General features: G+C 72.2%; 64 protein-coding genes. 31 read left to right on the top strand and 33 right to left on the bottom strand.

All coding sequences use genetic code 11. The features are described from left to right. Positions 1 to 101 precede the first annotated feature (101 nt). From ABT106_RS05615 to ABT106_RS05600, 4 genes are read left to right on the top strand one after another with little or no spacing between them, the layout of a single operon-like run. Positions 102 to 1106 (top strand): proline racemase family protein, encoded by a 1005-nt coding sequence (locus ABT106_RS05615; RefSeq protein ID WP_351272728.1) that lies wholly within the window; start codon positions 102 to 104, stop codon positions 1104 to 1106. Continuing rightward, positions 1094 to 2128 (top strand): proline racemase family protein, encoded by a 1035-nt coding sequence (locus ABT106_RS05610; protein ID WP_351272746.1) that lies wholly within the window; start codon positions 1094 to 1096, stop codon positions 2126 to 2128. Before ABT106_RS05615 ends, ABT106_RS05610 begins: the two co-directional genes overlap by 13 nt. Further along, on the top strand, positions 2125 to 3093 hold the full coding sequence (locus ABT106_RS05605; protein WP_351272725.1) for an ornithine cyclodeaminase family protein: 969 nt from the start codon (positions 2125 to 2127) through the stop codon (positions 3091 to 3093). Before ABT106_RS05610 ends, ABT106_RS05605 begins: the two co-directional genes overlap by 4 nt. A gap of 41 nt (positions 3094 to 3134) precedes the next feature. Continuing rightward, positions 3135 to 3845, top strand: coding sequence for a GntR family transcriptional regulator (locus ABT106_RS05600; protein ID WP_351272723.1), 711 nt, complete (start codon positions 3135 to 3137; stop codon positions 3843 to 3845). A gap of 20 nt (positions 3846 to 3865) precedes the next feature. Here the strand turns inward: ABT106_RS05600 and ABT106_RS05595 are convergent, their stop codons facing one another. Beyond that, positions 3866 to 4789: an NADP-dependent oxidoreductase gene (locus ABT106_RS05595; protein ID WP_351272721.1), complete on the bottom strand. Its 924-nt coding sequence runs from the start codon at positions 4787 to 4789 to the stop codon at positions 3866 to 3868. A gap of 325 nt (positions 4790 to 5114) precedes the next feature. Between ABT106_RS05595 and ABT106_RS05590 the strand changes: the two genes are divergently transcribed. From ABT106_RS05590 to ABT106_RS05570, 5 genes are read left to right on the top strand one after another with little or no spacing between them, the layout of a single operon-like run. Continuing rightward, a complete protein-coding gene (locus ABT106_RS05590) occupies positions 5115 to 6875 on the top strand; it encodes an ABC transporter substrate-binding protein (protein WP_351272718.1) in 1761 nt (586 codons plus the stop codon). Positions 6876 to 6902: 27 nt separating this feature from the next. Then, a complete protein-coding gene (locus tag ABT106_RS05585) occupies positions 6903 to 7853 on the top strand; it encodes an ABC transporter permease (RefSeq protein ID WP_351272715.1) in 951 nt (316 codons plus the stop codon). Next, positions 7850 to 8836: an ABC transporter permease gene (locus tag ABT106_RS05580; protein ID WP_351272713.1), complete on the top strand. Its 987-nt coding sequence runs from the start codon at positions 7850 to 7852 to the stop codon at positions 8834 to 8836. The genes ABT106_RS05585 and ABT106_RS05580 overlap by 4 nt, the downstream gene beginning before the upstream one ends. Then, positions 8836 to 9846, top strand: a complete 1011-nt coding sequence (locus tag ABT106_RS05575; protein ID WP_351272710.1) for an ABC transporter ATP-binding protein — start codon at positions 8836 to 8838, stop codon at positions 9844 to 9846. The genes ABT106_RS05580 and ABT106_RS05575 overlap by 1 nt, the downstream gene beginning before the upstream one ends. Further along, on the top strand, positions 9843 to 10898 hold the full coding sequence (locus tag ABT106_RS05570; RefSeq protein WP_351272707.1) for an ABC transporter ATP-binding protein: 1056 nt from the start codon (positions 9843 to 9845) through the stop codon (positions 10896 to 10898). Before ABT106_RS05575 ends, ABT106_RS05570 begins: the two co-directional genes overlap by 4 nt. An 84-nt stretch (positions 10899 to 10982) precedes the next feature. Here ABT106_RS05570 and ABT106_RS05565 read toward each other — a convergent pair whose 3' ends face one another. Further along, positions 10983 to 13133 carry a S9 family peptidase gene (locus ABT106_RS05565; RefSeq protein WP_351272704.1) on the bottom strand — a complete coding sequence of 717 codons (2151 nt, stop codon included), beginning with the start codon at positions 13131 to 13133 and terminating at the stop codon, positions 10983 to 10985. Positions 13134 to 13231: 98 nt separating this feature from the next. Between ABT106_RS05565 and ABT106_RS05560 the strand changes: the two genes are divergently transcribed. Beyond that, the gene (locus ABT106_RS05560; RefSeq protein WP_351272743.1) at positions 13232 to 14761 is read left to right on the top strand and encodes an MFS transporter; all 1530 of its coding nucleotides are present in this window, start codon (positions 13232 to 13234) and stop codon (positions 14759 to 14761) included. A 38-nt stretch (positions 14762 to 14799) separates the two neighbouring features. Here the strand turns inward: ABT106_RS05560 and ABT106_RS05555 are convergent, their stop codons facing one another. The 3 genes from ABT106_RS05555 to ABT106_RS05545 all read right to left on the bottom strand — a co-directional run bounded on the left by ABT106_RS05555 (position 14800) and on the right by ABT106_RS05545 (position 17659). After that, positions 14800 to 15429, bottom strand: a complete 630-nt coding sequence (locus tag ABT106_RS05555) for a class I SAM-dependent methyltransferase (RefSeq protein WP_351272702.1) — start codon at positions 15427 to 15429, stop codon at positions 14800 to 14802. Positions 15430 to 15439: 10 nt separating this feature from the next. Further along, positions 15440 to 16912, bottom strand: a complete 1473-nt coding sequence (locus tag ABT106_RS05550; RefSeq protein WP_351272699.1) for a cytochrome P450 — start codon at positions 16910 to 16912, stop codon at positions 15440 to 15442. 192 nt (positions 16913 to 17104) lie between these two features. Further along, a complete protein-coding gene (locus ABT106_RS05545) occupies positions 17105 to 17659 on the bottom strand; it encodes a DUF6624 domain-containing protein (protein ID WP_351272697.1) in 555 nt (184 codons plus the stop codon). Positions 17660 to 18203: 544 nt separating this feature from the next. On the opposite strand from ABT106_RS05545, the gene ABT106_RS05540 reads away from it, so the two are divergent. Further along, positions 18204 to 18398 carry a hypothetical protein gene (locus tag ABT106_RS05540; RefSeq protein WP_351272694.1) on the top strand — a complete coding sequence of 65 codons (195 nt, stop codon included), beginning with the start codon at positions 18204 to 18206 and terminating at the stop codon, positions 18396 to 18398. On the opposite strand, the gene ABT106_RS05535 is transcribed toward ABT106_RS05540, so the two are convergent. Beyond that, positions 18385 to 18789 (bottom strand): hypothetical protein, encoded by a 405-nt coding sequence (locus ABT106_RS05535; protein ID WP_351272692.1) that lies wholly within the window; start codon positions 18787 to 18789, stop codon positions 18385 to 18387. The two genes, ABT106_RS05540 and ABT106_RS05535, sit on opposite strands and share 14 nt — an antisense overlap. 380 nt (positions 18790 to 19169) lie before the next feature. Here ABT106_RS05535 and ABT106_RS05530 point away from each other — a divergent pair, with 380 nt between their 5' ends. Continuing rightward, positions 19170 to 20093, top strand: coding sequence for an XRE family transcriptional regulator (locus tag ABT106_RS05530; protein WP_351272740.1), 924 nt, complete (start codon positions 19170 to 19172; stop codon positions 20091 to 20093). An 18-nt stretch (positions 20094 to 20111) separates the two neighbouring features. Then, complete coding sequence (locus ABT106_RS05525; protein WP_351272690.1) at positions 20112 to 20693, top strand: HD domain-containing protein; 582 nt, start codon at positions 20112 to 20114, stop codon at positions 20691 to 20693. Between the two features lie 287 nt (positions 20694 to 20980). Here the strand turns inward: ABT106_RS05525 and ABT106_RS05520 are convergent, their stop codons facing one another. Together ABT106_RS05520 and ABT106_RS05515 are read right to left on the bottom strand one after the other, a co-directional pair. Then, on the bottom strand, positions 20981 to 22510 hold the full coding sequence (locus ABT106_RS05520; RefSeq protein ID WP_351272688.1) for a helix-turn-helix domain-containing protein: 1530 nt from the start codon (positions 22508 to 22510) through the stop codon (positions 20981 to 20983). Positions 22511 to 22567: 57 nt separating this feature from the next. Continuing rightward, positions 22568 to 23050: a MarR family winged helix-turn-helix transcriptional regulator gene (locus ABT106_RS05515; protein ID WP_351272685.1), complete on the bottom strand. Its 483-nt coding sequence runs from the start codon at positions 23048 to 23050 to the stop codon at positions 22568 to 22570. A 96-nt stretch (positions 23051 to 23146) separates the two neighbouring features. Here ABT106_RS05515 and ABT106_RS05510 point away from each other — a divergent pair, with 96 nt between their 5' ends. Continuing rightward, positions 23147 to 24031 (top strand): haloalkane dehalogenase, encoded by an 885-nt coding sequence (locus ABT106_RS05510; RefSeq protein ID WP_351272682.1) that lies wholly within the window; start codon positions 23147 to 23149, stop codon positions 24029 to 24031. Positions 24032 to 24096: 65 nt separating this feature from the next. Here ABT106_RS05510 and ABT106_RS05505 read toward each other — a convergent pair whose 3' ends face one another. Further along, positions 24097 to 26058: an amidohydrolase gene (locus ABT106_RS05505; RefSeq protein WP_351272680.1), complete on the bottom strand. Its 1962-nt coding sequence runs from the start codon at positions 26056 to 26058 to the stop codon at positions 24097 to 24099. Between the two features lie 107 nt (positions 26059 to 26165). Between ABT106_RS05505 and ABT106_RS05500 the strand changes: the two genes are divergently transcribed. The 5 genes from ABT106_RS05500 to ABT106_RS05480 all read left to right on the top strand — a co-directional run bounded on the left by ABT106_RS05500 (position 26166) and on the right by ABT106_RS05480 (position 33759). Then, positions 26166 to 27167, top strand: coding sequence for a LacI family DNA-binding transcriptional regulator (locus tag ABT106_RS05500; protein WP_351272677.1), 1002 nt, complete (start codon positions 26166 to 26168; stop codon positions 27165 to 27167). Positions 27168 to 27307: 140 nt separating this feature from the next. Beyond that, positions 27308 to 30037 (top strand): aconitate hydratase AcnA, encoded by a 2730-nt coding sequence (gene acnA, locus ABT106_RS05495; protein WP_351272674.1) that lies wholly within the window; start codon positions 27308 to 27310, stop codon positions 30035 to 30037. A 345-nt stretch (positions 30038 to 30382) separates the two neighbouring features. Beyond that, on the top strand, positions 30383 to 31831 hold the full coding sequence (gene ngcE, locus ABT106_RS05490) for an N-acetylglucosamine/diacetylchitobiose ABC transporter substrate-binding protein (RefSeq protein ID WP_351272671.1): 1449 nt from the start codon (positions 30383 to 30385) through the stop codon (positions 31829 to 31831). A gap of 43 nt (positions 31832 to 31874) precedes the next feature. Next, complete coding sequence (locus tag ABT106_RS05485) at positions 31875 to 32819, top strand: carbohydrate ABC transporter permease (protein WP_351272668.1); 945 nt, start codon at positions 31875 to 31877, stop codon at positions 32817 to 32819. A gap of 13 nt (positions 32820 to 32832) precedes the next feature. Then, complete coding sequence (locus ABT106_RS05480) at positions 32833 to 33759, top strand: carbohydrate ABC transporter permease (RefSeq protein WP_351272666.1); 927 nt, start codon at positions 32833 to 32835, stop codon at positions 33757 to 33759. A gap of 51 nt (positions 33760 to 33810) precedes the next feature. On the opposite strand, the gene ABT106_RS05475 is transcribed toward ABT106_RS05480, so the two are convergent. Further along, positions 33811 to 34536, bottom strand: a complete 726-nt coding sequence (locus ABT106_RS05475; RefSeq protein ID WP_351272663.1) for an MgtC/SapB family protein — start codon at positions 34534 to 34536, stop codon at positions 33811 to 33813. 36 nt (positions 34537 to 34572) lie between these two features. Next, complete coding sequence (gene mgtA, locus ABT106_RS05470; RefSeq protein WP_351272660.1) at positions 34573 to 37320, bottom strand: magnesium-translocating P-type ATPase; 2748 nt, start codon at positions 37318 to 37320, stop codon at positions 34573 to 34575. 583 nt (positions 37321 to 37903) lie between these two features. On the opposite strand from mgtA, the gene ABT106_RS05465 reads away from it, so the two are divergent. The 6 genes from ABT106_RS05465 to ABT106_RS05440 all read left to right on the top strand — a co-directional run bounded on the left by ABT106_RS05465 (position 37904) and on the right by ABT106_RS05440 (position 46393). Then, a complete protein-coding gene (locus tag ABT106_RS05465) occupies positions 37904 to 39118 on the top strand; it encodes an ROK family transcriptional regulator (RefSeq protein ID WP_351272658.1) in 1215 nt (404 codons plus the stop codon). 129 nt (positions 39119 to 39247) lie between these two features. Then, positions 39248 to 40345, top strand: a complete 1098-nt coding sequence (locus ABT106_RS05460; protein WP_351272655.1) for a sugar ABC transporter substrate-binding protein — start codon at positions 39248 to 39250, stop codon at positions 40343 to 40345. Between the two features lie 182 nt (positions 40346 to 40527). Continuing rightward, entirely contained in the window at positions 40528 to 41316 is a 789-nt protein-coding gene (locus tag ABT106_RS05455) for an ATP-binding cassette domain-containing protein (RefSeq protein ID WP_267720043.1), read from the top strand. Positions 41317 to 41336: 20 nt separating this feature from the next. Then, positions 41337 to 42623, top strand: coding sequence for a sugar ABC transporter permease (locus ABT106_RS05450; protein ID WP_502979223.1), 1287 nt, complete (start codon positions 41337 to 41339; stop codon positions 42621 to 42623). Between the two features lie 252 nt (positions 42624 to 42875). Further along, the gene (dxs, locus tag ABT106_RS05445) at positions 42876 to 44792 is read left to right on the top strand and encodes a 1-deoxy-D-xylulose-5-phosphate synthase (RefSeq protein ID WP_351272734.1); all 1917 of its coding nucleotides are present in this window, start codon (positions 42876 to 42878) and stop codon (positions 44790 to 44792) included. Between the two features lie 104 nt (positions 44793 to 44896). Beyond that, positions 44897 to 46393, top strand: a complete 1497-nt coding sequence (locus ABT106_RS05440) for an amino acid permease (RefSeq protein ID WP_351272651.1) — start codon at positions 44897 to 44899, stop codon at positions 46391 to 46393. Positions 46394 to 46459: 66 nt separating this feature from the next. Here ABT106_RS05440 and ABT106_RS05435 read toward each other — a convergent pair whose 3' ends face one another. Continuing rightward, a complete protein-coding gene (locus ABT106_RS05435; RefSeq protein WP_351272648.1) occupies positions 46460 to 47521 on the bottom strand; it encodes an LCP family protein in 1062 nt (353 codons plus the stop codon). A gap of 127 nt (positions 47522 to 47648) precedes the next feature. Between ABT106_RS05435 and ABT106_RS05430 the strand changes: the two genes are divergently transcribed. Then, positions 47649 to 48791 (top strand): hypothetical protein, encoded by a 1143-nt coding sequence (locus ABT106_RS05430; protein WP_351272645.1) that lies wholly within the window; start codon positions 47649 to 47651, stop codon positions 48789 to 48791. A 78-nt stretch (positions 48792 to 48869) separates the two neighbouring features. On the opposite strand, the gene ABT106_RS05425 is transcribed toward ABT106_RS05430, so the two are convergent. The 12 genes from ABT106_RS05425 to ABT106_RS05370 all read right to left on the bottom strand — a co-directional run bounded on the left by ABT106_RS05425 (position 48870) and on the right by ABT106_RS05370 (position 64631). Further along, the gene (locus ABT106_RS05425) at positions 48870 to 50471 is read right to left on the bottom strand and encodes a glycosyltransferase family 2 protein (protein ID WP_351272642.1); all 1602 of its coding nucleotides are present in this window, start codon (positions 50469 to 50471) and stop codon (positions 48870 to 48872) included. Positions 50472 to 50484: 13 nt separating this feature from the next. Beyond that, complete coding sequence (locus ABT106_RS05420) at positions 50485 to 51291, bottom strand: Ig-like domain-containing protein (RefSeq protein WP_351272639.1); 807 nt, start codon at positions 51289 to 51291, stop codon at positions 50485 to 50487. 12 nt (positions 51292 to 51303) lie between these two features. Next, positions 51304 to 52110, bottom strand: a complete 807-nt coding sequence (locus ABT106_RS05415; RefSeq protein ID WP_351272636.1) for a rhamnogalacturonan acetylesterase — start codon at positions 52108 to 52110, stop codon at positions 51304 to 51306. A 2-nt stretch (positions 52111 to 52112) separates the two neighbouring features. Continuing rightward, positions 52113 to 53621, bottom strand: a complete 1509-nt coding sequence (locus ABT106_RS05410) for an SDR family NAD(P)-dependent oxidoreductase (protein WP_351272633.1) — start codon at positions 53619 to 53621, stop codon at positions 52113 to 52115. 55 nt (positions 53622 to 53676) lie between these two features. Further along, entirely contained in the window at positions 53677 to 55671 is a 1995-nt protein-coding gene (locus ABT106_RS05405) for a hypothetical protein (protein ID WP_351272630.1), read from the bottom strand. A 195-nt stretch (positions 55672 to 55866) separates the two neighbouring features. Then, on the bottom strand, positions 55867 to 56925 hold the full coding sequence (locus ABT106_RS05400) for a phage baseplate protein (RefSeq protein WP_351272627.1): 1059 nt from the start codon (positions 56923 to 56925) through the stop codon (positions 55867 to 55869). Between the two features lie 166 nt (positions 56926 to 57091). Next, entirely contained in the window at positions 57092 to 59230 is a 2139-nt protein-coding gene (locus ABT106_RS05395) for a 3-hydroxyacyl-CoA dehydrogenase NAD-binding domain-containing protein (protein WP_351272624.1), read from the bottom strand. After that, a complete protein-coding gene (locus ABT106_RS05390) occupies positions 59227 to 60453 on the bottom strand; it encodes a thiolase family protein (protein WP_267720055.1) in 1227 nt (408 codons plus the stop codon). The genes ABT106_RS05395 and ABT106_RS05390 overlap by 4 nt, the downstream gene beginning before the upstream one ends. A 137-nt stretch (positions 60454 to 60590) precedes the next feature. Beyond that, complete coding sequence (locus ABT106_RS05385; protein ID WP_351272622.1) at positions 60591 to 61334, bottom strand: ferritin-like domain-containing protein; 744 nt, start codon at positions 61332 to 61334, stop codon at positions 60591 to 60593. A gap of 168 nt (positions 61335 to 61502) precedes the next feature. Then, positions 61503 to 62822: a ribonuclease D gene (locus tag ABT106_RS05380; RefSeq protein ID WP_351272619.1), complete on the bottom strand. Its 1320-nt coding sequence runs from the start codon at positions 62820 to 62822 to the stop codon at positions 61503 to 61505. Between the two features lie 145 nt (positions 62823 to 62967). Then, the gene (locus ABT106_RS05375) at positions 62968 to 63630 is read right to left on the bottom strand and encodes a response regulator transcription factor (RefSeq protein ID WP_267720058.1); all 663 of its coding nucleotides are present in this window, start codon (positions 63628 to 63630) and stop codon (positions 62968 to 62970) included. Positions 63631 to 63974: 344 nt separating this feature from the next. Then, on the bottom strand, positions 63975 to 64631 hold the full coding sequence (locus ABT106_RS05370) for a DUF3000 domain-containing protein (protein WP_351272616.1): 657 nt from the start codon (positions 64629 to 64631) through the stop codon (positions 63975 to 63977). Positions 64632 to 64722: 91 nt separating this feature from the next. Here ABT106_RS05370 and hemE point away from each other — a divergent pair, with 91 nt between their 5' ends. Further along, positions 64723 to 65826: a uroporphyrinogen decarboxylase gene (hemE, locus tag ABT106_RS05365; protein WP_502979221.1), complete on the top strand. Its 1104-nt coding sequence runs from the start codon at positions 64723 to 64725 to the stop codon at positions 65824 to 65826. A gap of 124 nt (positions 65827 to 65950) precedes the next feature. Here hemE and ABT106_RS05360 read toward each other — a convergent pair whose 3' ends face one another. Both ABT106_RS05360 and ABT106_RS05355 read right to left on the bottom strand, forming a co-directional pair. Continuing rightward, entirely contained in the window at positions 65951 to 67333 is a 1383-nt protein-coding gene (locus ABT106_RS05360; protein WP_351272610.1) for an FAD-dependent oxidoreductase, read from the bottom strand. 96 nt (positions 67334 to 67429) lie between these two features. Beyond that, positions 67430 to 68539, bottom strand: coding sequence for a DUF4349 domain-containing protein (locus ABT106_RS05355; protein ID WP_502979220.1), 1110 nt, complete (start codon positions 68537 to 68539; stop codon positions 67430 to 67432). Between the two features lie 139 nt (positions 68540 to 68678). On the opposite strand from ABT106_RS05355, the gene hemG reads away from it, so the two are divergent. Beyond that, positions 68679 to 70148, top strand: coding sequence for a protoporphyrinogen oxidase (gene hemG / locus ABT106_RS05350; protein WP_351272605.1), 1470 nt, complete (start codon positions 68679 to 68681; stop codon positions 70146 to 70148). A 23-nt stretch (positions 70149 to 70171) separates the two neighbouring features. After that, positions 70172 to 70885 carry a hydrogen peroxide-dependent heme synthase gene (gene hemQ / locus ABT106_RS05345; protein ID WP_351272602.1) on the top strand — a complete coding sequence of 238 codons (714 nt, stop codon included), beginning with the start codon at positions 70172 to 70174 and terminating at the stop codon, positions 70883 to 70885. Positions 70886 to 70993: 108 nt separating this feature from the next. Here hemQ and ABT106_RS05340 read toward each other — a convergent pair whose 3' ends face one another. The 4 genes from ABT106_RS05340 to ABT106_RS05325 form a co-directional block, all read right to left on the bottom strand. After that, positions 70994 to 72658: an alpha/beta fold hydrolase gene (locus tag ABT106_RS05340; RefSeq protein WP_351272599.1), complete on the bottom strand. Its 1665-nt coding sequence runs from the start codon at positions 72656 to 72658 to the stop codon at positions 70994 to 70996. A 147-nt stretch (positions 72659 to 72805) separates the two neighbouring features. Continuing rightward, on the bottom strand, positions 72806 to 73855 hold the full coding sequence (locus ABT106_RS05335) for a TIGR04222 domain-containing membrane protein (protein ID WP_351272596.1): 1050 nt from the start codon (positions 73853 to 73855) through the stop codon (positions 72806 to 72808). Next, positions 73852 to 75264 (bottom strand): MbnB/TglH/ChrH family RiPP precursor modification enzyme, encoded by a 1413-nt coding sequence (locus ABT106_RS05330; protein WP_351272594.1) that lies wholly within the window; start codon positions 75262 to 75264, stop codon positions 73852 to 73854. Before ABT106_RS05330 ends, ABT106_RS05335 begins: the two co-directional genes overlap by 4 nt. A 119-nt stretch (positions 75265 to 75383) precedes the next feature. Continuing rightward, on the bottom strand, positions 75384 to 76136 hold the full coding sequence (locus tag ABT106_RS05325) for an aminoacyl-tRNA hydrolase (RefSeq protein ID WP_351272592.1): 753 nt from the start codon (positions 76134 to 76136) through the stop codon (positions 75384 to 75386). 71 nt (positions 76137 to 76207) lie between these two features. Here ABT106_RS05325 and ABT106_RS05320 point away from each other — a divergent pair, with 71 nt between their 5' ends. Both ABT106_RS05320 and ABT106_RS05315 read left to right on the top strand, forming a co-directional pair. Further along, entirely contained in the window at positions 76208 to 76882 is a 675-nt protein-coding gene (locus ABT106_RS05320; protein WP_351272589.1) for an AIM24 family protein, read from the top strand. 167 nt (positions 76883 to 77049) lie between these two features. After that, positions 77050 to 77274 (top strand): hypothetical protein, encoded by a 225-nt coding sequence (locus ABT106_RS05315; protein WP_351272586.1) that lies wholly within the window; start codon positions 77050 to 77052, stop codon positions 77272 to 77274. 28 nt (positions 77275 to 77302) lie between these two features. Here ABT106_RS05315 and ABT106_RS05310 read toward each other — a convergent pair whose 3' ends face one another. From ABT106_RS05310 to ABT106_RS05300, 3 genes are all read right to left on the bottom strand, one after another. Further along, positions 77303 to 78208, bottom strand: a complete 906-nt coding sequence (locus tag ABT106_RS05310; protein WP_351272583.1) for a polysaccharide deacetylase family protein — start codon at positions 78206 to 78208, stop codon at positions 77303 to 77305. 17 nt (positions 78209 to 78225) lie between these two features. Further along, the gene (locus ABT106_RS05305) at positions 78226 to 79089 is read right to left on the bottom strand and encodes a polyphosphate kinase 2 family protein (RefSeq protein WP_351272731.1); all 864 of its coding nucleotides are present in this window, start codon (positions 79087 to 79089) and stop codon (positions 78226 to 78228) included. Positions 79090 to 79680: 591 nt separating this feature from the next. Next, on the bottom strand, positions 79681 to 81030 hold the full coding sequence (locus tag ABT106_RS05300; protein WP_351272580.1) for an alkaline phosphatase PhoX: 1350 nt from the start codon (positions 81028 to 81030) through the stop codon (positions 79681 to 79683). Between the last annotated feature and the right edge of the window lie 214 nt (positions 81031 to 81244).

Below are 81244 nucleotides of genomic sequence, written 5' to 3'. Positions count from 1 at the left end.
CTATCTCCCCCCCCGCGTTGGCACACACCTGGGCGTTCTCTTTGTTTTTTTGCCGGCCGACAAGATCCGAAGGAGACGACCTGACCGTCCGAAGGGATCCCATGCGCACGCGCCACATCTACCACGCCGTGGACTCGCACACCGAGGGCATGCCGACCCGCGTGATCACCGGGGGAGTCGGGGTGATCCCCGGCGCCACCATGGCCGAGAAGCGGCTCCACTTCATCGAGCACTCGGACCGCGTCCGCACCCTGCTGATGTACGAGCCGCGCGGCCACTCCGCGATGAGCGGCGCCGTCCTGCAGCCCCCCACCCGGCCGGACGCCGACTTCGGCGTCCTCTACATCGAGGTGTCGGGCCTGCTGCCCATGTGCGGCCACGGCACCATCGGGGTCGCCACCGTCCTCGTCGAGACCGGCATGGTGCCCGTCGTCGAGCCGGTCACCACCGTACGGCTCGACACCCCGGCCGGGCTGGTCAGCGTCGACGTCCGTGTCGAGGACGGCGCGGCCACCGCCGTCACCCTCACCAACGTGCCCTCCTTCAGCGTCGGCCTCGGCCTGAAGGCCGACGTCCCCGGGTACGGCACCGTCACCTACGACCTCGCCTACGGCGGCAACTTCTACGCCTTCGTGGAACTGGACGACCTCGGCCTGCCGTTCGACCGCGCCCGCAAGGACGACCTCCTCGCCGCCGGACTCGCCGTCATGGACGCGGTCAACGCCTGCGACGACCGGCCCGTCCACCCCGAGGACCCCGCCATCGCCGGCCTCAAGCACGTCTACCTCGCCGCCCCCGGATCCGACGCCCGCCGCTCCCGCCACGCCATGGCCATCCACCCCGGCTGGTTCGACCGCTCGCCCTGCGGTACCGGCACCAGCGCCCGCATGGCCCAGCTGCACGCCCGCGGACTCCTCGCGCTGGACACCGACTTCGCCAACGAGTCGTTCATCGGAACCGAGTTCACCGGCCGGCTGATCGGGGAGACCACCGTCGGCGGACTGCCGGCCGTCGTCCCCACCGTCACCGGACGCGCCTGGATCACCGGCACCGCGCAGTACTTCCTCGACCCGGCCGACCCCTTCCCCGGAGGATTCCTCCTGTGACCGTCCCCCCGGTGCGGACCACCGACTACCACGCCGCCGGCGAGCCCTTCCGGATCGTCGACCTCACCCGTGACCCGGTCGCGGCCGCGCCCGGCGACACCGTCGCCGAGCGCTGCGCCACCGCCATCGGCCCGGGGGGATCCGCAACCGCTCCGCGCCGGGGTCCGCTGGACGACGTACGGCGCCTGCTCGTGCGGGAGCCGCGCGGGCACGCCGGGATGTACGGCGGGTTCGTCGTGCCGCCCGACGACGACGGAGCCCACTTCGGCGTCCTGTTCTGGCACAAGGACGGATACTCCACCGCCTGCGGCCACGGCACCATGGCGCTCGGCGCCTGGGCCGTGGACACCGGCCGGGTCGCAGCCCCCGACGACGGCGACGTCCAGGTGCGCATCGACGTGCCGTCCGGCCGGGTCACCGCCACCGTGCACCGGGGCGGCGGCCGCACCACCGGGGTCACCTTCCGCAACGTCCCGGCGCGGGTCGGCGCCCGCAAGGTGCCCGTCGCCACCTCGGTGGGCGTCGCCGAGGTGGACCTCGCGTACGCGGGGGCCTGTTACGCCTCCGTCGCCGCCCGGGACCTCGGCCTGGACGTCTCGCGCGAGGCACTGCCCGGCCTGGTCCGGGCCGGCCGGGAGATCCGGGCCGCGCTGGCCGGGCACCCCGCCACCTGGCACCCGGGCGGAGCGCTGCTCTCCGGCGTGTACGGGGTGATCTTCCACGAGGAACTGCCCGACACCCCCTTCGGGCCGCACCAGCGCAACGCCACCGTCTTCGCCGACGGGCAGGTCGACCGCTCGCCCTGCGGCTCCGGCACCTCGGCGCGGCTGGCGCTGCTCGCGCAGGACGGGCGGCTCGGCCCGGGGGAGGACCTGCTCCACGAGTCCGTCACCGGCACCGTGTTCACCGGCCGGATGCTGCCGGGCGCCGTCACCGAGGTCACCGGGACCGCCTACCGGACCGGGGAGCACACCTTCCTGAGCGACCCGTACGACCCCCTCGGCACCGGCTTCGCGCTGTGAACGGACCCGGCGGGGCGCGGATCCCGCAGTTCGGCGCCGAGGAGACGGCCCGGCTGGTCACCCCGGCCGCGGCGGTCGAGGCCCTGGCCGCGGCCCTGCGGGACGGGCCCGACCCGGAGGGCTGTCCGCGGCGCACCGCGGTGCCCGTGCCCGGCGGGGAACTGCTGCTGATGCCCGCGGCGTCCGGGGCGTACGCCGGGGTGAAGATCGCCGGGGTCGCGCCCGGGAACGCGGCCCGCGGGCTGCCCCGGATCACCGGCTCCTACCTGCTGCTGGACGGCCCCACCCTGCGGCCGCTGGCCCTGTTCGACGGCGCCGCCCTCACCGCGCTGCGCACCCCGGCGGTCTCGGCCCTCGCCGTACGCCACCTCGTGCCGGCCGGGCGGCCGCTGCGGCTGGTGCTCTTCGGCTCGGGGCCGCAGGCGTACGGGCACCTGGACGCGCTGCTCGCCGTACGGGAGCTGGCCGGGGCGGTGGTGGTGGCCCGCGATCCGGCGGGGGCGCGCGAGCTCGCCGCCTACGCCCGCTCCCTGGGCGCGCCCGCCCGGGCCGGCGGGCCCGGGGACGTGGCCGACGCGGATCTGGTCGTCTGCTGCACCACGTCCCGCGCACCGCTCTTCGACGGGAGCCTGGTCGGTCCGGGTGCCACCGTCGTCGCCGTCGGCTCGCACGAGCCGACGGCCCGGGAGACGGACACCGGCCTCGTGCGGAGGTCGGCCGTGTACGTGGAATCGCGTGCGGCGGCCCTGCGGGAGGCGGGGGACCTGCTGATCCCGGAGGCGGAGGGCGCCATCGGCCCCGGTCACATCGTCGGCACCCTCGCCGATCTGGTGGCCGGGCGGCTGCCGCCGGGCGGGCGGGCGCCGGTTTGTCCACAGCTCTTCAAGAGTGTCGGCATGGCCTGGGAGGATCTTGCCGTGGCGGCCGCTTTGTTCCAGGCCGCCGGGGCGAACAGCGCAACGTGACATTGTACGCTGTTCCTCTGCGATGTTCCGGAGGAAATGCAATGGGTGACCTGAAGCAGCACAGTCTCATCAAGGCCCAGGAACGGCTCCGCGACCAGGTCGGCCACGCCCTCCGAGCAGCCCTGATAGCGGGTGAGCTGCGCCCCGGGAGCGTCTACTCCGCCCCCGGCCTCGCGGCCGAACTCGGCGTCTCGGCCACCCCGGTGCGCGAGGCCATGCTCGACCTGGCCCGCGAGGGACTGGTCGAGCCGGTCCGCAACAAGGGCTTCCGCATCACCGAGGTCAGCGAGCGCGACCTCGACCAGTACACCGAACTGCGCACGATGATCGAGGTGCCGACCATCGGCCGGATCACGAAGATCGCCACCGCCGAGCAGCTGGAGGCGCTGCGGCCCATCGCCGAGGAGATCGTCACCAGCGCGCGCGAGCACAACCTCATCGGCTACCTGGAGGCGGACCGCCGCTTCCACCTCACCCTGCTCGGCCTCGCGGGCAACGACCGGCTGGTCGAGACCGTGGGCGACCTGCGCAAGCGCTCCCGCCTGTACGGGCTCACGGGCCTCGACGAGGCCGGCAAGCTGGTGTCCTCGGCGCAGGAGCACATCGAGCTGCTGGACCTGATGCTCACCGGCGACGCGGAGGCGGCCGAAGCCTGCATGGTCCGCCACCTCGGCCACGTCCGCTCGCTCTGGGCCCAGGGCCGCGACGAACCGGTCGGCCGCGTCCCGGGCCGCCTCGGCTCCGGCCTCTAGAGCGCCTCCCGGAGGGGCCGTCAGGCGCCGGGCCTGATCAGGACCTTGCCCTGGACGTGGCCGTTCTCGCTGTGGCGCTGCGCGTCGGCGGCCCCCTCCAGGGGGAAGACCGAGTCGATGGGGAGGCGGACCCGGCCCGCCTCGACCAGCGGCAGCACCTCGGTGACCGCCTCCGCGAGCGAGCCGGCCTCGCCGGTGAAGCGGACGCCGTGCTCGGCCGCACCGACGGGGTCGACGATGGTGACGACCCGGTCCGGGGCGCCGGTCAGCGCGACCGAACCGGCCAGTTCACCGCGGCCCGAACAGTCCAGGACGGCGTCGACGCCCTGCGGGGCCATGGCGCGCACCCGGTCGAAGAGGCCGTCGCCGTACAGGACCGGGCTGATGCCGACCTCGCGGAGGAAGGCGTGGTTCCGGGTCGCGGCCGTGCCGATCACGGCGGCGCCGCGGGCCCGGGCGATCTGCCCGGCGAGCAGACCGACACCGCCCGCCGCGGCGTGGATCAGCAGGGTCTGGCCCTCGCGGACGTCGAGCAGGCGCAGGGTGCGCCAAGCCGTCTCGGTCGCCACGGGCAGGGCCGCGGCCTCCTCGAAACCGAGCCAGTCGGGCTTGGCGACGAGGTCTCCGGCGGCGGCGAGGTCGTACTCCGCGGCGGCGCCGCGGTCGGCCGAGCCGCCGAAGACCGCCTGGCCGGGGTGCCACTGGTGCACGCCGGGACCCACCGCGTCGACGATGCCGGACAGCTCCAGGCCGGTGCCCACCGGCTCGGCCAGGGGCTCGCCGCCGCTGAGGTAGCCGCGGCGGACCTTCCAGTCGAGGCCGTTGACCCCGGCGGCCGTCACCTTGACGCGGACCTGGCCCTCCCCGGGCTCGGGCAGCGGCACCTCCTCCAGGCGCAGGACGTCGGCGTCGCCGTACTCGCTGAAACGGATGGCCTTCGGCATGGGGGCTCCTGGGGAGGCGGCGGTCGGGGGCCGGTGCGGGATACAGGGTGCGGGACGGGCCCTTCCCGGCATGCGAGCCGTCGCGCGCCGCGCGCACGGATGCCCCTGAACGGCGCTCGCCGCCGCCCCGGATCCGCCGCCGGCCCCCGAGGCCCGCCGCCGCCCCAGGAGGCCCGCGCCCGGTTCCGGCGCCCCGGCCCGACGCGCCGTCAGCACGCGTTCGGACACGGCTGGATAACGTCGGCCCCCACCCCTTGTCAGTGCAATTTCACATTACTATGTTACCGGTCACATCGTAGAGCGCGGCCCTTCACTGGAGTGACCCATGACCAAGCGCACCCAACTCGCCCTCGCCACCGCCCTGGTGGCCGCACTCGCACTCGGCGCGTCGGGCTGCTCCGACCCCGCCGCGAAGGGATCCGCCGGCGCGGGATCCGCCGGCGCGGGCGCCGCCAACCCGGCCGCCGCGAACGACGGGAAGGTGCTCGGCGGCACCCCGGTCAAGGGCGGCACGCTCACCGTCCTGTCCAACCAGGACTTCGCCCACCTCGACCCCGCCCGCAACTGGGTCATGCCGACCATGGACTTCGGCACCCGCCTGCTCTACCGCACGCTCGTCACCTTCAAGGCCGAGCCCGGCAAGGCCGGGAGCGAGCTGGTCCCCGACCTCGCCACCGACCTCGGCACCCCCTCCAACGGCGGCCGCACCTGGACCTTCACCCTCAAGGAGGGCGTGAAGTACGAGGACGGCTCGCCCGTCAGGGCCCAGGACGTCAAGTACAACGTCGAGCGCTCCTTCGCCCCCGACCTCACCGGCGGCCCCGACTACGCCGCCCAGTACCTGGCCGGCACCGAGGGCTACAAGGGCCCTCTCCAGGGCCGGCACCTCGACTCCGTGAAGACCCCCGACGACCGGACGATCATCTTCGAACTGAAGCGCCCCGTGGCCGAGTTCTCCGCGACCGCCACCCTTCCCACCTTCGCCCCCGTCCCCCAGTCGCAGGAGAAGGGCACCCAGTACGACGCCCGCCCGTTCTCCTCCGGCCCGTACAAGATCGAGTCCTACGACCGCGACAAGAAGCTGGTCCTGGTCCGCAACGAGCACTGGGACGCCGCCACCGACACCGTCCGCAAGGCCTACCCGGACCGGTTCGTCGTCGTCATGGGCCTCAAGGGCGGCCAGATCGACGACCGGATCATCGCCGGCGAGGGCGCCGACGCCTCCACCGTCCAGTACGCCGACATGCGCCCCGAGAGCGCGCCCAAGGTCCTTCCCAAGGCCGACGTCAAGGCGCGGCTGCTCGCCGAGTCGCAGGGCTGTACCGAGATGCTCCACCTGAACAACTCCCGGGCCCCCTTCGACGACCCCAAGGTCCGCGAGGCCGTGCAGTACGCCGTCGACAAGGAGGCCGTGGTCACCGCGGGCGGCGGCCCGGCCCTCAACGAGGTCGCCACCGCCTACCTGCCCCCGGCGCTCTCCGGCGGCCGGCAGGCCGACACCCTGAAGATCGCCCCGGCGGGCGACCCGGCCAGGGCGAAGGAACTGCTCAAGGCCGCCGGCAAGGAGAAGCTGAAGGTCTCCCTGTCGGTCTCCACCGGCGACAAGGGCAAGGCGGAGGCCCTCCAGCAGGGCCTGTCCCGCGCCGGCATCGAGGTCGTCGTCGACACCGTCGACCCGGGTGCCTACTACGACGTCATCGGCGACCTGTCCACCACGCCCGACATGTCGCTCAGCGGCTGGTGCCCCGACTACCCCTCCGGCTCCACCTGGATCCCCTTCGTCTTCGACGGACGCACCATCAAGGACAAGGGCAACCAGGGCAACTACAGCCAGTTCCGCGACGACGCGACGATGAAGCGGATCGACGAGATCAACGCCATGGCCGACGCAAAGCAGGCCAACCAGTCCTGGATCGACCTCGACGCGGAGCTGATGAAGAAGTCCCCGTCCGTCCCGCTCATCCTGGAGCGCAAGCCGCTGCTCGTCGGCCCCAACGTCGCGGGCGCCTTCGGCCACCCCGTGTGGACCGGCACCATCGACTATGCCGCCGTCGGCCTCAAGGACCCCGCCAAGAGCCAGGGCTGAGGCCGGACGAACACCCCGCACCCCGCGATGACCACCACCGCACCCGCCGCCGGAGTACCGGAGGCGACGGAGGTCCCGCCGGGCGGCAGCCCCTGGCAGCTCGCCCGGCGGGAACTCCGCCGCCGCCCCGCCGTCCGCGTCAGCCTCTGCGTCGTCCTCCTCTTCGTCCTCATGGCCGTCACCGCCCCCTGGCTGGGCGCGCTCGGCGGCTGGTCCCCCGAGGAGTTCGACAAGACCGCCATCGACCCCTACCTCGGAGGCCAGCCGCTGGGCTCCTTCGGCGGGATCAGCGCCGAGCACTGGCTCGGCGTCGAACCCGTCACCGGCCGCGACCTGTTCGCCCGCGTGGTCCACGGCGCCCAGGTCTCCCTCCTGATCGCCTTCGCCGCCACCGCCATCGTGGTGGTCACCGGCACCGCCGCCGGGATCGCCGCCGGCTACTTCGCCGGCCGCACCGACGCCGTCCTGTCCCGGCTCATGGACCTGACCATGTCGTTCCCCTCGCTGATCTTCATGATCGCGATGCTGTCCGTGGCCAAGGACGTCAACCGGATCGTGCTCATGACCGCCGTCATCGGCGTCTTCGGCTGGCCCGGCGTCGCCCGCGTCGTCCGCGGCCAGACCCTCTCCGTCAAACACCGCGAGTACGTCGACGCCGCCCGCGTCGGCGGCGCCGGATCCTGGCGCATCCTGACCCGCGACATCCTGCCGGGCGTCTCGGGCCCGGTCATCGCCTACACCACCCTGCTCATCCCCGGCATGATCAGCACCGAGGCGGCGCTCAGCTACCTCGGCGTGGGTGTCCGCCCGCCCACACCCTCCTGGGGCCAGATGATCGCCGAGTCCGTCGCCTTCTACGAGACCGACCCCATGTACTTCGTCATCCCCAGCGTCTTCCTCTTCCTCGCGGTACTCGCCTTCACCCTGCTGGGCGACGCCCTGCGCGACATCCTCGACCCGAGGGGCGGCCGCACGTGATCCTCTACCTCGCCCGCCGGCTCCTGGCCCTCGCCGGCGTGCTCCTCGCCATCGCCGCCGTCACCTTCCTGATCTTCCACGTCCTGCCCTCCGACCCGGCCGCCGCCGCCTGCGGCAAGACCTGCAGCGCCGAGCGGCTGGCCGACGTACGGGCCTACCTCGGCCTCGACCAGCCGCTGTGGCGCCAGTTCGCCGACTTCCTGACCGGGATCTTCACCGGGCGCACCCTCGGCACCGGCCCGTACGCGGTGGACTGCGGTTTCCCCTGCCTGGGCTACTCCTACGAGAACTCCCAGCCCGTCTGGGACCTGCTGACGGACCGGCTCCCCGTCTCCGCGTCGCTCGCCGCCGGCGCCGCCGTCCTGTGGCTCGTCCTCGGCCTGGGCGCCGGGGTCACCGCCGCCCTGCGCAAGGACACCGCCACCGACAAGGCCCTGATGGTCGGCGCGGTCGCCGCCGCCTCGCTGCCCGTCTACTTCACCTCCGTCCTGCTCATCCACGGGGTCATCCGCGTCGCCGGACTGCTGCCCTACCCCGCCTACCGGGCGTTCACCGACGACCCCCTGTCCTGGGCCGCCAACCTGCTGCTGCCCTGGACGGCGCTCGCCCTGCTGTACGCGGCCATGTACGCCCGCCAGAGCCGCGGTTCGATGATCGAGGCCATGGCCGAGCCGTACATCCGCACCGCCCGCGCCAAGGGCATGCCCGAGCGCACCGTCGTCGTCAAACACGGGCTGCGCTCCGGGATGACCCCCATCCTCACCCTCTTCGGCATGGACCTCGGCGGGCTCCTCGCCGGAGCCGTCATCACCGAGTCCATCTTCGGACTCCCCGGCGTCGGGCGGCTGTTCTACGGCGCGCTGGTCAGCTCCGACCAGCCGGTCGTCCTCGGGGTCACCCTGCTCGCCGCGTTCTTCATCGTCGTCGCGAACCTCGCGGTCGACCTCCTGTACGCCGTCATCGACCCGAGGGTGAGGTACTGATGGCCGCGGCCGCGAACACCCCGCTGCTCCACGTGCGCGACCTGTGCGTCACGTTCACCACCCCGCGAGGCCCGGTACGGGCCGTCGACTCCCTCGGCTTCACCGTCGAAGCCGGGCGCACCCTCGGGATCGTCGGCGAGTCCGGCTCGGGCAAGTCCGTCACCTCCCTCGCCCTGATGGGCCTGCACCGGGGCGGCGCCGAGGTCAGCGGTTCCGTCGCCCTCGCCGGACGGGAGCTGACCGGCCTCTCCGAGCGGCGGCTGTCCGCCGTACGGGGCCGCCGCATCGCGATGATCTTCCAGGACCCGCTGTCCAGCCTGCACCCCTACTACACGGTCGGCGAGCAGATCGCGGAACACTACCGGGTGCACTTCAAGGCCCGGCGGGCCGCCGCCCGCGGACGGGCCGTCGACATGCTGGGCGAGGTCGGCATCCCGGAGCCCGCCCGCCGGGCGGGGGAGTACCCGCACCAGTTCTCCGGAGGCATGCGCCAGCGCGTGATGATCGCCATGGCCCTGGCCTGCGAGCCCGACCTGCTGATCGCCGACGAGCCCACCACCGCCCTCGACGTCACCGTGCAGGCCCAGATCCTGGAGCTGATCGCCCGGCTCCAGCAGGAACGCGGCCTCGGCGTCGTGATGATCACCCATGACCTGGGCGTCGTCGCCCGCGTGGCCCACGAGGTCCTCGTCATGTATGGCGGCCGCGCCGCCGAACAGGCCCCCGTCGACGAGCTGTTCGCCGACCCCGCCCACCCCTACACCCGCGGCCTGCTCGACTCGCTGCCCCGGCTCGACGACGCCGACGACGGCCCCCTGCCCTTCATCCCCGGCTCCCCGCCGTCCCTGCTCGCCCCGGCCCCCGGCTGCGCCTTCGCCCCCCGCTGCGGCCGCGCCGTCGCGCGGTGCACCGACGTACGGCCACGGCTCGCGCCGTACGGGGACGGGCCGCCGCGGACCGCGGCCTGCCACTTCGCCGGGACCCGGACCGCCGAGGAGGCATCCCCATGACCGGCACCGCCGCCACCGCCGCCAACCCGCCCGGGGACACCGGCGCCCCGCCGCTGCTGTCCGTACGGGACCTCACCATGACCTTCCCCGGGAAGCGGTCCGTGACCGGGCGCCGGGGGGCGCCCGTGCGCGCCGTCGACGGGGTCTCCTTCGACCTGATGCCCGGCCGCACCCTCGGCCTGGTCGGGGAGTCGGGCTGCGGGAAGTCCACCACCGGCCGGATGCTCGTACGGCTGCTGGAGCCCACCTCCGGCACCGTCGCCTTCGAGGGCCGCGACATCAGCCGGCTCTCCCAGGCGGCCCTGCGGCCGCTGCGCCGCAACATCCAGATGGTCTTCCAGGACCCCCACTCCTCCCTCAACCCCCGCCAGACGGTGGCCCGGATCATCTCCGACCCGCTGCTGGTGCGGGGCTGGAGCGCCCGGGACGCCCGCCGCCGGGCCGCCGAGCTGATGGACCTCGTCGGGCTGATCCCCGAGCACATCGACCGCTACCCGCACGAGTTCTCCGGCGGCCAGGCCCAGCGCATAGGCATCGCCCGCTCGCTGTCCACCAGCCCCCGGCTGATCATCGCCGACGAGCCGGTGTCCGCCCTCGACGTGTCCGTACAGGCCCAGATCGTGAACCTGATGGAGCGGCTGCGCGCCGAGCTGGGGCTCGCGTACGTGTTCATCGCGCACGACCTGTCGGTGGTCAAACGGGTCAGCGACCGCGTCGCCGTCATGTACCTCGGCCGGATCGTGGAGATCGGGGACCGCGCGTCCCTCTACGAGACCCCGCAGCACCCGTACACGCGGGCCCTGCTGTCCGCCGTCCCGCTGCCCGACCCGGCGGCGGAACGGCGGCGGGAGCGGATCGTGCTGCTCGGCGACCCTTCCCCGAGCTCTCCACTTCGTTCGAGCGGGGGAGGCCCCAATAGCCCGGCCGCTCCACCCCCCGGCTGCGCCTTCCACCCGCGCTGCTTCAAGGCGCGGGACATCTGCCGCACCGAACGGCCGGTGCTGCGGCCCGCCGCCTCCCGCGAGGTGGCCTGTCACTTCCCGGGTGACTGACGGGGACCACGGGAAGAGGCGGGGCCCCGGAGCCGATGGCGTCTGCGGGGCCCCGCCGCACCCTCCGTCCGGAGGTGACGGGCCTCAGCCCAGCACCTCGCGGAAGAACTCCAGCTCCAGGGCCATCACCTTCTCCCGGGTCCCGCCCGGCGTCATGTGGGTGACCCCCGGCAGCGCCAGCAGGCGGTGCGGGCGGCCCGCGTCGGTCAGGGCCCGGGACAGGCGCAGCGTGTGGGACGGGTGCACGTTGTCGTCGGCCAGGCCCGTGGTCAGCAGCAGCGGCCGGGTCAGCTTCGGGGCGTCGGGGATCAGCGCGTCCCGCTCGTAGACCCCCGGGTCCTCCTGCGGCAGGCCGAGGTACCGCTCGGTGTACGCGGTGTCGTAGTGCCGGAAGTCCGTCGGCGCGGCCCCGGCCGACGCCGCGTGGAAGACGTCCGGGCGGCGCAGCACGGCCAGGGCGGACAGGTAGCCGCCGTAGGACCAGCCGCGCACCCCGACCCGGCCGAGGTCGAGGTCCGGGTGCCGGGCGCCGAGTGCGTGGAGGGCCGCGACCTGGTCCTCCAGGGTGACCCCGGAGAAACCGCGGTACACGGCGTGCGTGAAGGCGGGCGAGACGTACGGGGTGCCGCGGTTGTCGGTGGTCACCACCGCGAAGCCCCGGTCGGCCCACCACTGCTTGGCCTGCCAGCGGCGCGGCTCGGCGCTGACGTCCTGGTAGCCGGGGCCGCCGTACGCGTCCACCAGCACCGGCAGCCGCCGCCCGGGCACGTGGCCGCGGGGCAGCACCAGGGCGGTGGGTACCCCGTGCTCGGTGACCCGCTCCAGCACCGGCGCCACCCGGTACGGCAGCGGCTGGGACAGGTCGGCGGGGGTGAACTCCCGCCCGTCGGGGGTGCGTACGGTCCGCCGGATCCCGTCGGCGTCGGCGTGGGTCAGCAGCAGCGTCCCGGCGTCGGCGAGCACGCTGTTGACCCCGGGGCCGTCGGCGAGCGGGGTCGCCGCTCCGGTCTCGGGGTCGAGCAGCAGGACCTGCTGTTCCGAGGGGTCGCGCAGCCCGGCCTCGACCAGCAGCCGTCCCCCGTGGACACCGGCCGCGCGGCGGACCTGGATCCCGTCCCCGGTGAGCGGGACGCCGTCGACGGCGAGGCCGCGCGCCGCCCCGCCCGGGGTGTCGGCGGCGGTCAGCATCCGCCCGTCGGGCAGCCGGGCCGGGGTGCCGGGCACCATCGGGTCGACCCACCGGGGGTGTTGGGTGCGCGACAGCTCCCGGGTGCGGCCGGTGGCCGGGTCGGCGCGGAGCAGCAGGACGGTGCGCTGGAGCCGGTCGTGCACGGTCAGCAGGATCTCGCCGGCGGCCGTGCCTGCGGCGGCTGCGGCACTGGCTGCGTCCCCCGTGGCCCAGCCCGCGTCGGAGACGTACGGGTACGCCCCGGCGTCCCAGTCGACGCGCACCCGGGTGCCCGAGGTGCCGAGCACCCACAGCTGGACGTCCGCGTTGGGGCCGCCGGCCTCGGGGTAGGCGAAGTCCTCGGCCGGGAGTTCGGGGTGGGCGGGGTCGGTGAACCAGCGCCGCTGGAGGGCTGATTCGTCGACGCGGGCGGCGAGCAGCGTCTGCCCGTCGGGGGACCACCAGTGCCCCCGGGAGCGGCCGAGCTCCTCGGCGGCGGCGAACTCGGCGATGCCCCAGCGGGCCCCGTCGTCGGGGCTGATCCGCCCGCCCGGGGCGAGGTGGAGGGCGTCCCCGGTGACGTACGCGGTGCGGGAGCCGTCCGCGTCGGGGCGGGGATCGAAGACGGGGCCCGCGACCGGGACCTCCTCGGGCGGGCCGGCCGCGCCGGCGGCGACCCGGTAGAGCCGCCCGTGGAGGGCGAAGACGGCGCTGCGGCCGTCGCCGGAGAGCGCGTACGAGCCGATCCCGGCGGCGACGAGCCGGATCCGCTCGCGCAGCCGGCGCTCGGCGACGGGGAGGCCGCCGGGCGCGGTGCCGGAACCGGCATGGGGCCGGGCGTCGGGCCCGGGGCCGGGCGGCCCGCCGGGGCACAGCTCGCGGGGGTCGGCGAGCCGGGTCTCGGCTCCGGTGGCCGTATCGAGCACCCAGAGGCTGTCGAGGGCGTCGGTGGGACCGGTGGAGCGGAGGAACCAGAGCAGCCCGCCGCCGTCCCCGAAGGCGAACGCGCGCGGGGCGCCGTACGTGAAGCGGGCGGTGTCGGCGGAGAGCCTGAGGAAGTCGTCCATAGTTGAAGTGTGACATGTGAAATATCACTGCTACTAGGCTGTTCGAGTGGTGACCCCTGGGGTGCGGGCTTAGCGTCGACTAGGTGGACCCGAACGCACTGCCGAACAGCAACGGGACCGACGGCAAGGTCCGATGGGGCGGGAACGGCCTCGCGCTGTTCGTGATCGCCTCCTGCCAGCTCATGGTCGTTCTCGACATCACCATCGTGAACATCGCGCTGCCGCACATCCAGACGGACCTCGGCTTCTCCACCGAGAGCCTCTCCTGGGTCGTCAACGCCTACACCCTCACCTTCGGCGGCCTGCTCCTGCTCGGCGGCCGGGCCGGCGACATCCTCGGCCGGCGGCGCGTCTTCATCTTCGGCGTCCTGCTCTTCGGCCTGGCCTCGCTGCTGGGCGGCTTCGCCCAGAACTCCGGCCAGCTGATGGCCGCCCGGGCCCTGCAGGGCGTCGGCGGAGCCATCGCCTCGCCGACCGCGCTCGCGCTGATCACCACCACCTTCCGCGAAGGCCCGGCACGAACCCGGGCGTTCGGCGTGTTCGCCGGCGTATCGGCGGCCGGCGGCGCGATCGGGCTGCTCGCGGGCGGTGTCCTCGTGGAGTGGCTCAACTGGCGCTGGGTGCTGTTCGTCAACGTCCCCATAGCCCTGCTGATCGCGCTGGCGACCCCCCGGGTCATCCGCGAGTCGAAACGGCACCCGGGCCACTTCGACGCCGCGGGGGCCCTGCTGTCCACGCTCGGCATGGTCGCGCTCGTCTACGGCTTCATCCGCGCGTCCCAGGACGGCTGGACGGACCCGCTCACCCTGGGCTCCTTCGGAGCCGCCGTGGTCCTGCTGGTCCTCTTCGTCCTGAACGAGCGGCGCTCGCCCCAGCCGATCACCCCGCTGCACATGTTCGCCGACCGCAACCGGGCCGGGACGTACGCGATCATGCTCTTCTTCGCCTGCGCGATCTTCGGCATGTTCTTCTTCCTGACCCTGTTCGTGCAGAACGTGCTGGGCTTCACCCCCATCCAGGCCGGGCTCGCCTTCCTGCCGGTCAGCGCGATGATCGCGGTGACGGCCGGACTCACCTCCCAGCTCCTGCCGAAGTACGGGCCGAAGCCGTTCATGGTCACCGGCTCGGTGCTCGCGGCGTCCGGCCTGGCATGGCTCACGCAGACCGACGTGCACTCGACCTACCTGGGCAGCATCCTGGGCCCGATGCTGCTGTTCAGCGCGGGCATGGGCATGCAGTTCGTCTCCCTGACGCTGATGGCGCTGTCCAACGTGCCCGACCGCGAGTCCGGCGCGGCCTCCGGACTGCTGAACACCATGCAGCAGGTGGGCGGTTCGCTGGGCCTGTCCATCCTGGTCACGGTGTTCGGTACCGCCAGCCGCAACGAGGCCAAGAACCAGGCGGGTTCTTTCCTGAGCACGGCGACCCCGGAGCAGAAGGCGTACTTCGTGCGGACGCGGGAGTACCCCAAGCCGTGGAGCGACCAGGTCCTGACCTCGGGCGTGAGCGCGGCCTTCGTGGCCGCGGCCGTCTTCACCCTGGCCACGGCGCTGATCGCCCTGTTCGTCATCCAGGTCAGACCCTCGGACCTCGAACGCCTCAAGGGCACCCACGCCCAGACGCCCTAGGGGGTTTCGTCGGACACCCCCTGGCCGGAAGGAAGCCGTCAGGCCCGCCGGGCCAGTACGTGGGCGTCCAGGAAGCCGCGGTCGGAGGCCGGGTCGTGGAGCAGCCGGGCGAACGGGACGAGGCCGGCGCCGGCCAGCAGGCCGGCGAAGCGGTCCACCGGCCAGCTGTAGGCGTCCGTCACCTTGTGGTCGAAGCGGACCGGCTCCGGCCCGTCGGTCGCGAAGAACGAGGCCAGCAGCAGGCCCCCCGGTACCAGGACCCGCACCTGCTCGGCGAGCAGCGCGGGCAACTCCCCGGGCGGGGTGTGGATCATGGAGTAGTGGGCCAGCACCCCGCCGAGCGCGCGGTCCCCGACCGGCAGTGCCTCCATCCGCGCCTCGTCGAACCGCAGCGCCGGATGGGCCCGCCGGGCGTGGCCGACCATGGCCGGGGAGAGGTCGAGCCCGAAGGCGTCCAGCCCCAGGTCGTGCAGTACGGCCGTCAGGTGTCCGGGCCCGCACCCGACGTCGGCCGCACGCGGGCTCCCCGTCGCGCGCACCAGCTCGGCGAAGGCGCCGATCATGGCCCGGGTGAACGGCCGCGTCTCCAGCCGGTCGGCGAACAGCGAGGCGTACAGCTCGACGACGCCGTCGTACGCCGCCCGGGTCTCGTTCTCGTACTCCGCCACGGGAGGGAGGCTACCTGCCTGCCGGACGCCGGATCCGGCAGCGGACGGGCCCCTCGGTCCGCAGGGTGATTCCGGCGCTGACCGGGATCTCGGTGTCCACGGCCTCGAACGCGTGGTCCCGCAGGATCATCGCCAGCGCGATCACCGACTCCAGCATCGAGAAGTGCTGCCCGATGCAGGCGCGCGGCCCGCCGCCGAAGGGGAACCACGCGTAGCGGTGCCGCCCGGCCTCGGCCTCCGGGGTGAAGCGGTCGGGGTCGAAGCGATCCGGGTCCGGCCAGTGCTCCGGGTGGCGGTGCGTCACCCACGGCGCCAGTATCACGTCGGCGCCCGCCGGAACGGTGTGGCCGCCGATCTCGGTGGCGGCCACCGCCTTGCGGCCGATGACGGGTGCGGCCGGGTAGAGCCGCATGGCCTCCTTGAGCACCTGCGTGACGTACGGCAGGCGGTCCAGGTCGGCGGCCCCGGGCGTACGGTCGCCCAGCACCCGGGAGATCTCCTCGCGCGCCCGGTCCTGCGCGGCCGGATGGCGGGCCAGCAGGTGCAGGGCGAAGGCGAGGGAGGTGGCGGTCGTCTCGTGCCCGGCGAGCAGGAAGATCAGGACCTGGTCGCGCAGCTCGGCGGCGTCGAACCCCCCGCCGGATTCCCCGCCTGTCTCCCCTCCCGTTTCCCCGCCGGTCAGCGGGTTGTCGGCGGCCGCGAGCAGCGTCAGCAGGTCCTCCCCGGGACCGTCCGAGGGGGCGGCGCGCCGCTCGCCGATGATCCGGTCGCAGACCGCGTACAACTCCTCCATCGCCGCAGCCGCCCGTCGGTTGGAGGGGGTGGGCCAGGTGCGCGGGATGGTGGCGGGGGAATAGCCGCGGCGCAGCACGTAGTCGGTGATGACGGGGAAGCACCGGTTGACGACCCCGACGGTGGCGTCCGAGTCGGTACCGAAGAGGATGCGGGAGACCGCGCGCAGCGCGAGGTGCGTCATCTCCTCGCAGACGTCGACGACCCCGTCACGGGCCGCCTGCCAGGAGTCGAGGGTGGCGCGGGTCTCGGCGGCGACGGCGTCGGCGTAACCGTCCACCCGGCGGCGCGTGAACAGCGGCTGCACCAGCCGCCGCTGGCGCAGGTAGTCCTCGTCCTGGCTGGTCAGCAGCCCGTTGCCGAAGGAGTTCCGGATCTCCTGGTAGAAGGCATTGTCCTTGCGGAAGTTGGCCGACTCCGAGGCGAGGACCTGCTGCGCGCCCTCGGGGGAGAAGACGCAGTACAGCCGCGCGCGCAGGCCGGGCGGCCCCGCGGTGATCCGTACGACGTCGCCGTGCCGGTGCCGGGCCCGCAGATAGGTGCCGAGCGAGTCCGCCTTCAGGTCGAGCAGCGACCCGAGGAGCGGGACCCCCGCCAGCCCCGGCACCGCCACACCCGCACCCGTACCCGCACCCGCATGCGCGTCCGTACCCGCGTCCGTACCCGCGTCCGTGTCCGTCCCCCGTGCCATGACCGCCCCCTCGTCCCGTACCGACGGCCTGATTCTGCCGAACGCCACGGCGCGGGGCGAGGCCCCGGCTCCCATCCGGCCGGATAACGCCGCCCACCGGCCTGCGGGGTCCTCCAGGGCCGCCCGGGGTGCCGCGGCCGCCCGCTCCGCGGCCCCGCTCCGCGGCCCCGCTCCGCGGGGAGGGTCTGCGCTTTACGGCAGTGCTGCGCGCATCCGCCTGTCGTACTCCGCCGAGGACTCCAGGCCCATTTCCACGCGCCGGGCATCGAGACCTTCTGGTTCGGCAACCGGATGGAGTCTCAGGCTCGTGCCGTCCGGGCCGCCCACGTACTGCGTCCCATGTATCTGTGGCTCACCCGCCCCGACCAGACACCTGTCGGTGAGGTAAGCGAGATGCCGACGGAGCATGGTGCAGTTCCTCGGCGAGGTGCTCGGCCCTGTGGCCGGAGCTGGCCACAGCGCCGCCATGAGGCTGGCGAGTTCACCGGCGGTGGGGCGGTCCTTTGACTTGGACAGCAGTACCGGGCGCAGGATCTCTTGGAGTTCGGGCCACGGGGTCTCGGTGTCGAGGGGGGCACGGCGATTGGCGACGCGTGAGCGGAGCTGGACAGGGCTGAGGTTTTGGACGTCGATCCCGGCCGCCGCGTAGTCCAGGGGCCAGCGTCCCGTGATGCAGGTCCACAGGGCTCCGGCGAGGGCGTAGACCTCCTGTGCACGCGTGGGGGTGACGGGGCGGATGATGCCCACACCTTGCCGGCCTCCTGGTACTGCGCGAACGCGGCTTCGTCCAACGCGCCGTGCTCGTCGTTGAACCAGACAACGGGCAGCGGGCCGTGCAGCTCCTCGTACGCGCCGACCCAGGAGACGTAGCCGCCGCCCGCGTCCTCGCGGTGACCGAGAACCTGCCCGGCTGCCTCGGTGGAGAGGACGACGTACTCGGGGGTGCCGAGCATCCGGTGCCACTCGGCATCGATCGCGGCCGAGAACATACCGGTCCCAGCCCCGCAGACCACGAGCCCGAGTGGCAGGGGTCGGATCCGGGGTATCGCACACATCAACCCAGGGCGCGTACTCGGGTCGGCCCATCTTCCGGGCGCCGGGACGGGCCTCCGGCTGCTCCTGGAGCTGACGGGCGAGCGGGCGATGGGGCAACGGCTTCGGGGCCACGACGTACTCCTTCGGGGGTCAGTAGGGTGCGGGGATGGCAGACGCGCCGTATGTATCGGAAGACGACGACCGGCCGGCGTGCGCGGTTTGTCCGGCCCTGAGATTTCCCCGGGAGGGGTTCGCCGTGGCCGACCGGCCGTCGAGGTTCTGGCCGTTCAGCCAGGCCGACGGCTACCGGTACCTGCTGGACGGAACTCCGGTCTGTGTCCACCCGGAGAAGATCGGTCTGACCCCGGAGCACATCGCCCCGCCACCGCAGTCCTTGGAGTCCCGGATCGCGCCGAAACCCCAGCGGCGTCGGTGGTTCAGGGGGCTGTGAATTCGATATCGTGCTCGCGGCCGGCTCGGTCCATTCCGATGCTGGCGTACCGGGCGGTGAGGATCTTCACCCGCCGGTCCACCTCGTCCTTCACCAGCCAGTACCGGGCCGGGGGCTCGCCCCACGCGAGGCGGTAGGCCCGGTGGGTGAAGCTGTCGGGCTCGTAGTCGGTGTGCTCCTGGCCGGTCTGGTGGATCAGGTGGAAGCCGGTGCGGTCGGCAATCCGGGCGAATAGTTGCGGCTGTGCGATCATCGCGTGCGTCATCTCGTCCACAGGGACCGCGACGGCGACCTCGGCGAGACGCTCGTCGCTGGTCAGGTCGAACACGGCCGCCTTGATGGCCAGGGCGCGCAGCCCCTCCCTGAACAGCGGTCCCTTGTCCGCGTCCAAGTTCCAACGCTCGATCACCGGAAAGCCGGTGAAACACTGCCAGTCCGCGCTGTACTCCATCCCAGGGGAACGCACCGGGAGACCGGCTGCCGTGGGGTGCGGCGTCAACCTCGGTCCCGGGTACTGGGCCTGGTCGTTCCCGCGAGATGAACCTACGGTCGCGCTGCGTGCGGTAGGACTGACTGCGGGTACGTGTTACGGCAGGGGCCGCACCGGGGAGCGCGATGGCCACGAGACCAACGACCGGCACGATCGCTGGCTTTGTGCTGCGCACCGCACGGGAGTCGGTCCCGCTCACTCAGGCCGGGACGGCCGAGGCCCTGGGCGTGGACTTGGCCACTGTGCAGGGGTGGGAGTCGGGCCGGCGGCCGGTTGCAAATATGCGGGCGGTGGACCTGCTGGGGCTTCGACGGCGGATGGCCGGGCTCGGCGCGGACGCGTCGGTCGTCGGGATGCTGGACGCGGCAATGGACGCGGATCGGATCATCAGCGCCACCCTCACCGGCACAGATGGGCCGCACCCGTTGGCCGAGTGGGTCCACACCCGGGACACCGCGCACATGCTCGCCTGGGCCCTTACGGGGATCCGGCCGCCGTCCCTTGCCGGGATTCCCTCCCCGCGCCGCAGAGGGCCGGCAGCAGCCTCTCCGCTCCTTCCCGCGCCGGACCGGGCCGCGTTCTTCGAGCAGTTACGGACCACGGCGCAGGCGGCTTCCAAAACCGACCCGCAGGGCGTTCTCCTGCACCGCCAGGCCCTGTACCTGACCTCGTACGACAAGAGCCCGGAGGCGGTGGCGTGGACAGCGCAGGCCCTCCATGCCCGGCGCGGTCTGCTCGCGCGGCGCGGGTGGACACCGCAATGGGCGGAAGCGCGTTCGACGGCCACTGCCCTCGCACGGCTCGGTGACCCGGTGCCCCTTCTCGACTTCATCGAGCGGGCCATGGTGGACGACGACGCCGGCGAGGCCGCGAACTTGAATTACTGGGCTTATTGGCTGGGCGGGACCACGCTGCCTCAGTCCGACGACCTGTTCATGCGGGACCGGCAGCTCACCGGATGGGACCCCGTGACGCTGCTGCGCGGGCTCACGTATGGCCTCCACCACGCCCCCGGGTACGTGGACCTGTACGCGCACACGATGTGGGCCCTGCTGACTGCCCACCCTTGGCTGCCGCAGGCGTCGGGCCTGCTGGTGCGGGACCTGGCGGAGCGTACCGAGCGCCTGCTGGACGGGGGCGGCATCTCCGAAAGATCCCGCTGTGAACTCGCGGCCGTGAACTACGTTTTACGTGATCGCACCTGACAGACCGGAGGTCACCACATGGCAGACGAGACGGCGAACGCCCAGGGCACGGCCGGGTTCCTCTTCGAGATGGGCGTTCTCAAGAACGCCAAGCGGACCGGGTGGTGGTTCACCGGGAACAACAACCCCGAGTCGATCGCAGAGCACTCCTTCCGCGTCGGGATCGTCGGCGCCGTCCTGGCCATGATGGAGGGCGTGGACCCCGCCAAGGTCGCCTTGATGTGCCTCTTCCACGACACCCAAGAGACCCGGATCGGCGACATCCCGCACATCGGCCGCCGGTACATCGACGCTGCATCGAACGAGACCGTCACCGCTGACCAGGTCTCCGCCGCGCACCCGGCGGTCAAGGCCGGGGTGCAGAGGGTGGTGGGCGAGTACGAGAACGGCGACACCCCCGAGGCGATCGTGGCGAAGGACGCGGACAAGCTGGAGTGTCTGGTGCAGGCGGTGGAGTACCGCGCCCAGGGGTACACCCTCGTGCAGGACTGGATCGATACCTCTCTGAACAGCCTCAAGACGGTTTCGGCGCAGGCCCTCGCGGAGGCCGCGCTGACGATGTCGCCGCTGGAGTGGCGGAAGACGTTCCTGGGTCAGTAGACGGGCCCGAAAGGCAGTGAAGCGCCGGTCGGCCCGGTTGTCGATCTGTCTCAACCCCTCCGGGTGCCGACAGCCCGTTCGCTGGCGCAGTGGCAGTCCTCCTGTTCGCTACTCCTGGCTACTGACCCAGGTCATTGAAGCGTGGCCGGCATCTTGCCTCGCATCAGGATCGTGGCGTCATTGAACGCCTCGGTGATGCCGATCGTGCGGGCTTCGGTGAGCGGCTTCACGTTGGGCTGGTCGCCGAAGCCGAGCGCATGCTGAATTCCACCGATGTACCCAGATCCTCAGATGTCGCGGAAGATCTCGATCTGGGCGCCCACCGAGTTGAGGCGTTCGGCCAGTTCCTCATAGCCGCGGTTGATGACGTAGACGTTGCGGAGCACCGACGTGCCCTCCGCCGCCATCATCGCCAGCAGGACCACGACGGCCGGGCGCAGGGCCGGCGGGCACATCATCTCCGCCGCGCGCCAGCGGGTGGGGCCCTCGACCAGGACGCGGTGGGGGTCCAGGAGCTGGAGGCGGCCGCCGAGGCGGTTGAGGTCCGTCAGGTAGATGGCCCGGTTGTCGTACACCCAGTCGTGGATCAGGGTCTGGCCCTGGGCGACGGCGGCGATGGCCGCGAAGAACGGGACGTTGTCGATGTTCAGCCCGGGGAACGGCATCGGGTGGATCTTGTCGATCGGGGCTTCGAGCTTGGACGGGCGGACCGTGAGGTCGACGAGGCGGGTGCGGCCGTTGTCGGCCACGTACTCCGCCGAGCGGTCGTGGTCCAGGCCCATCTCCTCCAGGACCGCGAGCTCGATCTCCATGAACTCGATCGGCACCCGGCGGATCGTCAGCTCCGACTCCGTGACCACCGCGGCGGCGAGCAGGCTCATCGCCTCGACCGGGTCCTCGGAGGGGGAGTAGTCCACGTCCACGTCGATGTTCGCGATGCCGTGGACGGTGAGGGTGGTCGTGCCGATGCCCTCCACCTTGACGCCCAGCGCCTCCAGGAAGAAGCAGAGGTCCTGGACCATGTAGTTCGAGGAGGCGTTGCGGATGACCGTGACGCCGTCGTGCCGGGCCGCGGCCAGCAGCGCGTTCTCGGTGACCGTGTCCCCGCGCTCGGTCAGCACGATCGGGCGGTCCGGGGAGACGCCGGCCTCGACCTGGGCGTGGTAGATGCCCTCGGTCGCGGTGATGTCCAGACCGAACCGGCGCAGCGCGATCATGTGCGGCTCGATCGTGCGGGTGCCGAGGTCGCAGCCGCCGGCGTACGGGAGCCGGAAGTGGTCCATCCGGTGGAGCAGCGGGCCCAGGAACATGATGATGCTCCGGGTCCGGCGGGCGGCGTCCGCGTCCATGGACTCCATGTCGAGGCGGGCCGGCGGGATCAGTTCGAGGTCCACGCCGTCGTTGATCCAGCGGGTGCGCACGCCGATGGAGTTCAGGACCTCCAGCAGGCGGTACACCTCCTCGATGCGGGCCACCCGCCGCAGGACCGTGCGGCCCTTGTTGAGCAGTGAGGCGCACAGCAGGGCGACGCAGGCGTTCTTGCTCGTCTTGACGTCGATGGCGCCGGAGAGCCGGCGTCCGCCGACGACCCGCAGGTGCATGGGACCGGCGTAGCCCAGAGAGACGATCTCGCTGTCGAGGGCCTCGCCGATGCGGGCGATCATCTCAAGGCTGATGTTCTGGTTGCCGCGCTCGATCCGGTTCACGGCGCTCTGGCTGGTGCCGAGTGCGTCGGCGAGTTGACTCTGTGTCCAGCCCCGGTGCTGCCGGGCGTCACGGATGAGCTTGCCGATGCGTACGAGGTAGTCGTCTGCCATGGCTGCACGCTATCTCAGATATGAGATGTTGCCCGCGCCGGGTGCGCCATACGGGTGTTACCGACCGTCAGCTCCCATCGTGCCGTCCGCGGGCGCGTGGTGCGCGACTAGACGGCCGAGCAGGTGAACGAGTTGCTTCCGCTCCTGGTGGGACAGGGGGGACAGCAGTTCCTCCTGGGCCGCGTCGAGGAGGTGTTCCAGCTTGCGCAGCCGGCGTCGGCCGAGCGGTGTGAGAGTGACGACATTGCGCCTGCGGTCCCCGGGGTCGGGGGCGCGCTCGACGAGTTCGCGCTCGGCGAGTTCGTTGATGACGGCGACGAGGTCGCTGCGGTGGATGCCGGTGCGCCCGCTCAGCGCGGCCTGGCTCGCCGGTCCGGACTCCTCCAGTGCGACCAGGGCCGCATAGTGCCATTTGCGGGCATATGCCCCGCTCAGTCCCTCCGTCACCAGTCGCTGCGCGTGTGTCGCGGCCTGCCCGAGCAGTCGGCTGGGCAGGTTCCGCAGCCGCTCGGGGACGGCTCCGCTCTCTTCCGTGGTCATGGGGGGAGGGTACCCGTTGCGTTAGGGGCACTAACGGTATAGCTTCGTTGGGGTGGCTAACGTTAGTCACTCAAACGATTGAGCGGAGGGCCTTCCGTGGCCACGATCGGCGTACTCGACTCGACGGTGCACTACGAGGAGCGCGGCGCGGGCGCGCCCGGCGTTCCCTTCGTGTTCCTGCACGGCAACCCGACCTCCTCCCATCTCTGGCGCCGCGTACTGCCCCGGATCGAGGGGCGGGTGCGCCTCCTGGCCCCCGACCTCATCGGCATGGGCCGCTCCGGCAAGCCGGGCGGCGCGTACCGGTTCGCGGACCACGCCCGGTACCTCGACGCCTGGTTCGACGCCCTCGGGCTCGACGAGGCCGTCCTCGTCGGCCAGGACTGGGGCGGGGCGCTCGCCCTCGACCGGGCCGCCCGGCACCCCGGGCGGGTCCGCGCCGTCGCCTTCATGGAGACGATCCTGCGGCCGATGACCTGGGAGGAGCACCCGCCCGCGTCCCGCGCCCGGTTCGAGGCGATACGCACCCCCGGGGTGGGGGAGGAGATGGTCCTGGACCGGAACCTCTTCATCGAGGACAGCCTCGGCCGCACGGTGTCGCAGCCGCTGTCCGAGGAGGACCGTGCCGTGTACGCGGCCCCCTACCCGACCCGCGAGAGCCGGCGGCCGCTGCTCCAGTGGGCGCGCTCGATGCCGCTCGACGGCGAGCCGGCGGACGTCGTCGCCCGCGTGGAGGCGTACGGTGCCTGGCTGGCCGCGAGTCCGGAGGTGCCCAAGCTCCTGCTGACCTTCGACGGTTCGCCCACCCTGATGGTGGGCGAGGCGCTCGCCGCGTGGTGCCGGGCGAACGCGTCCGCGCTGGAGAGCGCGTACTGCGGCGCCGCCGCCCACCTCTGCCCGGAGGACCGGCCCGAGGAGATCGCCGCCGCGCTCAACGCCTGGGCGGCCCGCCACGGCCTGGCGGACCGCCCCGCGCGGTAGGCGCCGCCGCCGGGAGGCCGTACGGAACGCCTCGCGCTTCCGGCAGCCCCCGGCCGGCCCGCGCCTCAGCCCGCCCCGCAGCCGCACGCGCGGTGGCGGCCGCCGTGCACCGCCGCGTACGACGCCGGCCTCGGCGCGGAGCCCGCCCCGCGGGCCGCCCGGGCCGAAGCCGCCCGCCCCGTCGCCGAGTCCGCGTCGTGCACGACCCGGCCCCCGACCAGGGTCATCCGTACCTCCGTCCCGCTGATGTCGGCCACCGGGCAGCGGGTCACGTCCCGGTCCAGCACCACCAGGTCCGCCGCCCTGCCCTGTTCCACCGTCCCGGTCAGGCCCTCCTGCCGCAGCTGCCACGCGGTCCCGGACGTGTGCATCCGCAGCACCGAGCCGCGGTCGAGCCCCTCCAGCTCCCGGTACAGCGGGCCCGAACCGTGGGCGCCCTGCCGGTCGACCGCCGTCCGGAGCTGGTTCCACACCTGGAGCGCGTCCACGGGCCAGTCGGAGCCGCCGGACAGCCGCGCGCCCGCCTTCTCCAGGCTGCGCGCCGGGTACATCCAGCGGTGCCGCCGCGGCCCGATGTACGGCAGCAGCGCCTCCATCGTCCAGGTGTCCTCGGCCGCCCACTGGAGCTGCATGCAGGCCGCCACGCCCAGTTGCGCGAACCGCCGCAGGTCCGCCGGGTCCACGAGCTGGAGGTGCGCCACCGCGTTGCGCGGGTCGCGCCGCCCGGTCACCCGGCGCGCGTACGCGTACCCGTCCAGGGCCGTGCGCACGGCCCGGTCGCCCAGCCCGTGCGCGTGCATCTGCCACCCGGCGGAGTTGAAGGCCGCCGTCAGCCGGCCGTAGTCCGCCGCCGAGGTGTACAGCTCCCCGCGGTTGTCCGTCGGCTTCCCCGACCCGTCCAGGTACGGCGTCAGCAGCGCTGCCGTCTGCGCCGGGTACTCGATCACCCCGTCCAGGAACACCTTCACCATCCCGAACCGCAGGCCCGGCACCCCCTCGAACTCCCGCCGCAGCCCCCGCGCGTACGCCAGCGCCGCCGCCGGGTCCTTCGCCTGCGCGGCGTCGAGCCGGATCGCCGGGACGATCCGCTGCGGCAGCCGGCCCGACCCGGCGAGCTCCCGGTAGAGCCCCAGCTCGTGCCGTCCCGCGAGGGCGTCCATCATGGTGGTGACCCCGGAGGCGGCCGCCAGCCCCAGCACCTCGGCGCACGCCGCGACCAGCTCCGCCCGGGACGGCTCCGGCACGTGCCGCTTCACCAGGTCCTGGGCGTCGTCCTTGAGCACGCCCGTCGGCCGCCCGTCCGCCCCCTTCACGACCTTGCCGCCCACCGGGTCGGGCGTCGCCGCGGTGATCCCGGCGATGTCCAGGGCCCGGCGGTTCGCCCACAGGTTGTGGCCGTCGCCGCCTACGAGGATCACCGGCCGGCGGGTCGCCAGCGCGTCCAGCACCGCATGGTGCGGCACGCTCCCGGTCGGCAGCAGCCCGACCGGGTTCCAGTCCTCCACCACCAGCCAGCGGTCCGGCTCCGCCGCCGCGCCGCCGGTGTCGGCGAGGAAACCGGTCAGGACCGCCAGCAGCTCGTCCCGGGTCGTCTCCGAGCCCTCCAGGGAGGGCCGCAGCGACCGGTCCCCGGCGCCCAGCGGGTGCACGTGCCCGTCGTGGATGCCGCTCATCACCGTGTTGCCGCGCGCGTCGACGGTGTCGGTGTCCCGCCCGATGTACCGGCGCAGCGCCGCGTCGGAGCCGGTGGCCAGGACGCGCCCGTCCCGGCCGACCGCCACCGCCTGCGCCGGGCGGCCCCTGTCGACCCCGCTGAACACCCGCGCGTTGTGGATGACCAGCGCCGCCGAACCGCGCGACGAGGGCGCCGGCTGGGCGGCCGCCGCCGGGCCGGCCGCGGTACCGAGCAGCCCGGCCGCGCCCGCGGCGCCGGCCGCCGCGAGGAGACCCCGCCGGGACAGCGGGCGGGGAGCCGCGGGGGAAGAGGACGGGGGAGTCGACGGGGAAGGGGACGGGGAAGACGTCATGGCCACTCCGAACGTTTGGATGTGGCCAGGACACTCTTTGGTTAAGGCCGTAACCGGAACCCGTCCCGGGCGACGGAATCCGCAGTCCGCGTCCGTACGATGACCGCGTGCCCGGACCCGGACCGACCATCGCCGACATCGCGCGCGCCGCGGAGGTCTCCACCGCGACCGTCTCGCACGCCCTCAACGGCACCGGCCGCCTCGGCGAGGGCACCCGCCGCCGGGTCCGCGAGACCGCCGCCTCCCTCGGCTACGGCGTCCGCCGGGGCCCGCGCACGCGCACCCTCGGCATCGCCGTCACCACGTACGCCGGCTCGGCCTGGGACTACGCGGGCGTCGCCTACTTCTCCCGGCTGCTGACCGCCGCGACCTCCGCCGCGCACGCCCGCGGCTACGCGCTGACCACCCTGCCCGCCGACCGCGGCGCCGAGCCCCTGTGGCACACCCTCGCCGTCGACGGGATGCTGCTCCTCGACAGCCCGGACGGCGACGCCGTGCTCCGGGCCCTGCGGGCGCGCGGCCTGCCGGTGGTGTTCGACGGCCGCCCCGCCGACCCCCTGCCCGGCGACGTGTGGGTGGACAACGACCACGCCGCCGCCACCGCCGCCGTCCTCGACCACCTCGCCGCGTCCGGGGCCCGCCGCATCGCCCTGCACGCCGGTTACGGCCGCGAGCACTACACGGGAGCCGTCACCGCGGCCTACGCCCGCTGGTGCGCGGAGTACGGCCGCCCGGCCCTGGTGGTGCCCTTCGACCCCGAGGACGCGGCCGGGCACGCCTTCGACGCGGCCTTCGCCGCGCCCGGCCGCCCCGACGCCGTCTACTGCGTGTACGACCCCGGCGGCCGGCAGGTGCTCGCGGCCGCCGCGCGCCACGGAATCCGTACGCCCCGGGACGTGCTCCTGGTCTGCGCGAGCGAGGATCCGGCGTACGGGAGCCACGAGCCCGCCGTGACCACCGTCACGCTCCATCCCGAGCGGATCGCCGTGACGGCGGTGTCCGCGCTGGTCACACTGATCGAATCCGGGCAAGCGGAATCCCCGGGGCAGCACACCGTGCCGACAGGTCTACGGGTGCGCGCCTCGTCCCTTCCCCCGGACATGTACTAGAGTTATCTCGACATCGAGATATCTGCCGAGAGGCGTACCGCAGCCGTCCCGCTGGTAAGGGTTACCTAACTTAGCCTCACCTTAGCGGATTGGCCACAGTGCCACGCGGCAGGATTGCGGTAAAACGCGCGAATTCATGCATGAAGGAGACTGTCGTGTCGGCGAACAGCTTCGACGCCCGCAGCACGCTGCAGGTGGGCGACGAGTCGTACGAGATCTTCAAGCTGGACAAGGTCGAGGGCTCCGCCCGCCTTCCCTACAGCCTGAAGGTCCTGCTGGAGAACCTGCTCCGTACCGAGGACGGCGCGAACATCACCGCCGACCACATCCGGTCGCTCGGCACCTGGGACTCGCAGGCCCAGCCCAGCGAGGAGATCCAGTTCACGCCGGCTCGCGTGATCATGCAGGACTTCACCGGTGTTCCCTGCGTCGTGGACCTCGCCACCATGCGCGAGGCCGTGAAGGCCCTCGGCGGCGACGCCTCGAAGATCAACCCGCTGGCCCCGGCCGAGCTGGTCATCGACCACTCCGTGATCGCGGACAAGTTCGGCACCCCGGAGGCGTTCCTGCAGAACGTCGAGCTGGAGTACGGCCGCAACCGCGAGCGCTACCAGTTCCTGCGCTGGGGCCAGACCGCCTTCGACGAGTTCAAGGTCGTCCCCCCGGGCACCGGCATCGTCCACCAGGTCAACATCGAGCACCTGGCCCGTACGGTCATGGTCCGTAACGGCCAGGCGTACCCCGACACCCTCGTCGGCACCGACTCGCACACCACCATGGTCAACGGCCTGGGCGTGCTGGGCTGGGGCGTCGGCGGCATCGAGGCCGAGGCCGCGATGCTCGGCCAGCCGGTCTCCATGCTGATCCCGCGCGTCGTGGGCTTCAAGCTGACCGGCGAGCTGCCCGCCGGCACCACCGCCACCGACCTGGTGCTGACGATCACCGAGATGCTGCGCAAGCACGGCGTCGTCGGCAAGTTCGTCGAGTTCTACGGCGAGGGCGTCGCCGCCACCTCGCTGGCGAACCGCGCCACCATCGGCAACATGTCGCCGGAGTTCGGCTCCACCGCCGCGATGTTCCCGATCGACGACGAGACCCTGAAGTACCTGCGCCTGACCGGCCGCGACGCCCAGCAGGTCGCGCTCGTCGAGGCGTACGCCAAGGCGCAGGGCCTGTGGCTGGACCCGGCCGCCGAGCCGGACTTCTCCGAGAAGCTGGAGCTCGACCTCTCCACGGTCGTCCCCTCCATCGCCGGCCCGAAGCGCCCGCAGGACCGCATCGTCCTCGCGAACGCCTCCCAGCAGTTCGCCGTGGACGTGCGCAACTACGTCAACGACGACGAGGAGTCCGGCAAGGAGTCCTTCCCGGCGTCCGACTCGCCGGCGTCCGCCAACGGCGTGCCGACCAAGCCCACCCCGGTCACGCTGGCCGACGGCACCTCCTTCGAGATCGACCACGGCGCCGTCACCGTCGCCGCGATCACCTCCTGCACCAACACCTCGAACCCCTACGTCATGGTCGCCGCGGCGCTCGTGGCGAAGAAGGCGGTCGAGAAGGGCCTGACCCGCAAGCCGTGGGTGAAGACCACCCTGGCCCCGGGCTCGAAGGTCGTCACCGACTACTTCGACAAGGCCGGCCTCACCCCCTACCTCGACAAGATGGGCTTCAACCTCGTCGGGTACGGCTGCACCACCTGCATCGGCAACTCCGGTCCGCTGGAGGAGGAGATCTCCAAGGCGATCAACGACGCCGACCTCGCGGTCACCTCGGTCCTCTCGGGCAACCGCAACTTCGAGGGCCGCATCAACCCCGACGTCAAGATGAACTACCTGGCCTCCCCGCCGCTGGTCGTCGCGTACGCCATCGCGGGCTCCATGAAGGTGGACATCACCCGGGACGCCCTCGCCACCGACTCCGAGGGCAAGCCGGTCTTCCTCGCGGACATCTGGCCCACCGAGGCCGAGGTCAACGACGTCGTGGCGAACGCCATCGGCGAGGACATGTTCAACAAGTCCTACCAGGACGTCTTCGCGGGCGACGCCCAGTGGCAGGCGCTGCCGATCCCGACCGGCAACACCTTCGAGTGGGACCCGCAGTCCACCTACGTGCGCAAGCCCCCCTACTTCGAGGGCATGACGATGGAGACCACCTCGGTCTCCGACATCGCCGGCGCGCGCGTGCTGGCGAAGCTGGGCGACTCGGTCACCACCGACCACATCTCCCCGGCCGGTGCGATCAAGGCCGACACCCCGGCCGGCAAGTACCTCACGGAGCACGGCGTCGAGCGCCGCGACTTCAACTCGTACGGTTCCCGCCGCGGCAACCACGAGGTCATGATCCGCGGTACCTTCGCGAACATCCGCCTCCGCAACCAGATCGCGGCGGGCACCGAGGGCGGCTTCACCCGCGACTTCACCGTCGAGGGCGCGCCGGTCTCCTTCATCTACGACGCCTCGCAGAACTACCAGGCCGCCGGCATCCCGCTGGTCATCCTGGCGGGCAAGGAGTACGGCTCGGGCTCGTCCCGCGACTGGGCCGCCAAGGGCACCGCGCTGCTCGGCGTCAAGGCCGTCATCGCCGAGTCCTACGAGCGCATCCACCGCTCCAACCTGATCGGCATGGGCGTCCTTCCCCTGCAGTTCCCCGAGGGCGCCACCGCGGCCTCCCTGGGCCTCACCGGCGAGGAGACCTTCGCCTTCACCGGTGTGGAGGAGCTGAACAACGGCACCACCCCGCGCACCGTCAAGGTGACCACCGACACCGGTGTGGAGTTCGACGCGGTCGTGCGCATCGACACGCCGGGCGAGGCGGACTACTACCGCAACGGCGGCATCATGCAGTACGTGCTCCGCAACCTCATCCGAGGCTGAGAGGCGCGCCAGGCGGAGCCGAATCAGTCGGGTCGGCTCCGCCAGTCGGCACCATAGGGCCGTATCCCCGTACACGGGGGTGCGGCCCTTCCGTCTGTTCCGGTGCCGTCGGCGGCCCCGGGCCAGGTGACGGTGAGGTCTCAACTCGGAAAAGCCGGAGCTGATCCTTGTGCATGATCTTGCTCACCCCAGCGGAAGTGGACTATACCTGTGCCCGTCCGGGCCACCGCGATTCGAGCGGTCCCGGACCGGGGGACGGCGGGGACCTGCGGCGATGCCGCATGCGCGGCAACTGCCGGGCTGTCCCGCTTCCTTCACACTTCTGACGAAGGCGAGGACTTGAGCATGGGATCCACCTCCGCCCACGGCGAGAACAGCACGGACGGCCTCGGCCGCCGCGACCTGATCAAGCGCTCCGCGGCACTCGGCCTGATCACTGTGCCGACGATGAGCTTCCTGTCCGCGTGCGCCTCCGGCGCCGAGGAGGCACCCAAGGGCGGCGCCCCCAAGGGGGCGGTCACCAAGGAGAACCCCTTCGGCGTCGCCAAGGGCGGCAAGCTCGACGTCGTCGTCTTCAAGGGCGGCTTCGGCGACGACTACGCGAAGGCCTGGGAGGCCGCCTTCGACAAGAAGTGGGGCACCACCAGCTCCCACCTGGGCACCCAGGAGATCACCGCCAAGCTCCAGCCGCGCTTCAACGCCGGGAACCCGCCGGACGTCGTCGACGACTCGGGCGCCCAGCAGATCAAGCTGGACGTCCTGGCCAAGGGCGGCCAGCTCGCCGACCTCACCGCCGTGCTCGACGCGCCCTCGCTGGACGACCCGACCAAGAAGGTGCGCGACACCCTCGTCGAAGGGGCCTACGAACAGGGCCTCCAGGGAGGCAAGTTCGTCGTCCTCAAGTACGTCTACGCCGTCTTCGGCTTCTGGTACTCGGGCAAGCTCTTCAAGGAGAAGGGCTGGACCCCGCCCAAGACGTGGGACGAGTTCCTGGCCGTGTGCACCAAGGCCAAGGAAGCCGGCCTCGGCGGCCTCGCCCACCAGGGCAAGTTCCCGTACTACATCAACGTCGTCATCATGGACCTGATCGCCAAGAAGGGCGGTCTGGACGCCATGAAGGCGATCGACAACCTGGAGCCGAACGCCTTCGAGGGCAACCCGGCCGCGCTGGCCGCCGTGGAGGCCGTCTACGAGGTCGTCGAGAAGGGCCTCCTGCTGCCGGGCACCAACGGCCTCACCCACACGGAGTCCCAGACCGCCTGGAACCAGTACAAGGCCGCGTTCATCCCCAGCGGCTCCTGGCTGGAGAACGAGCAGCTCAAGCAGACCCCCGAGGACTTCGACATGAAGTTCCTGCCGATGCCGCTGCTGCCGGACAGCAAGCTGCCCTTCGAGGCCGTCCGCGCCGGCGTGGACGAGCCCTTCATCGTCCCGGAGAAGGCCGCCAACAAGGCCGCGGGCATGGAGTTCCTCCGCTCGATGCTCTCCCGCGAGTGGTCCACGATCTTCGCCCAGCAGGCCAACTCCCTCACCGTCGTCAAGGACGGCGTGGACCCCGCCGTCAAGCTCCGCCCCGGCACCCAGTCGGCCGTCGAGGCCCTCAAGGCCGCCGGAACCAACACCTTCAGCTACCGCTACCCGGACTGGTACAGCGAGATGGACACCGAGATCCAGAACGCGTCCAATGAGCTGATGGCCCAGCGCATCCAGCCGAAGGAATGGATCAAGCGGGCCCAGGCTGCGGTAGACAAGGCTGCCAAGGACCCGAACGCGAAGAACAACAAGCGCAGCTGACGACGCGTCCAGCGGAAACCCGGCAACACCAGGGACGGACACCATGAGCCACGCAGCCCAGGGGAGGGGGAAGGCCGGCTTCATCACCGGCTTCCTCATCGCACCGATCGCGCTGTACCTGACCTTCGTCATCTGGCCGTATGTTCAGACATTCGGCTACTCCTTCACCAACTGGTCGGGCCAGTCACCGGTCTTCGACTTCGTCGGCCTGGACAACTACACGGCGTTGCTGAAGGACGAGGTCTTCCGCGGCGCGCTGTGGCACAACCTGCTGCTCCTGGTGTTCGTCCCGGTGATCACCATCCTGCTCGCCCTCTTCTTCGCCTTCATGGTGAACGCGGGAGGGCGCAGCGGGGCCGGCGGCGTACAGGGCGTCTCCGGCTCCCGCCTCTACAAGGTCGTCTACTTCTTCCCCCAGGTCCTGTCCCTCGCGATCCTCGCCGTGCTCTTCGGCGCGATCTACCGCAGCGACGAAGGGGGCCTGCTCAACGGCTTCCTCATCAAGACCGGCCTGGTCGACCCGCAGCATCCGGTCGAGTGGCTCAACGAGCCGAACATCGTCCTCGGGTGCCTGCTGTTCGTGGTCGTCTGGCACGGCGTCGGCTTCTACCTCGTCCTGTTCTCCGCGGCCATGCAGTCCGTACCGAAGGACATCTACGAGGCCGCGCTCCTCGACGGCGCCGGGCGCGCCCAGACCTTCTTCAAGGTCACCCTGCCCCTGCTGTGGGATTCTGTGCAGACCTCCGCGGTCTACCTGGGCATCGCCGCGATGGACATGTTCGTCCTGGTGTCGACCATGACCTCGGGGCAGTTCGGCGGCGGACCCGACCACCACAGCGAGGTCATGGCCACGGTGCTGATGCGTAACTTCCTGTACTTCGGCAAGAGCGGTTACGCCTGCGCCATGGGCGTGGTGATGCTCGTCCTGACCATGATCCTCTCCGTCATCACGCTGCGCGCCACCCGCCGCGAGCGCATCGAGTTCTGAGCGGGAGAATCCCATGACCACAGTGATCAAGGCTCCGGGCGAAGCCGCCGCGGAGAGCTCCTCCGGAGCCGGACGGAGGGGGGAACCGGACCGGCGCCGCTCCGAGGGCGTGGTCCTCAACGTCTTCTCGCACGGGTTCCTCGCCCTCTGGGCGATCATGATCGTGCTGCCCCTGATCTGGCTCGTCCTCGGCTCCTTCAAGACCGACGCGCAGATCGGCGGCTCCGCCCTCAGCTGGCCCTCGAACTGGCACCTGGACGCGTTCGGCCGGGCCTGGGACAAGGGCATCGGCGGCTACTTCGGCAACACCCTCGTCGTGCTGGTGTTCTCGGTACCGCTGACCATGCTGTTCGGCTCCATGGCCGCCTACGTCCTGGCCCGCTACCCCTTCAAGGGGAACCGGGCCGTCTACTACTTCTTCGTCAGCGGCGCGATGTTCCCCGTGTTCCTCGCGCTCGTCCCGCTGTTCTTCATGGTCAAGCGCTTCGACATGCTGAACACCTACCAGGGCCTGATCCTCGTGTACATCGCGTACTCGATGCCCTTCACCATCTTCTTCATGCACTCGTTCTTCCGGACGCTGCCCACGGCGGTCTACGAGGCGGCCGTGATCGACGGCGCCTCCGACACCCGGATCTTCTTCCAGGTGATGCTGCCGATGGCCAAGCCCGGCCTGATCAGCGTCGGAATATTCAATGTCCTCGGGCAGTGGAACCAGTACATCCTGCCCGCCGTGCTGATGCAGCCCCAGTCGAGCTCGGACCCCGAGCGCTACATGCTCACCCAGGGCCTGATCCAGCTCCAGCAGCAGATGGGGTACGAAACGGACCTGCCCGTGCTGTTCGCCGGGGCGACCATCGCGATCATCCCCATGCTCGCGGTCTACCTCTCCTTCCAGCGCCAGATCCAGGCCGGCCTGACCTCGGCCACCCTCAAGTAGCAGCCGGGCCCGGACCCCTGACGGGGGACCGGGCCCGCCGCGTCCCCGGGCCTACGCCCGGTCCGGGTCCGGCACCACCGCCCAGCTGACCGCCGAGACCGAGGGGTCGAGCGAGAGGTTGCTGACCGCCTCCTCCAGCGCCCGGCCCTCCTGCCCCTCGGCGGTCAGCAGCGCGGACACGGTCACCAGGCCCGCCGTCGGGCCGTCCTGGCTGCGGATCGACCGCAGCTGGTACCCCGGCCGGGCCAGCGCGTCGACCAGCCGGTGGCGGATGTGGGCCTCCTCCGCCTCCAGGCACACCGCCTCGAAGTGGAAGTCGGCGGCCACCTCGGCGCCGCCGCGCGGCTCCCGGTCCAGGCGCCGGCCGAGCGGCCGCAGCAGGAGGTTCGCCCCCACCACGCCCACCGTGCCGCAGGCGGCCAGGACGAACAGGCCGACCCCGGCGAGGCAGCCCACGGCCGCCGAACACCACAGGGTGGCGGCCGTGTTCAGGCCCCGTACGCTCAGCCCGTCCCGCATGATCACGCCGGCGCCGAGGAACCCGATGCCGGAGACGATCTGCGCCGCGACCCGCGAGCCGTCGTGGCTCACCTCCGGGACCGCGCTGAGGAACCCGTACTGGGAGAGCAGCACGAACAGCGCCGCCCCGCCCGCGACCAGGGCGTTCGTCCGCAGCCCCGCCATCCGGGCCCGCCACTGCCGCTCCAGGCCGATCGCGGCCCCGAAGCCGAGCGCGGCGGCCAGGTGTCCGGCCATCTGCCATTCGGTGAGCAGCACCGCTCCGTCTCCTTCCTCCGTGCGGGACCGCGGCCCTCACAGCCAGCTGTCGAAGCGGCGGATGTACCAGGTCTTCACGAGCTGGGTGAGCGTGCAGTACGCGAGGAGCACGCCGATCAGCCACGGGAAGTAGGCGGCCGGCAGCGCCGTGAAGCCCAGCGGGGCGGCCAGCGGCGAGAACGGCAGCCACAGCCCGGTCAGGACCGCGAGGACCGTCATCACCATCACCGGCCAGGAGGCGCGGGACTGGACGAAGGGGATCTTCCGGGTGCGGATCATGTGGACGATCAGGGTCTGCGAGAGCAGGCCCTCGATGAACCAGCCGGACTGGAAGAGCGCCTGGTGCGCCTCGCTGTTCGCCCCGAAGACGTGCCACATGATCAGGAACATCGAGATGTCGAAGACCGAGCTGACGGGTCCGATGGTGACCATGAACCGGCCGATGCCCTTGGCGTCCCAGTTGCGGGGCCTGCGCAGGTACTCCTCGTCCATCCGGTCCCACGGCGTGGCCAGCTGCGCGATGTCGTAGACCAGGTTCTGGACCAGCAGCATGATCGCGAGCATCGGCTGGAAGGGGATGAAGGCGCTCGCGACCAGCACCGAGAAGACGTTGCCGAAGTTCGAGGAGGCCGTCATCTTGATGTACTTGATGGTGTTGCCGAAGGTGGTCCGGCCCTGGATGACGCCCTGCTCCAGGACGGTCAGGTCCTTCTCCAGCAGGATGATGTCCGCCGACTCCTTGGCGATGTCCACGGCCGTGTCCACCGAGATGCCGACGTCGGCGTCGCGCAGCGCGGCCGCGTCGTTGATGCCGTCCCCGAGGAACCCGACCGTGTGCCCCCCGGCCTGCAGGGCCCGTACGATCCGGGCCTTCTGGACGGGGTTGACCTTGGCGAAGACCGTCGTACGGGCGGCCAGCGCGCGCAGCGCGTGCTCGTCGAGGGCGTCGGTCTCGGCGCCCGGGACCACGCGCCCGACGTCGAGGCCGACGTCCGCGCAGACCCGGGCGGCGACGAGGTCGTTGTCGCCGGTGACCACCTTGACCGCGATGCCCTTGTCGGACAGGCCCCGGAGCGCCCGGGCGGCGTCGGCCTTCGGCGGGTCCAGGAAGGCGAGGAAGCCGATCAGGGTGAGCCCGTCCTCGTCCGCGACGGTGTAGGTGTCGCGCGGTGCGGTGATCCTGCGGGTGGCGACGGCCAGGACGCGCAGGCCCTGCCGGTTGTTCTCCTCGGCGACGCGGGTGGCGTGCGCCCGCATCCGGCCGGTCAGCTCGATCCTGCCGCGGCCTTCGGCCGGGGAAGCCCCCGGGGTCCGGTCCGTCACGTGGGTGCAGAGGTCCAGGACCTCTTCGACGGCGCCCTTGGTGATCATGATGTGCTCGGGGCGGCCGAGGTCGCCGACGATCGCGTTGCGGTTCAGGACCACGGACATCCGGCGCCGGGCGAAGTCGAAGGGGATCTCGTCGACCATCGAGAACCGTGCGTCGACGACAACCTCCTCGGCCTCGTTGACGCGGTCGATGACCGCCTGGTCCATCAGGTTGCGCAGACCGGTCTGGAAGTGGGCGTTGAGGTAGCCGTACTCCAGGACCTCGCCGTCCTCCGTGCCGTGCACGTCCAGGTAGCGGTCCAGGACGATCCGGTCCTCGGTGAGGGTGCCGGTCTTGTCCGTGCAGAGCACGTCCATCGCGCCCAGGTTCTGGATCGCGTTCAGCCGCTTGACGACGACCTTGTGCCGGGACATCGCGACGGCGCCGCGGGCCAGGTTGGCGGACACGACCATCGGCAGCATCTCCGGGGTGAGGCCGACCGCGACGGCGATACCGAAGAGGAAGGCTTCGTTCCAGTCGCCCTTGGTGAACCCGTTGATCATGAAGACGACCGGGACCATGACCAGCATGAAGCGGATCAGCAGGAGGCTGACCCGGCGCACGCCGGTGTCGAAGTTGGTCTGCGGGCGCTCGCCGACCAGCGCGCCGGCCATCGATCCGAAGTAGGTTCCGGAGCCGGTGGCGACGACGACGCCGGTGGCGGTGCCGGAGGTGACCGAGGTCCCCGTCAGCACGAGGTTGTCGGCCTCGACCGGGTCGTCGGTCCCGGGCCGGCCCAGGTCCTCGGTCCGGGTGTCGGCCTTGGCGACGGGCAGGGACTCGCCGGACAGGGCCGCCTGGCCGACCATCAGGTCCTTGGACGTGATCAGCCGCAGGTCGGCCGGGATGAGGTCGCCGGCGGCCAGCTTGACCATGTCGCCCGGGACCACCTGGTCCATGGGCACCTCGAAGGTGGTGGGCCCGGAGCCGCTGCCGGCCCGGCGCTGCACCGCGCACGTGGTGGTCACGAGCCGGTTCAGCGCGTCGGCGGCCCGGCCCGAGCGGAACTCCTGCCAGAAGCGCAGCAGTCCGCTGATCCCCACCATCACGGCGAGGATGACGACTCCCGGGTCGCCGGGGTCCTGCCAGTACATGACCGCGGCCAGGAAGACGAGTACGCCGATGAAGGGATTGCGGTACGCCTTCGCCAGCTGGAGGTACCAGCGGGGTGCGCGCTCCTGGGCGACGGTGTTGGGGCCGTGCCGCTCCAGGCGCAGCGCGGCCTCGGCGTGGGTGAGGCCGTTCCGCGAAGCGTCGACGGACTGGAGGACCTCGACGCCCGGGCGGGCGGCGGCCGCGGCGAGCCGCTCGCCGACGAGCCGGGTACGGGCCTCCAGCTCGGCGGCTTTGCGCTCGCGGCGGGTGCGGCCCGGCGGTGCGAGCTTCGCCGGGGTACGGGGGGTGAGCATGGTCATGACGAATACCTCCCTCCACGGTGTCCGGGCAGCGCGGAGCCGCACGGTCACGTGGAGTGATCATGGGTCGGCGTACGAGGGCGCGAAAGCGCCGCGGGGCACGCCGGTGGGCATGGATGACGCAGGCCCGACGGAGCCGTCAGGGCATGCGGAGGGGGAGCGGGGGCGGGGGTGACGCGCGGACGCGTGGGAACCACGGCGTACCGCCGCCGTGCGCACTCAGGGGAAGGGCCGGCCGGACCGGAGGTCAGCCGACGGGAGCGCTGCAAGGACTTCGATCGGGACTCATCCCGAACACCTCCTTGCGTAGAGCGCTGTCATCACGGGGCGCCGGTCCGGCCGGATAGGCCGCAGAGGATCGGCGCCTCGGCGACCGTAGCACGATCGGAGCGACCGTTCCCTCCCTCTTCTGGCCGGTAGTGGCCGATTCGTGCTGTGTCAGCCTCTTGACGTCTGGAGGCGCAAAGGCTCGACTTAGGGTTCACAAGTTGGAGAGACGCCGGGGTCTCGGAGCGCCAAGCCGTCAGGGCCCGGCTCGGGGGGCGACGGCTTGCCGTCGCTTATGGGCAGGAGTGGATGAGTCGTGCAGACTCCCGGATCGCAGTCCTCACTGCATCGCGCGAATCTGGAACGGGTCGTGCGGGCGGTGCGGCTCGCGGGATCGCTGACCCAGGCGGAGATCGCCCGTGCCACCGGACTGTCGGCGGCCACGGTCTCCAACATCGTCCGGGAACTGAAGGAAGCCGGCACCGTCGAGGTCACGGACACCTCGGCCGGCGGCCGGCGGGCGCGGAGCGTCTCGCTCAGCGGGGACGCGGGCATCGTCATCGGCGTCGACTTCGGCCACACCCACCTGCGCGTGGCGGTCGGGAACCTCGCCCACCAGGTGCTGGCCGAGGAGGCCGAGCCGCTGGACGTCGACGCCTCCTGGGCGGACGGCTTCAACCGGGCCGAAACCCTGGTCGGACGGCTGGTCACGGGCGTGGGGGTGGGCCTGGACAAGGTCATCGGCGTCGGACTGGGCGTGCCCGGGCCCATCGACGTGGAGTCCGGGACCCTGGGCTCGACCGCCATCCTGCCGGGCTGGGCCGGGATCAACCCGCGCCAGGAGCTCTCGCAGCGCCTCGGGGTGCCCGTGTACGTGGACAACGACGCCAACCTCGGCGCGCTCGGGGAACTGGTCTGGGGCAGCGGCCGGGGGGTCAAGGACCTCGCGTACATCAAGGTCGCCAGCGGTGTGGGCGCCGGGCTGGTGATCAACGGCCAGATCTACCGCGGGCCGGGCGGCACGGCCGGCGAGATCGGGCACATCACGCTGGACGAGTCGGGCCCGGTCTGCCGCTGCGGCAACCGCGGCTGCCTGGAGACCTTCGCGGCCGCCCGGTACGTCCTGCCGCTCCTCCAGGGCACCCACGGGCCGGAGCTGACGATGGAGCGGGTGGTGGAGCTGGCCCGCGGCGGCGACCCCGGCTGCCGCAGGGTGATCACGGACGTGGGCCGCCACATCGGCAGCGGCGTGGCCAGCCTCTGCAACCTCCTGAACCCGAGCCGGGTGGTCCTGGGCGGTTCGCTGGCGGACGCCGGTGAACTGGTCCTGGCCCCCATCCGTGAATCAGTGGGGAGGTACGCGATCCCGAGCGCGGCCCGGCAGTTGTCGGTGCTCACCGGATCGCTCGGGGGGCGGGCCGAGGTGCTGGGCGCGCTGGCTCTCGTACTCAGCGAGATGGGCGATTCAACGCTTTTGTCGGACCATGGAAGTGGACTGCGAGCACCAGCCGTCTTGTCTTCAGGTAGATAACGGATGGCACCGTTGTCATCTCGTTAAGGATTCACTCCTTGACGGCAAAACGCGGCCGGGGTTGACTCACATCCACCTCGGCCGCAGTGTTGCGGCCTCGTCAGGGAGGTTCAACTAATGAACACTCGTATGCGTAGAGCCGCCGTAGCCGTTGCCGCCGGCGCCATGGCCGTCTCGCTTGCCGCTTGTGGCAGCGCGAAGGAGGCCGGCGACAAGCCGAAGGACTCCGCAGCGGTCGGCGACGCCATCAAGGTCGGTCTGCTCCTTCCGGAGAACCAGACGGCGCGGTACGAGAAGTTCGACAAGCCGCTGATCGAGAAGAAGGTCGCCGAACTGACCCGCGGCAAGGGCGAGGTCGTCTACGCCAACGCCAAGCAGGACGCGACCACGCAGAACTCCCAGGTCGACACGATGATCACCAACAAGGTGAACGTCCTCATCGTGGACGCGGTGGACTCCAAGGCCATCGCCGGCGCGGTCAAGCGGGCCAAGGACGCCGGCATCCCGGTCGTCGCCTACGACCGCCTCGCCGAGGGCCCGATCGACGCCTACACCTCCTTCGACAACGAAGAGGTCGGCAAGGTCCAGGGCAAGGCGCTGCTGGAGGCGCTGGGTGACAAGGCCAAGGACGGCCAGATCGTCATGATGAACGGTTCGGTCACCGACCCGAACGCCAAGCTCTTCAAGTCCGGTGCCCACTCCGTCCTCGACGGCAAGGTGAACATCGGCAAGGAGTACGACACCGTCGAGTGGAAGCCGGAGAACGCCAACACCAACATGGCGGCGGCCCTCTCGGCGCTCGGCAAGGAGAAGGTCGTCGGCGTCTACTCCGCCAACGACGGCATGGCCGGCGGCATCATCACCGCCCTCAAGGCGGCCGGCCTGTCCACCCTGCCCCCGGTCACCGGCCAGGACGCCGAACTCGCCGGTGTGCAGCGGATCGTGTCGGGCGAGCAGTTCATGAGCGTCTACAAGCCGTACGCCCCGGAGGCTTCGGCCGCGGCGGAGATGGCCGTCGCCCTCGCCAAGGGCGAGAAGATCGACGGGATCATCAACCAGAAGGTCGACAGCCCGACCACCAAGGCCGTCCCGTCCGTCCTGATCCCGGTCGTCTCGCTCACCAAGGCGAACATCAACGACACCGTCGTCAAGGACGGCGTCTACAAGGTCGAAGAGATCTGCACCGACAAGTACGCGGCCGCCTGCGCCACCGCCGGCATCAAGTAAGACCCCCGTCGCCCGCCCGTACGGCGACCCCCGCGCCTGCCCGGCGCCCCGCACCTTCTTACCCCGCCACCTGCGGGGCGCCGGGCAGAAACGTTTCACCCGCTTTGCTCCCGCTCTACCCCCCATTCGCCCCGCTCCTGCTCTTTTTGCACGACATCCCCGCCGGTCAGGCGGCGAAGGAGATGGTTCATGTGTCCGCTGCGCCCGTGCTGGCGTTGCGAGGGGTCTCGAAGCGGTTCGGCGCCGTTCAGGCCCTGACCGACGTAGAACTCGAGATCCACTCCGGTGAGGTGGTCGCCCTGGTGGGCGACAACGGCGCCGGCAAGTCCACGCTGGTCAAGACGATCGCCGGCGTGCACCCCATCGATGACGGCGTCATCGAGTGGGAGGGCCGCCCGGTCTCCATCGGCAAGCCCCACGACGCCCAGAACCTGGGCATCGCGACGGTCTACCAGGACCTCGCGCTGTGCGACAACATCGACGTCGTCGGCAACCTCTTCCTCGGCCGCGAGCTCAAGCGCCGCGGTGTCCTCGACGAGGTGGAGATGGAGCGCCGCGCCCGCGAGCTCCTCACCACCCTGTCCATCCGGATCCCCAGTGTCCGTATCCCCATCGCCTCGCTCTCCGGCGGGCAGCGCCAGACCGTGGCGATCGCCCGCTCGATGCTCGGCGAGCCCCAGCTCGTCATCCTCGACGAGCCCACCGCCGCCCTCGGCGTCGAGCAGACCGCACAGGTCCTCGACCTCGTGGAGCGGCTGCGCGAGCGCGGCCACGCCGTGATCCTCATCAGCCACAACATGGCCGATGTGAAGGCCGTCGCCGACAAGGTGGCGGTCCTGCGGCTGGGCCGCAACAACGGTGTCTTCAGCGTCGCCGACACCTCGCAGGAAGAGATCATCTCCGCCATCACGGGAGCCACGGACAACGCCGTGACCCGCCGCGCGGCCCGCACCGGGGAGGCCCGCAAGTGAGCACCGAGAACCCTGCCCCGCTGCACAAGACGACGGACGGCGCCGGCGGCCACACGGTGGTCAACCCGGCCGCCGCCGCGGACGCCATCCCCGCCGTGGACCCGCGCCTGCTCGTCCGCGAGCAGGGCCTCGCCGGATACCGGCGCGAGTTCGGCCGCAAGATGAAGGCCGGCGACCTGGGGTCCATCCCGGTCGTCATCGGCCTGATCATCATCTGGGGCATCTTCCAGGGGCTGAACGCGAACTTCCTCTCCCCGGAGAACCTCACCAACATCGCGATCACGATGACCGCCACCGGCATGATGGCCGTCGGCATCATCTTCGTGCTGCTGCTCGGCGAGATCGACCTCTCGGTCGGCTCGGTCAGCGGCGTCTCGGGCGCCATCGTCGCCGTCCTGTCGGTCACCCACGGCATGAACGAGTGGCTGGCCATCCTCGCGGCGGTCACGGGCGGCGCCCTCATCGGCTCCATCCACGGCTTCTTCTTCGCCCGGATCGGCGCCCCGGCTTTCGCCGTCACCCTGTCGGGCCTGCTGTTCTGGTCCGGCGCGATGCTGCAGATCCTCGGCAGCAACGGCACGATCAACCTGGACTCCGACGGCGTGGTCGGCAAGCTGACCACGTACTTCTTCTCGGACGTGGCCGTCGGCTACGCCCTGGCGGCCCTCGCGGTGGTCGGCTACTTCCTCGGCTCCTTCTTCGACGCCCGGCGTCGTGAGGCCGCCGGGGTGCCCTCCCGGCCCATGGGCGAGATCCTGCTGCGCACCGGCCTGCTCGCGGTGTTCACCTTCGGTCCGGCCGTCGTGTTCAACCAGTACAAGGGCCTGCCGCTCGCGGTGGTGCTCTTCATCCTGGCCCTGGTCGGTACGGACTTCCTCCTGCGCCGCACCACCTTCGGCCGCCAGGTCTTCGCACTCGGCGGCAGCGTCGAGGCGTCCCGGCGGGCCGGCATCAACATCAACCGGGTCCGGATCACGGTCTTCGCGATCGCCGGCACCTTCGCCGCCATCGGCGGGCTCTTCTGGGCCTCCAAGATCGCGGCGGCCAACCAGAGCGCCGGCGCCGGCGACCTGCTGATGAACGTGATCGCCGCGGCCGTCATCGGCGGCACCAGCCTCTTCGGCGGCCGGGGCCGGACCTGGAACGCCCTCCTCGGCGTCATGGTCATCACCTCCATCCAGTACGGTCTGGCCCTGGAGGGCATCGCGACTCCGATCCAGTACATGATCACCGGTGCGGTGCTGCTGGCCACCGTGGTGATCGACTCGGTCACCCGCAAGACCCAGAAGACCGCCGGACGTGCCTGACCGCACGCCCGGAAGCGACATCCGCCGGTAAGACCGGTCACAGTGCCCGGTGCCACTTCATGTGGCACCGGGCACCGGTGCGTGCAATTACACGTACAGCTGTGCGGGTATACGCCCGTTTGGGATGTGTGACCGCACAGCGGTGTGTACATGTATGACAAAGGTGTGACTCTGCCGGGACGGCCCGATGACCGCGCCCGCGAGCGGAACATTAGACTCGTCAGACCAGCTGGCGACTGCAAGGAGGCACGGGTGCTGCTGACCCGCATCAAGGGACCGCGCGATCTGGACCGGCTCGGCAAGGAGGAGCTGGACCAGCTCGCCGCGGAGATCAGGTCCTTCCTCGTCGACGCCGTCTCCAAGACCGGCGGGCACCTCGGCCCCAACCTCGGGGTGGTCGAACTGACGATCGCCCTGCACCGGGTCTTCGACTCGCCCAAGGACAAGATCCTCTTCGACACCGGCCACCAGGCCTACGTCCACAAGCTCCTCACCGGCCGCCAGGACTTCGGCGGGCTGCGCACCAAGGGCGGCCTGTCCGGCTACCCCTCGCGCGCCGAGTCCGAGCACGACGTGATCGAGAACTCGCACGCCTCCACCGTGCTGGGCTGGGCCGACGGCTTCGCCAAGGCCAACGAGGTCCTCGGCCGCGAGGACCACCACGTCGCCGCCGTCATCGGCGACGGCGCGCTCACCGGCGGCATGGCCTGGGAGGCGCTGAACAACATCGCCGCCGCCAAGGACCGCCCGCTGGTCATCGTGGTCAACGACAACGAGCGCTCGTACGGCCCCACCATCGGCGGCCTCGCCAACCACCTGGCGACCCTGCGCACCACCGACGGCTACGAGCGGTTCCTGGCCCGCGGCAAGGACCTCCTGGAGCGGACCCCCGTCGTCGGCAAGCCCCTCTACGAGACCCTGCACGGCGCGAAGAAGGGCCTCAAGGACTTCATCGCCCCGCAGGGCATGTTCGAGGACCTCGGGCTCAAGTACGTCGGCCCCATCGACGGCCACGACATCGAGGCGCTGGAATCGGCGCTGCAGCGCGCCAAGCGCTTCGGCGGCCCGGTCATCGTGCACTGCCTCACCCAGAAGGGCCGGGGCTACGAGCCGGCCGTCCAGGACGAGGCGGACCGCTTCCACGCGGTCGGCGTGATCCACCCGGACACCGGTCTGCCGGTGAAGACCGCCGCGGCCAGCTGGACCTCGGTCTTCGCCGACGAGATGGTCAAGCTCGGCAAGGAGCGCGAGGACATCGTCGCGATCACCGCGGCCATGCTCCAGCCGGTGGGCCTGAAGAAGTTCGCGGACGCCTACCCGGACCGCATCTACGACGTCGGCATCGCCGAGCAGCACGGCGCGACCTCCGCCGCGGGCCTGGCCAGCGGCGGCGTGCACCCCGTCTTCGCCGTCTACGCGACGTTCCTCAACCGCGCCTTCGACCAGGTCCTGATGGACGTGGCCCTGCACAAGTGCGGGGTGACCTTCGTCCTGGACCGCGCCGGCGTCACCGGCGACGACGGCGCCTCCCACAACGGCATGTGGGACATGTCCATCCTCCAGGTCGTCCCCGGCCTGCGCCTCGCGGCCCCCCGCGACGCCGAGCAGCTGCGCGCCCAGCTCCGCGAGGCCGTCGCCGTCGCCGACGCACCCACCGTCGTGCGCTACTCCAAGGGCGTCGTCGGCCCGGCCGTCCCCGCCGTCGGACGCATCGGCGCCATGGACGTGCTGCGCACCCCGGGCCCCGAGGTCACCCGTCCGGACGTACTCATCGTCTCGGTCGGCGCGCTCGCCCCGATGTGCCTGGAGATCGCCGCCCTGCTCGACAAGCAGGGCATCACCTCCACCGTCGTCGACCCCCGCTGGGTCAAGCCCGTCGACGAGGCCCTGGCCCCCCTCGCGGACGGCCACCGCGTCGTCGTCACCGTCGAGGACAACGGCCGCACCGGCGGCGTGGGCGCCGCCGTCTCCCAGGCCCTGCGCGACGCCGGCGTCGACGTACCCCTGCGCGACTTCGGCATCCCCCAGCGCTTCCTCGACCACGCCCCGCGCAAGGAGATCCTGGCCGAGATCGGCCTGACCGCCCCCGACATCGCCCGCCAGGTCACGGGCCTGGTGGCCAAGCTCGACGGCCGCTACGACACCGAGCCGGCGGCCACCGTCGACTAGGCCGTAGATCGCCGCGCGGTTGCACGTCACGGGCCGGGAGATCACCCTTGAGGTGGGCCTCCCGGCCCGTTCGCGTGCGTCGACACCTGTTCGGAGGTGCGTCGGTGAGTAGGGATACGAACAGCCCCTTCCGCACCAAGACGGTGGAGCAGTCCATCCGCGACACGGAGGAGCCGGAACACGCGCTCCGCAAGTCGCTCTCCGCCTGGGACCTGACCGTTTTCGGTGTGGGTGTGATCATCGGCACCGGCATCTTCGTCCTCACGGGCATCGCGGCCCGGAACAACGCCGGACCCGCCACCGCCCTCGCCTTCGTGGCGGCGGGCATCGTCTGTGCCCTCGCGGCGCTCTGCTACGCCGAGTTCGCGTCCACCGTGCCGGTGGCCGGCTCGGCCTACACCTTCGCGTACGCCTCGATCGGTGAGCTGCCCGCCTGGATCATCGGCTGGGACCTGGTGCTGGAGTTCGCGCTCGGCACCGCCGTCGTGGCGGTCGGCTGGTCCGGGTACGTGCGCCACCTCATGGAGACCAACCTCGGCTGGGACATGCCCACCGCGCTGGCCGGACCCGACGCGGGAGGAACCTTCGACCTGCTGGCCTTCCTGCTGATCCTGGCGCTGACCGTGGTCCTGGTCATCGGGACGAAGCTCTCGGCCCGGATCACCGCGATCGTGGTCGCCATCAAGGTCACCGTGGTGCTGCTGGTCATCGTCGCGGGCCTGTTCTTCATCAAGGCCGACAACTACTCGCCGTTCATCCCCCCGGCCCAGCCGCAGGAGGCGGGCGGCGGCCTGCACGCGCCACTGGTCCAGCTGCTCTTCGGCTACGCGCCCACCAACTTCGGCGTCATGGGCATCTTCACCGCGGCCTCCCTCATCTTCTTCGCCTTCATCGGCTTCGACGTCGTGGCCACCGCGGCCGAGGAGACCAAGAACCCCCAGCGGGACATGCCGCGCGGCATCCTCGGCTCGCTGCTGGTGTGCACGGTGCTCTACGTCGCCGTGACGCTGGTGGTCACCGGCATGCAGAAGTACTCGGAGATGTCACCCACCGCCCCGCTCGCCGAGGCGTTCAAATCCGTGAACCAGCCGTTCTTCGCCGGCGCCATCAGTCTCGGGGCGTCCGTCGGGCTGATCACCGTGTGCATGATCCTGCTGCTCGGCCAGACCCGGGTGTTCTTCGCGATGAGCCGTGACGGACTGCTGCCGCGCGTCTTCTCCATCACCCACCCCAAGTACCGCACCCCCTACCGGGCGACCATGCTGCTCGGCGGGATCATCGCCGTCGTCGCGGGCTTCACCAGTCTGGAGAAGCTCGCGGAGCTGGTGAACATCGGCACGCTGTTCGCCTTCGTGGTGGTGGCCCTCGGCGTGATCGTCCTGCGCCGGACCCGCCCCGACCTGCACCGGGCCTTCCGCACCCCGTGGGTGCCGTTCGTCCCGATCGTGTCGATCGCGGCCTCGTTCTGGCTGATGCTCAACCTGCCGGCCGAGACCTGGATCCGCTTCGGCGTGTGGATGGCGATCGGTGTCGTCGTCTACTTCCTGTACGGACGCCGCAACAGCCGCCTCGCCAAGGCCGGCGCGGACGCGGAGTTCTAGGCGCGCGAAGCAGGGAGCCGGCCGTACGGTCACCCGTACGGCCGGCTCCGTGTGTGCGGGTGACCGTCAGCCCGTGGCGGGGGACTTCTTCGCGGAGGCCGGGATCTTCTGGTCGGTGCGCAGGGCCTCCCACAGCTGGGTCGCCTGCGGCTCCGCCGTGATCACGCGGTTGGGGTCCACCTTGTCGTAGGCGACCGGGAGCATGATGGTCTCCATGGTGTCCGGGTCCACGCCCTTCATGCTCTGCGCGAAGTCGGACAGCGCGGTGAGCGAGGCGAGATCGGAGTCCGTGGTCAGGGACTTGGTCCCGGCGTCCGCCAGTTTGTAGAGCCGGGCCGGGTTGCCGAGGGCGTCCTGCTTCTTGATCTCGGAGAGCATCGCCATCATGAACTGCTGCTGGAGACCTATCCGGCCCAGGTCGCTGCCGTCGCCGTAGCCGTAGCGGGTACGGACGAACTTGAGCGAATCGGCGCCGTCCAGGCGGTGGGTGCCCGCGTCCAGCTTCAGGCCGCCCTTCGCCCCGGTCATCGGCTTGTCGAGGGTGACGGTGACCCCGCCGAGCGCGTCCACCAGGCCCTTGAAGCCCGCGAAGTCCACCTCGACGAAGTGGTCGACGCGGACGCCCGACATGGCCTCCACGGTCTTGACCACGCACGCCGGACCGCCGGTGCCGTAGATGCTGTTGAACATGGCCCGCTTCTGCGCCGGGGCCGTCTTGCCGTCCTCGCCCTTGCACTCGGGCCGGTTGACCAGGGTGTCGCGCGGGATGCTCACCGCGGTCGCCTTGGCCCGGCCCTCGGGTATGTGCACCAGCATGGTGGTGTCGGAACGGGCCCCGCTGACGTCGCCGTGGTCCAGGTCGCCGTTGGCCCCCGCCCGGGAGTCGGAGCCGAGCACCAGGACGTTCTGTGCTCCGGCGACGAGCTTCTTCGGCCGGTCGTCCCCGATGGCCCGGTCCAGGTCGACACTGGAGATGTTGCTGTTGAGGCTGCTATACATCCACCAGCCGGCCCCGCCGGCGGCGAGGATCAGGACTGCCGCCGACAACAGGACGATCCACAGGACGCGCTTGCCGCGGCGCGGCTTGCGCCGACTGGTGCGCGAGGGTGCGGCGGGCTGGTCGGTCATGGAGGCAGAGCCCTTCTGCTATAGATGAATGTGAATAATAGACAGACTTTCGAGTGGGCCGGTCCGGGGTGAACCGGAGCGGACGCTCACACGGCAGACGGCACATGGCGGAAGGACGGACGGCGTCGTGAACCCAGGCAGGGGCGGCACCCGGCCCGCCCGTCCGGCTCGCGGGGCGCAGGTCGCCGCGCCCGGCGCGGCCGGTCCCGCCCATCCCTCGGCCCCCAGTGGAAAGTGGCTGTTCAGGGGCAACGACGGCCGTCTGACGGCCTACGCGTGCGCCGCCGGGGGACTGCTCCGCTGGACCGAGACGGGGGCTCCCGGCACGGGCTGGACGGTCCCCGAGGAGCTCGAAGTACCGGGCTGGACCGGGTCGGCGGCCATGGCGCAGAGCCACGAGGGCTACATCCATTTCGTTACCCTCCGCACTCCGGCGGACGGCTCCGACGGCCCCGAACTCGCCGTCGCGACCCAGTTCCAGTCCGGCCGCGGCCTGACCGCCTGGCGCGGCCTGGGCGTTCCCGGCGTACGCGGCGGTCCCGCGCAGGACGGCCCGGTCCGGCCGCCGTGCGTCGTCGTCAACCAGCGCTCCGGCAGCGTGCACGTCATCGTGTCGCTGCGCCTCGGCGGCATCGTGCGGCGCAGCCGCAACTCCCAGGGCACGTGGGGCGGGTGGAAGCAGCTGGCCCCCGAGTCCTACCAGGGCGGGGTGACGGCGCTGATGCCCGCCGGCGGGCCCCTGGAGGTACTGGCCGCCGGGCCGGCCGGGGTCGACCGCTGGGTGGGCGCCGGGCAGGGGCAGTTCCGTCTCGCCGACCGCGTCGCCACGCAGATGGCCGGAGCCCCCGCGGGGTGTCAGACGGGTGCGCGCAGGGCCACGTACTTCTGGCGCTACCCGGGGGACGGTTCGCTGGTGGCCTGGCGGGCCGGGGACCAGGGAGTGCAGAGCGGCATGATGGGGCTCGGCGGGGCGGGCGGCCACGGCACGCCCGGCGTCGGCAAGGCCGTCATCGGCGGCTACGACTGCACGGTCCTCGCGCAGAACGGCGCGGAGGGTGACATCGAACTCACCGCCTACGTCAGCGAGAACGAGGGGTACGGCACCTGGTGGGCCTCCCTCGGCGGCCACGGCCTGCACACCCCCCAGGTCGCCGTCGACGCCGCGGACCGCATCGTGGTGGCCGCCCTCGACCGGGACGGATCGCTGGTCGTGGCGCGGCAGGACACCGCCGGCGAGGGCCTCGCGTTCGGCCCCTGGCAGCGGGCCTGACCCACCGGGCCCCGGGCCCGGCCGGGCCCGGGGACGCTGCCCCGCCCGGCCGCCGCCCGGCCGCCGGCGGGCGGTGCGTCAGCCGCGGTCCGGCAGCGGGGTGCGCTGGGAGATCTCCACGCTGAGGCCGCCGGACGTCGTGTAGTACGGCGTGGCCACCAGCTCCATGCCCTGCGTGCCGGGGGCCGGCGCGACGACCACCGGCTGGCGGGCGGTGGTGTCCAGGTCGTCGGCCCGGCGTCCGCCGAGCCGCACCTCCTGGGTCACGCCCTCGAAGGAGACGGCCAGGTGGAAGTCCCACACGCCGGGCGGCACCGGCCAGCCGCTGGAGGTCTGCGCCAGGTTGATCCGGGTCGAGAAGCGGCCCATGGCCCGGGTGTTGCCCTTGGCGTTGGTCAGGGTGTCGTCGCGGCGGGCCGTCACGGAGAAGCCCTCCTCCGCGCCGCTCGTCCGCTCCCGCATCACCACCCGGGTCGCGCGGTCCTTCGTCGACAGCTGCTCGAAGAAGGCGTACCCGTCCAGGAGCAGCATCGGCCCGTCCCAGCCCACGCCCTGGAGCTGGTGGCTGACGGTCATGTCGCCGGTGATGTCGAACAGCCCGTCCTCCAGACCCACCTGCGGGTCGCGGAAGAACGGCAGCGTCGTGAACACCTTGCCGTCCTCGACCGTCTTGCGGACGCCCGGCCGGTCCTTGTCGGCCTCGAAGGCGGCCATCGTCGCCGCCTCCGCGACCCGGCCCCGCGCGAGCAGCGCGTACCGTACCGCCAGCATCCGGGGCAGCAGCGCCAGGGCCCCGGGGGAGACCTGCGAGCGCAGCACCTCGGACGCGGACCACAGGGTCCGCTCCCGGCCGGCCGGGTCCTCGGCGCTCAGCAGCGCGGCGGCGGTGGCCTTGCCCAGCTCCACTTCCAGGTGCCGGGCGTGCAGCCGGTCCCGCCGCGGCCCCTCCGGCAGCTGCGAGCTGACCAGCGCCAGCATCCGCGACACCAGGGCGACCCGGTCCGCCAGGGCGGCCGAGGGCGTCTGCGAGGGGCCCTTGACCACGCACGTGCGGTCGCCGACCACCGAGACGTTGTCCGCCCCGATGTAGGCGGCGGCGGTGAAGAACTGTTCCTCGCCGAACGGCATGTCGCTGGGGAAGGCCAGCCCGCGCCGCTGGAGCAGGCTGGTGCGGAACAGCTTGTCCGGCGTCAGCGACCAGTACGCGCGGGAGGTGTAGATGTCGGTGTGCGTCTGGTTCTTGCGGAACATCGACGTCGCCACCGTGTGCCGGCCGGAGCTCTCCAGCTTTCCGAGCACGATGTCGGCCTCGTTCGCGTCGCCCGCCGCGAGCATCCGCTCCAGCCCGTCGGGCGCGAGGCGGTCCGTCGCGTCCAGGAAGATGATGTACCGGCCGCCGGCCTGGCTGAGCGCCCAGTTCCGGGCCGACGCGCTGCTCAGCCCGCGCGGGACCTGGCCCACGCGCAGCAGCCGCGGGTACTGGTGGGCGGCGCGGGCCAGGAGGGATCCGCTGTCGTCGGTCGAGCCGTCGTCGACGGCGATGACCTCCAGCCGGTCCGTTCCGATCGACTGGGCGACGAGGGAGGCCAGGCACGCTTCGACCTCGGCGGCCTGGTTGCAGACCCGCAGCGCGACCGTCACGTCTTTGACGTCGGCGGCGTGCACGATCGCTTGGTTCATGATCCGTTGATCCTCATCGGTTACGCGCGGACTGGTCGGGCCGGGGCCACGGCATCTCACCGATGAGTTCGGGCCACTGCCACGGACGGAAGGCGACATCCGTCGGGTGCTGCGGGAACACACCCGGGATGTGCGCCGTCGGCCCCACGAAGACGTTCACGTGCGAGGTCAGCTTCGCGGCCGCGGGCGTGCCCACCACGTACTCGAACCGGTCGTAGCCGGTGAAGCCGGGGGTGGGCGTGTAGGTGACCCAGCCGTCGTAGGACAGCTGCGCGTCACCGTTGCCCGGCTGGGTCACGGAGATGGCCGTACTGCCCGCGGGGGCCGCCGACAGGACGTTCACCGAGCCCGGCCGGCCCGGTTCGGCCTCGATGCGCAGGCCCCGGGCGGAGGGCGCCCGCAGCCGCAGCGCCTCGTCCGAGAGCTTGCCGGTGCGCACCAGCCTGCGGCCCGTCGCGTCCGGGACACCCACCATGATCTGCGGACGCAGGACGGGCGCGGCGACCGATTCGCGCAGCCGCAGGTGCAGGACGCCCGTGGCGGTCTCGCCGGCGTCGGCCCGGACCCGGAACCAGCGCTGCCGCGGGAAGTACTCCAGGCCCTGGAGCGCCACGACCTCGGCGATTCCCTTCAGGGGGGCCTCCAGGAGATACGCGCAGCCGCGCGAGGCGCTCTGGTCGGGCGCCACGGACAGGCCGAGCTGGAAGGTCTCGCCGGGCACGACGCCGCGCCGCGGGTCGGCCGAGCTGTAGAGGGCGGCGTAGACGACGCCCAGGGACGGGTCGTCGCCGAGGGCCCGGCCCCGGCACAGGAGATTCACGCGCCGGACTCCTCAACTACTGGGGGACATGGACACACGGGACTTGGTGTTGTGGGCGAACGTCTCCTCGTCCAGCCAGCCCAGCTCGTCGTACGAGAACCGGCGGCGGTCGAGGTCCCGGCCCCAGTGGGACGGGATGATGCCCTGTTCGAGCATGCTGCGGGCGATGAAGCGGGCGCACTCGATGGCGCCCTCGGCCCGCAGGTGGACGTTGTCGCCGTCCTGGACGTGCCGCTGGAGGGGCTCGCCCGGCCGCAGGTAGGTGAAGACGCGCTTGGACGCCTCCGGGCCGAGCTCCTCCCACCACTGCAGGCTCTGCCGGTACAGGTCGACGACCGGCACGTGCTCGTCCTCGGCCAGCTGGCGGGCGGCGAGCGGATAGTCGCCCAGGAAGCGGGCCACGTTGCCGTGCCGGTCGATGCGGCGCCGCTCGTACGGCAGCAGGATCACCGGGTGGGCCTGCCGCTCGCGGGTGCCGTGCACGTAGGCGGCCATGTGCTCCAGGAAGGTGGAGAACGGCTCCGTGTGCAGGCCGGGGTCCGGCTTCCAGTCCGTCTGGCCGAAGCCGAACAGGAGGTAGTCGCCCGGCCGCATGGTGTCCAGGATCCACTGGAGCCGCCCGCGCTCGCGGAAGCTCTTCGAACTGGCCCGCGCGCGGGCGCAGTTGACGACCTCGACCGCGTCGGTGAGGAAGAGCGGCAGGGCCTGTGTCCAGCCCGCCATCGGCAGGAAGCTGTACGGGCGGCCGACCGCGTTGGAGCCGCCCGCCACGAAGATCCGGGGGCGGGCGCCCTGCTGGTTTCCGGGTGCGTACGTCACGCCTAGACCTCCTGCTCCTCCGCGGTCTGGGTCAGTAGCACCGACTCCAGAGCCGCTTCGAAGGCCGACCGCTGGGCGGGGGAGGAGGTCGGGTCCTGCTTGCGCACGTCGATGACGTGGCCGGTCATCTCGGACAGCAGGACGTCGAGCGAGCTGAGGGCCACCGACTCCGAGGTCAGCAGGGAGCCGGAGGGCTCCTGGCCGAAGGCCCTGGTCCGCATCGGGGTGGCGGTGCGCTCGGGGTTCACGCAGTTGACGCGGATCCGGTCGCCGGCCCACTCGTCGGCGAGTGCCTGCGTCAGGTTGACCATGGCGGCCTTGGTGGAGGAGTACAGGCTGTACTCGGCGCGGCCGCGGGTGTAGCTGCTGGAGGTGAACAGCAGCAGCTGGCCCTCGGTCTCGCTCAGGTACTTGTACGAGGCGCGGGCGATGTTCACGGGGGCGAGGTAGTTGACCTCCAGCGCCTCCCGGATCGTCTCGTTGTCGGTCTCGTCGAGCCGGCCGACGCGCAGCACGCCCGCGGTGTTCACGACGTAGTCGATGCGGCCGGTCTCCGCGTACGCGCGGGCGAGGGCCTCCTCGACGTGGTCGAGGTTCTCCACGTGGGTGCCGGTCGTGGAACGGCCCAGGGCGAAGACGCGGGCGCCGAAGCCCTCGGCGATCCGCGCGATGTCGGCGCCGATCCCGTACGAGCCGCCGAAGACGAGAACGGTCTTGCCGGCCAGCTGCTCGCGGTAGGCGGCCTCGCCGGCCTGGGCGGGCGCGGTGTGCGAGGCGAGCTGGAACAGCTTGTCGGCGATGAAGACGTCGACGGGCTGGGTGACCTTCATGTTGTACTCGTCGCCCTGCACCACGTGCACCGGCACGTCCGGCAGGTACTTGACCACGACGGAGCAGTCGTCGGTGGCCTGGAAGGACGGGTCGGCCTCGGCCCGGTCGTAGGCGGCGCGGATCGTGGAGAGCCGGAAGCCCTGCGGGGTCTGGCCGCGGCGCAGCCGGGAGCGGTCCGGCACCTCGGTGATGAACTCGCCGTCGTCGCCGTGGGTGCGGGTGACGATGACGGTGTCGGAGGAGGGGATGGCCACGTCGACGGCCTGGAACTTCTCCAGGGCCTCGACGCACTCCTTGACCACGCGCTGCGACAGCAGCGGGCGGACCGCGTCGTGGAAGAGGAGGTTGACGTCCTCGCCGGCCGCGAGGTCCTCGGCCGCCGCGCGGATCGCGATGCGGGTGGTCTCGCTGCGGGTGGAGCCGCCGGCCAGGACCCGGGTGACCTTGCCGAGGCCCGCGCGGTCCACGATGCGCTGGGCGTCCTCCACGTAGGCGGGGGTCATCAGGAGGATGACGTCGTCGACGTCCGGAGCGGTCTCGAAGATGTGCAGGGTGTGCTCGAGGATCGGCTTCCCGGCGATCTTGAGGAGCTGCTTCGGTATCTCTAGACCGATGCGCTGACCGGTGCCACCGGCGAGGACGACGGCGATGGTGCGGCGCGGGGTGGCACTGGAGGACAAGGTCTCCTTCTTCCTGGCAGGGGGATGGGGCACGAGGTGCTCGGGAGGGATCCGGCTACGCGGGCAGGTGCGTGTGTTCCGGGTACTCCACGGGGAAATCGAGCAGCCCCCGCCGGTACAGGTTGTTCGCGGCGGCGTTGAAGCGGACGCCTGAGGGCGGGTACTCCTGGCCGAGGAGGTACTCCTTGAGCTGCTCCCGGTAGGGCGCCATGACGTCCTCGCGCGGATGGAGCATGGCCTCGATGGCCGTGCTCAGGCCGCCGCACTCGGTGTCCAGGAGGTACGAGGCGTACGCCGTCCGCTGTTCGTTGCGGAACTCGGCGTCGGGCAGCCCGTCGAGGTTGAAGATCGCGTACGGCTTCAGCGTCGCGACGAAGTCGGACACCACGCTCGACATGTCGCCGATGAGCAGGTCGGACTGGTTGAAGCAGTCGTACAGGGCGGGGATCCGCTCGGTCACCACGTGGTGGGCGGTGTCCGGGATCGCGCTCCAGTACAGGGTCGCGGCCTGGTTGCGGCTGCGCCTGATGCGGGCGGTCCGCTCCTCCTCGGTCAGGTCCGGGAACTTGGAGCGGACGCCGCGCTCGGAGAGGTCGGCGATCCGCTGGTCGATCCGGGCCAGCTTCCTCGCCGCCGACTTGGAGTCGGTGGCGTTGCGGCCGAAGCGCCGGGCGTTGTCCTCCTGGAGCATGGCGATGACGCGGCGGTGCGCGGCGGCGGCCTGGGGAGAGCGCGAGCCGGTGAGCGGGTGCGGCTTGTAGATGATCCGGATGTCCTGCTCGTGGTCGAGCAGGGCCTGGATCAGGGTCTCGCCGGCCGGGATGACCGAGGTGTAGCAGGCGTCGTCGGTCCAGCCCTCCCAGGTGGGGGCGTAGATGACGGTGGGCATCGGGCCGGCGACCTTGCCGGTCCAGCGGTGCAGCGACATGAGCTGGGGCCGGCCGACCTCGACGATCTGGTTGTGCGTCACGGCGTGCTTGATGCGCTCGTAGCGGTCGCGGCCCGCGCGCCCGGCCACCCAGATCTCGTCGAAGACCTTGCTGACGCGGTTGCTGCTCGCGAGCTTGTCGCTGTCGCCGTGGCCGATGAAGACGTGCTTGACCTCGGCGCGCTGGAGCATGTGCACGTTCTTGCCCGCGTTGCCGGGGTAGAGGGCGACGCGGAGCTCGTTCATCTCGATCCGGGCCAGGTTGTCGGCCTTGGGAACGCAGATGACGGGGATGGACGTCGCGTCCAGGTAGCGCAGGGTGGCGCGCTCGCGGAGCACGATGACGGTCCGCAGGTCCAGCTCCTCCAGTGCCTCCAGCCACATGTTCACCTGGTACATGAAGTCTTTGGAGATGGCGGCGAAGGTGAAGTAGAGCGCGACCTGGGGACGGTACTCGGCCAGCTGGTGGTTGAGTTCGTCGAGGGCCTCGTCGGCGGTGGGCAGCTTGAGCGCGTTGCGCGCGTCGGGCACCAGCACCAGCAGGGAGAGGTAGGCCAGGAAGACGGTCGCGATCATGCCGTACGTGACCCAGCGCCAGTTCTCCGTCGCGATGGTGGCCAGCGCGCCGCCCATCAGCGGGATGTCCATGTGCAGGGTCTTGCGCACGTGCTTGTCGACCAGGAACGGGTGCGGCATGCGGCGGATGCCGAGTGCCTCCAGGTCGAGCCCGCGGGTGGTGAACGGCAGCTCGTTGCGCATCTTGCGGACGTGCTTGAGGAGCGCGCCGTACGCGAGCTGGAGGATGAAGAGCAGCAGCAGCCCGATGGTGGTCATCTGCGCCACGAAGGACTCGATGTCGGCGATGGCTCCGCACAGGCCGAGCAGCAGGAACTGCCGGATGAGGAAGCGCATGGTGAGACCGAAACGGGAGTCGCGCAGCCGCTCCAGCGTCGTCGATTCGCTGTTGTGGAGCAGCAGGTCGCAGGCGTAGCTGACGGCCGCGCAGTACGCGAACATCGGGAGGGAGGCGAGGGCGACGGCGGCCATCATGCCGATGAAGCTGAGAATCAGCCCGGCGGTGATCAAGATGCCGAGAACTGCTTGCCGTCGCTTGGAGCCCATAGTGCGGTGCCTCCCCCGAGGAGGTTTGAGAATCCCGTGAAGTGTCGGAGTAGTATAAGCAGCCTTATGGAGGGCCTTCGAACTCCAGGTGAACCACAGGCCAATGCTTGGGGATGACTGCCTGTATAGGTCACATAAAGGTAACGGGCCGTTCATCGGGGGCGGATGGCGGGCCTTCGATCCGAAGGCGCCCGCTCACGCCGTGAAGCGATAGAGCGTCAGTTCCCGGCGGTCTTCGGTCTTCACGGAAAAGCCGATGCACAATCCCACCCGGCCCCCCGCCAGGGTGACGGCCATTCCCTCGGGCTCCCGGTAGGCAAGATCAGGAGCCACGGTGACGCGCTGACGGCCCTGAGCCTTTCCGGTGGTGACATCGATAGCGGAAAGATATGTGTTGCCGCCGGACTTCCGGGGGTTCTTACCCTTTCTGTCCGTGTACGGGTTTCCGGTCAGTATGTAGATGAAGTTTCCGTGCAGTGCGCAGCCCTGAAACCATTCCTCTTCCCTGACCTGTACGCCGGCTTTGACGAACGCCGCGGATTCCGTGCGCCCGGCGAGGAAATCCTCCATCTGGTATACGGCGAATCGCCGTTCGCCGCCCCGTTCGTGACTCACCAGCACGCGGCCGCCGGCCAGGTCGAGGGAGGGAGAGACGTCAGAGGCGCCCGGCAGCGGGTCGAAGTGGGTCACGGACGAGTCCGAGCTGTCCAGGATCGCCCCGTCCTTGAACGGCGTACGGGCCACCGAGCGGCCGTAGCCGGTCTTCGGGTCCGCCTTCCCCTCCACCCAGAGGTGGGTGCGCTTGCCCACCGGCTCGACCGCGAACGAAATGCCGTGCCCGAAACCGCGCAGATACATGTGGCCGGTGACTTTCCCCGCCGCGGTCAGCCGCGTCAGGCACATGTCCCCGGCGTCCTTGCGGTCGGCGGCGGCCAGCGGCTCGTCCTCGTCCGAAAGGCGGATTCCGGCCTGCAGGGTCTGGAGCGTGTAGACCAGACCGTTCACGTCGTCGAAGGCGAATGACTGCGGGCCCGTCGTGTTGAAGAGCCGCGCGGGCGCGAGTATCTCGGTGCCGGAGCGCATGTCGAATTCGCCGACGATCCGGGGAAGGTCGTTCTGCTCGTCCGTTACGTCCGGCTCGTCCGGTTCGTGGCCCCGGGGCCAGGCCAGGCTGCTCGCGGTAATTCCGGCGGCAACGGCGCCGCCGGCGAACAGAAGGGTCCGCCGGCTGAAAGGTGTCTGGTTGTCCGCCATGTCCGGCATTCTGTCATCAGGGCCGGCCGGCTCCCGCATCGGCCCCCGGCCGGCACGTATCGCAACGCCAACGGGCGCCCGCCCCCGTTGAGGGACGGACGCCCGATGTGCGTTCGCATCGCTATGCGACGGTATGGCAGGCCGGAACCCGCCACACCGCAATTCCTCAGACCGGGACGCTCGCCAGACCGGGGGCGAGGAACTTCTTGCCGTTCACGCGCTCCGAGACGCCCTCGCGGTCCAGGTACGGCGTGACGCCGCCCAGGTGGAAGGGCCAGCCGGCGCCCGTGATGAGGCAGAGGTCGATGTCCTGGGCCTCGGCCACGACACCCTCGTCCAGCATCAGGCCGATCTCCTGCGCCACCGCGTCCAGGACGCGGTCGCGGACCTGCTCCTCGGTCAGGACGCTGTCGCCCTGGACCAGGAGGGCGGCGACCTCGGGGTCGAGCTCCGGCTTGAAGCCGTTCTCGGCCGAGTAGACGTAGAAGCCGCGCTTGCCGGCCTCGACGACCCGCTTCAGGTTGGGGGAGACGGTGAAGCGCTCCGGGAAGGAGCGGTTCAGGGTCTCGGAGACGTGCAGCCCGATCGCGGGGCCGACGAGCTCCAGCAGCACCAGCGGGGACATCGGCAGACCGAGCGGCTCGATGGCCTTCTCGGCCGTGGCCACCGGGGTGCCCTCGTCGATGACGTTCTGGATCTCGCCCATGAAGCGGGTGAGGATGCGGTTCACGACGAACGCCGGGGCGTCCTTCGTCAGGACCGCGGTCTTCTTCAGCTTCCGCGCCACACCGAAGGCCGTGGCCAGCGAGGCGTCGTCGGTCTGCTCGCCGCGGACGATCTCCAGCAGGGGGAGGATCGCGACCGGGTTGAAGAAGTGGAAGCCGACCACGCGCTCCGGGTGCTGGAGCTTGGAGGCCATCTCCGACACCGACAGCGAGGAGGTGTTGGTGGCGAGGACCGCGTGCGCCGGGGCGACCGCCTCGACCTCCGCGAACACCTTCTGCTTGACCGACATCTCCTCGAACACGGCCTCGATGATGAAGTCCGCGTCCGCGAAGCCCTCGGCCTTGTCCAGGACGCCGGTCACCAGGGCGGTCAGGCGGTTGGCCTTGTCCTGGTTGATGCGGCCCTTGCCGAGCAGCTTCCCGATCTCGGCGTGGACGTAGCCCACGCCCTTGTCCACGCGCTCCTGGTCGATGTCGGTGAGGACCACCGGCACCTCCAGGCGGCGCAGGAAGAGCAGCGCCAGCTGCGAGGCCATCAGACCCGCGCCCACGACGCCGACCTTGGTGACCGGGCGGGCCAGGGACTTGTCCGGGGCGCCGGCCGGGCGCTTGGCGCGCTTCTGGACCAGGTTGAAGGCGTAGATGCCGGAGCGCAGCTCGCCGCCCATGATGAGGTCCGCGAGCGCGGTGTCCTCGGCGTCGAACCCCTTCTGGAGGTCGCCGTCCTTGGCCGCCTCGATGATCTCCAGCGCGCGGTAGGCGGCCGGGGCCGCGCCGTGCACCTTGGAGTCCGCGATGGCGCGGCCGCGGGCGACGGCCGCGTCCCAGCCCTCGCCGCGGTCGATCTCCGCGCGTACGACCTCGGTGGTGCCCTTCAGCACGCCCGCGGTCCACAGCAGCGACTGCTCCAGGAAGTCCGCACCCTCGAACAGCGCGTCCGCGATGCCCAGGTCGAGGACCTGCTTGCCGCGCAGCTGCTTGTTCTGGTTCAGCGAGTTCTCGATGATCACCGAGACCGCGCGGTCCGCGCCGATCAGGTTCGGCAGCAGGGCGCAGCCGCCCCAGCCGGGAACCAGGCCGAGGAAGACCTCGGGCAGCGAGAAGGCCGGGATGGCCTTGGAGACGGTGCGGTAGGAGCAGTGCAGGCCGACCTCGACACCGCCGCCCATCGCCGCGCCGTTGTAGTAGGCGAAGGTCGGGACGGCCAGCGCCGCCAGGCGCTTGAAGACGTCGTGGCCGCCCTTGCCGATGGCGAGCGCCTCGTCGTGCTTCTTCAGCAGCTCGACGCCCTTGAGGTCGGCGCCCACCGCGAAGATGAACGGCTTCCCGGTGATGCCCGCGCCGACGATGGAGCCGGCGGCGGCCTCCTGCTCGAGCCGGTCGATCGCCGCGTTCAGGTTGGCGAGGGACTGCGGGCCGAAGGTGGTCGGCTTGGTGTGGTCCAGGCCGTTGTCCAGCGTGACGAGCGCGAAGCGCCCGGCGCCGAGCGGCAGGTCCAGGTGGCGGATGTGCGCCTGCGTGACGACCTCGTCCGGGAACAGCTCGGCCGCGCCCTTCAGGAGCTCAGTGGTGGTGCTCACTTGGAGTCTCCCTCGGAGGTGAAGTGCGGGTTCTCCCAGACGACGGTGGCGCCCATGCCGAAACCGACGCACATGGTGGTCAGGCCGTAGCGGACGTGCGGCTGCTCCTCGAACTGGCGGGCCAGCTGCGTCATCAGGCGCACACCCGAGGAGGCGAGCGGGTGACCGAAGGCGATGGCGCCGCCGTACTGGTTCACGCGCGCGTCGTCGTCGGCGATGCCGTAGTGCTCCAGGAAGGCCAGGACCTGTACGGCGAAAGCCTCGTTGACCTCGAAGAGGCCGATGTCGTCGATCGTCAGACCGGCCTGCGCGAGGGCCTTCTCGGTGGCCGGGATCGGGCCGTAGCCCATGACCTCCGGCTCGACGCCCGCGAAGGAGTACGAGACCAGGCGCATCTTGACCGGGAGGTTGTTCTCCCGGGCGAAGTCCTCGGACGCGATGATCGCGGCGGTGGCGCCGTCGTTGAGACCGGCGGCGTTGCCCGCGGTGACCCGGCCGTGGGGGCGGAACGGGGTCTTGAGGCCGGCCAGGTTCTCCAGCGTGGTGCCCGGGCGCATCGGCTCGTCGGTGGTGACCAGGCCCCAGCCCGTCTCGCCCGCCGCCTCGTTGGTGTTGCGCACCGAGACCGGCACCAGGTCCTGCTGGATCTTGCCGTCGGCGTACGCCTTGGCGGCCTTCTCCTGCGAGCGCACGGCGTACTCGTCGGCGCGGAGCTTGGTGATCGTCGGGTACCGGTCGTGCAGGTTCTCGGCGGTCATGCCCATGAACAGGGCGGACTCGTCGACCAGCTTCTCGGAGACGAAGCGCGGGTTGGGGTCCACGCCCTCGCCCATGGGGTGGCGGCCCATGTGTTCGACGCCACCGGCGAGGGCGACGTCGTACGCGCCGAAGGCCACGCCGCCCGCGACCGCGGTCACGGCGGTGAGCGCACCGGCGCACATGCGGTCGATCGAGTAGCCCGGGACCGACTGCGGGAGGCCCGCGAGGATGCCGGCCGTACGGCCCAGCGTGAGGCCCTGGTCGCCGATCTGCGTGGTCGCGGCGATGGCGACCTCGTCGATCTTCTTGGGGTCCAGGTCCGGGTTGCGGCGCAGCAGCTCCCGGATCGCCTTCACGACGAGGTCGTCGGCGCGGGTCTCGTGGTAGATGCCCTTCGGGCCCGCCTTGCCGAACGGGGTGCGGACGCCGTCGACGAAGACGACGTCCCTGACGGTACGAGGCACGTTGGCTCTCCTCCAGGTGCGGGTGCGCACTGCTGCGCGGGTGCGCGCTCGGCGGGTGCCGCTGAGCGCGCGCTCACCTCATCATGCTACTTGCGGGTAACCAATGTGCACACCCCCTCCGGGAGGAGCGGCGAAGGTCACACTCCGGCCCCCTCGGCCGCTGCGGGTTCCCGCGCGGGCCCGGCCGACATCGCCGAGGCCATGGCGGCCGAGGAACGGTGTACGTCCGCCACGAACGTGCGGCGCCGGACGCCCAGCGCGCGCAGGGCCGGCCCGTGGTCGACGCAGACCAGGACGGCCGCGCCGCCGAGGAGCACCCGCCACCCGCCGGTGACGGCCCGCCGGACCGGCCGGGGGAGCCCCGCGAGCCCCTCGCGCAGCCGTTGGCAGTGGAAGGGGACGTGCCGTTCCTCGTCCGCCAGGATCCGGGCGGCGGTCTCGGACGTCAGCGGGTCGCAGGTGCCGTCCCGCAGGGCGCGGTAGTACCGCAGGGCCACCACCTCGGCGATCATCAGGACGAGCAGCTCCAGCTTCAGCCCCATCAGCCGCCGCAGCCGGACGAACGCGGCGTCGCTCCAGTGCCCTTGGAGCGTCCGCGCCTCCCCGGCCGCGAGGAGCAGCGCCAGCATCCGCGCGTGGTTCTGCTCCTCGGCGACGAACAGCCGGACCGCCTCCGTGTAGCCGGCGTCGCCCGCGCGCTCCGCCTTGCCGATCAGCTCCGATCCGTCGCCGTCCTCGCCCACCTGGAACTTCTGGACGGACCGGACGACCGCCGGGGCGAGGCGGGCGCCCCGCGCCCAGTCCGGGTCCCCCAGCGCCGCGCGGCGCTCCCGCTCGGCCCCGAAGTCCGCGATCCATTCCCCGTACCCAGTTTTGATCATGTTCAGAACCTACTGAGGGTTGAGCGTGTTCAAAAGGGCGCGGGTGTCATGAGCGCGTAACAAAGCCCCCGGCCGGTGGCCGGGGGCTTTCGGTGGTCGCGGACCGGACCGCGGACCGGACCGCGGATCAGGCCGTGGGCCGGACCGCGGACCGGACCGCGGTGCGGATCAGACCGTGGCGCTGGGCTGATCGGGTTCCGGCGGCACCTCGTACGTCGCGGCCAGGGCCGTGACGAGCGCCGGGGTCACCTGCTCGATCTGCCACGGACGGGCGCCGTGGCCCGCGAGGGCCTCCGCGACCGCGTCCGGGCCGAGCGGCGCCGGCGGCTCCCAGCACAGCCGGCGGACCGTGTCCGGGGAGATCAGGTTCTCCTGGGGCAGGTTCAGGCCCTCCGCGAGCGCCGAGACGGCGGCGCGGGCGGCCGACAGACGGGCCGCGGCCTCGGGGTCCTTGTCCGCCCAGGAGCGCGGCGGCGGCGGACCGGCCAGGCTCGCACCCGGCTGCGGGAGCTCGCTCTCGGGCAGGGCCTTCGCCCGGTCCACGGCGGCCATCCACTGGTCCAGCTGGCGCCGGCCCATCCGCTGCCCGAACCCGGGCAGGGCCGACAGGGCCTGCACGTTCGCGGGCAGCCCGAGAGCGGCCTCGACGATCGCGCCGTCGCCGAGCACCTTGCCCGGCGACACGTCACGGCGCTGCGCGATCCGGTCCCGGGACTCCCACAGCTCCCGTACGACCGCCATCTGCCGGCGCCGGCGCACCTTGTGCATGCCGGACGTACGGCGCCAGGGGTCCTTGCGCGGCGGGGCGGGCGGCGCGGCGGCGATGGCGTCGAACTCCTGGCGGGCCCACTCCAGCTTGCCCTGCCGGTCCAGCTCCTTCTCCAGCGCGTCCCGCAGGTCCACCAGCAGCTCGACGTCCAGTGCGGCGTAGCGCAGCCACGGCTCCGGGAGCGGGCGGGTGGACCAGTCGACGGCGGAGTGGCCCTTCTCCAGCGCGTAGCCGAGCACGCCCTCGACCATCGCGCCGAGTCCCACCCGGGGGAAGCCGGCGAGGCGGCCGGCCAGCTCGGTGTCGAACAGGGACGTGGGCACCATGCCTATGTCCCGCAGGCACGGCAGGTCCTGGGTGGCGGCGTGCAGGATCCACTCGGTGCCGGACAGGGCCTCGCCGAGGTCGGACAGGTCGGGGCAGCCCACCGGGTCGATGAGCGCGGAGCCGGCCCCCTCGCGGCGCAGCTGCACCAGGTAGGCGCGCTGTCCGTAGCGGTAGCCGGAGGCGCGCTCGGCGTCCACGGCGACGGGTCCGGTGCCCGCGGCGAAGGCCGCGACCACATGGGCGAGGGCCTCCGCGTCGGCGACGACCGGCGGGATTCCCTCGCGGGGTTCGAGCAGGGGGATCGGCGGCCCGTCGGACGGAGCTCGTTCGTCCGGGGGGCCGCCCCCGGTGGTGGTGCGCACGTCTGCTGCGGTCTCTTGGGCGTCGGTCACCGGTCAAGGGTATCGGTGGATGTGACGCGCCCGTCGCCGGAACGTTCCGGCGACGGGCGCGGGGGTGAGAACGGACGGCTCCCCGGGTTCCCCCGGGGGCACCCCCAGCCACCGCTGGAGTTCGCCCGGGAGCCTCGGGGCGGGATCAGTGGATGATTCCGGTCCGCAGGGCGACGGCGACCATCCCGGCCCGGTCGCCGGTGCCCAGCTTGCGGGCGATCCGGGCGAGGTGGGACTTGACGGTCAGGGCGGACAGGCCCATCGATACGCCGATGGCCTTGTTGGACTGGCCCTCCGCGACGAGGCGCAGGACCTCGACCTCGCGGCCGGAGAGCTCTCGGTATCCGCCCGGGTGGCTCGGGGCACCCGGGGGGCGGCGGTGCATGCGGGCGGCGGCAGCGCCGATGGGGGCGGCGCCGGGCCGGGTGGGGAGCCCGATGTTCGTCCGGGTGCCGGTGACGACGTAGCCCTTCACTCCGCCCGCGAGGGCGTTGCGGACGGCGCCGATGTCGTCGGCGGCGGACAGGGCCAGGCCGTTGGGCCAGCCGGCGGCGCGGGTCTCGGACAGCAGGGTGAGACCGGAACCGTCGGGAAGGTGTACGTCGGCCACGCAGATGTCGCGCGGGCTGGCGACGCGGGGACGGGCCTCCGCGATGGACGAAGCCTCGATCACGTCGCGAACTCCGAGGGCCCACAGATGGCGGGTCACGGTGGAACGTACGCGCGGGTCGGCCACGACGACCATGGCCGTCGGCTTGTTCGGGCGGTAGGCGACCAGGCTTGCGGGCTGCTCGAGAAGAACGGACACCTAGGCCTCCTGGGGGGAGTGGCGGGACGGCCGGCTCGGGGAAGGAAGCCGGTGCGAACCGTGCGGATGGTCACTGACTCCTTCGGCACGTCACCCGCCCGGCTTTAGGGAATGATCACGATTTGGTGAGTAACAATTCGGGCAATTCGGACGCACGATCGATCATCGGGTGATCAGAAGCCCACAAGGGAAGCCCCGTTGCGACACTCGGTTCCGGGCTTCGAGCGGCCGTACGAGGCCGCGGGCCGTTCCGGACGCTCCGCGCGGGGTCCGCGCCGGCCCGGTCCGGGGGCCGGGCACGGGCCGGTACGCGGCCTCGCGCGCACCGCCGTACGGCCCCGCGGCTACGGGTGGTGCGGACCGCGCCGCTGTGGCAGGGAGACCACACCGGTGACCGCGTCCGTCGGACCCACCGGCGGCAGCCCCGCGATCTGGCACAGCAGCTCGCACCAGGCCGACAGGTGGGCCGAGGTGTCCGGCACCCCGCCCACCCCCTCACGGGGCGTCCACGAGGCCCGGATCTCGATCTGGGTCGCCGGCCGCCGCTCCGAGAGCCCGCCGAAGTAGTGCGAGCCCGCCATCGTGACGGTGCCGCTCGGCTCTCCGTACGTCAGCCCGCGCGCGTCGAGCGCCCCGGTCAGCCAGGACCAGCACACCTCGGGCAGGAGCGGGTCGGCGGCCATCTCCGGCTCCAGCTCCGCCCGTACCAGCGTCACCAGGCGGAACGTTCCGTGCCAGGCGTCGTGCCCGGACGGATCGTGGAGCAGGATGAGCCGGCCGTCCGCCAGATCGTCCTCACCGTCGACGACCGCAGCCTCCAGCGCGTACGCGTGCGGTGCCAGTCTCTGCGGCGGTTTCGTGGGGTCGATCTCGATCCCCGCCCGCAGCCGCGCCTTCTTCAAGCCGTCGACCGCCCGCCGGAACGGGAGCGGGACGGAGCTCTCCTTCGCGCTGTCCGTACCGTCAGCGCCATCTGAAAATCGTCCCTGAGCCGCAGCCATGCGGGGAAGACTAGGCGGAACGAGCGCCCGTACGGCGCAGGGACACCCGCACCGGGCCGGGCACTTCTTCATACGTGCGAGGATTCGGGGCGTGAGTGCCAACGACCTTCCCCTCGCTCGAGGCTCCGCCCGAGCTGGGGAGACCCCGTCCACGGGCCAGCCGAGTCAGACGTACGATTCCGCCTTCATGAAGGCGTGCCGGCGGGAGCCGGTGCCCCACACCCCGGTGTGGTTCATGCGGCAGGCGGGGCGCTCACTGCCGGAGTACCGCAAGCTGCGCGAGGGCACCCAGATGCTCGAGTCCTGCATGCGGCCCGACATGGTCACCGAGATCACGCTGCAGCCGGTGCGCCGCCACAACGTGGACGCGGCGATCTTCTTCTCCGACATCGTGGTCCCGCTGAAGGCCATCGGCATCGACCTGGACATCAAGCCGGGCGTCGGCCCGGTCGTCGCCCGGCCGATCCGCCGCCGCGAGGACCTCGCACAGCTGCGCGACCTCACCCCGGAGGACGTCGCGTACGTCACCGAGGCGATCGGCATGCTCACGGGTGAACTGGGCTCCACCCCGCTCATCGGGTTCGCGGGCGCGCCGTTCACCCTCGCGAGCTACCTCGTGGAGGGCGGCCCGTCCCGCAACCACGAGCACACCAAGGCCCTCATGTACGGGGACCCGCAGCTGTGGGCGGACCTGCTGGACCGCCTCGCCGAGATCACCTCGGCCTTCCTGAAGGTCCAGATCGAGGCCGGCGTCTCCGCCGTCCAGCTCTTCGACTCCTGGGTCGGCGCGCTCGCCCCGGCCGACTACCGCCGCTCCGTGATGCCGGCCTCGGCGAAGGTCTTCGAGTCCGTCGCGTCCTACGGCGTCCCGCGCATCCACTTCGGCGTGGGCACGGGCGAGCTGCTGGGCCTGATGGGCGAGGCCGGCGCGGACGTCATGGGCGTCGACTGGCGGATCCCGATGGACGAGGCCGTCCGCCGCGTCGGTCCGGGCAAGGCACTCCAGGGCAACCTGGACCCCGCCGTGCTCTTCTCCACCCCGGAGGCGGTCGAGGCCAAGACGGACGAGGTCCTCGCGGCCGCCGCCGGCCTGGAGGGCCACATCTTCAACCTCGGCCACGGCGTCCTGCCGACGACCGACCCCGACGCCCTGACCCGCCTGGTGGACCACGTCCACACCAGGACCGCCCGCTGAGCCGGACGGCACCGAAGACGACCGGGACGCCGGTACCGCGCCGCGCACGACACGGCACGGACCGGCGTTCCGCACATCGGGCCCGCCCCGCACGTCCGGGGGCCGCGCCGCCGGACGGGAGCCGCTACACCCCGGCCGCGCGCACCGCCGAGACGGCCTTGCGGGCCGCCACCAGGACCGGGTCCCAGACCGGGGAGAACGGCGGGGCGTAGCCCAGGTCCAGCGAGACCATCTGGTCCACCGTCATGCCCGCCGTGAGGGCGACCGCCGCGACGTCCACCCGCTTGGCCGCGCCCGCGCCGCCGACGATCTGCACGCCGAGGAGCCGGCCCGTGCGGCGCTCGGCCATCATCTTCACCGTCATCTCCGTCGCGCCCGGGTAGTAGCCCGCCGTGTTGGTGGAGGTGATCGTCGAGGTGACGAAGCGCAGGCCCACGTCCAGGGCGTCCTTCTCGCGCAGCCCCGTACGGGCGATCTCCAGGTCGCAGACCTTGCTCACCGCCGTTCCGACCACCCCGGGGAAGGTGGCGTAGCCGCCGCCCACGCCCGAGCCGATGACCTGTCCGTGCTTGTTGGCGTGCGTGCCCAGCGGAATGTGCCGGGTACGGCCCGAGACCAGGTCGAGGACCTCCACGCAGTCCCCGCCCGCCCAGATGTTCCCGTGGCCGCGGACCCGCATCGACAGGTCCGTGAGCAGGCCGCCCGACAGGCCGAGCGGCAGCCCGGCCGCCCGGGCCAGGGCGGTGCGGGGCTCCACGCCGATGCCGAGGACGACCACGTCCGCCGGGTACTCGTCGCCGTCCGCCGTCGCCACCGCGCGGACCCGGTTCTCCCCGTCGGTCAGGATCTTGGTGACCTCGGCGCGGGAGACCGTGACGATGCCCATGCCGTTCATCGCCCGGTGCACCAGGCCGCCCATGTCCGGGTCCAGGGTGGCCATCGGCTGCTCGCCCCGGTGCAGGACGGTGACCTCGTACCCGCGGCCGACCAGGGCCTCCGCCATCTCCACGCCGATGTAGCCGGCGCCCACGACGACCGCGCGGCGGCCCTGCGTACGCTCCAGGGTCGTCATCAGCCGCTGGCCGTCGTCCAGGCTCTGCACGCCGTGGACCCCGTGGGCGCCGATGCCGGGCAGCCGCGGCCGCACCGGGCGGGCGCCGGTGGCCAGCACGAGCTGGTCGTAGCCGGTCCAGGACTCGGACCCCGATTCCAGATCGCGGGACCTGACCCGCTGCCCGGACAGGTCCAGCTCGACGACCTCGGTCCGGGTGCGCAGGTCGATGCCGCGGGCCCGGTGCTCCTCGGGCGTCCGGGCGATCAGGTCGTCCCGCTCCGCCACCTGGCCGCCGATCCAGTACGGGATCCCGCACGCGGAGTACGAGGTGAAGTGCCCGCGCTCGAAGGCGGTGATCTCCAGCTCCGCCGCACCCTTGAGCCGCCGCGCCTGTGACGCCGCGGACATCCCCGCCGCGTCCCCGCCGACCACCACCAGTCGTTCCGCCGCCATCGCCCGTACCGTCCTTCCGTCACCGTCACCGTCACCGTCACCGTCGTCCGGGGAACACGCTACGGGCGCAAGCGTGTTCCCCCGTACCGGCCCGCCTCAGCCCTGTCCGTCCGTCCCGGTCCCGTTCCCGGTGGGGGAGCCGGCGGGGGAGTCGGCGGGGGACGAAGCCCTCGCGCGGGACGGAGCGGCGTCGGGGGCGCCGGCCGGCGGCGCGGGCGTGGTCCAGGGCCCGGGAGCGCCCTGCGCGGGGACCCGCGCGACGGCGGCCGCCGCGCGCGGCTTCGCGGGCCGCAGCCCGCGGTAGACCCGGAACGCCAGCGCGAGCAGCGCCGCCGCGATGGCGAACGGCAGCACCGCGCCGACCGCGAGGACCAGGTACCGCACCAGGGTGGAGAAGACGTCCCAGCCGCCGCGCAGCGCGTCGGCGAAGCCCGCCTCGTCCTCCTTCTTCTTCTCCGCGGCCTGCGGGGCCGGTTCGGACACGGAGAGGGTGATGGTGCCCAGCGCGGTCTGGTCCTTCAGCGCGCCCTGCTGGGCGAGCAGCGACTCCAGGTCGGACTGGCGCCGGCTCAGCTCGCCCTCCAGCATGACCACGTCGCTCAGCGCCGAGGCCCGGTCCATCATCTCGCGCACCCGGACCACGCTGGCCTGCTGCGACTTGACCCGGCTGTCGACGTCCGCGACCCTCTCGCCCACGTCCTGCGTCTCGACCTTGCGGTTCAGCAGCTTCCCGCCGCCCTCCAGCGAGCCGATCACGGCGTCGAAGCGCTCGCCCGGCACGCGCAGCGTCACCGTCGAGGTGACCCGGCCGTCCTTGCCGCGCCCGGTGGACTCGTTGCCCACGTACCCGCCCGAACGCTCCGCCTCCGTGCGGGCCGCCGCGAGGGCCTTCTGCGGCTCCGCCGTCTCGATGCCCAGCGTCGCCGTACGGATCACGTGGGCGCGGACCGGGGCGGGCTGCGGCTGGGCCTTGGCGTCCGCCGCCGAGGGCGCGGCGCTTCCGGCACCCGGCTTGGCCGCGGCCGCCCCGCCCTCCTGCGCCGCACCGTCCTGCGGACCGGCCGCCGGGGCCCGGTCGGCGGCGGCCGGCCGCGCGGCGGACTTGTCCTCGGAGGAGCCGGCCCCGCAGCCGGTGAGGGCGAGCGCCCCGGCCAGGGAGAGAGCGGTCAGAGCGGCCGCGGAGCGGTGTCCGCGCACGGAATGCATGATGGTGAACCCCCGTGGATCGGCTGGTGTTGCCGGTTCGACGTCCAGAGTCCCGGCGCGGGTTTCACTTCCGCGGTTCCGGGCCGGTCCCGATGCGGTCACGGTCCGGCCTCGGTGATCGGTCTGAGACGATGTGTCCATGCACGAAGCGGACATGCGTACGGACCGGCCGGGCGGCCCCGGGGCCCCGGCCGGCTCCCCGGGCCACGTCGTCGTGGTCGGCGGCGGCATCGCGGGCCTCGCCGCGGCCCACCGGCTGCTCGCCGACGGCGTACGCGTCACCCTGCTGGAGGCCGGACCGCGGCTCGGCGGCAAACTGCGCGCCGGCGAACTCGCCGGCCTGCCCGTCGACCTCGGCGCCGAGTCCGTGCTCGCCCGCCGCCCCGAAGCCCTGGAACTGGCCCGCGCCGTCGGCCTCGGCGAAGCCCTGCAGGCGCCCGCCACCGCCACCGCCCACCTGTGGACCCGCGGCGAGCTGCGGCCGATGCCGCGCGGGCACGTCATGGGCGTCCCCGGCGACCTGGGCCCCCTCTCCGCGTCCGGGGTGCTCTCCCCGGAGGGCCTGGCCCGGATCGGGGCCGAGCACGAGCAGCCGCCCACCGAGATCGGCGAGGACGTGGCCGTCGGCGCCTACGTCGCCGCCCGGCTCGGCCGCGAGGTCGTCGACCGGCTCGTGGAACCCCTCCTCGGCGGGGTCTACGCGGGCGACGCCTACCGCATCTCCATGCGCGCGGCCGTTCCCCAGCTCTTCGAGGCCGCCCGTACGCACGCCCTGCTGGGCGACGGCGTACGCGAACTCCAGCGCCGGGCGGCGGAGCAGCCCCAGGCGGCCGGCCCGGTCTTCGCCGGCATCGACGGCGGCATCGGCCGGCTCCCGCTCGCCGTCGCGGAGACCTGCCGCGCGGCCGGGGCGCGGATCCTCCTCGACACCCCCGTGAGCGGGCTGACCCGTACCCCAGGGGGCTGGCGGGTGCTGGCCGGCAGGGAGGTCATCGAGGCCGACGGCGTGATCCTGGCCACCCCGGCCGGGCCCGCCGCGCGGCTGCTCGACGGGCTGGCCCCGGACGCCGCCGCCGCACTGCGTTCCGTCGAGTACGCCTCGATGGCCCTGGTCACGATGGCCTTCCGCCGCTGCGAACTGCCCGCCTCCGTCACCGGCGGCGGCGCCAGCGGCTTCCTGGTCCCGCCGGTGGACGGCCGCACCATCAAGGCCGCCACCTTCTCCAGCAACAAGTGGGCCTGGGCCGGGACCGACCCCGAACTCTTCCTGCTGCGCACCTCCGTGGGCCGTCACGGCGACGAGGCGGACCTCGCCCGCGACGACGCGGACCTGGTCGGCGTCTCGCTCGCCGACCTCGGCGAGGCCGTCGGCCTCACGGCCCGCCCGGTCGCCTCCACCGTCACCCGCTGGGACGGCGGCCTGCCCCAGTACCCCGTCGGCCACCTCGCCCGCGTCGCCCGCATCCGCGGCGCCGTCGCGGCCCTGCCGGGCCTCGCGGTGTGCGGGGCGCTCTACGACGGGGTGGGCATTCCGGCGTGCGTCGCCAGTGCGCACAGGGCCGCCGCCGCGGTGACCACCGCGATCGGCACCCCTGGCACCGACCACTGATCAGCACACGGGACAATGGACACATGACTGCACCAGAGAAGATTCCCAACGCGGGGAAGAAGGCGAAGGACCTCAACGAGGTCATCCGCTACACCCTGTGGTCCGTCTTCAAGCTGAAGGACGTACTCCCGGAGGACCGCGCCGGCTACGCCGACGAGGTCCAGGATCTCTTCGACCAGCTGGGCGCCAAGGACATCACCGTCCGCGGCACCTACGACGTGTCCGGCCTGCGCGCCGACGCCGACGTCATGATCTGGTGGCACGCCGAGACGGCGGACGAACTCCAGGGCGCCTACAACCTGTTCCGCCGCACCAAGCTGGGCCGCGCGCTGGAGCCGGTGTGGTCGAACATGGCCCTGCACCGCCCGGCCGAGTTCAACAAGTCGCACATCCCGGCCTTCCTGGCCGACGAGAACGCGCGCGACTACATCAGCGTCTACCCCTTCGTGCGCAGCTACGACTGGTACCTGCTGCCCGACGAGGACCGCCGCCGCATGCTCGCCGATCACGGCAAGATGGCCCGCGGCTACCCCGACGTGCGCGCCAACACCGTCGCCTCCTTCTCGCTCGGCGACTACGAATGGATGCTGGCCTTCGAGGCCGACGAGCTGTACCGGATCGTCGACCTGATGCGTCACCTGCGCGCCTCCGAGGCCCGCATGCACGTCCGTGAAGAGGTGCCCTTCTACACCGGGCGCCGCAAGTCCGTGGCCGATCTGGTCGCCGGGCTCGCCTGATACCTCCCCTGGGGGGAAGGACCGGCGCGCGCCCCTGACTGAGGCGCTGCCGGTGGATCGGGAGGCACAGCCCCCGAATCGACGCAGCCGGAGACCCCGCCCGGAAGTTCAGACGGCAGGCGGCAGCGATGCCCTGCGGGCACGCGCTGCCCGGCCGTCCAGCGACACCGGTGCGGGCTCCGGATGCGGTCCACACGTGACACGCCATCCCGCGGTGCCACCTGTCAGCAGATACCGCTCCACGTGGCGGTCCACGCAGTCGTTGCGTCCGCCGACCACCCCGTGGTGTCCCGCGCCCCGCTCCGTGACCAGCGCCGCCTCCGCGCCCAGGCGCCGCTGGAGCTCCAGCGCCCCCCGGTAGGGGGTGGCCCCGTCCCGCTCCGCGGCGACGACGAGCGTGCGCGGCAGCCCCGGGCGCGGGGTGCCCACGTCGACGGGCCGCTGCCGGTCCCGTACGGGCCAGGACGCGCACGGCAGGTTCAGGAAGGCGTTGGCCCAGGTCTCGAAGGGGGCCGTACGCGCCAGCTCGGTGTTGTCGCGGTCCCAGACCGCCCAGTCCGCGGGCCACGGGGCGTCGTTGCACAGCACCGCCGTGTAGACGGCCGTCGCGTTCTCCGCCGCGGCCGCGCCCGCCTCCGAGCGGTCCGGGGCGGCCTGCGCGGTCAGCGGGCCCGGGTCGCCGCGCAGGTAGGCCGCCAGGGCCGCCGCGCGGTCCGGCCACACGTCGTCGTAGTACGCGGCCCGCAGGTACGCGGCCTGGAGTTCACCGGTTCCCACGACGCCGCCCGCGGGCGTACGGGCCACCGCGGCGCGGACCCGCTCGTAGCTCGCGCGGACGGCCTCCGGGGTGGCGCCGAGGCCGTAGACGTCGTGGTGGCGGGCCGCCCAGGCGCGGAAGTCGAACCAGCGGCGCTCGAAGGCGGGCGCCTGGCCGAGGTTGTTGCGGTACCAGACCCGGGCCGGATCCGGATCGACGGCCGAGTCGAAGACCATGCGGCGGACGTGTCCCGGGTAGCGGGTGGCGTAGACGGCTCCGAGGTAGGTGCCGTACGAGGAGCCCAGGAACGTCAGCTTCGGCTCGCCGAGCGCGGCGCGCAGCACGTGCAGGTCGCGGACGTTGTTCGCGGTCGTGTAGTGCGCGAGGGCGGCTCCCGCCCGCTCGGCGCAGCCGCGCGCGTACGCCCGGGCGGCGGCCAGGCGCTCCGCCTTGTAGGCGGCGGAGGGCCGGACGGGGACCTGGGTGGGGCCCCCGGCCCGGTCGGCGGGGTCCCGGCAGGACAGCGGGGCGGAGCGGCCGACGCCGCGCGGGGCGTAGCCGACGAGGTCGTACGCGGCGGCGATCCGCCGCCACTGCGGCAGCCCGGCGACGAGCGGGAAGTACATGCCGGAGCCGCCCGGACCGCCGGGGTTGTGGACGAGGGCCCCCTGCCGGGCGGCGCCGCCGGAGCCGGTGGCGGGGACCCGGCTGACGGTGAGGGAGATCCGCGGGCCGTCGGGGCGGGCGTAGTCGAGCGGGACCCGCAGGACGGCGCACCGGACGGGGCCGGGCAGCTCCTCGGCGGCGGGGCAGGGCCGGAACGCGAGGCCCGCCGTGGCCCTGGCGGCGCGGCGGGCCACGAGAGCGGCTCCGCGGTCCTCCGCCGCCGCCCGCCCGCCGGGCGGGGCTGCCGGGGCTGCCGGGGCTGCCGGGGCGGCTGGGGCGGCTGGGGCGGCGCACAGGAGGAGGGCGAGCGCCGCCGTGACGGCTCCCAGGGAGGCGGGCGTCGTCCGCACGGCGGCCCCTTCGCATAGTCCGATGGGCCGATCAGATGCCCGGACCGCGCTCCTGTAAAGAACCGACGGCGGGTGTCGGACCGCATGGCTCCGTTGCCGCGCGATCCGCCCCCGGTTGCCGTACCCGCGGCCCGTCGTGACGGACGGTCAGGAACTGCTGGAGCAACTGGAGCCGGACGAACTGCCGCAACTGGAACCGGAGCTGCTCGAACAGCTGGAACCGCTGCTGCCGCAACCGCCGCCGCCCCCTCCGCCGCTGCCTCCCGAGGAGCCGCAGCCGGAGCCCGAGGAGCAGCCCGCGCCGCCGCCGGAGCAGCCGCCCGATCCGCCGCCGCCCCCCGCGCCGTCGCTCCCGGCGCACCAGAGCACCGGCAGGACGTCGGCGGACGATCCGTGGTCGGGGGAGCGGTGGCCGGTGCTGCGGCCGCGCGCCTGGGCCGCCGCGAGCCGGGTGCCGCGCGCCGCCGGCACCAGCTGCTGCCGCAGGAACGGGTCCCGCAGCCCGCGCAGCCCGAACAGCGCGGTCCGCACGTACGGGTTCGGATCGTTCGCGTATGAGCCGCGCAGTGCGCGCAGCGCCCGGGCGCCCGCCGGGGTCAGCCGGCTCCGGGCCCGGGCGGCGGCGATCCGGGCCGCGATGATCCCGCCGAGCAGCGCGGGCACCACCTTCAGCGCGAACGGCACCGCCGGGCCGGACCCCAGGGCGTACGCGAGGAAGGTCAGCGGCAGCGACACCGGGATCAGCACCGCGCACACCACGGTCTGGACCAGTGCCCAGCGCCGCGAGGTCCGCCCGGAGCCGGGCGGGGACAGCAGCCCGCGGGCGGCGAGCGCGTCACCGGTCTCCTGTACGGCGGGGTCGAGCATGGCGGCGTACCGGACCTGGTAGAGCCATCCCGAGGCGGCGCCTTGGTGGGCCTGGAGCACGGCGCGCTCGGCGGTGTCGGCGGCCCGTGCCCCGGGCCGTACGTGGACGATGCCCGGGCCGCCTACCACCAGCCGGCCGTCCGCGAGGAGGGAGACGAGCGCGGTGTCCACCACGCCGCCCGGCCCGCCCGACAGGAACGCGGCCTCGGACAGGTCGTGGAGGCCGGAGGCCGGTCCGGGGGCCTGTGGCCGGGAGCGGCGCAGGCCGAGGAAGAGCAGGACGGTGGAGGCGCTCACGCCGATCCAGAGCGCCAGGGCGAGGAGGTTCACGCGGCTCTCCCCACCAGGGCGCGGGCCCAGCGCACGACGCGGCGCGGCGGTCGGGCCCCGGCCCGGTCCCGCCACCAGGCGGTCAGCCGGCGGCGGGCGGCCGGGTCCGCCGGCAGGTCCCGGATGAGGAGGTGCTCGGCGAAGTCCAGGGCGTCCCGGCGGTACCCGCCGGTCATGGGGCGCCCCCCGGCGTACGCGGAGAACGCCTCGCGGTACGGTCCGTCGCCGCCGAGGATCCCGGGCAGTTCGGGGGCCAGCGCGGCCACCACCCCGGCCCGCTTGGCGATCAGGGCGCGGGCCTGCACGTGGACGCGCCGCCGGTCGAACCCCTCGGGCACGGGCGTCGCGGCCACCAGGGCCGACAGCAGGGCGGCCTGTCGGAGCCCGACGCGCGTCCGGACGGCCTCACCGGCCGGGGCGGGCGGAGCGGGCGCCGCCTCCGGCGCGGCCGGAACCGGCGTCGGCGCGGGCGCCGCGGCCGTGGCCCCGGCCGCAGGCGCCGCGGGGGCCGACGCAGCCGTCACGGCGCTCACCCCCGCCGCCGTGGGGACGCGTCCGCGCGACGGCGCGGAGTCCGGGCCGGAGTCCGGGCCGGCGGCCGTCAGCACCGTGCGGATCGCGGTCAGTTCCCCGGCGAGCTCCGCCTCCGGCGGGAAGTCGTCGTCCCGCTCCAGCAGGACGCCCGGCGGATCCACCCGGGAGCGCAGCGCGGCCAGCAGGTCCAGCACCACCGGCGGCACCGGGTGCGCGTGCGTGTCGTGCCAGACACCGGCCCGCTCCACCCCGCCCGCCACGTGCACGTACGCCAGCGCCTCCAGCGGGACCGCGTCCAGCACCGCCGCCGGGTCCTCGCCGCGGTTGACCCGGTTGGTGTGCAGGTTGGCGACGTCGATGAGCAGCCGGACACCGGTCCGGGCGACCAGTTCCGACAGGAACGCGCCCTCGGTCATCTCCTCGTCCGGCCAGGAGATCAGCGCGGCGATGTTCTCCAGCGCCAGCGGCACGGGCAGCGCGTCCTGCGCGATCCGTACGTTCTCGCACAGCACGTCCAGCGCGTCGCGGGTGCGCGGCACCGGCAGCAGGTGACCGGCCTCCAGCGCGGGCGAGGAGGTGCGGACGTACGCGATGTGCTCGGTGACCAGTGGCGCCCCCAGCGCCACCGCCCGCTCGGCGAGCGCCGCCAGCTTCTCCGGGTCGGGACGGTCCGCGCCGCCCAGTCCCAGGGAGACCCCGTGCGGTACGACGCGCACGCCGCGTTCGCGCAGCCGCACCAGCGCGTCGGGCAGGTGGCCCGGGCAGATGTTCTCGGCCACGACCTCGACCCAGTCCAGTCCGGGCAGCCGCTCGACGGCGACCGATATCTCCGGCCGCCAGCCGATGCCCACCCCCAGGTGTGCCATGGGCTCCATGTCCCCCGCCCCCTTTCATCGGACCCTGTGCCGGTGTCATCGCCCCGGCGGGGTCACGCCAATCGCGTAGGGGGACGTTCAGAGCAACATTTGAGGTTCCGCGGGACCGTGGAGCGGGCTCAGAGCCGGGCCCGCAGCGCCGGGTGGTCCGCGACCACCGTGCACGAGCCGGGCGCGATCTCGGTGAAGCCCGCGTCCCGGACCACCGGCAGCCCGCTCCCGCTCAGCTCCGCCCAGCGCTCGCGCGGCGGGGTCCGTACGGCCAGCCGGAAGCCGGACTCCCGCCAGGCGGCCCGTTCCGGCCCGGTCAGCTCCCACCAGGCGAGCTGCGCCGCGTGCCCGGCCTGCGCCATGGCCTTGCCGGCCGACATCTCCAGGCCCGGGTTGAGCCACAGCACGGGCAGGTCCGCGCCGGCGGGGGCCGCGACGGGCCCGGGGTCGTCCAGGTCGGTGCCCGAGACCTGGAGCTTGGCCAGTTCCTTGGGCCAGCCGTCGAGCGGCACCGGCGGGAAGACCCGCACCTCGGCCGCCTCGCCGAGCACGGTGACGCCGGGCAGGGTCCCGGCCTTGCGCCACTCCGCGCCGCGCGCCCGCCGGACCACCTTGCGGATGCGGGCGTCCTGCCAGTCCCGGACCGCTTCGGCCCACTCGCCCCCCTCGTGCGCCCGCTCGTCGGTCAGCAGGACGAGTACCGCGCGGGCCGCGGTCTCCAGGGCGTCCGTGCGGGCGGGCGGCCCGGCCTTCTCGATCCGTACGACCAGCGGCAGGACGAACTGAGGGGCCTCGTCGCGGACGGCGTGCTCCTGGCGGAAGGGATGGTCCGACCCGATGGGGGGTACGTCCGTGGTGTCGTGCGCGGGCTGGCTGCTCATCCTGCCAAGGATGCCAGCCTCCGCCTTCAGGATGACGCCCAGGGTGCCCGCGCCGGGTGAGGATCGAAGCCATGAAGAGTGACCTGTTCGCCTCCGAGAACCTGGCCCGCCCCGCCACCGCCCCGGGCATGACCCTGCAGAACGCCAAGTCGGTGAAGTACGCCGTCGACGGCGAGATGCTCGCGCGCCAGGGCTCGATGGTGGCCTTCCGGGGCAGCCTCCAGTTCGAACGCAAGGGACAGGGCATCGGCGGCATGCTCAAGCGCGCCGTCACCGGCGAGGGCCTCGCGCTGATGACCGTGCGGGGGCAGGGCGAGGTCTGGTTCGCCCACCAGGGCGGCAACTGCTTCATCGTCGACTTCGAGCCGGGCGACGCCCTGACCGTCAACGGCCGCAACGTGCTGTGCTTCGACCCGACCCTGTCCTACGAGATCAAGATGGTGAAGGGCGCCGGCATGGCCGGCGGCGGCCTCTTCAACAGCCTCTTCACCGGCACCGGAAAGCTCGCCGTCGTCTGCGACGGCGCCCCGATCGTCATCCCGGTCACCGCGCAGGCCCCGGTCTACGTGGACACCGACGCGGTCGTCGGCTGGAGCGCCGGGCTGGAGACCGGGCTGCACCGCTCCCAGTCGGCCGGCTCGATGATCCGCGGCGGATCCGGCGAGGCCGTCCAGCTGATGCTGCGGGGCGAGGGATTCGTCCTGGTCCGCCCGAGCGAGGTCACCGAGCGGACCGGGGCGCACTGACGCCCGGGACGCTCCCCGGCCCTCCCGGCGGTGGCGGGCGCCGGGAGCCGGGGAGCAGGCCCCGTGGGAGCTGCGGCGGCGTCCGCGAGCCACCGGGTTCCGGTGACGGCGGCCGCGGGAGGCGGGTGCCCGCCGTCCGGCGGGCCCGGCTGAGTAGGCTCGTACGCATGGAGCAGCAGCGCGTGGAGCAGCAGGAAGAGATCCCGTCGTACTGCCCGGCCCCGGCCCCGGCCCCGGCCCCGGCCGCGCCCGCCGGACGGGTGGCCGGGCCGCCGTACGCCGACTGCCTGGAGTGCGGCAAGCCCACCGAGTACGGGGTGGCGACGCCGGGCGTGGTGCTGTGCCCGGTGTGCGAGTGGCAGGACGCGCAGCGCACCGCCTGCTCCGGCTGAGCCCCGCCGCCGCCCGCTCCCGGGCCGGCTACGTGCCGATCAGCTCGGACACCTTCACGAAGCGGTAGCCCCGCTTGCGCAGCTCCGGGACGATCTTCCGGACGGCCTCCTCGGTCACCGGGGCGGCGCTGCGCGTGCAGTGCATGACCACCACCGAGCCCGGCTTGACCCCGGCGAGCACCTGCTCGGCCACGGCGTCCGGGTCCTTCGCGAACGCGTCGCCGCTGACCACGTCCCACTGGACGGCCGTGATCCCGGCGGTGGACAGGGACCGCAGGGACCGGTCGTCGTAGCAGCCCCCGGGGAAGCGGAAGTACGGGACGGTGTTGACCGCGCCCGCCGTGCGGAAGGCGGCGAAGGCCCGGTCCACGTCGGCCCGGGCGGCCGCGGCGTCGAGCACGGGCAGCCCGTAGCACGGGGCCGTGAAGGCGTGGTGACTGTAGGAATGGTTCGCGATCTCGAAGTTCGGGTCGGTGCCGATGGACTTCGCCTGGTCCGGGTACTCCTCGGCCCAGCGGCCCGTCATGAACACCGTCGAGGGCACCTTGAGCGTGCGCAGCGCCGAGATCAACGCCGGGTTGTCGAAGTGCTCCCCGTCCGCGGCCCGCGGCCCCTGGTCGGAGGTCATGTCGGCGTCGAAGGTCAGCGCGACGGTCTTGTCGGCCTGCTGGCGCGCCCGTTCGAAGACCGGGGTCAGGCCGTTCGGGCCGGGCGCCATCGTCGGGGGCTTGCCGGGCGGGCCGGCCTGCGGGGCGGACGGACCGGGGGCGGCGGACGCCTTACCGGACGGGGAGGCGGTGGCGGAGGGCGTCGCCGCCGGGGTGCCCATGCGGGCCTCACGTCCGGCGTCCGACGTGCCGGTGCCGCCCCCGCAACCCGCGAGGGCGGCACCGAGCGCGGCTACGGCTGCCGCTTTGCGCACAGAAATAGTCACGCAGGCAAAATATATGACTATGTGGCAATCAGACGTGCACGGCACTCCTCCACGTCGAATTCACCCTTCGGGTACTGCGGACCGATGGCCTCCAGATGCTCCAGCAGCAGCGTGCTGATCGCCCAGTTGCGGTACCACTTGCGGTCCGAGGGGACGACGAACCAGGGCGCGGCGTCGGTGGAGCACCGCTCCATGGCCTTCTCGTACGCCTCCTGGTACGCGGGCCACACACTGCGGTCGTCGATGTCGCCCCGGCTGAACTTCCAGTGCTTGTCCGGGTTGTCGAGCCGCTCGAGGAGCCGCTCGCGCTGCTCCTCGTAGGAGATGTGGAGGAAGACCTTGACGATGGTCACGCCGTCGTCGGCGAGGCCCTCCTCGAACCGGTTGATCTGCCCGTACCGGCGGCCGATCACGCTGCGGGGCACCAGCTCGCGGACGCGGGCGATGAGGACGTCCTCGTAGTGGGAGCGGTCGAAGATGCCGATCTCACCCGGCTGGGGGAGGGCCTGCGTGACGCGCCACAGGAAGGGGTGGCTGTGTTCCTCGGGCGTGGGCGCCTTGAAGGCCCGGACACGGCAGCCGGCCGGGTTGAAGTGGCCGATGACGTGCTTGACGGTGCCGCCCTTGCCACTGGTGTCCATGCCCTGGAGGACGAGCAGGACGCGGTGCCGGCTCCCGGCGGTACCGGCCGCGTAGAGCCGCTCCTGGAGGGAGCCGAGCCGCTCCGCGAGGGCGCCGGTGGCCGCGACCCCGGCCGCCTTGCCCGTGGGTCCGGCGGGGGTGGCGCGGGGGTCGAAGCGGCGCAGGTCCACGCGCTCGCCCGCCGGAACCCGCAGCAGATCCCGCAGCTCCGGACCACTCCCGGCCCCTGGCCACTCCAGACGCTCCCGGCCCGCGGCCTCCGGCCCGGTCCCGAGCTGATCCGCCCCGGGCCGGTCGACGGCTTCGACCGTGGCCGTGGCCGTGGCCGTGGCCTTGGCCGTGGCCTTGGCCTTGGCCTTGCCCGTGCTCCTTGCCGCCTTGGATCCCTTGGCCTTCTCGGCCTTCTTGCCCTTGGCGTCGGGCCGGGGCCCGTCGTCGTCCTTCGGGCGGGCCGGCGCCTTGACCGTGCCGGTGGCCTTTTCGGCCTTCTCGGCCTTTGCCTTGGCCTTGGCCTTGCTCTTGGTCGTGGGCCCGGTTCCGTCGTCGGCCTTCCTGGCCCCCTTGGCTCCCTTGGCTCCCTTGGCCCCCTTGGCTCCCTTGGCGCCCTTGGCCCGCTTGGCGGGTTCGGCCCGTTCGGCCTTCGGGTCGGGTGAGCCCTTCGTGGTCCCGCCCGGCTCCGCCGGTTCGCGGGTGTCCGGGGACTCGGGGCCGCCCGGTTCGGGTTGCCGCTTCCGCTGATCCGTGTGCTTCCTCGCCACGCCACCTACCCCAATCGCGTCGATTCCGTTCGATCTTCCACCCGATCGAACGGAAACGCGATGCGGCCGGTGTCAGCGCCAGGGCCCCGACACCGCGAACGTCGTCCCCGGGGCATAGGCGTTCACGTACATCGTCCGGCCGTCGGGGGAGAAGGTGACCCCGGCGAACTCCCCCCACTCCGGCGCCCCCGGCTGCCCCACGTCCTGCGCGTTGCGCGCCACCGGGTAGACCTCGCCGTCCACCGTGACGCCGAAGACGTACTGCGCCCCGCCGCCGTCCTCGCACACCATCAGGCCGCCGTCCGGCGCCAGGCAGATGTTGTCGGGGGAGTCCCCGGGCAGGGCGGTGTCCGAGGCCGGGCCGAAGAGGACGTCGAGCCGGAGCCGGCCGCGCCGCGGGTCGTAGGACCACACCTGGCCGTGGTGGTCGGCGGCCGATCCCTCGCGGCTGCGGGCGTAGCTGGAGACGAAGCGCACCCCGCCGTCACCCCAGTAGCAGCCCTCCAGCTTCTGCGCGTGCGTGATCCCGCCGGGCCCGAAGTCCTGGAGGCGGACCGGGGTCGTGGCCGCTCCCGGGTCCGGTACGGGCACCCACCGCGCCGGGAACTCCGCCCCGGGTTCGTCCACCACCGACAGGTCGGCCAGCCCCGGTACGCGCAGGGCCTCCAGGGCGCCGCCCGCGCGCAGCGAGCCGGGGCCGCCGAGGGGTCGTTCGGGCAGGAAGCGGTAGAACAGCCCGAACGGCTCGACGAAGGCGTCCTCGGTCTCGTAGACGATCCCGCTGTACGGGTCCACGGCGACGGCCTCGTGCGCGAACCGGCCCATCGCGGTGAGCGGGACGGCCCCCGAGCGGTGCGGGTCGGCGGGGTCGACCTCGAAGACGTAGCCGTGGTCCAGGGTGTAGCCGGAGGTGCCCGCGCGGTCCTCGGTCTCCTCGCAGCTCAGCCAGGTGTTCCAGGGGGTCCGCCCGCCCGCGCAGTTGACGGCCGTACCGGCGAGGGCGACCCGCTCACCGACGGCCCGGCCGGTCCCGTCGAGCTCCAGGACCGTGCAGCCGCCGAGTGCCTGCGGGTCGTACGTGAGTCCCGCGACGGCGGGGACGCGCAGGGCGGCGGTGGTGCGGTTCTCGTGGTTGCGGACCAGCCGGACCCGGTTGCCGCCGCCGGCGTCGAAGGCGGCCATGCCGTCGCAGTTGGCCGGGACGGGGCCCTCGCCGGAGCGCAGGGGGTCGCCCGCCCGGGAGAGCACCCGGTAGGAGAACCCGGCGGGCAGGTCGAGCAGCCCGCGAGGATCGGGCAGCAGCGGTCCGTAGCCCCGGGTGGTGGCCCGGGCGGCCCCGGCGCGACCGGTGAACAGGGCGCCGAGCGCCCCGGTGAAGGCGATCCCGCCGGCGGCGAGCAGGCTGCGTCGGGTGACGGACATCGGAACTCCGGTCGGCGGTACGGGAGATGTGGACGGCCCGTGCTACCACGGTGGCCCGCCCGCCGGGGGCCGACGCGAGCGCTCTCCGGCCGGGTGTCACACCACCGGGTCCCCGGGTTCCGCCGCTGCTGGCCCGAGCGCACCACGGTTCGGTGTCCAAGGAGCAGCGGGCCCTGGTGGAGGAGGACCTGAAGGCGGGGCGGCTGCCCGCCGT

This window comes from Streptomyces sp. NPDC002044 (assembly GCF_040296725.1).
Taxonomy (GTDB): Bacteria; Actinomycetota; Actinomycetes; order Streptomycetales; family Streptomycetaceae; genus Streptomyces; species Streptomyces antarcticus.
Note: the sequence above shows the minus strand (reverse complement) of the source record. Positions and strands in the feature narration are given on the sequence as shown.

Coding starts and splice junctions, on each gene's coding strand:
- ABT106_RS05615 (WP_351272728.1), top strand. CDS start 102: ATGCGCACGCGCCACATCTACCACGCCGTGGACTCGCACACCGAGGGC.
- ABT106_RS05600 (WP_351272723.1), top strand. CDS start 3,135: ATGGGTGACCTGAAGCAGCACAGTCTCATCAAGGCCCAGGAACGGCTC.
- ABT106_RS05595 (WP_351272721.1), bottom strand. CDS start 4,789: ATGCCGAAGGCCATCCGTTTCAGCGAGTACGGCGACGCCGACGTCCTG.
- ABT106_RS05590 (WP_351272718.1), top strand. CDS start 5,115: ATGACCAAGCGCACCCAACTCGCCCTCGCCACCGCCCTGGTGGCCGCA.
- ABT106_RS05585 (WP_351272715.1), top strand. CDS start 6,903: ATGACCACCACCGCACCCGCCGCCGGAGTACCGGAGGCGACGGAGGTC.
- ABT106_RS05575 (WP_351272710.1), top strand. CDS start 8,836: ATGGCCGCGGCCGCGAACACCCCGCTGCTCCACGTGCGCGACCTGTGC.
- ABT106_RS05570 (WP_351272707.1), top strand. CDS start 9,843: ATGACCGGCACCGCCGCCACCGCCGCCAACCCGCCCGGGGACACCGGC.
- ABT106_RS05565 (WP_351272704.1), bottom strand. CDS start 13,133: ATGGACGACTTCCTCAGGCTCTCCGCCGACACCGCCCGCTTCACGTAC.
- ABT106_RS05550 (WP_351272699.1), bottom strand. CDS start 16,912: ATGGCACGGGGGACGGACACGGACGCGGGTACGGACGCGGGTACGGAC.
- ABT106_RS05530 (WP_351272740.1), top strand. CDS start 19,170: ATGCGGGCGGTGGACCTGCTGGGGCTTCGACGGCGGATGGCCGGGCTC.
- ABT106_RS05525 (WP_351272690.1), top strand. CDS start 20,112: ATGGCAGACGAGACGGCGAACGCCCAGGGCACGGCCGGGTTCCTCTTC.
- ABT106_RS05520 (WP_351272688.1), bottom strand. CDS start 22,510: ATGGCAGACGACTACCTCGTACGCATCGGCAAGCTCATCCGTGACGCC.
- ABT106_RS05515 (WP_351272685.1), bottom strand. CDS start 23,050: ATGACCACGGAAGAGAGCGGAGCCGTCCCCGAGCGGCTGCGGAACCTG.
- ABT106_RS05505 (WP_351272680.1), bottom strand. CDS start 26,058: ATGACGTCTTCCCCGTCCCCTTCCCCGTCGACTCCCCCGTCCTCTTCC.
- acnA (WP_351272674.1), top strand. CDS start 27,308: ATGAAGGAGACTGTCGTGTCGGCGAACAGCTTCGACGCCCGCAGCACG.
- ngcE (WP_351272671.1), top strand. CDS start 30,383: ATGGGATCCACCTCCGCCCACGGCGAGAACAGCACGGACGGCCTCGGC.
- ABT106_RS05485 (WP_351272668.1), top strand. CDS start 31,875: ATGAGCCACGCAGCCCAGGGGAGGGGGAAGGCCGGCTTCATCACCGGC.
- ABT106_RS05480 (WP_351272666.1), top strand. CDS start 32,833: ATGACCACAGTGATCAAGGCTCCGGGCGAAGCCGCCGCGGAGAGCTCC.
- mgtA (WP_351272660.1), bottom strand. CDS start 37,320: ATGACCATGCTCACCCCCCGTACCCCGGCGAAGCTCGCACCGCCGGGC.
- ABT106_RS05460 (WP_351272655.1), top strand. CDS start 39,248: ATGCGTAGAGCCGCCGTAGCCGTTGCCGCCGGCGCCATGGCCGTCTCG.
- ABT106_RS05455 (WP_267720043.1), top strand. CDS start 40,528: ATGGTTCATGTGTCCGCTGCGCCCGTGCTGGCGTTGCGAGGGGTCTCG.
- ABT106_RS05435 (WP_351272648.1), bottom strand. CDS start 47,521: ATGACCGACCAGCCCGCCGCACCCTCGCGCACCAGTCGGCGCAAGCCG.
- ABT106_RS05425 (WP_351272642.1), bottom strand. CDS start 50,471: ATGAACCAAGCGATCGTGCACGCCGCCGACGTCAAAGACGTGACGGTC.
- ABT106_RS05405 (WP_351272630.1), bottom strand. CDS start 55,671: ATGGGCTCCAAGCGACGGCAAGCAGTTCTCGGCATCTTGATCACCGCC.
- ABT106_RS05400 (WP_351272627.1), bottom strand. CDS start 56,925: ATGGCGGACAACCAGACACCTTTCAGCCGGCGGACCCTTCTGTTCGCC.
- ABT106_RS05385 (WP_351272622.1), bottom strand. CDS start 61,334: ATGATCAAAACTGGGTACGGGGAATGGATCGCGGACTTCGGGGCCGAG.
- ABT106_RS05370 (WP_351272616.1), bottom strand. CDS start 64,631: ATGGCTGCGGCTCAGGGACGATTTTCAGATGGCGCTGACGGTACGGAC.
- ABT106_RS05360 (WP_351272610.1), bottom strand. CDS start 67,333: ATGGCGGCGGAACGACTGGTGGTGGTCGGCGGGGACGCGGCGGGGATG.
- ABT106_RS05355 (WP_502979220.1), bottom strand. CDS start 68,539: ATGCATTCCGTGCGCGGACACCGCTCCGCGGCCGCTCTGACCGCTCTC.
- hemG (WP_351272605.1), top strand. CDS start 68,679: ATGCACGAAGCGGACATGCGTACGGACCGGCCGGGCGGCCCCGGGGCC.
- hemQ (WP_351272602.1), top strand. CDS start 70,172: ATGACTGCACCAGAGAAGATTCCCAACGCGGGGAAGAAGGCGAAGGAC.
- ABT106_RS05330 (WP_351272594.1), bottom strand. CDS start 75,264: ATGGAGCCCATGGCACACCTGGGGGTGGGCATCGGCTGGCGGCCGGAG.
- ABT106_RS05325 (WP_351272592.1), bottom strand. CDS start 76,136: ATGAGCAGCCAGCCCGCGCACGACACCACGGACGTACCCCCCATCGGG.
- ABT106_RS05320 (WP_351272589.1), top strand. CDS start 76,208: ATGAAGAGTGACCTGTTCGCCTCCGAGAACCTGGCCCGCCCCGCCACC.
- ABT106_RS05315 (WP_351272586.1), top strand. CDS start 77,050: ATGGAGCAGCAGCGCGTGGAGCAGCAGGAAGAGATCCCGTCGTACTGC.
- ABT106_RS05300 (WP_351272580.1), bottom strand. CDS start 81,030: ATGTCCGTCACCCGACGCAGCCTGCTCGCCGCCGGCGGGATCGCCTTC.